A 112,785-nucleotide genomic window follows, 5' to 3' on the forward strand; every position below is an offset into this window, starting at 1 on the left:
ACCGCCGCGTCGTGCTGAGCCGCAACGCCGCCTTTGCCGAGGCACGCGGGCGCTATATCGCCGCGCTCGACCATGATGACCTGTGCCACCCCGACCGCTTCCAGCGCCAGGTCGCGTATCTCGATGCGAATCCGGGAATCGTATTGGTCGGCAGCGCCGCAAATGTCCTGGAAGACGGTGCCATTCTCCCGTCATCGCTCGCGCCACTCTCCACGCCCCCGGTCATCGCGTGGTTGCTGCAGATTGAAAACCCGCTGGTTTGGTCATCGGTAATGCTGCGCACGGACGCAGCGCGGCAGCTTGATCCGTTCATGCGACCGGAAATGGTCTATGCCGAGGACTTCGATCTCTACCACCGCATCGCGGCCTTTGGCGGCGTCGCGCGGCTGGACGACGAACTGCTGACCTATCGTCGCCACAGCGGCGGGGCGTCGCAAACGCAAGCGCAGGCCATGCGCCAGGCCGCAATCCGCGTTTTGACCGGAGTGTATGTCGAGGCGTTTGGCGACGCGGCGGCGGAGACGGCCGATTTGATCGTCACGCATGTCATGGGCCAGCAACCCGTGCCGGATCGGTCGACCTTGGAACGCGTGGGATCGGCGCTGGTCGCCTTGCAGGACCGGTTCCTAGCCCAGCATCGTCCAGATCGCGAGAGCCGCAGCCTCATCCGCTGGGAAACCGCGCGTCGCTGGGCCCGAATCGGTCGAGCGGGGCTTCGGACCGGTACGCTGCGGCTGGGCGACGCGGCGGCGGTGCGCCCGCCGCATCTAGGCTTGGGCTATGCCGGGATCGAGGAGCTCATCCTGTCGCGGATCGTCGGGTCGGTACGGGCGGCACAGCGACGGGTGCGCAAAGACGCGGCCGCCTAGGCGCATAAAACCGCCTGGGGAAATTAATTCAAACTGCGACTTTTACGCAACGCCCACCAAATGGGTCGCCTATCATGCGATTTCGCCACGCCAATCCCAATATGTGAATTTTATGTGACATTTCAGCGCCATTTCAATGACGCTGACTGTAACAATCTTGACCCAAACCCTGTGTAGCCGCCCGGAGCACCAGGACGCCTAGGTCCAAAGGTTCAGGGGATTCAAAATGACTGTTCGATCGGGCTTCCGCCTGCAACTCCTCTTGGGTGGCGCTGCTCTCGCCATCAGCGCGACGCCAGCGTTCGCGCAGACCGCGCCGACCGCCGATGCTACCGCACCAGCGGCGACCGCCGCTCCGGAAGATCAGGGCCTCGGCGACATCGTTGTCACCGCGACCAAGCGCGAAACCAACCTCCAGAAGACGCCGATCTCGATTTCGGTGCTCAACACGCAGGGTCTGACCGACCGCCACGTGCTCAGCTTGTTCAACCTCGCCGACGGCACGATCCCGTCGCTGCGCGTTGCAACCTTCGAAGCACGCCAGTCGGCGCTGACGATCGGCATTCGCGGTATCGTCCCTTACGATCAGAACCAGACCGCTCGCGATGGCGGCGTCGGCGTCTATATCGACGGTGTCGCGCTCGGTAAGACGCAGGGCCTGAACGCTGCGCTGTTCGACATTGAGCGCATCGAAGTGCTGAAAGGTCCGCAGGGCACGCTGTTCGGTCGCAACACCGAAGGCGGCGCGCTGTCGTTGGTCTCCAAGGCCCCGACCGGCGTGTTCGATGGCCGCATCACCGGCGGCGTCGGCAATTATGGCAGCCACAATGTCGACGCGCATCTCGACCTGCCGTCCTTCTACAATATCGCGCTGAAGTTCGACGGCGTGTACCAGCATCAGGATCCGACCGTGAAGGATCCGCTCACGGGTTCGACCGGCTGGAACTATTATGATCGCAAGGGCGGTCGCGCCGCTGCCCGCTGGCAGCCGGTTGACGGCTTCACTGCCGACTTCGCTTATGATTATGCGAAGGACGAAAATACGCCGCAGTACAGCCAGCTGATCAACTACAACCCGAACAACTATGCCGTCGGCACCTACAACGCGGCTGGTGCGCTGACGCTCAACGGCGTCGCGTGCGGCGGCACCATCGCAGCAGGCAGCACCAAGCCTGTCTGCGTCGCGCCCCGGGGCCCGCTGGTTGGCGTGCATCCCGGTCGCCAGACCGTAGCCGATGTTGGCGTTCCCCAGCAGCCGAGCGTCGATCTCACGCACGGTTTTTCGGCCAACCTGAAGTACAAGCTGGCCCCCTGGATCGAGCTGCGCTCGATCACCGCATGGCGCGGCGTCAGCACTGACCAGTGGGACAATTCGGGCGGCCCAGAGCGCAGCTCGTTCGCGCCGTTCGTGCCCAACACCGCCAACCCGACGGCGATCAACACGACCGGCACGTTCAGCCGTTACAGCCTTTCGTTCCTGCGCCAGCATCAGTTCAGCCAGGAATTCCAGGCTGTTGGTAGCATCCCTGAGTTCGATTACGTTGTCGGTGCCTATTACTATACCGAACACGCGACCGAATATGCGGCGACCCCGCTTTCCAACCAGTGGAATAGCGACGGCACGGCCTACACCATCCGCAGCCCGATCCCCGGCAATTCCTCGGCGATCACTGGCGCGAACTCGGGCTACCAGCAGTACGATCCGTCGTGCAACAACACGCTGGGTGCCACCGTTGCGCAGTTTGCCAACAGCTGCCAGTTCATCACGCGCGCCAGCCAGGCTGCCGACCACAACTACTCGGTGTTCGGCAACCTGACCTACACGCCCGAATTCCTGGGCAATGTCCTCCACATCACCGCCGGTGGCCGTTGGACCAAGGACGATCGCCACGGCACGCTGTACGTCGTCAACAACCGGTCCGATCTGGTGACTGCGGGTACGGTGTCGCCGTTCTCGTTCAAGAACAGCATCAGCCGCTTCGACCCGATGTTCAACATCGCCTTTGATGCCAGCCGCGACGTTCACTTCTACGCCAAATATTCGACCGGCTTCCGTGCCGGTGGCGCAAACGACCGTTCGCTCCAGTTCAACGCGTTCGGGCCTGAAGCCGTCAAGTCGTACGAAATCGGTGCAAAGATGGACTTCTGGAACCATCGTGCGCGCCTGAACATCGCCAACTACATTATGGATCGCACCAACACGCAGTTCGACTTCGATTATTTCGATACGGACGGCAAGAGCGTGACCAATGGCAGCCACATCGAGCAGACCACGAACGCTGGCAACAGCAAGATCCGTGGTGTTGAAGTTGATCTGACGGTGAAGCCGATCCCGGAACTGACGCTGACCGGTTCGTATGCCTATACCTACTGGCGTGCGCCGTCGGCGGTGAACCCGCTGGCACCGGGTGCTCCGGCGCAGCAGCTGTACATCGTCTACACGCCTAAGAATGCCGCATCGGGCGCGATCGACTATGTCGTGCCGATCAATGTTGGCGACGCGAGCGTTCGCCTGCATCTCGACGGCAACTATTCGAGCAGCCAGTACAGCTTCCAGCTCGAGCCGACCAAGACCGACGCAAGCTTCGTCATGAACGGTCGCCTCGCACTGGCCGACATTGCGGTGAACGATCATAACAAGGTCACCGTTTCGGTCTGGGCGCGCAACCTGCTCGACACGACCTACATCTACCGTCGCTCGGCTGCGAACTCGTCGCCGGTCGTCAACTACAATCCGAACGGCACGGTTGCCTCGACCAACTATGGCGGCATCCTCGGCGACTATGCCAACTTCAACGCACCCCGCACTTGGGGCCTGGAGCTTTCGGCTAAGTTCTGATCTGCTCTAACGACGGATAAAACCCGGCCCGAGCATCGCTCGGGCCGGGTTTTTCTTTGTCAAACGCCCTTGCAGCACCTCATCGCGCGCGCAGCGGAATCGGCGCGAAATCGGGTGTGTCGCCGACGTAACGCCGTCTCCCCGGTAGAATTTAGAAAAGTGCGGCGACCACCGCTGCGACCTCGGCCGCGTCGCGGCCGTCGATCGGGACCTCGCGTGCGGGATTGACGCTGTAGCCGCCGAGCACGCCATCACGATCGATCGTGACGGCGACGACTCGCCAGGCGGTCCCCTCGCGCACCGCTGCCAATCCTCCTGCGACCGGATAACGGCCGGGATCGACCACCACGACCGCATGCCCCGGCAAACCCCCGCCCAGCGTCGCGCGCCCTATCCGGAGCGCGAACGCCGCATCGCTGACGTCGCGCGGCGCGTCGATCGTGCCGCCAGTGTTGACGAAATCGATCAACCCGTCGGGCAAAGGCGCGCCATAGACGGTCAGCGCGCGCGCATGTGTCGAAGACGACGGGCGGAGCACGACAGGCTCCTCATCCGGGCTCTGCTCGACCGGAAGCGACGGTGCCGGAATTGAAGGGTGCGCCGCCGACAGCTTGCTCAACTCCTGGGCGAGGCTTGCGATCCGATTCCGGCTCCGCGACCATCGATGCTCGGGGTCGACAATGTGTTCGAGAAAGGGAGCCAAGCTGCCGTCATGATACGCCGTCAGGACAGCCTGCCGGAGCGCTGCATCGTCAGCCACGCCAAACATCCGCAAAAGCGCCGACCGTACCGCAGCGTTCCAGCGTGGCCATGGTTTTGCTGCGTTTTCGACCCGTGACAAATTCACTTGGGCCAGCCCGAAACGCTCCTCGACATCGGCGATCGTGAGATCCGCATCCAGCGCTCGTCGCGCCCGTACCGCTGCGGCCAGCAGCAAGGCGAAGCGCTCCTCGTCGCTGTCGAGCGGCTTCCCATCGGCAAAGGGTTGCGCCCATTCGGCGATATCGAAGCCGGGATCATCAATGTCCACGAGCAGGTCGATCGGGGCGATACGAAGAGCAGTGGCAATACGGACAAGTTCGTCCGTCCGCGCGACCACTTCACCGCGTTCTATCTTGGACAGTCGAATGTAGGGAATTTCGGGCAGAACCGCCGCGAAGCGCAGCAGTTTCAAAAAACCGGCCGCGCGGCGCTTCTCCCGCAGTCGGTTGGGAAACACGATATTGCGAAATGGATCGATCCGTATCTCGGCCAGATCGCGCCGACCGGCTTTTGCTTTGTTGTGGGTTGATCCGCCGATCGTCGATTCCATTGCCCGCTCCGCCGGAATCCACTGCCCTGGCTATCCCTAGGCGCGCTTGTAGGCAGGGTGGGCGGAGCGGTCAACGCGGTCGCGAAATCCGGGGCAGGTCTCAATGCAGACGGTGGTCGCCCAAAGAGGCTTGGCCGAAAAGGCTCCCGTCGGCAAAAGGCAAAATCGTGACTGCGGCGGCGCGGCCACTGCCGTGCAGTTCCAGCCAGCCCGGGGTGCACGGCGCGGGATAATTTGGCGAAAACGCCACCCCGATGCCATCCGTCACAACCCCGAGACAGGGTGGACTCGCACCATCGGGCCAACGCCCCGCGAAATAGCCTAGCAACGCCGCTCCGGCGCGCTGCAGTGCACCTTCCAATGACGACGCCGGGGCGAATGCAGGAGCACCGGCGGTCAGTTCCGCCCATACGTCCATGCGATGGTTCCAGCATGTCAGACGAAGGGTGCCCCGCTCTGCCGTCACGCCGATAAGGGCGGTCTGGTTACCGACCTGCATCAATGCGCCGGCACAGCGGGCGAGCCGCGTTGCAAGGGCAGTGAGACGGCGATTGGGCCGCGGAAGCGGACGCTGCAACCATTCAACGCGGATGTTTTGAAGGTCGATGTGCATGGTTCTGCCAATCGTTTTGGATCAAGAGACCACCCGGGCGACCGCTCTTGGAGGGTCGCCGGGCGAGATCACGGTCAGTGTGTCGTCCGCGACCCGTGCACCGGCACTTCCTCTGCCAAGAGATGAATGGAAAACGGTTCGGGCAACGATGTCCGGCCTGCTTGCGCGATCCGTCCGCTTGCCGCATCGGCCGCGTGCACCGTGTCGAACGCCGTAACCTGTACCAGGCGGTTGTGCGGTGCCGAGGGATCGGGCAGCAATGACACCGGCGCGGTGCGCAGCGGCGGCGGTGACTTTGGCTTACGCGGCGCTGGAGCGGCGTTACGCTGGCGCAGTCCCTCGGTCATCAGTGCAAAGCGCGGGTCGCGTGCGGTGAGTTCGACGATCGTGCGCGCTGCCGACTTGGTGATCTGGCGAACCCGTTCTTTGGTGACCCCGGTTTCATTCGCGAGATCGTCAAGCGTTGCGGTTTCGAAAATCCGTCGGGCGACAATTTCGCGATCGCGTGCCAGCTTCTCTTCCAGTTTGTCGAGCTGCTCGGGATCGATTCCGTGGGTGGCGGTCTTGAAACGCGGCGCGCCCTCGATGCGGACGGGTGCCGCCCGCTTGGCGCGAGGCCGCCGCCGCAACTGGTCAAGCGACACCTGCCGCAGATGGTCGACATACGCATCGATCAGCGCGTTCATCGCGGATTCGGCGAGGTAGGTCGACGCACAGGCTTCGGTCTGTTCCAGCGCCAGTTCGTCCTCGATGGTCACCTCGACCGCGCCGTCTTCGGTCTCGGAACGGGCCGTTAGCGCATCGAGCGAAACAGTCATCGCGCCAACCTTGCGCGCCGACGGACGCTGATCCGCCATCATCCGGAACCGCAGGCTCTGCAATTCGCCGCGGATCTGCCAGTTCACGAAAGTGGTGAACTGCGCCTTGGTTGGATCATAGGCTTCGATCGCGCGGTGCACAGCAATGGCGCAGCACTGCTCGGCATCATCCCAATGTGCGGCCAGGCCGTACTGGCGAATGAAATGGCGGATACGCGGCGCAATCAGTTTCAAAATATTCGCAAACGCACGATCGACGGCAACGCGCTGCCGTGCGGTCTGTTTGGTGTCGCGCGGTGTATTTTCGATGATGGTGGCGACTGCGGCTTCGAGTGCTGCTGTGGTCTTCGACATCGATCTTCCCCAATAAGTGGGCAGCCCCTACTGCCCTTCGCTCTGGAGACCGGTGTCGCGGAAAAATCCTAACAACGTGGAAACGATCCTATACGTAAAACTACAAGGACGCCGCGCCGGCGCCGTTACGTCTTCAATATCTTGTTTTATTCCAATCTATTATCCCACGTCCCGGTCGAGCTTACATATATTGGATGATATTGGATATAATAGCGCCTTCGCCCCAAAATAGCGCGATGCGAGGGCTTAAATCGCGAAGTTGGCGGGCTGAATCCGGCGATCTATGTAAGCGAGAAGCCATTGCTGGTGAGCGCGAGTTGGGTCGCCGGCCTGTGCGATACGCTTCTCCGCATCTGCCGCGCCGACTTGCGCGCGCAGCAATACATGCGCGCGCGCAGGCAAAATCCCGCCTTTGAGAAATCGCACCGCATCCCCCAGGCCGAGATGATGAGCGAGGTACGCCGCGCGGGCCGTCGTCTTCACGCTGTCGTCGGTGGTGATCCCCCGCCGTTGCAACTGGGAAAGGTTTTGCCGCGCATAATCGGCGATACCGTCGATCGCGCTCGTCGGATCATACCGCAGCGCGAGTAAGGCTCCGCGCGCGGCACCGCTGACTTTGCCATCCGGGTTAAGCCATCCTTTTGCCTGTGCCGTAGCGTTCAGCGCCGTACCGGGCGTTTCGGCAAGACCTTCCCATGTCGCGTTGAGGAACTGACCGAGCCCTGCAGCGCTTGAGCGTGGATTGCGCGAGTGGCAGTTCCAACTGCCGTCACGGCCCTTGGCCGCCTCGGCGTCGACAATGGTCGCCAGCGCGGTCGCGGGAATGCCGGTACGCTGCGCCGCTTCGCACAGCACTGTGCGGAAACGGGCATTGGGGCCAAGCCCTCCATCGCCCCCCGCCACCGCCGTGGACACGACCGCTTCCGACGGCGACGAGGGCGCAGCGGATGACGAAGACCCCGTCACCACCGCCGGATCGTCGCACGGACACGGCACGGTTCTTACAGACCCGTCGTCGGCCGCATTGCCCTGTGGGGCCAGCATTTTCAGCAGCGCGTCCATATCGCTGCGCGTTAACCCCGGATCTGCAGCGGTGCGGTCTGGCGCACCACCATCGCCGAGCGCAGCACGCCACAACGTATTGGCCAGTTCGGTTTGCGCGGTACTGTAAATTACATGGGCGCGCTGAGTGGGCGTCATCGCCGCCAGGGCGGTTCGATCGATCATCGCCCGGCCACCCTGCTGCGCGCCAGCCGAGCCGCCGCAATATCGTCCAGCCGCCCTTGCTCGCTAGCCTCTTGCGCTCGCGCCATCTCGTCGCGGTGCCGATCCACGGCCCCGTCAATGACACGCATCGAGCCATAGGCTTCGGCAGCTTGCGCCCGAAGGGTTGCAAGCCGCGTTTCGACACTGCGGGCTTCGTGCTGCAATCGCTCGCGCTCGGCGCGCATCCGGGCCAACCACGCGTCGGTCGTAAGCCAGCCGACGGCATGCCCGACCGCGCGCTCGCGCGCGACCGACTGGGTCAAGGATTCGGATTCCCGCTCGATCAGGCTGTGGCGTTCCACCTCTACACTGATCGCCACGCGTACGGTCTCGACCGCGCGTTGCTGTACGCGCTGTGCGGTATCGAACGGGGTTCTCACGCGGCTTGCTCCAGCATGGCGGCGAGCATGGCGAAGCCGGCAGCGCAATCGCCCTGGTCGTCCTTGCCCTGCCGCAACATCGTCTCGATTTGCGGCGCGATCGCCACGGCGCGATCGATCTCGGCGCTCGACCCTGCTTTATACGCCCCAAGCCGAACCAGCTCTTCCATGTCGGCATAAGTAGACAGCAAAGCGCGCGCGCCGAGGCGCGTCGCGTTTTCGGCGTCGCTCAGGCAATGCGGCAAGGTGCGCGACACCGATTTTAGGACGTCAATCGCGGGATAGCGTCCGCGTTCGGCAATCTTGCGGCTCATCACCACATGGCCGTCGAGAATACCGCGCACCGCGTCTGCGACCGGTTCATTATGATCGTCGCCATCGACCAGCACGGTGAACAGACCGGTGATCGAGCCTTGGCCGGGCAACCCCGGCCCCGCCCGCTCCAACAAACGCGGCAGTTCGGCAAAAACAGTGGGGGTATACCCCTTGGTCGCGGGGGGTTCGCCGGACGCCTGCCCGATCTCGCGCTGCGCCATCGCAAAGCGCGTGACCGAATCCATCAGGCACAGGACGTTGAGCCCCTGATCGCGAAAATGCTCGGCAATCGCGAGCGTCGTCCACGCCGCCTGCCGCCGCATCAACGCGGGGGCGTCGGAGGTCGCGACGACGACGACGCTGCGCGCCAGGCCTTCCACCCCTAGGTCGTCTTCGACAAATTCCTGTACTTCGCGGCCGCGTTCGCCAACCAGACCGATCACCGCGACATCGCACTCGGTCCAGCGCGCCAGCATCGACAGCAAAACGGATTTGCCGACGCCGGAGCCTGCGAACAAGCCAAGGCGCTGGCCCTCGCACAATGGAGCGAACAGATCGAGCACGCGCACCCCGGTCTCGACCCGCTTGCCAACCCGTGCGCGATCGGCAGCGGGCGGAGGCGTGGCCTTGATCGGGCGCGGATCGGGCCCGAGCGGAAGCGGGCCAAGCCCATCGATCGGGCGACCGAGCCCATCGACCATTCGTCCCAGCCACCCGGCACTCGGCCGGATCGACACCTCACCCGCCGTCAAGTCGGCGCGCATGCCAAGGCCGACGCCCTGCGGATCGGTAAAAGGAAGACACAGCGCAATGCCGCGGTCGAGCGCCGTTACCTCGGCCTCGATCTCGCCCCCGGCGATCCGGACACGGCTGCCGATATGAGCCGCGCCAACCAGCCCTTCGACCTCGATCAACGCACCACGTACCGCGACCACCCGCCCAAAACGGGTATCAGGCGATAGCGCGCGGATCGCGCGGGCAGCGCCAGCCAGCGTTGGCATGGCCCGCTCAGGCCTCCGCGTTTTCGAAGGATGGAACCGGCGTCTCCAGCGCGATCAAATCCCGCGCCGGGGCCAGCGCACGATAAAATTCACCGCGGGCGATGTCGTTAGCGAAGCGCACGCACGCCTCCTTGGTCGCGTCCTGAGCGCCGGGATTGAGCAGCTCGCGCAGCGCAACCAGCGTCGCTTCCTGGTGCTTTTCGCGGCCGTCCGGGTCGATATAGGCCAGCATGCAGGAAAAATAGAGCTGGCGTGCGGGGGTGGTGGCCTCCTCCGGCCGCATGACTTCGCGACCGCGCAAAATCGACACCGTGTTTTCGATGCGCAACTGCGTACGACCGACGGCGCTGATCACGGCACCGTTCAGAATGGCCTTCTCGCCATCTCGCAATGTGATCCTCAACATAATCGTTGCGTCCTCTCAATCTCCCATTGTTATAGGACCATTCCTGCCTGGTCGGCCGAACAGGGCGGCAAAAATTGCCGACCTTAGGATTTCTCTACAAATAGTTGCCTGGCATCCGAGCCTCGCGGCGATCCTATCCTATAAAATAAGCGAGCGAGCCGCGTGCTGCGCACTGCAAGGAGATCCGCATTGAGCCTCTATTCCGCCCTGTACGCCGGCGTTTCCGGCCTGAATGCGCAGTCCAGCGCCATGGCCACGGTTGCTGACAACATTACCAATATCAACACGGTCGGCTATAAGGGGACTGAAGCGCAGTTCCGCACGATGGTCACCGATGGCCGTGCCCAGGCCAACTATTCGGCAGGCGGCGTCGCCGCAGTCTCGGTCGCGCAAGTTTCAAAGCAGGGTCTGATCCAGTCCTCCAGCAGCAATACCGACCTGGCGATCGACGGCGGCGGCTTTTTCGTCACGCGCACGTCGACAGGCAGCACCGCCGACCCGGCCTTTACCCGCGCAGGATCGTTCCGCCCCGATGCCGAGGGCTTTCTGCGCAACGCGAGCGGCCTTTATTTGCAAGGCTGGCGTCTCGATGCCACGGGCAGCTATACCAATACCGGTGGCCTGAATGGGCTTGAATCCGTCCGCGTCAGCGACCTCGTAGGGACGGCTGTGCCGACCACGCGCATTCAAGTTCGCGCCAATCTACAATCCACCACGGCCGTGCATGTTGGGGCCTATACTGCGGGGAACCTCGCCAGCGGAACGGTGACCCCCGATTTCAAGCGCTCCTTCGACGTCTACGATTCGCAGGGCGGGTCGCACCGTCTGACCATGGCCTTTCTCAAGACAGGCGCGAACCAATGGGCATCGGAAACCTATGCCGAGCCGGCCAGCGACGTGACGGCGGCAGGCGGCGTGTTGTCCAGCGGCACCGTGGCGTTCAATCCCGATGGCAGCCTTAACAAGACCGGTTCGACCGCAACGCTGTTCGGTCCGCTCAGCATTTCCTGGACCAATGCGGCCGCGTCGGCCCCGGTGACGCTGGCAATCGGCAGCGATGCCGGCCTGGATGGCATCACCCAGTTTGGCAGCGAATCCGCATTGATCTCCTCGAACGTCGACGGCGGCCAGCTTGGCCAATTGTCCTCGATCGACATCACCAAGACAGGCCAGGTCAACGCCGTGTTTTCGGATGGCAAGACCCGCGCTGTATTCCAGCTCCCGATCGCCAATTTCCAAAATCCCGACGGCCTGACCCGCCTGCCCGGCAACGCGTATGCGAGCAGCAAGAATTCGGGTACTTTCACGCTGAACAAGCCCGGCTCGCTCGCAGCCGGCACGGTCGCTGCAAGCTCGCTCGAGGCGTCAACGGTCGACCTGGCCGGTGAGTTCACCAACATGATCCGCTTTCAGCGGGCGTATAGCGCAGCATCCAAGATCATCACCACCGCCGATGAAATGCTGCGTGAAGTCAGTGACCTGAAGCGCTGATCGGATGACGATGGGGGCCGGTCATGTCGCTTAGCGAAATTCTGGGGTCGGCGACGTCGGGGCTTGCGGCGGCGCAGGCCGGCCTGCGCACGGTATCCAACAACATCGCCAATGTCGGCGTGGCGGGCTATGCGCGCGAAAAGGTCTCGCTGGCGACCCGCGTCCATTCGGGCGGGGTCAGCGGCGTCGTCATCGGCGAGCCGCAACGCATCGCGGATCGCTTTCTCGAAGCCTCCGTCTATCAGCGTGGCGGAGACTTCGGTCGCGCCGATGTGACGTCGTCCTACCTCGATCGGCTCCAGTCCTTGCTGGGACAGCCAGGCGATGCGTCCAGCTTGCCCGCAAAGCTCGATTCAATTTCGGCGTCCGCCATCGCGCTCACCGGATCACCGGGATCGGCCCAGACGGTCGCGTCGTTTACCGGCAATGTGCAGGACGCGATTTCGTCGATGCAACAGCTCAATGGCGACGTCACGAACCTGCGCGGCGATGTCGAATCCGAAGTCGGCACAACGGTCGACCGGATCAACGGGCTTTTATCCCAAATCAATGATTTGAATGGAACCGTATCGCAGCAGGTCGGCCAAGGTCGCAGCACCTCGGGAGCGGCCGATCAACGTACGACGGCGCTTACCGAACTTAGCAGCTTGGTCGCGATCACGGTACGCGATCAGCCGGATGGCCGGGTTTCTATCGAAACCGCCTCGGGCGCGACACTCCTTGACCGGCGTTTGCGACAATTATCGTATGCTGGAACCGGGAGTGGCGATGGGGCACAGGCCGCGTATCCGCCGATCGACATCCGCTTTGCCGATCCTGGCGGTGCCTCCCCGGCAACGGGCGAACGAATCGAAACCGCCGCAGCTGGCGGGAAGCTTGGTGGCCTGCTGGATCTGCGAGACCGCGCGCTGCCGCACTTTCAAGAGCAACTCGGCACAGTGTTCAGCGGGATGGCGGAAGCGCTCAATTCGGTGTCGAATGCGGGAACGACGGTTCCCGCACCGACCGAACTGGACGGACGGCAGACCGGACTCGTCGGCGGCGACCGTCTGGGCTTCACTGGTTCGGCAACGTTCGCAGTGCTCGGCACAAGCGGCAAGCTGGTAGCCAGCACCACGGTCGATTTCTCAAGCCTGGGTGCGGGCGCGACCGTCAATGACGCCGTCACGGCAATCAACGCCGGCCTCGGTGGCGCAGCCACCGCGAGCTTCACCGGCGGCGTGCTGACCCTGAAGGCGGCGGGCGGCGGCAACGGCGTTGCCATCGCGCAAACGCCCGGCACTCCCAGCGATCGCGCCGGAATCGGCTTTTCGCAGTTTTTCGGCATGAACGACCTCGTCCGCAGCGACACCAGCATGCTGACGCCGACCGGCTTCACCGCGAGCGACCCGCACGGGTTTGGAGCCGGAGAAACCGCCAACATTGTGCTGCGCGACGTGTCAGGGCGTGCGCTGACCAGCTATACGCTCACGGGCTCGGTCGGCCCGACCATTGGCGATCTGGTTACCGAGTTGAACGCCTCGCCCTTGTCCAAATACGGCAGCTTCGCACTCGACCAGCGCGGCCGGGTGGAGTTTAGCCCCCTCACAGGCTTGTCCGGGGCCGTCTTGTCGGTCCCATCGGACTCGACCAACCGGTTCGGCAGCGGCGTCTCCTTCAGCTCTTTGTCCGGGCTGACGGGTGCGACAAGCGGCCTGGGACAGGCGAAGGTGCGCGGCGACATCAACGTCAACCCCAACAAATTGCCGCTCGCAATGCTTGATACAACGGCGGCAGTCGGTACCAAGGCGGTCGGCGCGGGCGATATTCGCGGCGCCACGGGATTTGTCGATCGGCTCGCCAAGACCATCGACCTGGGCAAGGACGGGGTCGTTACCCTCGATCACGTGTCGAGCGCATTGCTTGGCGGTGCCGGATTGCAGGCCAGCCAGGCCAAGACCAATCTGGACAACGCAACATCGCGCCGCGACGATGCGATCAATCGTCGAGACAGTTTTTCGGGCGTCAATATCGACGAGGAATTGTCGCAGATGGTCGTGCTGCAAAGCAGCTATTCGGCCTCGGCCCGTGTCATCAGCACCGCCAGCAGCATGTACGACACGCTGCTCGCGATGATCCGATAGGAGCCGCCTTATGACCCGCATCGCCACCGTCCCGCTCCAACAAGTCATGTCGAACGCCATTCAGCGGGCGCAGGCCAGACTCGCGACATCGCAGCAAAATCTCGCGACCACCAAGAAAGCCAATACTTTCGCTGACCTTGGCAGTGAATCGGTCCGCAACCTTTCGGCGCATAGCATGCTCGCGCGCCAGAGCGCGGAGACGACTGTGGCAAAGCGCGTGCAGACGACGCTGAGCCTTTATGATGCGCAGCTATCCAGTATCGATACGTCTACCGAGAACCTCCGCCAAAGCATCCTGACGGCGCTGGGCAACGGCCAGACGAGCGGTCTGCAATCGACGATCGACGGCGCATTCGAACAATATCGCAACGCGCTGAACAGTAGCGAGGGCGGCGTGGCCATGTTCGGTGGATCCCAAACCGACACCCCACCGTTCAAGCCCAAGGCACTTAGCGATCTCGTCGGATTGGCGCAGACCGATGCGTTCGCCAATGACAATGTCGTGGCATCGGCACGTATCGCGGACGGGGTTGATGTCCCTTATGGTGTCGGTGCAAGTGCCGCAGGCGGCGGTCTTTACACCGCATTCCAGTCTCTTGCCCTGGCAGGGCCGATCGGCGCGACGCTGACCGCAGCCCAAAAGACCGCCCTGACGTCCGTAGTCGATCAATTGCAGACCGGCCTTGGATCGCTGCGCGCGGTGAACGCTGAAAATGGCCGCCGGACCACGCAAGTTGAATCGATGATCAATAGCGGCGACCAGCGGACGACGTTGCTCACCGGGGTGATCGGCGCGAATGAGGACGCCGATCTGGGCCAAGTTGCGACCGATATCTCGCAGCAAAAGACGATCCTGGAGGCGAGCTATTCAGTGTTTTCGCAGCTCGCCGGTCTGAGCCTTGTGCAATATCTGAAATAACCGCGACAGACCCGCGGTCTTCGCCGATATATCCATCGGCGAAGGCCGCGATGCTCGCTAACCCGGGGTGGAGGCGAGCAAGTCCGCGTAGACGCCCGCCGGGCTGGCCGACGGGATCGCCGCCATTGCCGCACTGATCTGTGCAGAATCGATCTTCCCGACCGGGCTGGTCAGCACATCGAACACCCCTGCACTGGGCAATGTCGCAAAAGCCGCCTGATAGCGCGCCCGCAGCGCTTGCAGCTTGTCTTCCCGACCGATCATCGCCAGCGCGATTGCATGGCGAAGGATGGTGGCCTGCGCCACCTCGCTCAATCCCACTTTGGTCGGTAGCGACGCCCCCGTCACGGTGGCCAATGCATTCCAGTCACGCCGCCGCCACAGGATTTCCGCACGGATCGCGGCACCGTCGGGCACTTCAGCAAGCGCCGCAAAAGCCGCGTCGGTCTTGCCCAGCAATGCCAGCGCCACCGCCTCGACACGCTGGCGATCCCAAACCATCGCGGGGGAATAGGTTGGCCCGCTACTGTTCCGCAAAGCCTCGATCGCCTTGGCGGGGTCGCCCGCCAGAATGCGCAACGTGGCGACGCGCACCGACAACGGCCCTTTGGCGACATCGCTGGCCCGCGCGGTAAGTTGATATTGGAGCAGTTCGGCCGCCCGCGCATACAGGCCCGCTGCCTGAAGCCGATCGGCCAGATGCACTGCCAGCAGGTCCCCGTCAGCGCCCGCCGGAGTAAGCTCGCGATAGTCCCAGAACAGGCCCGCCACGTCGGGCAAGGCCATCTTCGAATCCGGGGCGAGCATCGCGGTGAGCGATTGTTGAAGCTGCGAGAGGATTGGTCCCGCCCCTGCGCCGAGATTGCAGTAGCGCAGCAAGGTCGATCCTGTGCGCAACATCGCAACCGGATCATGCGCTGCTTGCGCTTGGGCAAATTCGACTTTCAGAATGCGACGTTCGAGATCGTCACCGCGCCAGCCGAAACGCATCGCACTAAGCTGTCGAACGGCCGCCGCTGGCGCGATCCGACGCTGTGCGATGCCAACCGTCGCCAGGCCCAATGCTGCCTCAACGCGTTGCCCGCGATCTGCCGCGGCACCTACCCTCTCGAACTGGCGACGGGCATGGCCAAAATCGGCCTTCCCCAAATAGGCACGGCCACGCAGGATGCTGGCCTCGGCGCCCGCATCCTGTCGTTTCAGCCAGTGCAGCGCCTGCGACCAACGACCGTCGTCGAGCGCGGCCCGGATTGCTGCCAGGGCAAAGGGGCGTCGCTCAAGGGATGGGCGATGGTTGATCGTCGGCAACGCGCAATGCACCTCTGCCAAAGCGCCGCCCGGATTGCCCGCATTCTCTTGAGCCCGTAATCGCCAAGCGCAGGCTTCGGCATTGCCCAACAAGGCCGGGCCGGAAAGAGCGGACAGTGCTTCGCCAGTCCGACCGAGCCCCGCCAACGTCGCGCCGCGCGCCAGTTGGAAGGCGGGTACCAACAGCAGATCGGGATCATCGGCGGCCATCACCTGCAGTATGCCGAGCGCTTCGGGATAGCGCATTTTGCCGATCAGGCTGCGCACTTGGACCCAGCGCGCCGCTTGCCGCGTAGCCGGCGTTGCGCGCGCCAAGGACGCCCACGCGTCCGCTTCGGGCTGCACGGCCCATGCAGCGCCATCGGCGAATGCGGGCTGTGCGGCCAGGATCGGGGCAAACCCTCGAAAGCGCGGGGGGCGCGGCAACTGCGTCGTCGCATTCGCCGCAGATGCCGCTGCGGAAGGCGCGGCGGTCGCCACCGGCCCGGGCGACGCCGGTGCAGTGGCAGGCGTTGCGGCAAGGGGCGTGGCGGTCGCCGAAGCGAGCGCGAGCAGCGAGACCAGTCGCATCAACGCGCCAGCAACACGGCACCGAGGCCGGCACCGCCCAGGGCGCAGCCCATACAAAAAATCAGCGACGGTACCATCATCCCGCGCTTGACCGGCCCAGATCCGGTTTGGAGGTTCGGCGTGGCGACCACGTCGCCGGCGCGCAAGGGTGCCCCGGTCGACGCTGTGGCTGCCGCTGCCGCCGTTGCGTCGCGGCTGGCAACCACGCGGACGCGACTTGGTCGCTGATCATGACTCATGGTGATACGCCTCTTCCTTTATTGTTCTATTATAGAGGAAGCGTGTCGCCCGCAGTCGTCGCGGCGACACGCGCCGGAGACATCATGCGCCAACGTTTCGCCCGAGCCATTGCCGCACTGCCAATCGTGATCGCCAGCACCGGCGCGTCCGGCGGCGCGAGCGAGCCCGCCCACGCGGCACCGCAATATGTCGCACTCGACCCCTTCGTCGTACCGATCGTGGACTCGGATCGCTTGACCGGCAATTTGCGGCTCAAGCTCGTCCTCGACGCCGGAGATGCAGCCACTGCCGAGAAGATGAAGCTGCGCCTGCCGATATTGCGCCAGGCCGCGATGGGCGGCGCGATCGACTTTGCGCGCTTGCATGCGTCGCCTTTCTTGCCGGTCAATGCGGAACTGTTGGAAGGGAATTTGACAGCCGCCATGGCTGGCCCCGATCTCGGCCATGCGCGGGTGCTGATCACGGAGGTGTCGGCGACGACCGGCTGACCGGTTGCGCGGCGCGCACCGGCCCCTTTGTAACACCGGCACCCGGCTTCTTGCCCGCATTTGCATTGCGGCGCGCCAAGGCCATGCTCAAATTGGCGGCCCCTTGCGGCGTCATGCTCGCCAAGATCAGCGCGGTCGAACGATCCCGCATTTTTTGTGCCACCTGCATCTGCACATCCATTTCGAGTTGTTCGAAAACAACCGCGGCACGGGCAGGCTTCATCGCCTGATAGATCCGCGCCAGATTGTCATATTGCGGTGCGCTCGGCGCGGCCGCGTCAGCGACGGCGGGCTTTGCGGCGGTCGCCGCCTCCTGTCGCGCGGCCATATCAGCTTTCAACCGCGCCTCCGCCGCGCGCGCGGCCTGTTCGCGCATGTCCAGCGCGCGGTTGCGCTTCTTGGTCGCGGCGTCGCGCGCGCCAAGATCGCCCTGGATGGCGCTGCCCAAACGCGTGGGTTGCGGCTGATCCGCCAATGCTGGCAGCGCGGCGGTAACACCGTTGGCAAAGATCGACAGCCCGGCGGCCATGGCGGTCATCACGAGCAATGAGGGGCGACCCATCAGGCGTCCGCCCCAATATAGGCCGCCAGAGTACGTTCGGCATGGGCGCGCTGGTTGGCGGCAGACGTTGCCTCTACGATCCTGTCGGCGGCAGCGTCGGCGATCTCGATGATGATCCGCAATTCATCGCTCAGCTTGCGGGCATCTTCCGAGCAGCGTCCATTGGCGGCAATGCCATGCGACAGCATCGTCTTCATTTCCGACAGCACGGTCTTCGCGCGCTCGGTCGAAGCGTCCAGTGCCGCCACAACGTCGGACAGCGGCGCATTGCGCATCGCCTTCAGGCTGCGCATCATCCGGACGCTCTGGATCAGGACCGCCGCACAGAACAGCGCGGTGGCGATATTGGTACAGGCGACGAAATTCATCATGCGCACTCCTGGTACGGGCTTCGGGATATAGCGGTGATAAGGCGGACGGCCATCTTGCCGCTGCGCTGCCCGATCTGGGCGCGCCCGAGCGGAACGCCACCGCATCGCAGTTCCAGCGGCGTGTCCGGGCTCTGCGACAGATTGACGACATCCCCTACCGCAAGGCCACGCAATTTATCGAGGGACATCGCCGCTTCGCCGAGCACGACATCGAGCGAGATGTCGGTCTTGCTGATTTCGGAGACCATATGCTCTTCCCAAATATGGTCGCGCCCGCTCTTCTCGCCCATGAAGCGCTGCAACAACTTTTCGCGCACCGGCTCGAGCGTGGCATAGGGGAGCAGCATCGAGAATTTGCCGCCACGACCGTCCATGTCGACCCGGAAGGTCGCCACCGCGCAGATATTACTGTTTCCTGCGATGGCCGCGAAGCGCGGGTTGGTCTCGATCCGCTCCAAACCCATGGTGATTGGCTCGATCGGTGCGAAGGCTTCCGAAAAGTCGGCAAGCGCCAGATCCAGCATACGTGACACCAGCTTGGTCTCGATCGTGGTGAAGGCGCGGCCGTCGATCAATACCGGCGCACTGCCCCCGCGACCGCCGAGCAGGGCATCGACGACGGCGTAGATCAGGCCGGACTCGACCGTGACGAGCCCGTAATTCTCCCATTCGTGAATGTGGAAGACACCAATCATGGCAGGCAATGCAACGCGCCCTACGAACTCGCCAAAGCGCGTCGAAGTAACCTCCTCCAGACTGACCTCGATCGCGTCAGAGGTCAGATTGCGCATCGAGCTGGAAAAGGCGCGCACCACACGGTCGCACACCACCTCCAGCATCGGCAGCCGTTCATGCGCGATAACCCGCGATTCCAGTACCGCGCGCAGGCCCTTCTTGGCCTCTTGCGGGACACCGATATCGCCGAACATCGCATCGATGGCGGCTTGATCGAAAGTGCCGTCGCCCAATACCGCCCCACCCATGGGGACATCGGGAAGGTCGAATTCCTCGAAATCGTCGCTCATTGCTGCACCAGGTCTTCGATCAGCACGTCCTTGACCGATCCTTCCCCAAGCGCGCCGGTCGTGCGCACCAGCAGTTCCTCCTTCACGCGAAACACCGCTGCCGAACCGGCAAGGTCCTCCGGGCGCAATTCCCGCAGGAACGGCTGATACGCGTCGAGCACCAGCGGCAGGCCTGCCTTGATCGCGTCATCCTTCATCGTGCCGGGCACGAGCATGACGTGCACCTTCAGAAAGCGGGCCGCACCGTCCGGCGAGCGGATGTTGACGACCATTGCCGGAATATCGACAAACTTTACGCCTTCTTCTCCACCGCCGTGCTTGGCCGCCTCGGCTTTGGCCGCCTCAGCTTTGGCGGCCTCCGCTTTCGGGTCGCTCTTGCCCCCCAACAGGAAGAAGGCCGCACCACCGCCTGCCAGCAGCAGCAAGACGATTGCCGCAACGATGATCAGCAGCTTCTTCTTGCCCGCCTTGGGCGCTGCGGGGGCCGCACCCTCCTCGCCTTCTTCGCTCGTTGTGACGTTCGGTTCCGACAAGGCCCTAATCCCCATGATTGTTTCGCCGCGCGGTCAACCCGCTGGGCAATTCCATCCTATTATAGGATCAATGGGCGGCAATTTCTGCCTAGTGGTCCAGATCGACAAAGATTTTGAAAGCAACCGCTGATGGATGTCTCTTCCTATGTGCTGCTAAGCCACGAGCAGGCGTTGCGACGTCGGCTCGACGTTGCGGCGAACAACATGGCCAACATCTCGACCGTGGGCTTCAAGCGCGAACAGCCGGTATTCCACGATTATGTCGAGCATGCCGACCAGGCGGTGACCGAAGACGCGAAAACAACCGCGTTCGTGCTGGATTACGGCGCAACGCACGACACTACGGCAGGTGCGTTTCAGGCCACGGGCAATCCGCTCGACGTAATGATCGACGGCCCAGGATATCTTGCGGTCGAAGCCCCGGGTGGGGCGACCGCTTACACCCGCGCGGGGCTAATCCATGTGCTGCCGTCGGGCGATTTGGGCACGATCAGCGGGCAGCGACTGCTCGGCGAAGGCGGCAAGCCGATCAATATTCCCCTAGAAGATGCCGGCAACCTTTCGGTTGCGGCCGATGGCACCGTGTCGGGAAAGACCGGCCAGCTTGGACGCATCGCGGTTACCGTCTTCCCCAGCGAAGCCGGCGTAACCCCGCGCGGGGACGGGCTGATGACCGCGACCGGCGGGCGCGAACTTCCGGCAGCCGAAACCAAGTTGCGCAGCGGTGGCGTCGAAGGATCGAATGTCCAACCGATCAGCGAAACCGCCGACATGGTCGAGATTTTGCGCGCGTACCAATCCAGCCAGCAAATGTCCCAGAGCATGACCGACATGCGCCGCAAGGCGATCGATCAACTCGGCAAGATCGGCTGATCCCCCACCCCACTTCCTTGAGTGAAAGGCCCATATCATGCGCTCTCTTTCGATCGCCGCGACTGGCATGCTCGCGCAACAGACCAACGTCGACGTGATTTCAAACAACATCGCCAACATGAACACGGCCGCTTTCAAACGGCAGCGCGCAGAGTTTCAGGACTTGCTGTATCAGGAGGTTTCGCGTCCGGGCTCGGCCTCCGGCGGCGCAGATGCGAAGATCCCGTCAGGCATTCAGATCGGCGCGGGTGTCAAAACCGGCGGCGTCTACCGGATCCTCGAACAGGGCGCGTTGACGCAGACCAGCAATCCGCAGGACGTGGCGATCCAGGGCAAGGGCTATTTCCAGGTCACGCTTCCCTCGGGCGAAACGGGTTATACGCGCGATGGCAGCTTCCAGATTTCCGACCAGGGCGAGCTGGTGACGCAGGATGGCTATGCCGTTCAGCCTGGCATCACGCTCCCGCAGGGTGCCGTGGATTTCAATATTTCCAAGACCGGCGAGGTTCAGGTCACCCTGTCGGGCAACCCCACCCCGCAAACGATCGGCCAAATTCAGCTTGCGTCCTTCATCAACGAATCCGGACTGGAGGCGAAGGGCGGCAACCTGTTCCTGGAAACCAATGCGTCCGGCAAGCCCACCGCCGCCAACCCTGGCGAGCCGGGTTTTGGTACGCTGAGCCAGGGTTTCATCGAAGCCTCGAACGTCAATCCCGTCTCGGAAATCACCGCGCTCATCAGTGCCCAGCGTGCCTATGAGATGAACAGTCGCGTGGTGAAGACGGCTGACGAAATGCTCTCCACTACGGCGCAGATGCGATGAGCATGCCCCTCGGTCGCGCGGTACTCTTTGCGCTGCTGGCGTCTGCGCCGGCCATCGCCTGGGCGCAGCCGCCCGAGGCGGTCCGGGTCGCAGTGCTCGACCATCCGATCGCGCGCGGCGACGTGCTGGCCCTGGCCGACTTTACCGAGGATCAGCGTCCTGCGGCACAGGCACGCATGGCGCTGCCGCCGCGCGATTGTGCCGGGCTCGAAGCGCGTCGCGCGCTTCCTTCGGGATCCATCGTCATGGCGTCCGACCTGATGCCGCAGCAGCTCGTTCGTCGCGGGGAGCCCGTGATGATCCGCGTGGTCAGCGGTGGCCTGACGATTTCCGCCAGCGGGCGTGCGCTTGCCAGCGGGGCGAAGGGCGAGATGGTGCGTGTCGTCACCAACACCACCAGCCGAACCCTCGACGGCATCGTCGACGGCACCGGTTCGGTCCGCATCGTCGCACCTTGAAGAACGATCCGATCCGCCTTCCACCTTCGGCCGAACCGAAAGAACCGCTATGAAAAAGACTCTTGCGCTGCTTCTCCTCGCCAGCACCCTCGCCGGATGCGGCATACCCGGTCGCCTGGCCAGTGTTGGCAAGGCACCGAAGCTCAGCCCCGCCGGTGCCGACGATGGCCCGGCGCTGGAGCCATCGCTCTCGGCCCCGTCCGATCGGCGCGGCCAGGCCCGTTCGGCCACGACCCCGCCGCCGGCACCCAATGCGTCGCTCTTTCGCACCGGCGCGGGTGCGTTCTTCCACGACCAGCGCGCCTCGCAAAAGGGCGACATCCTGACCATCCGCATCAACATCGCGGACAAAGCGGACTTGGGCAACGCAACGACCCGCACCCGCGGCGGTACCGAAACCAGCGGCATCAGCGCCTTGTTGGGGCTACAGAACCCGCTGACCAAAATTCTGCCCGGGCAAGTCGACCCGTCGAAGCTGGTCGATACCAAATCGACCTCAGGCTATAACGGTGCCGGCACGGTTGCGCGATCCGAAACGATCAACATGACGATGGCGGCGATCGTCACCGATGTGATGCCCAACGGCAACCTGATGATCCGCGGGCGCCAGGAAGTGCGGGTCAATTTCGAAATGCGCGAGTTGATCGTAACCGGCATCGTCCGGCCGCAAGACATTGGTCGCGACAACAGCATTCCGCACACCCAGATCGCCGAAGCGCGCATCATCTATGGCGGCAAGGGTCAGTTGACCGACGCGCAACAGGCACGTTGGGGCCAGCAGATTTATGACGCGCTGTTCCCTTTCTGATATCCCTAATATTTTGTTTTATTTCTGATGCTTCCATCGCCGATTCGCTCGTTTTCCCGCACGCGGGAAGGCGGGCCAATTGCGTCGCGATGACCATGGCCGCGCCTTCATCTTTTGGTAACCTTCAATAAATTGCCATTCGATTTTGGTAATCCAATAACTTTCCCAGAATGGAGAGGTGAGCGGCATTTCTCGCCGAACATCGCCGGGGTGGCGTCTAGCCCCAGGCCGCAGAATGCGGCTCTCAATCCTAGAAGGAAATTACAATGAGCTTTTCGGTAAACACCAACGTCGGCGCAATGACGGCTCTCCAGAGCCTGAGTGCGACCGGCAAGTCCCTCGCGACGACCCAAACCCGCATCACGACCGGCCTGGCCGTTTCCTCGACCAAGGACGACTCGGCTTCGTACACGATCGCCCAAGGCCTTCGTGGTGACGTGGGCAGCCTGAAGTCCGTCAGTTCCTCGCTCAGCCGCGCCAAGAGCGTTGTTGACGTGGCGACTGCCGGTGCCGAGCAGATCTCGGATCTGGTCAACCAGATGAAGGCCAAGGCAACGACCGCCAGCGACACCGGCCTTGATGCCGCCAGCCTGTCCGCCAACGCAAAAGACTTCACTGCGTTGAAGGATCAGATCTCGACGGTCATCGCCTCCTCGTCGTTCAACGGTACGAACCTCCTGTCGAGCGTTTCGGCGGGCACCGTCAAGGCCCTGCAGTCGACCGACACGACCGCATCGACCCTCGACGTCGCCAACCAGGACTTCGAAACAGGCGTCACGACGGCGATTGGTTCCACCTTCACGACCGCTGCGGGCGCGAAGACCATGGTAACGACGCTCAACACCGTGTCCGACACGATCAACGCAAGCCTCAGCACGCTGGGTTCGGCTTCGCGCAAGATCGACAGCCAGATGACCTTCGTCAGCAAGCTGTCGGACACGATCACGACGGGCATCGGCAATCTCGTCGATGCGGATCTGGCCAAGGAGTCTGCAAATCTGCAGGCACTGCAGGTCAAGCAGCAGCTCGGTGTGCAGGCGCTTTCGATCGCCAACCAGGCACCGCAGGCGATCACGTCGCTGTTCCGTTAAGAGAGATCAGCGGCCGCGTATCTGGTCGCTGCACTGGGGCCGACGGGGGAAACCACGTCGGCCCCTTTTCTTTTTTACCCTGCGTTTCATCGGTCGCGGCGACCGAATGCGGGCGCGATCCCCGCTATAATGGAACAAGGATAACAGGAGTTTGAGCATTGTCGCTGCGCATTAGAGAGATAGCCGACGGGCTGGGCAGCAGGCTCCGTGTAACGGCCGAAGATCGCCATGCGGGCAGCCTGGTAATCCTGGAACGGGGTGACTTGAGCAACGGCACGCGAGCGCTCCTGGATCGCTATGGTGCCGAGGTCTTGCGTGCCTTTTTGATGGCCGCCCGGTTGTCCCTGTCGGGCGGACTTCCCGACGAAATCGTCGGGGGCCCCTTTGCGACCCAATTTCGGCTGGTGGTCGATCCCGTCGTCAATCTGGCGCTGACCCAGGATGGCGGCCTCGTCGCCCTGGATATTCCGGCATCGCTGTGGGACCGGCTGTATGCCGAGCTTTGCCTTATCTCGGCCCATACCAGCGAAGGGTTGCGCGCCTCTACACGCCCGACACGCTACAATTAGGCCCTGGCCGGTCGCGGTCGCGCTGTGTGGTGGTTTCGTCTTGCACGATCGCCCGCTAAGACCGCAGACATGCTCCGCGCCTTCCTCCTCGCGATTGGCCAGATTGGCGACCGCGCATTCGCTGCGGTCTTCCTCAAGTCGCTCGCGGTGACCTTGGCGCTATTGGCGGGGTTCGGCGGAGCGCTGTGGTATGGCGCAACCAGGCTGGCGACATGGCTGGGCTGGGGTGCGAACGTCGGCGGGCTGCTGGGCGCGGTCGCATTGCTGGCAGGGTTCGGGCTTGGCTGGCTGCTGTTCCGCGTGATCGCGGTCGCGGTGATGGGCGTCTTTGCCGACGAGATCGTGATCGCGGTGGAGGCCAGACACTATCCCGCCGCCCTCGCCACCGCGCGAACCGTACCGCTGGCACGCGGCATTGCGCTCGGCTGGCAATCGGCAGTGCGTGCTATCCTCGTCAATCTCGCGCTTGCACCGATCTACGTCGCATTGCTGGTCACGGGCGTGGGCACGTGGCTGCTGTTCTTCCTGGTCAATGGTTGGCTGCTGGGTCAGGATCTCGGGGCGATGGTCGCTGCGCGCCACATCCCCGATGCGATGATGCGAGACTGGCGCAAGACGGGAGCAGTCGATCGCTTCGCGCTGGGGGTTGCCGGCACCGCCCTGTTCATGGTTCCCGTGCTCAACCTGTTCGCGCCGATCCTTGGCGCGGCGATGGCGACCCATCTGTTCCATGCGGGGCGAAACACATGAAGGCTCTTGGCGCTTTGGCAGCGGCACTGCTGGTCGCGGGCTGCGCGACCACCGGGACACCGGCCCCCAGCACGGTACGCCCGCCGCTCATCCCGATCCCGACCGGAACCACCGGGCTTGACCGAGTTCTGGGAACGAATGCCGCCAATCTGACGCGGATGTTCGGGGCCCCGGTCGCCGACATCCGCGAAGGCACCGCGCGCAAGCTGCAGTTCGGCAATGCGACCTGTGTGCTCGACACCTATCTGTACCCCAAAGGCAACGCCGAGCCTGTCGTCACCTATCTGGATGCGCGCCAGACCGACGGATCGCCGATCGACCGCGCAAGCTGCGTCGGGGCGTTGCAGGCGGGACGACGGAAATAGCGCGCGCCTAAGCCAGCCGCGCCAGCGCCCATCCCGCAGCTTCCGCCACCACGGCATTGGGATCATCAAGCAGCCGCGCGACCGGCGCGCGTAGCGTAGCATCGCCGCTATTGCCCGCCGCGATCAGGCAATTGCGCATCATCCGGTCGCGGCCGATGCGCTTGATCGGCGAGCCCGAAAACACCTGGCGGAAAGCCGCGTCGTCGAGCGCAAGCAGATCCGCCAGTGCCGGTGCCGCCAGTTCGGCACGCGGCCGAAAGGCGCGGTTGGCATGCGCGGCCTCGGCAAACTTGTTCCACGGGCACACCGCCAGGCAATCATCGCAGCCATAGATGCGGTTGCCGATGCTCTCGCGAAATTCGTGCGGGATCGGCCCGGCATGTTCGATCGTGAGGTAGGAAATGCAGCGGCGCGCATCGAGCCGGTACGGTGCGGGAAAGGCGTCGGTCGGGCACGCACGCTGGCACGCGTCACACGAGCCGCAGCGGTCGCGCTCATGCGCCTCCTCTCCCCCGAATGCAGCCAGCTCCAGCGTCGTGTAAATCGCCCCCAGGAACAGCCAGCTCCCCTCGTGGCGGCTTACCAGATTGGTATGCTTACCCTGCCAGCCTAGCCCCGCCGCCGCCGCCAGCGGCTTTTCCATCACTGGCGCGGTATCGACGAACACTTTGACGTCGATGCCCGGCACCTCCCCCACCAGCCAGCGGGCAAGTGCCTTCAGCGCGCGTTTGACGACGTCGTGATAATCGCTGCCCTGCGCATAGGTCGATATCCGCCCGACGCCGCCCTCCCCGGCCAGCGCCAGCGGATCGCGCGCGGGGGCGTAGCTCATCCCCAGCGCAATGACGCTGCGCACCTCGGGCCACAGGCCAGCGGGGGATTCGCGGTGATGCGCCCGCGCCTCCATCCAGATCATTTCGCCATGCCGCCCCTCGGCCAGCCATTGACGCAGCCGCGCCGCCGTCTCGGGCGCGGCATCGGCGGAGGCGACGCCACAGGCGGCGAACCCACATTCGGACGCCTTCGCCACCAGGCGGGCATGGAGTGACTTGTCGAACTGCACCACCACCCGCTACCACGGGCATTGCCCAACAGGGAATTGGGCTGAAACAGGGAATTGGTGTTGGGGCAGGAATTCGCGGTCCGCGCATCGGGCCTGGTCAAGCGCTTCGGCGACCGGCGCGTCGTCGATGGGGTCGATATCGCGGTGCCAACGGGCACGATCTACGGCGTGCTCGGCCCCAATGGCGCAGGCAAGACCACCACGCTGCGGATGCTGCTCGGCATTATCGAGCCCGACGGCGGAACGCGCACGCTGCTCGGCCACGATCGCCCGCGCGAGGCGAGCGACCGCGTCGGCTATTTGCCCGAAGAACGCGGCCTGTATCCCGCGATGCGCGCCAAGGATGCGATCGCCTTCATGGGCGCGTTGCGCGGGCTCGATCTCAAGACCGGACGCAAGCGTGCGGTGGCGCTGCTCGAAGCCGCCGGGCTTGGCCACGCGGTCGACACCAAGATCCGCAAATTGTCGAAGGGCATGGCACAACTTGTGCAATTGCTGGGCGCTGTCGTGCATCAGCCCGATCTGCTGGTGCTCGACGAACCCTTTTCCGGGCTCGACCCGGTCAATCAGGAACGGCTGGAAGCGCTGATCCTCGCCGAGCGCGATCGCGGGGCGACGGTGCTGTTCTCCACGCATGTGATGGCCCATGCCGAGCGGTTGTGCGACCGGCTCGCGATTATCGCGGGCGGAAAGCGGCGCTTCGAGGGCACCGTGGCCGAAGCGCGCGGCCTGCTGCCGATGCGCGCGCATTATGTGCCCGAACGCGACGACGCCGCCATCGCCGCGCATCTGCCGCACGACGCCACGCATGATGCGCAAGGGTGGCATTTCGAAGTGCCCGAGGGCGGGGTCGAGCAAGCGCTCAGTCGGCTGATCGGCGCGGGCCACGGCATTGCTGGGCTCTCGATCGAACGCCCCGGCCTGCACGATGCCTTCGTCCGCATCGTCGGCAAGGCCGCTCTGGAGCAAGGCCAATGAGCAAGCTGCCGCGCATCATCCGCCAGACTCTCACCATCGCCCGGCGCGATTTCGTGGCGACGGTGTTCACCCCCACCTTCCTGCTGTTCCTGCTCTCGCCGCTGTTCACGATCGGCTTCGGTCTGGTCGGCGGGATGGGCGCGTCGAGCGTGGCCAGCGGATCGACCGACAAGACCCGAATCGTCGCGATCGTCGCACCCGCGCAGCAGGCGGCGATGCGCGCCGCCGACGCACGGCTGCGCGCGATGTTCCCGCGCGGGGATCGTCCCGCCACGCTGACGCTGGAAAATCCGACGGCCGACCCGCAGGCACAGGCGCGCGCGGCCTTCACCGTGCGCAAGGGGGCGGATGTCTCCGCCGCCTTGTTCGGCGATCTTGCCCACCCGACGATCCTCTACGATGGCCAGGGGCGCGGCGATGCCCGCTATATGGCGGCGCTGGCCGAGGCGACGCTGCGCACCAATCCTGCGCAGACCGCGCCGCTCAGCACCGCGACGCTGACCTCGATCGCGCGCATCGCGCCGACCGAGGGCGGGCACAAGCAGGCGGCGTTCATCGCCGTTATCGGCATCTTCTTCCTGACGCTGCTGCTCGCGGGCCAGGCAGTCGGCACGATGATGGAGGAACGCAGCAACAAGGTGATCGAGGTGCTCGCCGCTGCCGTGCCGCTGGAGGCGGTGTTCTTCGGCAAGCTGCTCGGCATGTTCGGGTCGGCGCTGCTGTTCGTCGCCTTCTGGGCGACTTTGGTCAGCCAGGTCGGTGGCATCCTGCCCGCGCAATATGCCGGCGCGATCGGCCAGATCGGTCCGGCAGTCGGGGTGCCGATGTTCTTCACGCTGTTCTTCGCCTATTTCGCGATGGCCTATCTGCTGCTCGGTGCGGTGTTCCTCGGCGCGGGCGCGCAAGCCTCGACCCCGCGCGAATTGCAAATGCTGTCGCTGCCGATCACCATCATCCAGGTCGCGATGTTCGGGCTCGCGCTAAAGGCAATCGGCGCACCCGAGGCTGCAACGACGCGCTTTATCGAGCTGTTTCCGCTGAGCTCGCCTTACGCAATGGCGGCGCGCGCGGCCGACAAGCCCGACCTGTGGCCACACGTAGCAGCGCTCGGCTGGCAGGCTTTGTGGGTGGCGATCGCGATCACGATCGGCGCGCGGGCATTCCGGCGCGGCGTCCTCAAATCGGGTAGCGGAGGACCGCTGTTCCGACGGCGAAACCCTGTTGACATGAGTGTCAGTTAGGGCTTTTCTCTCTCCATAAAAAGACAGGAGAGTGATGATGGCGACTCTGGCACCCGAAGCACCCGTGCGCGCGGTCGATCCGCTCGATGTCAGCCGTCCCGAACTCTATCGCGACGACGTTTGGCAAGCACCGTTCCGCGAGTTGCGCGCGACATCGCCGGTCCACCGCGTCGAGCATTCGGACTTCGGCCCCTATTGGTCGGTTTCCACCTACAAGCCGATCATCACGGTCGAATCGCTGCCCGATCTGTATTCGTCGCAGGCCGGCGGCATTACGCTCGCCGACTTCATCGAAAATAACCCGACCGACGTGCGGATGCCGATGTTCATTGCGATGGACCGTCCGAAACATACCGGGCAGCGCCGCACCGTCGCCCCTGCCTTCACGCCTTCCGAAATGGTGCGGATGAGCGACAATATCCGCACGCGCACGTCCGAAATTCTCGACTCGCTCGACTGGAATACGCCGTTCGACTGGGTCGATACCGTTTCGGTGGAGCTGACCACGCAGATGCTGGCGATCCTGTTCGATTTTCCGTGGGAGGAACGCCGCAAGCTGACCTTCTGGTCGGACTGGGCGGGCGACATCGAGCTCGCCAAGAATGACGAACTGCGCCTCGAACGGCTGAAGCACATGTATGAATGCGGTGCCTATTTTCAGAATTTGTGGAACGCCAAGGTCGGCAAGGATCCGACCCCCGATCTCATTTCGATGATGATCCATTCCGACGCGATGGCCGAGATGGATCAGATGGAGTTTCTCGGAAACCTGATCCTGCTGATCGTTGGCGGCAACGACACCACCCGCAACACCATGAGCGCGGTCGCCTACGGTCTCGACCAATTCCCCGACCAGCGCGCGAAGCTCGAGGCCGACCCATCGCTGATCCACAATGCCGTGCAGGAAGTGATCCGCTGGCAAACGCCGCTCGCGCATATGCGCCGCACCGCCACCGCCGATACCGAATTGGAGGGGCAACAGATCAAGGCCGGCGACAAATTGGCCTTGTGGTATCTGTCGGCCAATCGTGACGAGAGCGTGTTCGAGAATGCCGACCAAATCATCGTCGATCGTGCGAATGCGCGTCGGCACTTGGCGTTCGGGCACGGCATCCATCGCTGCGTTGGCGCACGCCTCGCCGAATTGCAGGTTTCGGTGTTGCTGGAAGAGATGGCCAAGCGGCGGATGCGCGTAAACGTGCTCGGCGAGCCCGAGCGCGTTGCCGCCTGTTTCGTCCATGGCTATCGCAAGTTGCCGGTCGAGATCAGCCGGTACTGACCGCGCGGACGCGCGGACGTTGCCCTGCGGCCCAGCCGAACCAGGCGACCGCAGCGCCCGCGGCCAGGCCGGTGAGCAGTAACGGTGCCACCGGCAACAGCGCGAGCGAGCGATAGGCCGCGTCCCAGCCATAAGTCGCGCCGAGCGTGTCGAACACTATCGTCTGTACCAGCAGCACCGCACCAGCGACCGCAAAGGGTTTGCCGTGGCGCGGCGCGCTGACATAGAGCCATGCGGTCAGGGCGAGCGCGACCACGCTCGACAGGCGCACCGACCAGGCGAACAGCGCGAAATCGTGCGGGCCGTGAATGACCAACCCCGGCACGAACCCAGCGAATACCCGGCCGACAATCGGCATGATCAGCGGCAGAGGCGTCGCGAGCAGATACCGCGCGTGCAACTGTACTCGGCCGCGTTCGGCCAGCGCGTGGTAATAGAGATAGCCCAGCAGCAGCGTCGAAATGAGATCCATCGTCGCGAGCCGTGCGCCATAAATCTGGTAGAAGGGGTCACCTGCGGCGGTTGCGGCGGCCATGCTCCAGATCACCCCCGCGCTGCCGGCGAAAAACACCGGAAAGAGCACGAGGCTCGCCATCCCTCCACGGCGATGCAGCGCCATCTGCCGCGCATGCGCCGACCAGCTTTGCACGCCGAGCAGGATCAGCCACAAGGTCGCGCTGATGCCGTGGAGATGAAAGCCCCAGGGTGCCTTTGCCAATATCGAAAAATAGCCCGGCCAAAAGCCGATCACGGTCAGCGCGAGTAGCGCGGCGAGCCAATACGGCGCGTAGCGGAACGGCATCGGTTTTCCCCCGCATGCCCCCGCATGCCGGTCGGAGGATGCAGATCGGCATCTGCCGAGTCAAACCATCATTGCTCAGTTCGGCTTGGCGATCGCTTCCGCTACCACCGGCTCGCCCGCGCCTGAGCAATCGCCATTTTCTCGCGCGATTGCCGCTGGCTTCTTGCGTCCCATCGTCCAGTTGGCCTGCATCCGAACGCGTGGATTGGGCGCGCACCAGATTTCACCGGTCTCGTTGATCGCGGTGACCCAGATGAGGTTATGCTCCTGGCCGTAATCGATCACGGCGAAGGCGTAGCCTGCGCCCTTGTCGAGGACATGCACCGGAAGCGGCGGATCGAGTTGCTGCATCGTCATATGCCAAAAGCGCGCGAGATTGCAGGCGGTTCCGGGCGCAGTGCATCCATCGGGGGAAAGCTGCGTAACTATTGTGTCGCCGCACACGTATAGCCACATGACGTTCGAGAGAGGACCCTATCAATGCCCGCCCTGATGCCCCATCGCCGCCAATTCCTCAGCCTCGCCGGCACCGGTGCCGCAGCGATCGCCCTATTCGGTTGCAAAGGTGCCACGGCCAGCCCGCCCGAGCATTTCGAGGTCGTGTTGAGCGACGCTGCGTGGCGGAAGAAGCTGTCGCCCGCCGCTTATGCCGTGCTGCGCCACGAAAGCACCGAAACCCCCTTCACCAGCCCGCTCAACAGCGAACATCGCGCGGGCATTTTTTCCTGCGCGGGCTGTGCGCTCCCTGCTTTCTCGTCGAAAACCAAGTTCGACAGCGGCACGGGCTGGCCAAGCTTCTGGGCCCCGTTGCCGAATGCAGTGCGCACCCGCGCGGACAGCTCGCTTGGCTTCACGCGCACCGAGGTGCATTGTCGCCGCTGCGGTGGACATCTTGGTCATGTGTTCGACGATGGCCCGCAGCCCACGGGCAAGCGCTATTGCATGAACGGCGTGGCGCTTGGCTTCACCCCCGGCAAGGCATAACGCCGGGGACGTAGCGCGGATTGGCGGCTCAGAAGCGCGCCGACCCCTGGTTGAGCGAGGCCATCACGATCGGGGCCTTGGCAGTGCGGTCGACCGCATCGTCGCCCTGGTCGTTCAGCGGTGCATGTTCGGCGTAGATGAAGCCCTTGGTCGGATAGGCAGACGTACCAAGGCCACCCTGCGGACCGTACCAGACCTTAACGCGCGTCCAGTCGCCCTTCTCGGAGATGTCGATCGCGCGGACATCGCGCTCGACGCCGCCGCGGCGCGACCAATTGGCGTGGGTGAGCAGAACTTCGCGATCGCTGATCACTTCGCTGACCATTGCGACATGACCGAGGCGCATCCGGCCGGTCGAAGCAAAGGCCAGCACCGCGCCAACCTTGGGCGCATGACCGCGCGCATAGCGACCGGCGGCCTGGCACCACCAGGTGTTGGCATTGCCGCGGATCTCGATGCCAGAAATCATCCGGGCATAAGGCGCGCACTGCCAGAACTGGGCCATCGCTGGGGTCGCCGTCATCAGGGCGCAAGATACCACCAGCGCAAAACGCGCTGTCAAAGTCCGGATTGTCATGTGACCCCCTCAGGTCGCGATGAATTCGTTGAGTGTCTCAAAGCAGTTCATAGCGGGGTTGGAAACCCCGCCACGCGGCGAACGGAACCATTTCCGACGAAGTGAGTTTGTCGCACGATGGGTGGCTTTTCGCCGCTGCCGAAACAGTGCTTTCGGATGATGCCCGCTCGCCAACGGACCAGCACTCGGCTAAGAATCGGCCATGAACCGCAGCATCCTGGTGATCGCCCTGCTCTTGACCGCTTGCTCGCGGGAAGGCGCGTTCAGCAACGATCCGTCGCTTTATCAGAGCAATACCACGACCCTCACCCCTGGCGTGCAGGCCGTGCGTGTCGGTGACGGCGGCCCGGCATATCCGGCCTGCGCCAGTTCCGGCGTGGTCGTGAACGTGTCGCCCGAAGGCGAGGCCTATCTGCCGCTCCGCGCCGCCCCCTTTGCCGAGGCGCAGGAAGTCGCCCGGCTTGGCGAGGGCGCGAAGCTGTTCCTGTGTCAGCGCTCGCTCGACCAACGCTGGCAGGGCGTGGTGGTCGCGCCGACCGATTCCCCGCAACTGGATTGCGGGGTAGCGGCCACGCTGGCCAATGCGCGCCCCTATGCGGGGCCATGCAAATCGGGCTGGGTGTTGAGCAGCTTCGTCCGACCCGTAGCGGGTTAACCCCGCGCCGCCGAAACCAGCCGCGCATCATGGTCCGCGCGCCCGAACGGAAAGCGCGCATAGCAAAGCCCCGCCATCCCGTAAAAGGCGAGCTCCAGTGCGATAAACACGATTGTCAGCCGGTCGAGCGTCTCGGTCGGCACCATTCCCGGGCGCGCGCCCTGCGGAAATTGCGCAAACGCCAGAATTGCGCTGGCCATGAAGATGCCGAGCCCGCCAACCAGCTTCTGCACGAAGAACCCGCCGGCAAAGAACACGCCTTCGGATCGTTTGCCGGTGCGCACTTCGGATTCCTCCACCACATCCGACAGCATCGCCGCACCCAGGATGAAGGCCGACACACCGCACGCCGTATTGGCCGCAAAGATCGTCAGCAACACCGGCAGCAACAGCGGCGAGCCCGGCTCCGGAAACCAGCCCGCCAGCCGCAGCACGTAAGGGGACACCAGCAAAATCGCACTGCCGAACGATGCGATCATGCCGATGCGGGGTTTGTCGCCGCCTTTGGTCAGCGCAGGGGCCAGAAAGAACGCTCCCAGCGCCCCGATCATCAGCGCCAGCGACAGCCAATTGAAATCGCCGCCCGCAAATTGCCAGACGAACTGATACATATAGGTCGAAAGCGCGAACGACACGCCTTGCGCTGTATAAGCGAACACGCCTGCCGCCATCAGGATCAAAAACCCCCGATTGCGGACGGTCCGGAGAAAGTCGGCAAAATGCTCGGCCAGCGTCTCCTGCGATTTCGGGATTTGCGGTAGCAGCGGAATTTCATGGTGTAGCCCGATCGACGACACCACGATCGATACCGCCATCACCACCGCCGCCAGCGTCGCCATGCCGGCATAGCCATTGCGGTTGAGGATCCCCACCGGATGCGTCGCATCGGGCACCAGGAACACACCATAAGCCAGCGCCAGCATCGCCAACCCGCCTCCCCAGCCGAATAGATAGCGATAGGAGAACATCCGCGTCCGCTCGTCATAGTCCGAACTGAGTTCGGGCCCGAGTGCCGAGGACGGAATCTCGAACGCCGACAAGGCGATCCGCACCAACAGCGCGCTGCCAAACACATAGAAACCGAGCGCGGTCTGCGACCAATGCGGCGGGTTCCACAATAACAGCCAGCCAATCGCCACCGGCAGTGCCGAGGCATACATCCACGGATGCCGCCGCCCCCAACGCCCTCGCGTATGATCCGACAGATAGCCGACCAGCGGATCGACAAACGCCTCGACCACTAACGCCGCCATGATCGCCACGCCCACCAGCCCGGCGGGCAAGCCGATCACCTGATTGTAGAACAGCAGCAGGAAGGTCGCGAAGCCGCTGTCCTTCACCCCATAAGCGATCGAACCGAGCCCGAACGACCAGCGGCTACGCGCGCCGAGGCGTCGCGCCGCCGGGATCGCGAGCGGCGCGGTCACGCGGTAAACGCCTCAAGGTTGGAGAAGAGCGACGGCGTCTTCGGGTCCCAGCTATGCCGCGGGCCGATCGTCATGCCGCCATCGACGACGATATGCGTGCCGGTAACGAAAGCTGCGTCCGCGCTGGCCAGATAGGCGACGGCGGCGGCGATGTCGTCGGCGGTGCCCGCGCGCTGCAAGGGCTGCGCGTGCGCTGCGACCTGTTCGATCATGCCATTGGCCATCACGCGCTTTTCGCCCGAAATGCCGAGTGCCGAGGTAAAGATGTTGGTGGTGATGAAGCCCGGGCACACCGCGTTGACGCGGATGTTATGCTGCGACAGGTCGGCGGCGGCAAGCGTCGTCAAATGCAACACGCCAGCTTTTGCGACCGAATACGCGGTCGGTGCTGCGCCGGTCTGGAGTGCAGCGATCGACGACGTGTTGACGATCGCCCCGCCCTTACCGCGCGCGATCATCAGCGGGGCGGCATAGCGGATGCCCATCGCGACCGAGCGCAGCAACAGGCTTTGCGTGCGATCCCAATCCTCGGGCGAAATCGCGTCGATCGTCTCGCGCGCGCCGCCCGCCCCGGCATTGTTGAACAGCACATCGATGCCCCCGGCATCGTCCGCCGCCTGCAGCAAGGCGGCGATATCCGCGACCTCGGTCACGTCGGTGCGGAGAAAATGGATGCGCCCGTTGGAAGTTTCGGCAAGGTCCTGCCCGCCGGCGACATCGACATCGCCGATCCACACTTCCGCCCCTTCGCGCACCAGCCGCAGCGCGGTAGCACGTCCAATTCCTGAGGCTCCGCCGGTGACGACGGCGCGCTTGCCCGCAAAACGCATCTCACTCTCCTGTGTTTTTGTCACCTTAGTACGGGTCATGGGCCGGTCAATCCGTGCTGTCGTGGTATTTTTGGAATTTCGGGTTTGGTGCGGCCTTGCGACGATCCCGGCATTTCCCTACCACTGCCGCCAAGCCCCGTTTCGCAATGATGGCGCAGAGAAGAGAGATCATGGCACTCGACCCCGAAACTTTCGACGCGCTGATCGAAACCGTGCGGCGCTTCGTCGCGGAGCGGCTCCGCCCGCTGGAGGGCGCGGTCGAGGACGCCGACGCGATCCCCGCCGACATCGTTGGCGAAATGCGCGACATGGGCCTGTTCGGGCTGTCGATCGCCGAAGACTATGGTGGCCTTGGCCTGACCATGCTGGAAGAAGCCAAGGTCGCGATCGAGCTTGGCCGCACCACCCCCGCCTTCCGCTCGACCTTCGGCACCAATGTCGGGATCGGCTCGCAAGGGTTGGTGATGGCGGGCAATGCCGCGCAAAAGGATACGTGGCTGCCGCGCATCGCAAGCGGCGAGATCATCACCAGCTTTGCGCTGACCGAACCCGATGTCGGCTCGGATTCGGGTGCGGTGAAGACGCGGGCGACCTTCGACGGCCAGTCCTATCGGCTGAGCGGCACCAAGCGCTACATCACCAATGCCGACAAGGCCGATCTGTTCACGGTGATGGCGCGGACCGGCGACGATCCCGGCGCGCGTGGCGTGTCGGCGTTTCTGGTGCCGCGCGCGCTGGCTGGCGTCAGCGTCGGCGAGGCTGAAAAGAAGATGGGGCAAAAGGGCGCGAAGGTCGCCGACGTGCATTTCGACGACGTCGTGGTGCCGGTGGAGAACCGGCTCGGGGCCGAGGGCGAAGGCTTCAAGATCGCGATGCGCGTGCTCGATCGCGGGCGGCTCCACATTTCGGCGGTGTGCGTCGGCGTCGCCGAGCGGCTGATCGCGGATTGCGTGGCCTATGCAACCGAGCGCAAGCAGTTCGGCAAGCCGATTGCCGAGCATCAACTCATCCAGGCCATGATCGCCGACAGCAAGACCGAAGCGCTCGCCGCGCGCGCGCTGGTGCTGGAGACGGCGGCGGGCAAGGATGCGGGCAAGGACGTCGTCATGGAATCGGCGGCGGCCAAATATTATGCGAGCGAGATGGTCGGGCGTGTAGCGGACCGCGCGGTGCAGATCTTTGGCGGGGCGGGCTATATCGCCGATTACGGGATCGAACGGCTGTACCGCGACGTGCGGCTGTTCCGCATTTACGAAGGCACCAGCCAGATCCAGCAACTCATCATCGCGCGCGAGACGATCAAGCGCGGGGGATAACCACTCTCCCTCTCCCCGCTGGCGGGGAGAGGGCAAGCGAGCGAAGCGACGCGCGGGAGAGGGGCAGTGCGGCGCGCTCTGATGACTGCCCCTCTCCCCGACCCTCTCCCCGCAAGCGGGGAGAGGGAGAAGAAGGAAGAAACATGGACACCACTACCCTGTTCCGCCTGGACGGCCGCATCGCCCTTGTCACCGGCGGCTCGCGCGGCATCGGCAAGATGATCGCGACCGGCTTCATCGCGCAAGGCGCGACCGTCTATATCTCGTCGCGCAAGGCCGATGCCTGTTTCGAAACTGCGGCGGAACTGGGCGAGAAGTGCATCGCGCTGCCGCAGGACGTGTCCACGGTTGCGGGATGCAAGGCGCTCGCCGCGCAACTGGCCGAGCATACCGATCGGCTCGACATTCTGGTCAACAATGCGGGCGCCGCCTGGGGCGAGCCGTTCGAGGTGTTCCCGGAAAAAGGCTGGGATAAGGTGATGGACCTCAACGTCAAATCGCCCTTCTTCCTGACCCAGGCGCTGCACGCCCCGCTAAAAGCGGCCGCCAGCGCGGGACGACCCGCCAAGGTCATCAACATCACCTCGATCGACGGACAGCGGTTGAACCCGTGGGAGACGTACAGCTATCAGGCGTCAAAAGCGGCGCTGATCTACCTCACCAAGCGGATGGCGGCGCGGCTCATCACCGATCATATCAACGTCACCTCGATCGCGCCGGGTGCCTTTGCCAGCGAGATGAACAAGGCTGCGCGCGACCACGGTTCGGCGATCGCGCAGAGCATCCCCGCCAAACGCATCGGCGTCGATGAGGATATGGCGGGTGCCGCGATCTACCTCGCCAGTCGCGCAGGCGATTATGTGGTGGGCGATACCATCACCGTCGATGGCGGACTGGTCCATGCAGCACTAGGCACAAGCATCGACGCCTAAGACCGGCTGGTGCTCGGGGTGGGGGTGACGCCAGCGTCGTCCCCTCCCTCTCCACCCGACTAAGCCGGGCGGGCCGCTTCGCTCTCGCCAGGGGACAGGGCATTGGTTGGGTGATGCGGCTGTAAAATCATGACCCCGTCCTCCACCCGCCAGGATTTGAGGCGCGACAGGAAGTTCATCCCCACCACGTTCATGTCGCCAAAGGCGGGCGACACCACCACCGTCAAATCGCGCGCAACGACATTGCCGATGCGCAGTTCCGGCACTGTCGCGGTTTGCGCCGCCACCGTGCCATTGGCGGTCTGCATCATTACCGGCATCAGCGAATCGCTCGGCTCGATCCCCGCAGCCGCGGCGGTGTCCGCCGAAATCGCGGTCACGGTCGCCCCGCTGTCGACCAGCATCCGCCGTTCGATCCCGCCCAGCTTCACCCGCACCCAGAAATGCCCGTCCGCCGCCATCGGCACACGCATCTCCTTGCCGACCACGCGCTGCCCGCCAAGCTCGAAGCGCTGCGCCACGCGGGCGAAGGTCGGGTCGAACGGCGCGCGCTCCATCAGCAGCAAAGCGACCAGCACCAGGCATCCGGCGGTCATCGCAAAAGCGAGGAACCGCCCAATCACCGGAATACGCCGCGCAAGCACCATCACCGCCACGACAGCGACGACCAGCAGATAGAGCGAGCCGTGCGGCCCAAGATCCGGAAGCGTGTTCACCAGCCAAATATAATAGCGGGCGCGGCTTTATGAAGGCTGACTAGGCCATCGCCGCGAGCAATTGGTCGACCGTGGTCGTGGCGAACGCCGTGAAATTGTCGGCCACGCCATACGGGATCAGCAGATCGCGCCCTTTCGCCAGCACGCCACAGCTATACACCACATTAGGCACATAGCCGTCGCGCTCGAGCGGGCTTGGCGTAAGGATCGGCGCGGGCGTGCGCGCCAGCAGGCGTGACGGGTCGGCCTTGTCGAGCAGGCACGCGCCGACACAGTAATTGCGCACCATCCCGACGCCGTGGGTGAACACCAGCCAGCCCTCGTCGATTTCGATCGGCGAGCCGCAATTGCCCATCTGCACAAACTCCCACGGGTAACGCGGCGAGACGATCTTGCCGCCGCCCGCCCAATGCAGAATGTCGTCGGAGGCATGCAGCCAGATGCTCTCGCTATCCTGGCGCCCCAGCATCATGAATCGCCCGCCGACGCGGCGGGGAAACAGCGCCATGCCTTTAGCCCCCGCTGCGTCCCCCGTCAGCGCCCGCATCGTGAAGCTGCGAAAGTCATCGCTCGACAGCAATTCCGGGCGCGCTGCGGCTCCGCTGAAGGCGGTATAGGTGCCGTAATAGGTCGCGCTGCCATCTTCCTCGGTGAAGTGGACGAGGCGCAAATCCTCAATCCCCTGGCGTTGGCTTGGCAGTACCGGGAACAGCACCGTCTCGGAAATATCGCGACTACCCCCGCAACGCAGCATCGTCACCGCCCCAGCATCGACATCGGTGCCATCGATGATCGGCGGCACGGCAACCAGGCTTGGCGGATCGATCTTGAGCGCGCCGCCGGGCAGCCAAGTGCCGGTGCGAAATGCGACAGAGGAAACATGCCCTTCGCCAATGCCGCGCAACGACAGGACAAAGCGCACCGCGCCCGCCTCGACGTCCGTCTGGTCGGGCGCTACGACCGCGCTCGGGTTGAACAAGGCGGCCGCCTCATACGAAAATTCTTCGCTGAAATACGCCCCGATCAAGCGGCGTTGCCCCTCCGATGCCACTGGCGGCACCGGCAAAGCGCCAGCGATCTCATCATAACGCCGCAGCAACATCGCATCGACATCGCGGTGCCGCTCATCCAGCGAGTCCACGATCAACGCCAACTCCGCCGCCAGCGCATCTCCGGTCAACGTCAGCACGCGATCGACGATCGCCTGCGCGCGGCTGTGCCCTTCCCGCTGAAATTGCGTCGGATAGTCGAGCGAAAACGGCCGCACGACCGTACGCGATGGGTCAGGCCGCAGAATAACGCTGCTATGGTCAAGTTTGAGCTGAACGTCCGCCATTGCATTCCTTTCGAATCCGCCGCCGCAATCCCGCAACGCAGCCGCCTGAACGTGCGGGGATCGGCGACGATCCAGCGCCGATCGTCGCCTTATGCCATTGGTACGGCAGTCACAAACGGCGGACGTTGCCCACGCTCGATGGCGCGCGCGGACGAATTGGTGCCGGGAATCGGCACGCCCATGGTACATACACCCACCGGCCCGCTGTGACCGCGCCCGAATAGCGTCCACACGGAACGCCCGGGACCGAAAGGGTTCCGATGCCGTCTCCCGTTTCTCCCGATGCCGAACTCGGCCTCAATCTTGCCCTCGCGGTGGTTGGCTCCTCCCACGCGCCCGTGCTGTTGCTGGACGAAAATCGCGCCGTCATCGTCGCCAGCGACGCCTTTTGCGCAGCCTTCGACATCGATCCCAAAACGATCGTCGGCAAAACCTTTGCCGATCTGGGCAACGGCGAATGGGCCATTCCGCAACTGCAATCGCTGCTCAAGGCAACGGCGTCCGGGCTCGCTGAAGTCAAGAATTACGAATTCGACTTGAAGCGCCCCGGCCTTGGCACACGGTGCCTAGTCCTGAACGCGCATAAGCTGAGTTATGGCGTGGGCACCGAACCGCGCCTGTTGCTTGCCATATCGGACGTCACCGATGCTCGCATCGCCGAAAAAATGAATGACGATCTGGTTCATGACAAGAGCGTGTTGCTGCAGGAATTGCAGCACCGCGTCGCGAACAGTTTGCAGATCATCGCCAGCGTATTGCTGCAGAGTGCCCGCAAGGTTCAGTCGGAAGAGGTGCGCGGGCATTTGCGGGACGCGCACAGCCGCGTGATGTCGGTCGCGGCGATCCAGCGGCAATTGGCGGTCGCCTCGCTCGACAAGGTCGATGTCGGTCCGTACCTTCACCAATTGTGCGAGAGCATCGGGGCATCGATGATCCACGATCACGAGCAGATTTCGATCGAAGTGACGAGTGCCCGCGAACAGGTCCAGGCCAATATTTCGGTCAGCCTTGGTCTGGTGGTGACAGAGCTGGTGATCAACGCGCTCAAGCATGCGTTTCCTGATGGACGACACGGCAAGATCGCGGTCGATTATATGCGTAGCGGCGCGGACTGGTCGCTCTCGGTAAGCGACGACGGGATCGGCATTACAAAGCAGCCAGGCCCTTCCAAGGCCGGGTTGGGCACGAATATCGTGCAGGCGCTTGCCAAACAGATGGATGCCAGCGTCACCGTGTCGGACGCCGACCCGGGCACCCGGGTAACCTTGGCGCACCATTTGTCGGCGGACACCCCGCCGAAGCGGGCACCCGCCATTTAAGGCTTGGCGTTGGCCCCTGCTGCCGACGGTAGCGGGGGCGGCAACGGTACGACGTGGTACTTGCCATGCAGAGCGTCGATCTCGGCTTGACGCCGCTGCAGATAGAAGGTCCGCGTCGCCACATACGGGTCGGTCGGTCCGTTATGAAGCTGGTGGAACAGTTCGTCATTCTCAGCGCGCCGGTCAAGCACCCCGAGGACGCTGACCGGCAGAGTAAAGGCGGCCCTGTTAAAGGGCTTTCCAATCCCCAGCGGCAGCACCAGCCGATCGACCGCATCCCCCACCAAATCGCGCAGCGTGGTGGGCCCTATCAGCGGCAAGAACAGGAAAGGCCCAGGCTTCACGCCGTAAAAACCGAGCGTGTCGGCAAAGCCATTCGGGCGCCGCGGCAAATGGATCGGGCGACGCTTGGCCATATCGAAAAGGCCGCCGACCCCGACGGTGGAATTGACGACGAACCGCCCCAGCGTCTCGGCGGCCTTGCCCGCTTTATGCTGGAGCAGAAAATTCACGAACACGATCGGCTCGCGCAGATTGTACAGGAAGTTGCGGATGCCGCTGCGGACCGGCACTGGCACGCTGTGCTTATAAGCCAGCGCCAGCGGCCCGACAAAGGCACGGTCGACCTCCTGCGTCGCCTTGAAGGATTCGGTGTTGATCGCAGCGATAGGGTCGTTTGCGGTATTTCGCGAACGGGCCGTAACGACGATGTCTTGCGGCTCTTCCATCGGCGGCGGCGCGGCCGACACCACTGCCGCTTCGTCGGTTGCGACAAGGCTTGCGGTCTGCGGATCGGCGAGCGGCACCGTCGGCGACGCCAGCATGCTGGCCGCCACAACCTGTTCGGGCTGAGTGACCTGCAGGTCGCGATCGTCCACCGGCGTGCTGGTCGCCAGCATCGCTGTGACCCAGATCGGAATGCTCACAAATCCGCTCCTGCCGGGCACGCGTAAGAGGCTTCAAGGCACGCAAAACCGGCGATCGGGTTCCCCTGCCGTACTCTTTGGGAAGACGCCAATTGTCGTTTCCTAATGTCGTGCCGACGGGTCAGTATGGAATACGCCAATCCCCCGTTATGTGTGTGACGACACCAGAAGCAAAAATCCTCAATTCTATTTTAGGGCTTTCCGAAATCTCTCGTCGAGCGCGCCCGTGGCGAGCGCGCGCAGCAGGAAGCGGCGGCCTTCCCATAAGAAAAGCCCCGCGTCCGGCATCGCTATCGCTGCATTATCGGGCGATACCGCCCGCCGCCAGCACCGCCAGAGTGACGAGTTCGCTCGCGGTCGAGGTCATCGGCGCGATCTGCACCGATTTCTCCATCCCGACGAGCATCGGCCCGATCACTGCATCGCCGCCCAATTCGCGGAGCAACTTGGCCGAAATATTGGCCGATTGCAGCCCCGGCATGATCAGCACATTGGCTGGCCCCGAGAGGCGCGCGAACGGATAATTGGCAAGCTGTTTGGGGTTGAGCGCGACATCGGGTGCCATTTCGCCTTCATATTCGAAACTGACCTGCCGCTTGTCGAGTACCTTCACCGCCGCGCGGATATCGTCGAGCCAATTGCCTTCGGGGTTGCCAAAGGTCGAATAGCTGAGGAAGGCGACGCGCGGCTCATGCCCCATGCGCTTGGCGACGAGCGCCGTCTGCTCGGCAATATCCGCCAGTTCCTCGGCATTGGGGCGCTCGTTCACGGTGGTGTCGGCCATGAAGACCGTGTGGCTTTGCCCGACCATCAAATGAATGCCGAACGGGGTGCGCCCCGCCTCGGGATCGATCACACGGCGGATTTCGCGCATTGTATGCGCATAGGTGCGCGTGATGCCGGTGATCATCGCGTCGGCTTCGCCGAGTTGCAGCATCACCGCGCCGAAGATGTTGCGATCCTGGTTGATCATCCGCTCGCAGTCGCGCCGCAGATAGCCGCGCCGCTGCAGTCGTTCGTAGAGGAAGTCGACCATGCGCGGCACCAGCGGCGAATTGCGGCTGTTGTGCAATTCATAGCTGTCGGGATCATTGACCCCGAGCGCGCGCAACCGTTCGGGCACATCATCGCGGCCGACCAGCACCGGCGTGCCATAGCCACCGTCCTTGAACGCGATTGCCGCACGCAGCACGACTTCTTCCTCGCCCTCGGCGAACAACACCCGCTTGGGATGTGCCTTGGCACCTTCATACGCGAGCGTCAGCACCGAAGTGGTCGGGTTGAGCCGTGCCTTCAGCGTCTGGCGATAGGCCTCCAGATCGAGGATCGGCTTGGTCGCAACGCCCGAATCCATCGCCGCCTTGGCCACCGCGACCGGCACGATTTCCATCAGCCGCGGGTCGAACGGTGCCGGGATGATGTAATCGGGGCCGAAGGTGTGGCGCACACCGTAAGCAACCGCCACTTCCTCGGCCACTTGTTGCCGCGCCAACGCCGCCAGCGCGCGCGCGGCCGCCAGCTTCATTTCATCGTTGATCGTCGTCGCGCGCACGTCGAGCGCGCCGCGGAAGATGAACGGGAAGCCAAGCACGTTATTGACCTGGTTCGGATAGTCCGACCGCCCCGTGGCGATGATCGCATCGGGCCGAGCCGCCTTCGCCTCGGGCGGGGTGATCTCCGGATCGGGATTGGCCATCGCGAAGATGATCGGCTTGGGGGCCATCTTGAGCAGGTCCGACGCCGGCAGCGCCCCGGCGGCTGAAAGACCGACGAACACATCCGCACCATCGAGCGCCTCGGTCAGCGTGCGCTTCTCGGTGGCCACGGCATGCGCCGACTGCCACTGATTGATATCGGCCCGCCCCTGGTAGATCACCCCACCAAGATCGACCATCGTCAACTGGTCGCTCGGCAGGCCCATCGCTTTGATCAGCTCGGCGCACGCGATCGCCGCCGCGCCCGCGCCGTTCATCACCACCTTGGTGTCCTTGATGTCACGGCCGGTCAGGAACAACGCGTTGATAAGCCCCGCCGCGCAAATGATCGCGGTGCCGTGCTGGTCGTCATGGAACACCGGGATGTTCATGCGCTGGCGCAAGGTCTGTTCGATGATGAAGCATTCCGGCGACTTGATGTCCTCCAGATTGATCCCGCCAAAGCTCGGCTCCATCAGCTCGATCGCATCGATCAGCCGGTCGGCATCCTCGGTCTTCAGCTCGATATCGATCGCGTCGACATCGGCGAAGCGCTTGAACAGCACCGCTTTGCCTTCCATCACCGGCTTGGACGCGAGCGCGCCGAGATTGCCGAGCCCGAGAATGGCGGTACCGTTCGAGATGACCGCAACGAGATTGCCCTTCGCGGTGTAATCATAAGCCAGGCTCGGATCGGCGGCGATCGCCAGCACCGGCACCGCGACGCCGGGCGAATAGGCCAACGCCAGATCACGCTGCGTCGCCATCGGCTTGGACGCGACGATCTCGATCTTGCCCGGTCGGCCTTCCGAATGAAACAGGAGCGCCTCACGCTCGGAAAATTGGACGTTCGAGTCTGCAGTCATGGGGGCGGCCTCCTGGATCGGCGTCGTCTTAGAAACAGTTTGGGAGAATGGGAACGGCTCTAGTTGCCGTTACGACTATCGAAGGACCGACGCGCCTCGGCGATGCGGTCGACATTGTCCGCCGCCCACACCCACACGCCGCAAAACGCCTCGGCCAGCGTGAAACCGAGTTCGGTCAGCCGATATTCGACTTTTGGAGGGATCACCGGATGGATCGTCCGGATCACCAGGCCGTCGCGCTCCATCTGACGCAACGTCTGTGTCAACATCTTCTGGCTGATGCCCTCGGCAAGCTGCGCCAGACGCGAGAAGCGCAGTTCGCCATGTTCGGTCAGCACCTCCAGCACGATCATCGTCCATTTGTCCGCGACGCGACCGATCACTTCCGTGACCAGAGCCTCGACGCGCGGATCGAGATTTTCGGGATATTGGTGCGAAACGGCCATTGGTTTCCTGTCGGTAAGTACCGCACTTTTGCGTGCCTACTTTCCAATCGAACGCGCAGCTTTTACGCGCCGTGTCAACAATCGAACGGGAAGAGCAACCATGAATATCAGCGGCAACACCCTCCTCATCACCGGCGGCGGCACCGGCATCGGCCGTGCGCTCGCCGAGCAATTTCACGCGCGCGGCAACCACGTCATCGTCGCCGGCCGTCGCGCCGAGCCGCTCGACGCGCTGGCGCGCGACCTGCCGGGAATCAGCACCGCCTTGCTCGACGTCGCCGACGCGGCCGACATTGCGCGCTTCGCCGACACGATCGCCAGCGAGCACCCGGCCCTCAACGTCGTGATCCACAATGCGGGGATCATGCGCGCCGAAGATATGACCGCGCAGCCCTATGACCTGAGCGACGCCGAGGCGATGATCGCGACCAACCTGCTGGGGCCGATCCGGCTGACCGCGGCCTTGCTGCCGCACCTGCGCAAGCAGCCCAACGCCGCGATCCTCACCGTATCGTCGGGTCTCGCCTTCGTACCGCTGGTGGCGACGCCGACCTATAGTGCCACCAAGGCGGCGATCCATAGCTGGTCGCAGTCCTTGCGGGCACAGCTCGCCGATACGGGAATCGACGTGATCGAAATCGCGCCCCCCGCCGTCGCGACCGATCTGATGCCGGGTCATGCCGAAAACCCCAATTCGATGCCGCTCGACGCCTATATCGCCGAGACGATGGCGCTGCTCGAAGCCAACCCGCACGGCCCCGAAAACGCCGTCGAGCGCGTCAAATTCCTGCGCGATGCCGAGCGCGAGGGGCGGTATGGCGCGGTGTTCGCCGCGCTCAACCAGCGACACTGACGCGGCGGTTTCCTTTCGGGAGGGCGGGCGGTATCAGACGGCGATGGCGCCAGCACCGACCCCCGCTCCCACCCCGATGATGGCGCAATATTTCGCGCTGAAGGCCGAGGCGGCGGATTGCCTGCTGTTCTACCGCATGGGCGATTTCTTCGAATTGTTCTTCGACGATGCGAAGGTCGCCGCCGCCTGCCTCGACATCGCGCTGACCACGCGCGGCGAGCATCACGGCGTGCCGATCCCGATGTGCGGCGTGCCAGTCCATGCCGCCGATGCCTATCTCGCACGGCTGATCAAGGCCGGGCACCGCGTCGCCATCGCCGAGCAGACCGAGAGCCCGGCAGAAGCCAAGAAGCGCGCGGGCAAGACGTTGGTCTCCCGCGCGATCGTCCGCGTGGTAACGGCGGGGACGCTGACCGAGGAGGCGCTGCTCGATGCGCGCGCCGCCAATTGGTGCGTGGCGATCGGCGAGGTTGGCGGTGCGGTCGCGATTGCCGCTGCCGACATTTCGACCGGGCGGTTCGAGCTGATCGCGTGCGATGCCGCCGGATTGGGTGCCGAACTCGCCCGGCTCGCCCCGGCGGAGACCATCGCGTCGGAAGCGAGCGGCTTTGCCGAGCTCGCGACGATGCTGCGCCCGCGCGGCGAGTTCGACAGCGCGCGCGGCGAGGCGCGGCTGAAGGACCTGTATGCCGTCGCGACGCTCGACGGCTTCGGCCAGTTCGACCGTGCCGCCTTGTCGGCGGCGGGCGGACTCGTCGCCTATCTCGATCACACCGCCAAGGGCGCGATGCCCTTCCTGCGCCCGCCGCGCCTCGGGCAAAGCGCCCAGCACATGGCGATCGACGCTGCCACGCGCGAAAGCCTGGAACTGACCCAGACGACGAGCGGCACGCGCAAGGGCAGCTTGCTCGACGCGATCGACCGCACGGTGACGGCGGCGGGCGCGCGCCTGCTCGCCGCCGATCTCGGCGCCCCGCTGATGGAACGGAGCCGGATCGAGGCGCGCTACGATCTGGTCACGCTGCTTACCGAGGATTCGGGGCTGCGCGAGTCGCTGCGGGGGACTTTGCGCAGCATGGCCGATATCGGCCGCGCACTCGGGCGGCTGGCGGCGGGGCGGGGCTCCCCACGCGATCTCGGGCAATTGCGCGACGGGCTCGATGGCGCGTGGCGGCTGGGCGAGCGGCTCGACCGGATCGACCAACCGCCTGCGCTGCTGAAGGATCTTGCCCCGCGCTTGCGCGGGCATGGCGCGCTGATCGACTTGCTGTCGCGCGCGCTCGTGCCGTCACCCCCGATCGATGCCTCGGACGGCGGCTATATCGCGGCGGGCTATGACGCCGCGCTCGATGATCTGCGCGATGCGGGCGCGGGCGGCCGGCGCGCGATCGCCGCGCTCGAGGCCGACTATCGCACGCGGACCGGCGTCGCCCAGCTCAAGATCCGTCACAATGGCGTGCTCGGCTATCATATCGAAGTCCCCGCGCGCGCAGCCGATGGTCTGATGAAGCCCGATAGCGGCTTCATCCACCGCCAGACGATGGCGGGCGCGGTGCGCTTCAACGCGCCCGAACTGCACGAAGTCGCGGCCAAGGTAACGCAAGCCGGTGCCCATGCATTGGCGGCCGAGGCAGCGCATCTCGAGGATCTGATCGCCGCCGCGCTCGACCGGCGCGAGGCGGTGGCGGCGACCGCGGATGCGCTCGCCCGGCTCGATGTAGCCGCCAGCCATGCCGAGCGCGCGGCGGAAGGCGGCTGGGCCCGCCCCGATCTGGTCGATCACGCCTGTTTCGACATTGTCGGCGGGCGGCACCCGGTGGTCGAGGATGCGCTGGCCAAGCGCGGCGAACGCTTCGTCGCCAATGACTGCCGCCTGTCGGAAGACTCGCGGCTGTGGCTCGTCACCGGCCCCAATATGGGCGGAAAATCGACCTTCCTGCGCCAGAACGCGGCCATTGCCGTGCTGGCGCAAGCGGGCAGCTATGTCCCCGCGACCAGCGCGACGCTAGGGCTGGTCGACCGGCTGTTCAGCCGCGTCGGCGCGTCGGACAATCTCGCGCGCGGACGCTCCACCTTCATGGTCGAAATGGTCGAGACCGCCGCGATTCTGGCGCAGGCGACGCCACGTAGCTTCGTCATCCTCGACGAAGTCGGGCGCGGCACTTCGACCTATGACGGGCTCGCCATTGCCTGGTCGGTGGTCGAGGCGATCCATGACGACAATCGCTGCCGCTGCCTGTTCGCCACCCATTATCACGAGCTGACACGCCTTGCCGAACGCTGCGACGCGCTCACCCTCCACCACGTCCGCGCCCGCGAGTGGAAAGGCGAGCTGGTGCTGCTGCACGAAGTGTCCGAAGGCCCGGCCGATCGCAGCTACGGCCTGGCGGTCGCGCGGCTGGCGGGTCTGCCGCCCGCCACCATCGCGCGCGCCAAGGCGGTGTTGGCAAAGCTGGAAGCAGGCCGCGCCAAGACCGGTGGGCTGGCAGCGGGGTTGGACGATCTGCCGCTCTTTGCCGCCGCGATGGAGGTGGAGGAAGAGCAAGCCGACGCGATTCGGGCGGAGGTAGAGGCGCTCGACATCGACGCGCTCACCCCGCGCGAGGCGCTGGAAACGCTCTACCGGCTAAAGGCGCTCGCGCGTCAGGGTTAAAGCAGCGCCACCACCGCGCCCCCCGGCACGGTCGGAATCAGGATCATCAGCACCGCCAGCATCGCGACGGGGCGCGAACGCCGCGCCAGCACACGGAGACCGCTCGCTGCGGCCAGCGCAATGCCCGGCCACAGCACCGCATAATAACGCGACTGCGCGATCGTCTGGTCGCCGATCCGCTCGAACGCGCTCCATCCGAACCAGAAATGGATCACCAGCGTCACCCCGAGCGCAGCCAGGAAGGGCCAACCAATTGCGCCGACACGCTGGTCGGCCCGGCTCCCCACCATGGCCAACGCGATCGGTGTCAGCGCCAACAGCGCGGAAACGGCGACGGGCACCTGATATTCCGCCGCCGGCCATTTATTGGCCAGCGTGCCAAGAAAGAACGCGGCATAGCCCCAAATGTCGATCTGCGGCCGGTCGGCCAGCGCTGCGCCATACACCGCCTCATTGACGTAAAGCAGATGGCCGGTGCGCGCATAAGTGACGAGATAGGGCAGCGCCCCGATGGCGGCCCCAAGCGCAATCAGCCAGAGATCGGCACAGCGCCACGGGCTGCGCCCCCGCACCAGTGACCAGCCGCGCGCAACGATCACCGCCGCGCCGAGCGAGACGAGCGCGGTCAGCTTGGTCCACCCCGCCAACGCGAGCCCCAGGCCAAGCAGCCACGCGCCGCCCCCTGCGCTGGTCAGCCCGGCAAAGACGATCGCCGCGGCGACATTCGCCAGATTGTCGTTGTTGACGATCCCGCCGATCAGCGGCGCCTTGGGAAAGCAGGCGATCAGCAGCGCGAACACCGCCCGGTCGCCGTTGCCCGCCAGATAGCGCGCGCCCGCCCAAAGCCCGATCGCCAACGCCGCAAGCGCCAGCGCGACATTGGCAAGCCGCAGCACAAGGACGTCGGACGTGACCCGCAGAATCTGCCCGATCGCCATGTAATACAGCGGCGGATGGTTGATGTAATTGCCCGCCGCCGTCCACCGCGTCGGATCGTCCCGGCTGAGCATGCGATAGCGGGCAGCATCGGCAAACGGTGCGGGATGTTCATATTGCGCCCGCGCGACTGACACATGCGCCAGCTCGTCAAAGGTCGAGGGATAGGGCATCTGCAGCGCGATAGCGGTCGTCAGCACGGCGAACGCCGCCAGAACGACCATCGCGCAGGTCCGCCAGCCGGGATTCCAGCTTTTCGTCAGGATCGGCGGAATCTGCATCGCCGCCTCTCTGGCACGACAGGGTTTACCGGCGCGTTACCATGGCGGCAGTCCTGGCGGCGATGTTCGATATTCTACCCCCGCGCGATCACCGTATAGATCAGCTCCCGCCGCGTCTCGAAGCCGAGCGCGCGGTACAGCGCCACCGCCGGATTGTCGGGATAGCTGTGGAGAAACACCCCCTCTCCCCCCGCGATCAGCGGCGCGATTACCGCTTCCATCAACGCGCGCGCAAAGCCTTGACCGCGAAAATCGGGGTGCGTGCAGACCGCGCTGACTTCGCTGAACCCCGGCACCTTCATCCGCTCGCCCGCCATCGCGACCAACCGCCCAGCGCGTCGCACGCCGATATAGCCGCCTTGCAGATGCGTCGCCGCGAAGAACGGGCCCGGCGCGGTCAGCGTTGCCAGCGCCAGCATCTCGGGCGCATCCTCGTCGCCCAGACGCACGATTTCCACGTCGCGCGCCGCGCGGTGCAGCCGCGTCGCGACCATCTGGTTGAGCCGCCGCTCCGATACAATCGCCGTCCCCGGCGGCGGCACGGCTGGCCCCACCCCGATCAGGCCGAGCGTGCCGCCGTCCGGGACGAGCGCAGCTAACGCCGCCAGTGCCTCAGCGGAATCGTCGGCGGCCTCGCCAAACAGGTTGACGTCAGGCCGGAAGCGCAGCGCGCGACCGTCGCCGATCGCCAGCGCGTTCTGGCGGCCGGTAAGACTGTGCCAGATCGGTCGATCGAGCGGCGAGAATGGCAGATTGGTCATTGGCCCCTTACACCCGAGAAGCGCGGCGCGGCGCATCCCGGCCCTTGCCATCAAACCACGCCACCCTCCGACACTGTGCATCATGAAACCCCGGCACGACAAGGTTGGGCTGCGGCCCCATGCGCATCGCGCGTGGACGCGGATCGCCCGACCCCCTATCTGGAGCGCATGCCGCCACGCTTTGAAACCCTCCCGCAACGCCGTTCGATCATCGATCGGCGTACCGTCGCCGATGCGCTTGCCGCGCTCGAGGGGGATCGCAACACTTTGCGGAACGCGGCAACCGCCTTGCTCAAGCAAGCGCTCGACGCAGGGCGTGCCGAGATCGGGCGGCGGTTGATCGAACATCCTTCGCGCGGGTTGGAGGCAGCGGCGGGCCAGGCCTTCCTGATCGACCAATTGCTCCGCTTGCTCTACGATTTCACCGTCCAGCGCCTGTATCCGATGAGCAATCCGACCGCGGCCGAGCGTATCACGATCATCGCGGTCGGCGGCTATGGGCGCGGTGAAATGGCCCCCTATTCCGATGTTGATGTCGGCTTCCTGACCCCCGGCAAACAACCGCCCTGGGCCGAGCAAGTAATCGAGACGATGCTCTATGCGCTGTGGGATCTCGGCCTGAAAGTCGGCCATAGCAGCCGCTCGCTCGACGAGATGGTGCGCCAGGCCAAAAGCGACGTGACGATCCGCACCGCCTTGCTCGAAGCACGCTATGTGTGGGGCGATCAGGCGCTGTATGACGAGGCCGCGCGCCGCTTCAAGGTCGAGGTGCAGGCCGACACCGCACGCCAGTTCATCGCCGACAAGCTCGCCGAGCGCGACGTGCGGCACCACAAGATGGGCGACACGCGCTATGTCGTCGAACCCAACGTCAAAGAAGCGAAGGGGGGCCTGCGCGATCTGCACACGCTCTTCTGGATCGGCAAATATGCCTATAACGTCACCGAACCCGCCGAGCTGGTCGAGGCCGGGCTGCTCAGCCGCGATGAATATCGCCAGTTCTACCGCGCCGAGAATTTCCTGTGGGCGGTGCGCTGCCACCTCCACGCCATTTCCGGCCGCGCGGAAGACCGGCTGACCTTCGATTTGCAGCGCGAAATTGCCGAGCGGATGCGCTTTGCCGATCGCCCCGGCAAATCCAAGGTCGAGCGCTTCATGCATTATTACTTCCTGCAGGCGCGCACTGCAGGCGACCTCACCGGTGTGTTCCTGGCACATCTCGATGAGAAGTTCGCGGCGCGTGGGCGGCGCTTTGGCTTTCCGACGCTGCGGCGTTCCCCACGCAAGCTGAACGGCTTCACCCTCACGCGCGGTCGGCTGGCCATCCCCAATGACGGCTTTCTCGCTGAGAAGCCCGTGCGGCTGATCGAGCTGTTCGCGCTCGCCGACAAACACGGGCTGGAAATCCACCCGCTGGCGATGCGCGCCGCCGCGCGCGACGCGAAGCTGGCCGACGACATCCGCCAAGATCCGACCGCCAACGCGCTGTTTCTTGAGGTGCTCACCTCGCCGCGCGACCCCGAAACCGTGCTGCGCTGGATGAACGAGGCGGGTGTGTTCGGCCGTTTCGTGCCCGATTTCGGCCGCGTCGTCGCGCAGATGCAGTTCGACATGTACCATCACTACACCGTCGACGAACACACCATCCGCGCGATCGGGCTGCTCAGCCGGATCGAGCATGGCGAGCTGGAGGCCGACCATCCGCTGTGCACGGTGCTGCTGAAACAGATCGTGTCGCGCCGCGCGCTGTTTGTCGCGGTGCTGCTGCACGACATCGCCAAGGGGCGCGGTGGCGATCATTCGGTGCTGGGGGCGGAGGTCGCGCACCGGCTGTGCCCGCGCCTGGGGCTGAGCCCGGCCGAGACCGAAACCGTCGCCTGGCTGGTGCGCTATCACCTGCTGATGTCGGCGACCGCGTTCAAACGCGACCTGTCCGACTTCAAGACCATCCTCGATTTCGCAGAAGCCGTGCAAAGCCCCGAGCGGCTGCGGTTGTTGCTGCTGCTGACGGTCGTCGACATTCGCGCGGTCGGCCCCGGCGTGTGGAACGGGTGGAAACGGCAATTGCTGTCGGACCTCTACGAATCCGCCGAGGAAGTGCTGCGGCTCGGGCACAAGCAAAAGGGGCGCGGCGAGCGGATCGCCGCCAAGCAGGAGGCGTTACAGGCGCTGCTGGGCTGGGATGCGGCGCAGTTCGACCATCTCGTGCGCCGCTTGCCCGAACCTTATTGGGTGGCCGAACCCGAGGACGTGATCGCCCGCAACGCCCGGCTGATTGCCGAGGCGGGCGACGCGCAATTGTCGATCACCGCGCAAGTCTATCCCGAACGCGGGGCGACGCTGGTCACCGTTTATGCCGCCGACCATCCAGGGCTGTTCTACCGCATCGCCGGGGCGATCAGCGTCGGCGGAGGGAACATTATCGACGCGCGCATCCACACCACCCGCGACGGCATGGCGCTCGACAATTTCCTGGTACAGGATCCCTTTGGTCGCCCGTTCGACGAGAGCGCGCAGCTCTCACGGCTGAAACAGGCGATCGCGGACGCGCTTGCCAAATCGCGGCAAGATGATCGACCGACTGATGGCCAAGCCGCTGACCCGCCCGCGCGCGGAAGCGTTTGCGATCGCGCCCAACGTGCTGATCGACAATAAGGCGTCGAACCGCTTCACTGTCATAGAAATCAACGCGCGTGACCGGCCAGCCTTGTTGCACCAACTGGCGCACGCGCTGTTCCAGTCCAAGGTGACGATCCATTCGGCACATGTCGCCACCTATGGCGAGCGCGCCGTCGACACCTTCTACCTGACTGATTTGACGGGCGACAAGATTGCAGCGCCGAGTCGGCTGAAGACGATCGAGCGCCGCTTGCTCGGCGCGGCGGCGGGGGAGCGTATGGCGGACGCGGCGTAAAGTCTGCCGGGGCGGGATCGCTGCGAGGGCCTGTCCCGCAGGCGATCCACGTCGCTCCGGTCAATGCACCTGAAATCCGCCCGATGCGATCGCCTTTGGCCGCCGTGCGGAACTGCCGCCGGCATCGCCGCGATGGTCGCGGACCTTGGCCCCCACCCGCGCGCCGTCGGTATCGCGGGTCTTGAACCGGCTGGCATTGCGATCGAGGCCATCGACTTCGGTCGCCAGGTTGCGTGCGGCGGCGGAGGTCTGCTCCACCATCGCGGCATTTTGCTGTGTCGCCCGGTCGATATCGTTCACTGCCCCTGCGATCTCCTTGATGGTGGTGGCTTGTGTGCGGTTCTCGGCGGCCATGCGTGACACCAGCGACAACACTTGCTCCACGCTGCCGGAAATATTGGAAAGCGCCCCATCGACATCCTGCACCGCACCAACGGCGGTGCCGATATCCTCCTGGGTCGCGGTCAATTGCCCGCGCGCGCGCTTCGCCTCCTCTTCGGACCGCATTGCCAGCGCCGAGACCAGGTCGGCGACCACGGCGAAGCCGCGTCCGGCGTCCCCTGCGCGCCCCGCTTCGACCGCGGCATTCATCGCCAGAACACGCGTCTGGAAAGCGATCTTGTCCAGCCCTTCGATGACGCTGTCGATTCCCATCGCGCCGTCCAGCACACGGCTCATTGCCGACACGGCATGCTCGGCGGTGTTGCGACCGGCGACCACGTTCGACACCGCTTGCTCGGTCTGATCGACGGTCTGGCCCGCCGATCGCGCCGTCTGCACCAGCACGCCCTCCATCTGTGTCAGCGACGCAGACGCCTTTTCGAGACTGGCGGCATTGCCCTCGGAACGCCGGGCGAGGTCATCCGCCGCCAGCGCGATCTCGTTGGAGCCGGTGCGGATGCCGTGACACGCATCGGTGACCGAGGCCATCAGCTCGCGCAGATCACCGACCGCGCCGTTATAATTCTGCTTAAGCTCCTGATAGTTATCCGGAAACACTTCGCGGATCTGCGCGGTCAGATCTCCGTCCGACATCGCCTTCAAGTGGCGTGAAAGCGTATCGACCACCGCATGCTGCGCGATATCTTCCGCCGCCTTGGCGCGATCGGCGGCTGCCTTGGCCACCGCCACGTCGCGGAAGGTGCCGAGGGCGCGCGCCATGTCACCCAATTCGTCAGACCTGGCGAGACCGGGAATGTCCGTCGCGGTATCGCCCGCCTGAAGCGCCCCCATGCGCGCGGTCAGCGCGTTGAGCGGTCGGGCGATCGAGCGAGCGAGCAACCAACCCAGCGCCGCCATCGCCAGAATCCCGAGCAGCGCAAGGCCAACCAGCAAGGACGCTTCGCCCCAAATCGCCGCCCAGGCGTCGGTCTGATAGGCACCGGTGCCGATCACCCAGCCCCACGGCGCGAACTTCTTCACGAACGAAATTTTGGGTTGCGGTGCCTCGGAGCCTGGCTTGGGCCAGCGATAGGCGACAAAGTCCCCGTCCGGATTGCGCTCGGCCGCCTTGACGAACTCCACGAACGGAAAACGCCCATCCGGGTCGGTGGTCTGGCGAAGGTCCTTGCCCTCCAGTTCCGGCTTGACCGGATGCATGATCATCCGGGGCAACAGATCGTTGACCCAGAAATACTCTTTGCCGCTGTAGCGCATCCTGCGAAGGGTGGAGAGCGCACCGGCCTGCGCCTGTTCACGGGTTAGGCGACCATCGGCCTCCTGCGCCTGATACTGCTCGACCACGCCATATGCGGTTTCCAGGGTTGCGCGGGTTTGCATCGCCTCGTCGTGCAGCATGACACCGCCCAACCGCAGCAATGCAACGCCAAGACCAAGCGTCATCGCACAGAGCGCCGCCAATGTAAGAAGGTGAAGTCGACGGCCGATATTCAAACGCATCTCATAATCCTCGGTACCCTGAGTGCATTATAGACGGGAGCCGAAGAGGGCGCGGAAGCGCGACAACATTGATTTCGAAAGTCGATTTGCCGAATGCAGCGGCGTTCCGGGTGAGCGGATATGCTGCGCGAAACATGCCTTTTATAGGGGATCGGCTGGCTGCGTTCCTGCTTTCGCGAGGCGTATTCCGTGATATCGTGCCCGTCGCCCCGCTGCCGTCGGCGAAGCTCGGGGCAAAGGACATCACAAGGAGGATTGCATGCCCGTACTCGGCATTGGCGGCCTGTTCTTGCGCAGTAAGGATCCCGATGCGCTGTCCGCCTGGTATCGCGATCATCTCGGAGTCGGTGCGGGTTGCGTTTCGGTCGAGGGAGCGACGGCGGACCCGTGGTCCTGGCTGGCACAGGGCGGGCCCGTTATATTCGCGCCATTCGCCGCCGATTCCGATTATTTTCCGGCAGACCGACAGTTCATGCTCAACCTGCGTGTGGCGGATCTGGACGGCTTGATCGCCAATCTGACCAGCGCGGGAATCGACGTTCTGACCAAGCCCGAATGGGACGACCCGGCGACCGGACGCTTTGCCCGAGTCCACGATCCGGAGGGACGCCCAATCGAGCTGTGGGAAGCACCCGCAGACTGACGCGGGGCGGGCAGGGTGCCCGCCCGACCTATTATTTCGGGGCGAGCACCATCAGCATCTGGCGGCCTTCCATGCGCGGATAGGCTTCGACCTTGGCGGTTTCCGCCACGTCGGCCTGCACACGCTGGAGCAAGATCATGCCAAGCTGGCCGTGGCTCAATTCACGGCCGCGGAAGCGCAAAGTGATCTTGACCTTGTCGCCTTCGTCGATGAACTCGAGCACCTTCTTCATCTTGGTGTCGTAATCGTGGTCATCGATGTTGGGACGCATCTTGATCTCTTTGATCTCCTGCGTCTTTTGCGACTTGCGTGCGAGGTTCGCTTTCTTCTGCGCCTCGTACTTGAACTTGCCGACATCGAGGAACTTGGCGACGGGCGGATCAGCGTTGGGCGACACCTCGACCAGGTCCAAACCGACCTCGCGCGCCTGCTCCATCGCCTCGCGCGTGTACATCACGCCAAGATTTTCACCGTCCTGATCGATCACGCGGACCTTGGACGACACAATGAATTCGTTGAAGCGAGGGCCGTTCATTGGCGGCGCCTGCCGGGTCATGGGAGGACGGATAGGTGTAGCTCCTGTCGTTGTTGATGGACTGATATAGGGGATTTTCGGGCAAAACGAAAGGTCGGCTAGCGCTTCTCCGTCACCCCGGCCTTGTGCCGGGGTCTACCGCGCAAAACATCCCGGAGGATTTGCGGAGAAGTGGGCCCCGGCACAAGGCCGGGGTGACGGGTATCCCTTTGACCAACTTGCCGTAAAAGCGTCACAGGTCCGGGGCCTTGGCCGCCTCGGTCAGCATCGCGATCGCCTCGTCCAGCGTCAGGAATTGCTGCCGGTCGCTGCCCAATTGCCGCAAGGCGACCTTGCCCTCTTCGGCCTCGCGCTTGCCGACGACGAGCAGGTTCGGGACCTTCGCCAGCGAGTGCTCGCGCACCTTATAGTTGATCTTCTCGTTGCGCAGATCGGTCTCGACCCGGATCCCCGCCGCCGCCAGTTTCGCGGCCACTTCGGTGGCATAGCCATCCGCATCGGACACGATCGTCGCGACCACCGCCTGCACCGGTGCCAGCCACAGCGGGAAGCGCCCGGCATGGTGCTCGATCAGGATGCCGATGAAGCGCTCGAACGTGCCCAGAATCGCGCGGTGCAGCATCACCGGGCGGTGGCGCTCGCCATCCGCGCCGACATAGCTGGCGTCGAGTCGCTCAGGCAGCACGCGGTCCGACTGGATCGTACCGACTTGCCACGTCCGCCCGATCGCATCGGTCAGGTGGAATTCGAGCTTGGGCGCATAGAACGCCCCCTCGCCCGGCAGTTCTTCGAAATTGGCCTTGATCGTCTCGCTGAGCTTGGAGCCGAGCACCGCCTGGCGCAATTCGTCCTCGGCCTTGTCCCACATCTCGTCGCTGCCGAAGCGCTTGTCGGGGCGCAGCGCCAGTTTCACCGCGTAGTCGGAAAAGCCGAGATGCTGGTACACGCTGTCGAGCAATTCGCAAAATTGCTGCACTTCCTCGACCAATTGGTCCTCGCGCACGAAGATATGCGCGTCGTCCTGCGTGAACTGGCGCACGCGCATGATGCCGTGCAGCGCGCCATGCGGCTCGTTGCGGTGGCAGCAGCCGAATTCGGCCATGCGCATCGGCAGGTCGCGATAGCTCTTAATGCCCTGGCGGAAGATCAGCACATGCGCCGGGCAGTTCATCGGCTTCAGCGCCATCAGATCGGCGGTGCCGCTGAAGATCGCCGCGTCATCCTCGGTACCCGGAATTTCGTCGGGCACGACGAACATGTTCTCGCGATATTTGCCCCAATGGCCGGACTGCTCCCACTGGCGCGCGTCCATCAATTGCGGGGTCTTCACCTCGACATAGCCCGCTACGTCGAGCCGGCGGCGCATATAGGCCTCCAACTGACGCCACAGCATATAGCCCTTGGGGTGCCAGAACACGCTGCCTTGCGCTTCGGACTGGAGATGGAACAGGTCCATTTCCTGGCCGATCTTGCGATGGTCGCGCTTGGCCGCTTCCTCGAGCATCGTCAGATGCGCGTCGAGCTGCTTCTTGTTCAGCCAGCCAGTGCCGTAAATACGGCTGAGCATCGCATTCTTCTGGTCGCCGCGCCAATAAGCGCCGCTAACGCGCGTCAGCTTGAACGCCTGCGGATCAAGCTTGCCGGTCGATGCCAGATGCGGCCCGCGGCACATGTCGAGCCACGCGTCGTCACCCTTGCCGGCCTTGTAGACCGTCAGTTCCTCGCCCTCAGGCAGTTCGGCGGCCCATTCGGCCTTGAAGCTTTCGCCCTGCGCGGTCCAGCGCGCGATCAGGTCGGCGCGGCTCCACACTTCGCGGATCAGCGGCTCGTCCTTGCCGATGATGCGGCGCATCTCAGCCTCGATCGCGGGCAGATCCTCGTCGGTGAACGGGCGATCCTTCGGCGCGAAATCGTAATAAAAGCCGTCGTCGGTCGAGGGACCGAAGGTGATCTGCGTCCCCGGAAACAGGTTCTGCACCGCCTCCGCCAGCACATGCGCATAATCATGCCGCGCCAGTTCCAGCGCGTCGGCCTCGTCCTTCGCCGTCACCAGCGCGAGCGCGCTGTCGCCTTCGAACGGGCGCATGATGTCGCGCAATTCGCCATCGACGCGCGCGGCGATCGCCGCTTTCGCCAGCCCCGGCCCGATCGCTGCGGCCACATCTGCGGGGGTAGTCCCCGGGGCTACCTCACGGACGGAACCGTCGGGCAGCGAGATGCGGAACAGGGCGGACATCGGGATGGGATCTTTCTTTGGCTTATAGGAGCCCCGGCGCTTAAGCCGGGGCTGCCGATATAAGCAAGCGCGGGCGATCCGTCACCCTCCGCCAATTACCGCCACCTGCAGGCCGGAGGGTCGCACCGCCCGGCCCGCGTGGGTACATGCATGCGTGCGCTCAGCAATGACCGCCGACCCTCGTTTCCAACAGCGCCGTCGGCGGGGGCATCCGTCGGCCCTGCTCGACCTGGAAACGATCGGCCTGGGCGGACAACTGCCCCACTTCGCCGGTCAGATTGCGGGCGGCAGCCGAGGTTTCCTCGACCATCGCGGCATTTTCCTGCGTCGACCGGTCGATCGCGTGGACGGCCAGGCTTACTTCGGTGATCGCGCCGGCCTGTGCTTCATTATCCTTGGCGATCTGCTTGGCCAGAACGGTGACACGGTCCCCCGAGGTGAGGATGACGCCGAATGCCTCGTCCACCTGCTGTACCGCATCGACCGCTGCGCCGATATCGACCCGCGTGACGCCCAGCTGGTCGCGCGCGCGCTTGGCCTCTTCCTCGGCGCGCATCGCCAGCGCAGAGACCAGATCGGCCACCACCGCAAAGCCGCGACCGGCATCGCCCGCGCGCCCGGCCTCGACCGCCGCGTTCATGGCGAGAACGCGTGTCTGGAACGCGATCTTGTCGAGCCCGCCAATCACGTCGTCAATGCCCTTGGCGCTGTCGAGCACGCGCGTCATCGCCTGCACAGCGGCATCGGTGCGCCCGCGTCCTTCGAGCACCGCCGCATTGGCTTGCTCCGAGGTTTCGACCGATTGCGACGCGGCAAGGGCCGTCGCCTTGAGCCGCGTATCGACCTGCTGGATCGCGGCGGTGGTCTGCTCCAGGCTTGCCGCCGTGCTTTCGGTGCGGCGCGCGATGTCATTTGCTGCCTGGGCGATTTCGTTCGAGCCGCCCTGAATGTTGCTGGCGCTGGATTTGACCGAAGCAAGCAAGGTCCGCAAATTTCCAAGCGCCTCGTTGTAGCTATTCTTCATCGGCCCATAAGCCGCCGGGAAATTTTCCGTAATATCTGCGGTGAGGTCGCCATTAGAAAGCCGCCCCAGCTTGTCGACCATCGTCCTGGTGACCGTCGCATTGAGTTCCGAATTCTGCTCCAGTTCTTCGTTCATGACGACCTGCTTCTGGGCGTTATCGCGAAACGCGAACATCGCCTTGGTCATGCGTCCGACGCAATCGGTGAATTCGGTGAATTCGATCGGCGACTGGAGATCGCCGGAGGCGAGCCCCTCCATCCGCACGACCGTCGCGACATAGGGGCCGGCGATCGCCTCGCGGAAAAAGTGCGCCATCCCGAGGCCGACCGTGGTGGCAATCACGCCGACCAGTAACGCGCCCTTGGGATTCACCCACATTGCGCAGGTGGTCACGGCCAATAAAGCAACGAAAAACCCGAAGGCTACAAGGAGTTTCAACCGGACGGGCGCTGACGCTTTAAACCAATACACGTAGGATCTCCTGAAATCATGCTTTAGAACTAGAGAGATCGTCTGCGCACAAGTTGCGAAGACGCCGACCCGGTTATTGTAGGGGAATTATCGGGAAGCGTTGCGCGCAAACGAAAATCTTGCCTCCCTCCGCCATTGCCGATTGTCGACGCGACCCATTATGGTGCGCGCCGAAACCCGCGGAGATTGCTCGCCTGTCGGCCAAGGAACGGGATGATGCTAACCGGATTGCTGGTGTACACGATCATCGTGATGCAGTTTTTCCCCGAAACGGCGGTCGCACGGTGGTTGGATCGCACGGTGGCGATCACACGCGATGTGTTTGGCAGGATCGAGCGTCGACACCTCATCTTTCTGATGCTGACGGCCGTCATCCTCATCGCCGGTGCGGAGTTGCTGGCGATCGCCGGGCCGTTCGACATGGCGCTGGTCGTGCTGTGGGACGTGTCGACCTATATCGACATTGTTCTGACGACCGCGGTGATCGCGACCGCCACGCGCGGCAGCGCGGGTTGGCGCGCGATTATCGCCCGTCTCCTGCCCCGCCGTGCGCCGCGCGCGCGGCGTCGGCGCGGCGTCCGGGCCACCCCGCCCTCCGCCAATGACGACGACCGACCGGCCTTTGCCCGCGCGGCTTAGGCCACCCCGAACGGTACCACGCGATTGCTGCGAACATGGCCGATCTCGGCGCGGCCGAGATAAGGCACGCGCATCTCGCCGCACCAGCGCGCGATCATCGTTTCAAGGCTTTCGCCCCAGGGCGGATCATTGTCCGGCACTTCGCTGATCTGGCCCAGCCGGACGCCCGCAAGTCCCTTCAACTGCGTCGCATGGGCCATGGTGAACAACATGCGGTCAACGCGGTAGAGCGGCTCGGACACTTCCTCGACGATCAGCACATGATCGGTGAGGTCGGGCAGCCACGGCGTGCCGATCAGCGCGGTCAGGATCGCGAGATTGAACGCCGCCGCCGGTCGCCCGTCCAGGCCGGGTTCGAGCACGCTGCGATCCTTCTTCGTCAGCCACAGCAAGGACCGCGCAAACGCCGCACCGCCGTCTCCACTGCCCGCAACCGACGCCATCGGCCCATGCACCGGATGTCCGACCTTGGCGGCATACAGCGCGCCGAGCAGGAAGCCCATGTCGGAAAACCCCAAATAGGTCTTGCGCCGCGCCGCCGCGCCCAGTTGCGGCATCACGCTGTGCAGGATGCGGTTGGAGCCATAGCCGCCGCGCGCGAACCAGATCGCATCGAACGCGGGGTCATTAGCGACCTCCAGGAACGCCGCCGCGCGCACCGCGTCGGACCCGGCGAAATGCCCTTCGCTGAGGAAGCATTGCGGGTGAAACACCAGATCGACCTCGGGCATCGCCACCGCCGCCAGCCCGAGCGCACGCGCCGCCAGCGCTTCATCGATCCCGCGTGCGGGTGCCACCACCCCAATCTTCATGCCATCACCGTTCGTTTCGAGCCCATCTCTGTCGAGCACAATCGAGAAACCTGCCCCCCCGCCCCGTCGCCCGGTTTCTCGACTGCGCTCGAAACGAACGGGAGGGGTGGTGCTTTCCGACGACCCGCGATAGCCCGCTGTTATGAGCAACGGCAAATCATACTTCTTCGTCGGCATTGGCGGCAGCGGCATGATGCCGCTCGCGATGATCCTCGCCGGGCGCGGGGCCACCGTCGCCGGATCGGACCGCACGCTCGATGCCGGGCGCTTGCCCGCCAAATTCGCCGATCTCGCCGCCAAGGGCGTGGCGCTGTTTCCGCAGGACGGCTCTGGCGTCACCTCGACCGAACAGATCGTCGTCGCCTCGGCCGCGGTCGAAGCGAGCGTCGCCGATATCGTCGCCGCCGATCGCGTCGGCGCGCAGCGGCTGAGCCGCCCGCAATTGCTCGCCTCGCTGTTCAACGCGAGCGACCTGCCGATCGGCGTGGCCGGCACCAGCGGCAAATCGACCGTGACGGGGATGATCGGCTGGATCCTCCACGCCTGCGGGCGCGATCCGACGGTGATGAACGGCGCGGTGATGAAGAATTTCGCCTCGCCCGACGCGCCCTTTGCCAGCGCGCTCGTCGGCGATGGGCCCGCCTTCGTCAGCGAAGTCGACGAAAGCGACGGCTCGATCGCGCTCTACACGCCCAAGATCGCGGTGCTCAACAATGTCAGCCTCGACCATAAGTCGCTCGAGGAATTGCGCGCGCTGTTCGCCGATTTCGCTGGGAAAGCCGGGACGACCATCCTCAATGTCGGCGATGCCGAGACGGCAGAGCTGGCGGCGGCGCTGGACCCGGCGCGGCTGGTGACCTTCGCGGTCGAGGCCGATGCCGATCTCAGCGCGCGCAACCTCCAGCCCGAACCCTTCGCGATTACGTTCGATCTGCTGGTCGATGGCGCGACGCATCCGGTGCGGCTGTCGGTGCCGGGGCGGCACAATGTCGCCAATGCGCTGGCGGCGCTGGGTGCAGCGCGCGCGGCAGGGGTGCCGCTGACCGAGGCGATTCGCGCGCTTGCGGGCTTTACCGGGCTCAAGCGCCGCTTCGAACTGGTCGGGACCAGCGCCGACGTCACCGTGATCGACGATTTCGGGCATAATCCCGACAAGATCGCGGCGACGCTGGCGACGCTGCACGCCTTTCCGGGGCGCTTGCTCGTGCTGTTCCAGCCGCATGGCTATGGCCCGCTGAAAGTGATGCGCGCCGAACTGGTCGCGATGTTCCAGCGGATGCTCGGGGACGATGACCTGCTGGTATTGCCCGATCCGGTCTATCAGGGCGGGACGGTGGCGCGGGAGGTGACCAGCGCCGACATCGCCCGCGACATCGGCGTGCAGGCCCACCACATCGCCGATCGCGCACAGGCCGCTGTCTGGCTCGTCGAGCAAGCGCGACCCGGCGACCGAATTGTGGTAATGGGGGCACGAGACGATACGCTGAGCCAACTGGCCGCCGACATGTTGCCGCAGATTGCGCCCAGATTCGCCTGAGTTACCAAGGAGCCGCCTTATGTTTCGCCGTCTGTTCCTCGATCACCCCGCCTCGGTCGGCGAAAGCTATGCCGAGCATTTCGGTGTTGCTTCCCGCTTCGGCGTGACTTTGATCGGCGGCGGCCTCGCTTGCCTCGTCCATGCCGTCGTCCCCGCCGCATTCAAGACCACCGGCAGCCAGACCGTGCTGCGCCTGAACAAGCGCATCGTCGAAAAGCGCGCAGCGGTGATGGCGGACGAACTGCAGCGCCGCACGGTCGAATATGTGATCTGACGGTATCCTCCCCGGAAAGGGGAGGATACAGAGGCCCAGTTCCCGAAACCGCGCTTCCCGGCTATGGCGGCGCGATGCTGCGCATCACCGATCTCAAGCTCCCGCTCCACCATGCCGAGGAAGAACTCGCCGCAGCGATCCGCCAGCGGCTGCGCATCACCCCGCGCGATCTGGTGCGCTACACCATCGCCCGCCGCGCGCATGACGCGCGCGACAAGACCGACATCCAATTGGTCTATTCGGTCGATGTGAACGTCCGCGACGAAGCGCCGGTGCTGGCGCGCTTCAAGAAGGACAAACATGTCCAGCCGACCCCCAACACCGCCTACAAATTCGTCGCCAAGGCGCCCGAGGGCTGGAGCGGCCCGCGCCCGGTGATCGTGGGCGCCGGCCCGTGCGGGCTGTTCGCCGGGCTGATCCTCGCGCAAATGGGCTTCCGTCCGATCATCCTCGATCGCGGCAAGGTGGTGCGCGAACGCACCAAGGACACCTGGGGCCTGTGGCGGCGCAGCGTGCTCAACCCCGAAAGCAACGTGCAGTTCGGCGAAGGCGGCGCCGGCACCTTTTCCGACGGCAAGCTCTACAGCCGGATCAAGGACCCGCGCCACCTCGACCGCAAGGTGCTGACCGAATTCGTCAAGGCCGGTGCCCCGCCCGAGATCCTGACCGAGGCGCACCCGCATATCGGCACCTTCCGCCTGGTCACCATGGTCGAGAGCATGCGCGCGACGATCGAGGCGTTGGGCGGCGAATATCGCTTTCAGACCCGCGTCGACGGCATCGATGTCGCCACCGACGAGCACGGCACACGGCGCGTGCGCGGGCTGCATTTGCACACCGGCGACTATCTCGCCGCCGAACAGGTGGTGCTCGCGGTCGGCCATAGCGCGCGCGATACCTTCCACATGCTCCATGCAGGCGGTGTGCATGTCGAGGCCAAGCCCTTCTCGATCGGCGTGCGCATCGAGCATCCGCAATCGTGGATCGACCAGGCGCGTTTCGGCCCCAATGCCGGGCACCCGATTTTGGGGGCAGCTGAATATCACATCTCGCACCATGCCAAGAACGGGCGCACCGCCTACAGCTTCTGCATGTGCCCCGGCGGCACGGTGGTGGCGGCCACCTCCGAGGAAGGCCGCGTCGCCACCAACGGCATGAGCCAATATTCGCGCAACGAACGCAACGCCAATTCCGGCATGGTGGTCGGCATCGACCCCGAGCGTGACTATCCCGAGCATCCGCTGGCGGGAATCGCGCTGCAACGCGAGATCGAGGAACGCGCCTTCGTCGCGGGCGGCTCCAACTATAACGCGCCCGCGCAATTGCTCGGCGACTTCCTCGCCGGGCGGCCCTCGACCAAGCTCGGCAGCGTCACCCCCTCTTATCGCCCCGGCGTGACGATGACCGATCTGGCGCTGTGCCTGCCCGAATTCGTGATCACCGCCATGCGCGAGGCGCTGGTCCAGTTCGGCCGCGAAATTCCGGGCTATGACCATCCTGACGCCGTGCTGACCGGCGTGGAGACGCGCACCTCGGCCCCGGTGCGCATCACGCGCGGCGACGATTTCCAGAGCCTCAACACGGCTGGGCTGTTCCCGGCGGGCGAAGGCGCTGGCTATGCCGGGGGGATTCTGTCGGCGGCGGTGGACGGGATCAAGGTGGCGGAAGCGGTGGCGCAGGCGTTGAGTGTCTAAACCTACGTAAGTTGAAATCATCCTGATTCGTCACCCCGGCCCTGTGCCGGGGTGACGGGTGTGTCCCGGCGACCGTCCGAATCGGAAAGCTCGCTTGACAGACAAGGAAACTTTACTGTAAAGCTCCCTTCACAAGAGTGAAAGGATGCTTTCCATGTCACGCACCCCTGCCATGCGCCATTATCGAACCCGCACGATCTGGTTGGCGCTGCTCTACGCACTCACGCTGTGCAGCGCGGTGTATTGCTTCAAGCATCAGCTGGTTTCCGGCCCCGCCGCATGGATCTTGGGCACGCTACCCGCTTTGGCGATCATCGGCGTGTTTGTCGCGATCGGCCGGTATCTGGTCGAGGAACAGGACGAATATCTGCGGATGCTGATGGTCCGCCAGACATTGTGGGCGAGTGGTTTCGCGCTGAGCGCGGCGACGCTGTGGGGGTTTCTGGAGGCGTTCGATCTGGTTGGCCATATCGAGCCGTTTTACGTAGCAGTCCTGTGGTTTGGCGGGCTTGGGCTTGGCCGCTGCGCCAACCGGCTGTTCGGCGCGGACGCTGCGCTGTGACCCGCGATCGCGATCCCGCCGAATTGGCCTATGTCCGCCGAGTCATTCCCACGATGATCGTCTATCTGGCGCTGATCGTCGCCCTGCCGTTCCTGATCGCATGGTTGCGGCCGACCGGGCCTGCGCTCTGGCTGATCGCGTTATTGCCAGCGTTTCCCTTGTCGGCGGTCTTCTGGTTTTACGGGCAGTTCTTCGTCGAACTGCGCGACGAATATATCCGCCTGCTCGAAATTCGGAAGGCGCTGATCGCGACCGGGATCGTGATGATGGCCGCCACGGCGTGGGGCTTTCTGGAAACCTATGCGGCCGCGCCGCACCTGCCGCTGTTTGCCGTGCCGTTGGCGTGGTTCCCGTGCCAGGGAATCGGCGCGCTGATCGTCACGGCGAGCGAGCGGAGGGCGATGCGGTGATCAACCGCCTCAAGGTGCTGCGCGCGGAGCGAGGCTGGAGCCAGGGCGACCTGGCCGAGCGGCTCGAGGTGTCGCGCCAGAGCGTAAACGCGATCGAGACCGGGCGCTACGATCCCTCGCTCCCGCTCGCCTTCCGCATCGCTGAATTGTTCGCGCTTCCGATCGAAGCCATTTTCGTAAGCCCCTCCAAAGGAGACGCCGCATGATGTCTGCCCGCAAAACCGCTATGATCGCCGCGCTGGCGCTGCTGCTGCCCGCCACGCCGACGCAGGCCGCCCCGACGGGGGCGCAGGCGGCGACGACGGCCGAACTGCGCCTGCCGCACCTTTCGATCGTCACGATGGGCAAGGGCAGTCCGGTGATCCTGATCCCCGGCCTCGCCTCCCCGCGCGCGGTGTGGGAAGATGTTGCGCCCGAGCTGGCCAAGACGCACCGCGTGATCCTGGTGCAGGTCAACGGCTTTGGCGGCGACGATCCCGGGGCCAATCTGCAGCCCGGCGTGCTCGACGGTATCGTCGCCGATCTCGACGGCTATATCGCGCGCGAGAAACTGCACGGCGCGCTGGTGATCGGCCATTCGATGGGCGGGCTGGTCGGCCTGATGCTGGCCAAGGCGCATCCGGGCGACCTTGCGCGGTTGATGATCGTCGACTCGCTCCCCTATTTCGCGGTGCTGATGGCCCCGCCGGGGATCGACCCCACCCCCGATATGGTCGCGCCGCAAGCCGCCAAAATGCGCGACGCCATCGCCGCCAGTTATGGCACGGTGCCGAGTGATGCAGCGGTGGCGGCACAAACGCGGGGCCTTGCGATCAAGCCCGGCAGCATCGCCCGCATGACCGCCTGGACCAAGGCCGCTGACCCGCGCGTGACCGCGCAAGCTATGTATGAGGACCTGACCACCGATCTGCGCCCGGTCCTGGGGTCGATCACCACGCCGATGACGCTGCTCTACCCGTGGAATGCGGCTCGCCCAACCAAGGCGATGGCCGATCCGTTCTACCGCAAGCAATATGCCGCAGCACCGCACATCAGCTATGTCGATATCGGCGACAGCGGTCATATGGTGATGCTCGATCAACCAGAGGCATTCAAGGCGGCAGTGATCGCGTTTGTGGCGGGGAAGTAAGCGCGGCGACGCAAACCCCCGATTTCCCCTCCCCCGATCTTCGGCTAAGGCCGCCGCCATGACCGACACGTCGCCCCCCGCCCGCCCCGCCCTCGCATATCATCTGACCGAGGGCACCGGCCCCACCGTCGTGTTCCTGCCCGGTTATGGTTCGGACATGGAAGGCACCAAGGCGCTCGCGCTGGAAGCCTGGGCCAAGCGCACCGGCCACGCCTATCTGCGGTTCGATTATGGCGGGTGCGGGCAAAGCGCGGGGGCGTTCGAGGAACAGACGCTCGCCGGCTGGCGCGACGATGTGCTGGCGATGCTCGATCAATTGGTCGAAGGCCCCGCCGTGCTGGTCGGATCGTCGATGGGCGGGTGGCTGATGCTGCTGGTCGCGCGCGATCATCCCGAAAAGGTCGCCGCCTTGGTCGGCATCGCGCCTGCGCCCGATTTCACCGACTGGGGCTTCACCGTCGACGAGAAACTGCAGATCCTGTCCGAAGGGCGGCTGGAGAAGGTCGGGCGCTATGCCGATCTGCCGATGGTCTATACCCGTGCCTTCTGGCAATCGGGCGAGGCCAATCGCGTGCTGTTCTCCGGGCTCCCGATCGACGTGCCGGTGCGGCTGCTGCACGGCATGGCCGATGCCGAGGTGCCCGCCAACCGAACGATCCGCCTGGCCGAGGTGATCCGTTCAGCCAAGGTGCAGGTGACGCTGATCAAGGACGGCGATCACCGGTTGTCGCGCGAGGCCGATCTCGCCTTGCTGATCGCCGCGGTCGAGGATGTGACGCGCGCCTTATGATCCTGCTGCCTTTGCTTGCCGCCGCTGCGCTTGCGCAAAGCACCGCTACCGGACCAACCGGCCCTGCCGCCCCCAGTGGCGACCGCTATGACCGCTGCCTGGCGCTGTCGAGCACCAACCCCGCCGCTGCCGAGGCCGAGGCCGGGCAATGGGAATTGGCGGGCGGCGACTTCCTCGCCAGCCAGTGCCTGGGCATGGCCTATAGCCGCGAACACCGTTGGTCCGCCGCCGCTGCCGCCTTCGAGAAAGCCGCAACCGGCGCGGAACGGGCCAAGGACACGCAAGCCGCCAATTACTGGGCGCAGGCGGGCAATGCCTGGCTGGCGGCCGGCGATGCCTCCAAGGCGCGCAGCGCGCTCGATGCCGCGCTCGCCACCGGCACACTGACCGGCCTGTCGCTGGGCGAGGCGCATCTCGACCGCGCACGCGCGATGGTGGCGGGCGACGACATGGAGAATGCGCGCGACGACATCGACCATGCGTTGACCGAAGTGCCCACCGATCCGCTGGCATGGCTGCTGTCGGCAACGCTGGCGCGGCGGATGCAGGAAGTGCCGCGCGCGAAAAAGGATATTGCCGAGGCTCTGCACCTGGGCGGCGACGATCCCGCGGTGCAACTGGAGGCCGGCAACATCGCCGCTCTTTCGGGGGACGAAGCCGGAGCCAAGGCCGCCTGGCACCAGGCGGTGACGCTTCGGCCAGACAGCCCACCGGGAAAGGCAGCAGCGGCGGCGCTAACGCAATTCGACGCCAAACCGTAGCTGGCGCTTGCCGCCGTGCATGCCTATTTGGGCGGCAAAGCCTGTAGGAGTGCGCCGATGAAATATCTCCACACGATGATTCGCGTGACCGACCCGGTCGCGACGATCGACTTTTTCAAACTTCTCGGGCTGGAGGAAGTGCGCCGCTTCGACAATGAGAAGGGCCGCTTCACGCTGATCTTTCTGGCCGCGCCCGGCGACCATGACGCGCAAGTCGAGCTGACGCACAATTGGGACCCGGAGCCCTATACGGGCGGGCGCAATTTCGGCCACCTCGCCTACCAGGTCGAGAATATCTATGAGACGTGCCAGCGCCTGATGGATGGCGGCGTGACGATCAACCGCCCACCGCGCGACGGCCACATGGCGTTCGTGCGCACGCCCGACAATATCTCGATCGAATTGCTGCAGAACGGCGTGCTGCCCCCCGCCGAACCCTGGGCGTCGATGCCCAACACCGGAGAATGGTAATGGCGACCACGCTCGACATCGTCCGCGTGCCCGCGCTCGACGACAATTATGTGTGGCTGCTGCACGACGCCGTTGCCAATGAAACCGTCGTGGTGGATCCGAGCGAGGCCGCCCCGGTGCTGGCGGCGGCGAATGCGCGCGGCTGGACCATCTCGCAGATCTGGAACACCCACTGGCACCCCGATCACACCAATGGCAATGCAGAGATCAAGGCGCTTGGCGCGACGGTCAGTGGCCCCGCTGCCGAAGCCGACAAGATCCCCACACTCGATTACGGCCTGCGTGAGGGCGACAGCGTCAAGATCGGCAACCATGTCGCGCGCGTGATCGAAACGCCGGGGCATACCGCGGGGCATATCGTGTTCCACATGGCCGACGATGCGTTGCTGTTCAGCGGCGACACGCTGTTCGCAATGGGGTGCGGACGCCTGTTCGAAGGGGGCCCGGCGCAAATGTACGCCAATATGCAGCGCCTCGCCGTTTTGCCGCCCGAGACGATCGTGTTCTGCGCGCACGAATATACCCAGTCGAACGGCCGCTATGCCGCCGCTGCCGAGCCCGACAATGCGGCGGTCACCGAACGCATGAAGGACGTCGACGCCAAGCGTGCTGCGGGCGAGCCAACCGTGCCGACGACGATCGCCCTGGAACTGGCCACCAACCCGTTCCTGCGCGTTTCCTCCGCCGAGCAATTGGCCGAGCGTCGCGCGGCAAAGGATGTTTTTTGACCGCGAAATGGCGTAAACAAACGGCGGGGGCAGATGCTGTGAAAAGGACCGTTGCCATGTACCGATTCCTCCTGCCCGCCGCGCTGCTGATCGGCGGGACCGCCGCACTTTCCGCCGATACCAAGGGCTATGAGGCGCGCCAGGCCGCGCAGGACAAAGCCGAACTCGACAAGCAGCTCGCCGGGCTGGTGCCGGGCAAGCCGCAGACCTGCATCGACCCGATCCGCTACCGCGACACTACCCGCGTCGGCGACACGATCCTGTACAAGAACGGCCGTAACGACATCATGCGCACCGATACCGGCGGCGGCTGCTTCGGGCTGCGGCGGGGCGACGCGATCGTGACCAAAACCTTCGGCAGCCAGCTCTGTCGCGGCGATATCGTCCGCACGGTCGATCTGACCAGCCATATCCCGAGCGGCAGCTGCAGCTTTGGCGATTTCATCCCTTACCGCAAACCATGATCCGCAGCGCGCTGCTCGTGTCCGCGCTGGCCACGATGGTGGCGTCGGACAGCAAGGATCTCGATAAGGCCCTGGCCGGGCGCGTCGCGGGAAAGCCCGAGACGTGCCTGTCGACCAGCCGGATCGGCAGCCCGCAGGTGATCGACGATCACACGCTGCTATACCGCGACGGCGGACGCATCTGGCGCAACGACCTGCCCGATGCGTGCCCGGGGCTCGACGACGACGTGATCGTAGTGACCGAGGTGTTTGGCGGACAATTGTGTCGCGGCGACCTGTTCTACACGCTCGAGCGCTCCGGCCTCGGCATCCCCGGCCCGCGCTGCCGCCTCGGCGCGTTCGTGCCGTGGGACAAGGGGAAGAGCGGGGTTAAGAGCGAGTAAAGCGGGGAGGGTCGGGACACCCTCCCCTCTCTTACAGCACGAACCGACTTAGATCGGTGTTGCGCGCGATGCTCGCCAGATGCGTTTCGACATAAGCCGCATCGACCACCACCGTCTCGCCACCGCGATCCTCGGCGTTGAAGCTGACGTCTTCCAGCAGCTTTTCCATCACCGTCTGCAAGCGGCGCGCACCGATATTCTCGATCTCGCCATTCACTTCCGCCGCAATGCGCGCGACTGCGCGAATGCCGTCTTCGGTGAATTTCACGCCGACATTTTCGGTCGCTATCAGCGCGACATATTGCTGCGTCAGCGATGCCTTGGTGTCGCTGAGGATCGCGACGAAATCGTCCTCGGTCAGCGCCTTCAACTCGACGCGGATCGGCAAGCGGCCCTGTAGCTCGGGCAGCAAGTCGCTCGGCTTGGCGACGTGGAACGCGCCGCTGGCGATGAACAGGATATGGTCGGTCTTCATCGGCCCATATTTGGTCGCGACCGTGGTGCCCTCGATCAGCGGCAGCAAATCGCGCTGCACGCCCTCGCGCGAGACGGAACCGCCGCGCACGTCGGACACCGCGATCTTGTCGATTTCATCGAGGAACACGATCCCGTTCGCCTCGGCATCGGCCAAGGCGGCGCGGCTGACCTCATCCTGGTCGACGCGCTTGTCGGCCTCTTCCTCGACGAGCTTGTCCCAGGCGGCGGGCACGGTCAGCTTGCGGCGCTTCAACTGGCCGCCGCCGAACGCCTTGCCCATCATTTCGGACAGGTTGATCATCTGCGCGCCGCCGCCGGGCAGTTCGAACGGCATGTTGGGCTGCGCTTCCAGCTCGATCTCGATCTCGGTGTCGCGCAAATGGCCGTCGTGCAACCGCTGGCGGAACGCCTCGCGCGTCGCCTCGCTGGCGCCCTTGCCGGTCAGCGCATCGAGTAGACGGCCCATCGCGGCTTCCTCGGCCTTGTCCTTGACGGCGGCGCGGCGACGTTCCTTTTCGAGCCTTATCGCTTCCTCGACCAGATCGCGCGCAATCTGCTCGACGTCGCGACCGACATAGCCCACCTCGGTGAATTTGGTCGCCTCGACCTTGATGAACGGCGCATCCGCCAGCTTAGCGAGACGGCGGCTAATCTCGGTCTTGCCGCAGCCGGTCGGCCCGATCATCAGGATGTTCTTCGGAGAGACCTCGTCGCGCAATTCGGGCGCGAGCTGCTGGCGGCGCCAGCGGTTGCGCATCGCGACCGCAACCGCACGCTTGGCGTCGGCCTGGCCGATGATGTGCGCATCGAGGGCTGCGACAATGGCTTTGGGAGTCAGGGCTTCGTTCATTGGAAAGGTTCCGTCGCCCCGGCGGAGGCCGGGGCCGCTATGATATTAGGGCGCGTGCTATTTGCTAGCGGCCCCGGCCTCCGCCGGGGCGACGCGCATCAGGCAGATGCCGCGAGGCTCTCCACGGTCAGCCGGTCGTTGGTGTAGACGCACACCTCCGCCGCGATCGCCATCGCCTTGCGGCAGATCGTCTCGGCATCGGCTTCGTAATCGACCAGCGCGCGTGCGGCGGACAGCGCGTAATTGCCGCCCGATCCGATCGCCGCGACGGTGCCATTGGGGCTCGCCTCGGGCTCCAGCACGTCGCCATTGCCGGTCAGGATCAGCGTGACGTCATTGTCGGCGACGATCATCATCGCTTCCAGATTGCGGAGGTATTTGTCGGTGCGCCAGTCCTTGGCCAGTTCGACCGCGCTGCGCAGCAATTGTCCGTGATGCTGCTCGAGCTTGCGCTCAAGCCGCTCGAACAGCGTGAAGGCATCGGCGGTCGCGCCGGCAAAGCCGCCGATCACCGATCCGTCACCGAGGCGGCGGACCTTCTTCGCATTGGGTTTCATGACGGTCTGGCCCTGCGTCACCTGGCCGTCTCCGGCGACGACCACGCGGCCATTCTTGCGCACGGACAGGATCGTGGTGCCGTGCCACACCATTGGGTTCTCGCTCATGCGCAGCGATATGGGATGCGGATTACGGCTGCGCAATCCAGCCGCACAAGTTTGCTCGAGCCGGACGAGGGGCCCCACTCGCCCGGCCCAATCGCGTCAGCGGCAGCGCACGTCGCGATTGTCGCTCTTGTCGATCGCCTGCCCCGCCAGCGCCCCGCCAATGCCGCCGAGCAGCGCACCGAGCACGCCCGAGCCGCCCGGCGCGATCGCCGCGCCCAAAGCGCCACCGGCGACGCCACCGACGATCAGACCGGTCGTGCCGTCATTGCGGCGGCAATAATAGCGCCCGTCGCTGCCGCGATAGACGCGGTCGTTCGAGCTGAGGCGGCGCTCCTGATAGCGGCGCGGATCGTCGCGGTAATAACGCGACGCGTCATACCCGTTATACGCGGGATCGGGCCGATCGTAATCGTAGCGCGAATAGCCGCCATCCCCATAACCGCGACGCGGCCCGTCGCCATATTCGGTGCAGCCGGCCACCAACGTCGAGGCGGCGATCAAACCCAGAGTGAATGCGCGCATGTCGAGATCCTCCTGTATCGTAGAACGGGTAATGCGCCGCGCACGAAAAGGTTGCGATCCGGCCCTTTCACAGGGCTTACCTGCGTAGTTTCCGAGGCTGATCGTGCGCGCGGGACCGCTGGTAAACGGCGGCCCGGCAGCACAAAGGATCGCATCCCATGAGCACATATACCTTCGTCGGCAGCGGCATCGCCTCCCTCGCCGGTGCGGTTTTCCTGATCCGCGACGGCGGCGTGGCGGGCGAGGACATCGTCATCCTCGAGGAAAGCCACAAATTCGGCGGCGCGTTCGATGCGCATGGCGATGCCGAAAACGGCTATTTCATGAGCGGCAGCCGCATGTTCGAGGCGATGTATCAATGCACCTTCGACTTGCTCGATTCGATCCCCTCGGCCAGCGACCCGAGCATCTCGGTGCGCGAGGAGACCGACCGCGCCAATGCGCAGTGGCCGTGGCACAACAAGGTGCGGCTGGTGAACCGCGACGGCAGCATCCCCGATTTCCACACCATGGGCTTTACCGAGCGCGACCGCATCGACCTGGTCAAGATCATGGCCGAGCCCGAGCAACTGCTCGACGGCAAGCGCATCACCGATTGTTTCCAGCCGCACTTCTTCCAGAGCAATTTCTGGTTCGAATGGTGCACGCTATTCGCCTTCGAACCGTGGCACAGCGCGATCGAGTTCAAGCGCTACCTCCAGCGCTTCGTCCACCATTTCTCGACGATCGACACGCAGGAGGGCATCTATCGCAGCCTGCTCAACCAATATGACAGCTTCGCCGTGCCGATCGTGAACTGGCTGAAGGAACACGGCGTGCAGTTCCGCTTCGGCGTGCGGGTCGAGGATGTGGGCTTTGCGAGCGGCGAGGCGATCACCGTCACCAGCATCGCCACGCTTACCGACCACGGCCCCGAAGCGATCCCGGTCGCGCCCGGCGACTGCGTGTTCGTCACCAACGGATCGATGACCGCCGACAAGGCGTTCGGATCGATGACCAAGGCCCCCGGCCTCGACGCCAGCAACCATTCAGGCGCATGGAAATTGTGGGAGAAGCTCGCGCAGGGCCGCCCCGCCTTCGGCAACCCCGCCGCGTTCAACGGCAACATCGCCGAAAGCTCGTGGATTTCCTACACCGTCACGGTCAAGGACCCGCTGTTCCTGCAACTGATGGAACGCTTCAGCGGCAGCGCCCCCGGCACGGGCGGGCTGATCACCTTCAAGGATTCGAGCTGGCTGATCACGCTGTCCATATATCACCAGCCGTTCTTTGCCGATCAGCCCGAGGGTGTGTCGGTATGGTGGGGGTACGGCCTGTTCCACGATCGCGTCGGCGATTACGTCAAGAAGCGGATGGTCGATTGCACGGGCGCGGAGATCCTGGAGGAAGTGCTCGGCCATCTGCACTTCAGCGCGGCCGACCAGGCGGCGGTGATGGCGGCATCGACCTGCATCCCCTGCGCCATGCCCTATATCACCAGCCAGTTCATGGTGCGCACGGGCAAGGACCGGCCCAAGGTGGTGCCTGCGCGATCGACCAACCTCGCCTTTCTCGGCCAATATGCCGAGCAGCCCGACGACGTGGTGTTCACCGTGGAATATTCGGTGCGCTGCGCGATGACGGCGGTGTACACGCTGCTCAAGCTCGATCGCACCCCGCCGCCGGTCTATAAGGGGCTACACAGCCCGCAAGTGATCGTGGACGCGATCAGGACGCTCCACCGGTAGCGGCGCGGACGGCCCCTCCCTTGCGCCCGGCGCTGGGTTGGGGTGGGGCCGTGGTGCGGTGCTGTCAAAGACCGTGGGCGGGTCGCGGGGCGCTGCGGCATGGGTTCATGGATAGTTCTGGCGGGCGTGGAGGACGGTGATCACCTCGACGGTGTCCGCCAGAACCCGATAGATCAGAATGTAATTGGGGTGGACCACCGCCTCGCGCGTGCCCGGCACCCGGCCAGGACGGTGGACGTAGGGATGTTCCGGCAGGCGTTCGGCCGCGTCGCGGATCAGGGCGGACAGGCGCTGCGCAGCCAGCGGATTGCGCTGGCGGATGAAGGCGGCGATGTCGAGCAGGTCACGGCGCGCCTTCGGACGCCAGACCAGCCGCAGCATCAGCCGGGCGCGTGTCCGTCGAGAACGGCTTGGAGGTCGGCCATCACCTGATCGTGCGGGATACTGGGTGCTGGGTCGGCAAGCGCCTGCGCCACCTTCTCGCGCACCCAGCGATCATGCGCTTCGGCCGCTTCGGTCGATTCGAACTCGGACTCGATGGGCGAGAGCTTGGGCATGTGGGGAATATAGCGCAGAAGCGGAGGGGGAAGAAGGGGATTGCGGGGAGGTAGGCTTGCAGCGCCGACGCTGCGGCTCACCTCGACGTGATCGAGCGCTTTCGCCCCGATGGGCCGGGCTGGCAGGGGCGGATGAACGCTGCGCTGCGCAAGACGGGGGGTTGTGGCGTGCGACCAAGTTCGCGGCGCGTCTGAAAGTAAATGCGACCGCATTGCATCGGCACCTTCGGGAAAAGAGCGGATCGCCCAAAGACTGCGGACTTGACCACCTTAACGCAATGATCAACAATCACGAAAACGGAGGGTAGGTTGGCATTTATACTAAAGCGGGGCACAACGTTAGGCGCGATGTCTGCTGAAGATGATCAAGCTTTTCTCGCAGATTGTTTGGTTAGAACGTCCGATCTCGAGAGGATCACGGATAGCGCAAATCCAAAGTGCATTGCACTGGGGCGGACGGGTGCCGGAAAAAGCGCAATTCTACAACAAATCGAAAACACGAGCGTTCGATCGGCTCGAATCGACCCTGAAGCCCTATCGCTTAACTATATAAGTAATTCTAATGTAATTTCTTTTTTCGAGTCGCTCAACATAAATCTCGATATATTCTATCAACTTCTTTGGCGGCATATATTTGCGGTCGAGCTGCTCAAATTGAAGCGCCAAATGCAAAATGAAGCGGCCGCTCGTAGCTGGATAGAAAATTTACGTCAAAGTTTCGAGAATAACGACCGAAAAAAGCGAGCACTGAATTATCTCACCGAATTTGGCGACAAATTTTGGCTTGATACCGAAGAACGAGTTAGGGAAGTAGTAAGAAATATCGAGAATCATTTCGAGAGAGAAGTAGGCATTTCAGTCGATGCGTTTAAAGCTAAAATTCATGCTGACGCAAAAGATGGGAACTCCCAATCGATCAAAGAAACCTCCGATATAGTAAATAGAGCCACGCGCGTCGTAAATGACGTTCAGGTTCAAGAGTTAAACGGTATAATTGAGTTGCTTTCCGAAGATGTATTTCACGACCGCCAGCAGAAATATATAATAATAATAGACGACCTCGATACAGGATGGGTTCATGAATCAATTCGGTTTAAACTGGTCAGGTCTCTAATTGAAACCCTTAAGAAATTTAAGCGCATTTCAAACGTTAAAATTGTCATTGGACTTAGAGTTGATTTACTGGAAACTGTACTTCAAAATACTGCATCCGCTGGGTTTCAGACCGAAAAATTTGAAGATATGATGCTTCGCCTGAGTTGGGCCAGGGAAGAATTGATGGAACTAGCTAATAAACGCATAGCTCATTCTTTCAAAGATCAATACACAAGCACAATTCCCCAATTCTACGATATCTTTGCATCAAAAGTAGGAACACAAGATTCCTTTGATTATATTCTAGACAGAAGCCTGCATAGACCACGAGACATTATTTCTTTTATGAACGAGTGCTTAGATCAAGCGGTAGGCCAGAGTAAAATCAACCAGAACAATATTAGAAACGGGGAAAAAGAGTATTCTAGAAAGCGACTCAGATCTTTAGCAGACGAATGGAGAGAAACTTTTGGCGACTTAGAATCAGTTATTGGGTGTCTCCGCCATGTTCCTGTGAGATTTGAATTATCGGACTTGACGGACGGAGCAATCGAGACGTTATGCTTAGAGCTTTTGGCAGGTGACGGCGTTTCAAATTCAGGAACCTTTGTGAAAGCCTGTAGTTTGGTAGCTGACACGAATCAGTCATACGCCAGCATAAGGAGAGCTCTTATAGAAACACTCTATCTAATAGGGGCGATCGGCGTCAAACTTTCCCGAGGAACTCCATACAACTGGAGCTACAAAAACTCTCCTATACTTAGATATGACAGCTTAACCGAGGAAAGCAGCTTTGCAATTCACCCGATGCTTTTTAGAGAGTTAAATAAAAGAGCCGATCCCACTACTTTAGTTTAATATATTAAACCTGCTAGAACGCTTCGCTCGCGTTAACACATATCAGCGCTTACGCTCCGGCTTCGCTCAGGACAGGCTTGTCCCGGGTCTTCTTTCCCAACAACGGCTTCAGATAGCGGCCAGTGAAGCTCCCTTCCGTCTCGGCGACCTTTTCCGGCGTCCCCTGCGCCACAATCTCCCCGCCCTTCACGCCGCCTTCCGGCCCAAGGTCGAGCACCCAGTCGGCGGTCTTGATCACGTCGAGATTGTGCTCGATTACCACCACCGTATTCCCCTGCTCGACCAGTTGGTGCAGCACCTCCAGCAGCTTGCGCACATCCTCGAAATGCAGGCCGGTGGTCGGCTCGTCCAATATGTACAGCGTCTGCCCCGTCGCGCGGCGCGACAGTTCCTTGGCGAGTTTGACGCGCTGCGCCTCGCCGCCCGACAGCGTGGTCGCTTGCTGGCCGACCTTGACGTAACCCAAGCCCACTTCGGCGAGCATCGCCATCTTGTCGCGGATCGGTGGCACGGCCTTGAAGAATTCGACCGCATCCTCGACCGTCATGTCGAGCACGTCAGCGATCGACTTACCCTTGAACTTCACCTCCAGCGTCTCGCGATTGTAGCGCGCGCCGTGGCACACGTCGCATGTCACATAGACATCGGGCAGGAAGTGCATTTCGATCTTGAGCAGCCCGTCGCCCTGGCACGCCTCGCAGCGGCCGCCCTTGACGTTGAAGCTGAAGCGGCCGGGCTTGTAGCCGCGCGCCTGCGCCTCGGGCAGGCCTGCGAACCAGTCGCGGATCTGCGTGAAGGCGCCGGTATAGGTGGCGGGGTTGCTGCGCGGGGTGCGGCCGATCGGCGACTGGTCGATATCGATGACCTTGTCGAGATATTGCAGGCCGGTGATCTTGTCATGCTTGCCCGCCAGCACCCGCGCGCCGTTGAGCGCGCGCGCGGCGGAGGCATAGAGCGTGTCGATCGTGAAGCTCGATTTGCCGCTGCCGCTGACCCCGGTGATGCAGGTGAAGGTGCCGAGCGGCAGGCTGGCCGTCACGCCCTTCAGATTGTTGGCGGTGGCGTTGTGGACGGTCAGTTTCTTGCCATTGCCCTTGCGCCGGGTGGTGGGCACCGCGACCTCGCGCCGGCCCGACAGATAATCGGCGGTGATGCTGTCGGGGTTGGCGAGCACCTCCTCGAAGGTCCCTTGCGCGACGATCGCGCCGCCATGCACGCCAGCACCCGGCCCCATGTCGATGACATAATCGGCGGTGCGGATCGCATCCTCGTCATGCTCGACCACCAGCACGGTGTTGCCGAGATCGCGGAGACGACGCAGCGTCTTCAGCAGCATGTCATTGTCGCGCTGGTGCAGGCCGATGCTGGGCTCGTCGAGCACATAGAGCACGCCCGACAGCCCGCTGCCGATCTGGCTGGCGAGCCGGATACGCTGCGATTCCCCGCCCGACAGCGTGCCGCTGGTGCGATCGAGGTTGAGATAATCGAGCCCGACATTGTTGAGGAAGCCGAGCCGTTCGAGGATTTCCTTGAGGATGCGTTCGGCGATGGCGCGTTGCTGGTCGGTGAGGTCGGCGGGGACGGATTCGAACCAGGCGAGCGCATCGACCACCGACAGGCGGGTGACGCTGGAAATGTCGCGCATGCCGATCTTGACCGCGAGCGCCTCGGGCTTGAGGCGCGCGCCGCCGCACACTTCGCACGCGGCGCTGCTTTGATATTTGGCGAGTTCCTCGCGCATCCACGCGCTTTCGGTCGAGAGCATGCGGCGGTTGAGGTTGCCGATCACGCCCTCGAACGGCTTCTTCACGTCATACGACTTCTTGCCGTCGATGAAGGTGAGCGTGACGGGCTTGCCGCCAGTGCCGTGCAGGATGATGAGCTTCACCTCGCCCGGCAGATCCTCCCACGGCGTATCCAGGCTGAAGCCGAATTCGCGCGCCAGGCTGCCCAGCACTTGCATGTAATAGGGGCTTGGGGGGTTGGACTTCGCCCAGGGCACGACCGCGCCCTTCTTGATGCTGAGCGCATGGTTGGGAACGACGAGGTCCTCGTCGAACAGCAGTTTCTCGCCCAGGCCATCGCACGCCGGGCATGCGCCTTGCGGGGCGTTGAAGGAGAAGAGGCGCGGTTCGATCTCGGCAATGGTGAAGCCCGACACGGGGCAGGCGAATTTCTCGCTGAACACGATGCGGTTGGCGGGGATGCCGGCGCCGACCATACCCCCCTCCCGCTTGCGGGAGGGGATGGGGGAGGGAAGATCAACCTGTGCTTCGCCTGCGGACAAGCCCTCCCCTAACCCCTCCCGCAAGCGGGAGGGGGACGCCAGCGCGGCAACCGTTGTGTCCACCAAATCGACATAAGCCAGCCCCTCGGCCAGCTTCAGCGCCGCCTCGAAGCTCTCGGCCAGGCGCGTTGCCATGTCGGGGCCGACGACCAAGCGGTCGACCACCACTTCGATGTCGTGCTTCAGCTTCTTGTCGAGCGCGGGCGCTTCGTCGATCTCATGGATCTCGCCGTCGATGCGCACGCGGGTGAAGCCCGCTTTCTGCCATTCGGGCAGTTCCTTGCGATACTCGCCCTTGCGCCCGCGCACGACCGGCGCGAGCAGATACAGCCGCGTGCCCTCGGGCAGCGCCATCACGCGGTCGACCATCTGGCTGACGGTCTGCGCCGCAATCGGCAGGCCGGTGGCGGGGCTGTACGGGATGCCGACGCGCGCCCATAGCAGGCGCATGTAATCGTAAATCTCGGTGACGGTGGCCACGGTCGAGCGCGGGTTGCGGCTGGTGGTCTTCTGCTCGATGCTGATCGCAGGGCTGAGGCCCTCGATATGGTCGACATCGGGCTTTTGCATCAGCTCGAGGAACTGGCGCGCATAGGCGCTCAAGCTCTCGACATAGCGCCGTTGGCCCTCGGCATAGATGGTGTCGAAGGCGAGGCTCGATTTGCCCGATCCCGACAGGCCGGTGATGACCGTCAGCGTATCGCGCGGAATATCGACCGACACGTCCTTGAGGTTGTGCTCGCGCGCGCCGCGCACCGAAATATGAGTCAGCATGAAGGACGTGTTCCAGATTTGTTCTTGAAAGGCAAATGGCAATCGGGCAAAAACCAACATGGCGTCGCCAGTCGGCATCGACAAGCAGGGGGCTTGCACCGGGCAAGCGATCGGGCATGGTGAATCGATGAACGAACGGCCCGGCTTTTACGAATTTTTCGCAGGCGGCGGAATGGCCCGCGCGGGGCTGGGCGGGGCGTGGCAATGCCTGTTCGCCAACGATTTCGACCCCAAAAAGGCCAAGGCCTATGCCGACAATTGGGGCACGGACGAGCTGTTGCTTGGCGATGTCGGCGAGGTAACACCCCGCCAACTGCCCGGCCAAGCGGATTTGGTGTGGGCGTCCTTCCCCTGCCAGGACCTCTCGCTCGCCGGGGCCGGTGCCGGGCTTACGGGCACGCGATCGGGCGCATTCTGGCCGTTTTGGAACCTGATTCAGGATGTGAGCACGCAAGGCCGAAAGCCACGCGCGATCGTGCTGGAAAACGTCTGCGGGTTGCTGACATCGCGGAATGGGGCGGACTTTGCCGCGCTGTGCCAGACGGTTGGGGATGCCGGCTATTGGCTCGGCGCGATGGTGATCGACGCGCAGCATTTCGTGCCGCAGTCGCGCCCACGTCTGTTTGTCATCGCGCTTGATCGCGCGACAGAGGTGCCCGCCCGCGTCTTCAGCCCCTGGGCGGTCGATCGCTGGCACCCCGAGCGGTTGCGGCAGGCACAAGCCGCGCTACCGGAAAAGCTGCGCGCGCAATGGCTGTGGTTCACCGCCCCAGCCCCGGCAACGCGCCAAGCCCGGCTTATCGATATCATCGAGGATCATCCCCGGGACGTCGCGTGGCATAGCGCCGCCGAGACGCGGAAGCTGCTGACGATGATGAGCAACGGCAACCGCGCGAAGGTCGATCTGGTCGCTGGCAATGCGCGCAGGGCGGTCGGCGCGGTGTACAAGCGCACCCGGATCGAGAACGGCAAGAAGGTGCAGCGCGCCGAAGTGCGGTTCGATCTGGCGGGCTGCCTGCGCACGCCAGGGGGCGGGTCCAGCCGGCAGACGATCCTGGCAGTTGAGAAGGGCAAGGTGCGCACGCGGCTCATCTCCGCTCGCGAAACCGCGCGGCTGATGGGGCTGCCCGAAGCCTATCGCCTGCCCGAGCGCTATAACGACGCCTATCATTTGACGGGCGATGGCGTGGTCGTTCCGGTCGTCCGCCACATTGCGGAATGGGTGCTGGAACCCGCGCTGACGCAATCGGGGATCGCCCTTGCCTCTGCTTAAGGACCCGCGAATGCCGACACGGCATCGGGTTGCGGACATCGACACCAAAAGCGCCCCCGATGAGACGATCGAGCTGCGCCGCGCACTCGAGCAGTTCAAGCGCCAGAAACTCTCCGATTTCTTCGACCAGGCCCCGGTAACCAAAGCCGGTGTCTCGATTTCGGTCGGCGCGGTGAAATGGGGCGTCTACGCCTTTTTCGATTATGACGGCGAGCCGATCTATGTCGGCCAGACGCGCGAAACCGTGGGCGGGCGGATCGGGCGGCATTTGACCAACCAGCGCACCGACGCGGTGGCGATGTCGGTGCTCGATCCATTTGAAGTGCGCACGATCAAGGTCTGGCTTTTGCCTGAATATCAGGACGTAAAGGGCGATCCGAAACGCGTGCCCGCTGCGCGCGCCGCCGCCGATCACCTCAACGCGCTGGAACGCAGCGTGTTTATGAAGCTTGTCAGCGAAAGCGATTTCGGGCGCATCCTCAACGAAAAGGATCCGCCCGACGTCCCGTTATGCGCGCTGCCACCGGCGATCGAAGGCGAGATCGTCAGCCCCGACGTGCTCAAACTCCGCCAACACCCCGATGTGCGGATCGCCCGGCGGGCGCTAACCATCGCCCGACTGGCACAGATTATCGCCGGACGCGACGTGCAGGCCGGGCTGCGTCGGGCGCTGGCAACGCAGGCGGATCGGTTGGCATGGCTGGCGAACGAACGCTTCGCGGCGCTCGGCGGCGAAGCCGCGGTCGAGGAACGCGATGCGGACGAGCCGACGGACCACGACATGGATGGCGGGGAGGCGATTTAAGCCGCGCGATCGAGATGCCTACGCGGCAAGCCTTTTCGCTAACGCTTCAACCTCGCGCGCCATAAGCCGGCAGCCCAAGCTTCCACCGGATCGCCGCCGCACGCAGCGCGAAGCCGCAGCTTGCCGCTACGCCCGCCGCAATCGTCGGCGATACGCCCAGTTCGACCAGCACGACGTGCAGCCCCGCCGCGAGCGCGGCTGCCGTTACATACAATTCAGGCCGCATCAGGATCGAGGGTTCGCCCGCCAGCACGTCGCGGATGATGCCGCCGACGCACGCCGTCACCACGCCCATCAAAGCGGCGGGCACCGGCGGGATGCCGAACGCGAGCGCCTTGGCGGCACCGAATACGGCATAAGCGGCCAGCCCGACCGCATCGAGCCAGTCGAGCGCCGAGGTCGGCGCGTGCGCCCCCTGCCACCAGCCTCGCGGCGTCGTCCACACCAAGACCGCGACCGCCAGGCAGATGGCGGCGACCAGCGGATCATGCACCCAGAACACTGGCGCACCGATCAACAAATCGCGCACCGATCCGCCGCCAACCCCGGTGATCAACGCGAAAAAGGCGGCGGTGACGAAGGTCTGCCCGCGTCCCGCCGCCGCCAGCGCCCCGGTAATGGCGAACACCGCGATCCCGAACAGATCGAGCCACGGCAGAATCGAGCCGAATTGCCAGGGTGCGAGGGGGAGCATCCGCACTCCTGTAGCGGGGTTGCGCGAGGAAATGAATGCTGGGGCGGGCTTATCACGGACGCGGCCCAAACTGGCATGGGCAAAGCCCATGCCGTCGGTCGGCGCCGTAGCGCCGCCGGCCGGTCTGATCGCGGCAAGCCTCGGCCGTAGCTTTCGCTACGGCCTCGGGCGATCAAACGTGGATCGCTTTCCCGCGTACCGCCATCGCCGCTTCCTTGATCGCTTCGCTATGCGTCGGGTGGGCGTGGCAGGTGTAGGCGATGTCCTCGCTGGTCGCGCCCATTTCCATGCCCAAAGCGGCCTCGGCGATCATGGTGCCCGCTGGGACGGCAATCGCCCACACACCGAGCACGCGGTCCGACTTGGCGTCGGCGATGATCTTCACGAAACCGTCGGGCTCGTGATTGGTCTTGGCGCGGCTGTTGCCCGCCATCGGGAACTTGCCGACCTTGATCTCGCCCTTGGCCTTGGCCGCTTCCTCGGTCAGGCCGACACCCGCGATTTCGGGCCAGGTGTAGACCACGCTCGGGATGACATCGTGGTTCACGATGCCGGTCAGCCCGGCGATATTCTCGGCAACGGCAATGCCTTCGTCCTCTGCCTTGTGCGCGAGCATCGGGCCGGGGATGACGTCGCCAATCGCCCAGATGCCGGGGACATTGGTCTGGAAGCGGTGGTCGGTGTCGATCTGGCCGCGCGCATTGGTGGCAAGGCCTGCCTTTTCGAGCGCCAGACCATCGGTGTTGGGACGACGACCGATCGCGACCAGTACGCAATCCGCCGTGATCGTCTCGGCGGCACCACCTGCCGCGGGTTCGACCGTGATGCTGGCGGTGTCGCCGCTCACCGAAACGCCGGTGACCTTGGTCGAGAGCTTGAATTCGATACCTTGCTTGCGGAAAATCTTGTTGGCTTCCTTGCGGATGTCGCCATCGAAGCCCGGCAGGATCTGGTCGAGATATTCGATGCAGGTGACCTTGGCCCCCAGCCGACGCCACACGCTGCCCAGCTCAAGCCCGATCACGCCGCCGCCGATGACCACCAGATGCTCGGGCACCTTGGCCAGTTCAAGCGCGCCGGTGGAATCGACCACGACCTTCTGGTCGACGGTCACGCCCGGCAGCGGGGTGACCGAGGAGCCGGTCGCGATCACAATATCCTTGGCGGTGACGGTCTGCTCACCGACCTGCACGGTGTGCGCATCGACGAAGGCGCCGCGGCCCTTCAGCCAGGTCACCTTGTTCTTCTTGAACAGAAAGGCGATGCCGCCGGTCAGCTGCGTGACGGCGTCGATCCGCTGTGCGTGCATCGCGGGGAGATCGAGCTCGGGCGTGACCTTGATGCCCATCTTGGCCATCGTGCCATTGGCGGCGGCATCGAAATATTCCGAAGCATGCAGCATCGCCTTGGACGGGATACAGCCGACGTTGAGGCAGGTGCCGCCTAGCGTCTCGCGGCTTTCGACGCATGCGGTGCGGAGACCCAGCTGCGCGGCGCGGATCGCGGCGACATAGCCGCCGGGGCCCGAACCGATGATGAGGACGTCGTAATCATAGTCAGCCATGTGTCACTCCGTTCGCCCTGAGCTTGTCGAAGGGCTGCGTTCTCTTCCGTCCGATGAAAAAGGACAGTGCTTCGACAAGCTCAGCACGAACGGAATATGGGTAATCTCAGTTCGCGATTACAGGTCGATCAAAATCCGGGTCGGGTCTTCGATCGCGTTCTTCAGCGCGACGAGGAACGTCACCGCTTCGCGCCCGTCGATCAGGCGGTGATCGTAGCTGAGCGCCAGATACATCATCGGGCGGATCACGATCTCGCCGTTCACCACCACCGGGCGGTCCTCGATGCGGTGCAGGCCGAGCACAGCCGCCTGGGGCGGGTTGATGATCGGGGTCGACATCAGCGAACCGAACACGCCGCCGTTCGAGATGGTGAAGGTGCCGCCCTTCATCTCTTCCATCTTCAGCGTGCCGTCCTTGGCGCGCTTGCCGAAATCGCCGATCGTCTTTTCGACTTCGGCGACCGACATCTGATCGGCATCGCGCACCACCGGCACGACGAGCCCACCCGGCGACGACACCGCGACCGAGATATCGGCATAATCGTGATAGACGATCTCGTCGCCCTCGATCGAGGCGTTGACGCTGGGGATGTCCTTCAGCGCAAGGCATGCCGCCTTCACGAAGAAGCCCATGAAGCCCAGGCGAACGCCATGCTTCTTCTCGAAGAGATCTTTGTACTTGGCGCGCGCCGCAATCACCGCGCTCATGTCGACATCGTTAAACGTCGTCAGCAGGGCGGCGGTGTTCTGCGCTTCCTTCAGGCGCTTGGCGATGGTCTGGCGCAGGCGCGTCATGCGCACGCGCTCTTCCTTGCGGCCGGTGGCGGCGGCGACCGAGGGGGCTACCGGGAGCGGTTCGCTCGGCGCGGGGGCTGCGGCCGGGGTCGCGGCGGCGGCGAGGACATCGTCCTTGGTCAGGCGACCGTCCTTGCCGGTGCCCTTGACCGTCGCCGGATCGACGCCGTGTTCGAGCACGGCGCGGCGCACCGACGGGCTGAGCGCGGCGGGTATGTCCGCCGCCGGGGCCACGGGCGATTCGAGCACGGCCGGCTGCGGTGCAGCGGCGACCGCAGGCGCGCCGTCACCCGCCTCGATCGTCGCGATCATCGCGCCGACGAGGACGGTGTCACCAACCTGCACTGCATGCTGGCCCATCACACCCGCCACTGGCGAAGGTACTTCGACCGAGACCTTGTCGGTTTCGAGGCTCGCGATCGGCTCGTCGACCGCGACCTTGTCGCCCGGCTGCTTGAGCCATTCGCCGAGCGTCGCTTCGGTGATCGATTCGCCGAGTACCGGTACTGTGACTTCGGTTGCCATATCCGCCTCTTTTTCCACCCCGGCGGAGGCCGGGGCCCAGTTGCGCAACGCTCGATCATCAAGCGCCGCGCGAAATTACCTACGTCCCGCTACTGGGCCCCGGCTTTCGCCGGGGCGGTAGCGAGACACTCCATCAAACCTTACGCGTCCGCCGAATTTCCTCGCGAACGCTGTGCCCCAGCGCATCGGCGACCAGCGCCGCCTGCTCGGTCTGGTGGCGCTTCATCAGCCCGGTGGCGGGCGAAGCCGAAGCGGCTCGCCCGGCATAGCGCGCGCGCGTCGAGCGCACGCCCGCTTCGACCAGACACTCCTCGATGAACGGATCGACGAAGCTCCACGCACCGTTATTCTTTGGCTCTTCCTGCGCCCAGACGACCGTCTCGAGATTGGGCATCTTCTTCAGACGCTCGACCAGCGGCTCGCCCGGGAAGGGATAAAGCTGTTCGACCCGGACGATCGCGGTGTTGGTATCGCCAGCCGCATCACGCGCCTCCATCAGATCATAAGCGACCTTGCCGGTGCACAGGACGAGGCGCTTCACATTGACATCCGCCGGGGCGGAAGGATCGCTGAGGATCCGCATGAAGTGACTGTCGCCGAGGAAGTCCTCGGTTTGCGAAACCGCCAGCTTGTGCCGCAGCAGCGACTTGGGCGTGAAGATCACCAGCGGTTTGCGGAACGAGCGGTGCATCTGCCGCCGCAGCAAGTGGAAATAGTTGGCCGGCGTGGTGCAATTGGCGACCTGCATATTGTCCTGTGCGCACAATTGCAGGAAGCGCTCGACGCGTGCTGAGCTATGCTCAGGCCCCTGCCCTTCATAGCCGTGCGGCAGCAGCATCACCAGGCCGTTGGCGCGCAGCCACTTGGCCTCGCCGCTGGCGATGAACTGGTCGATCATGATCTGCGCGCCGTTCATGAAGTCGCCGAACTGCGCCTCCCACATCACCAGCGTCTTGGGGTCGGCCAGCGCATAGCCATATTCGAAGCCGAGCACGCCATATTCGCTAAGCGGTGAGTCGAGCACTTCGAAGCGCCCGTGCGGGATCGTCTCGAGCGGGCGGTATTTATGCTCGTCGGTCTGGTCGACCCACACCGCATGGCGCTGCGAGAAGGTGCCACGGCCCGAATCCTGGCCCGACAGACGCACGCCATAGCCTTCCGACAGCAGCGAGCCGAAGGCCAGTGCCTCGCCGGTCGCCCAGTCGAAATTGCGGCCCGACTTGAACATCTCGCGCTTGGCGTCGAGCACGCGGTTGAGCGTCTTGTGGACGGTCAGCCCCTCGGGGATCGTGGTCAGCGTGCGGCCGAGCGAATCGAACAGTTTCTGCTCGATGCCGGTGTTGACGTTGCGGCGCGCAGTCTCGGCATCAGCGGGCGCATGCAGCCCCGACCAGCGCCCGGCGAACCAGTCGGCCTTGTTGGGCTTGTAGCTCGCGCCCGCCTCGAACTCGCCCTCGAGCAGCGTGGTGAACTGTTGGATATTGTCGTCGATCCAGGCGCGGTCGATCACCTTCTGCGCGATCAGCTTCTGGCCGTAGATTTCGCTGACCGGCGGATGATCCTTGATCGCCTTGTACATCAGCGGCTGGGTAAAGCCGGGCTCATCGCCTTCGTTATGCCCGAACCGGCGATAGCACCACATGTCGATCACGATGTCGCGATGGAAGCGCTGACGGAACTCGATCGCCATCTTGGTGGCGAAGGTCACCGCCTCGGGATCATCACCATTGACGTGGAAGATCGGGGCCTGCACGCCCTTGGCGACATCGCTCGGATAGGGAGAGCTGCGCGCATATTGCGGGCTGGTCGTGAAGCCGATCTGGTTGTTGATGACGAAGTGGATGCAACCGCCGGTATTGTACCCGCGGATCCCGGAGAAGCCGAGGCACTCCCACACGATACCCTGCCCCGCAAAGGCCGCGTCGCCGTGGATCAGCACGGGGAGCGACGCCTTGTGTTCGGTCAGGTCGTTGGCGATCGTCTGAATCGCGCGGGTCTTGCCCAGGACGACCGGATCTTCAGCCTCGAGATGCGACGGGTTGGCGACCAGCGACATGTGGACGCTGATCCCGTCAAACTCGCGGTCGGTCGAGGTGCCGAGGTGATATTTCACGTCGCCAGACCCCGCCACGTCATCGGGATTGTCCGACCCGCCGCCAAATTCGTGGAAGATGATGCGGAACGGCTTGGCCATCACGTTGGTCAGCACGTTCAGGCGGCCGCGATGCGCCATGCCGAACACGATTTCGCGCACGCCGAACTGGCCACCATATTTGATGACCGATTCGAGTGCCGGGATCATGCTCTCGCCGCCGTCGAGGCCGAAGCGCTTGGTGCCGACGTACTTCTTGCCGCAGAAGCGTTCCCACTGCTCGGCCTCGATCACCTTGTTGAGGATCGCCTTCTTGCCGAGGTCGGAAAACTCGATCGCCTTGTCCTTGCCCTCCATGCGCTCCTGCAGGAAGCGGCGCTCCTCGACATCGGCGATGTGCATATATTCGAGGCCGACATTGCCGCAGTAATTGGCACGCAGGATATCGACGAGCTCGCGCACCGTTGCCCATTGCAGGCCCATGGTGCCGCCGAGATAGACTGGGCGATCGATGTCGGCATCGGAAAAGCCGTGATATTCGGTCTTCAGATCATCGGGCATCTCGCGCTTGGACAGGCCAAGCGGATCGAGATTGGCGGCCAGGTGTCCGCGCACGCGATAGGTGCGGATCAGCAGCATCGCGCGGATCGAGTCGCTCGCGGCGCGCAGGATCGCGTCCTGTGACGGCACCGCAGGTGCTGCGGCAGCGGCAGGCTTGCCCTTGGACGGCTTGGGCGCGGGCTCCATCTGGGTCGGATCGAGCGCGGAGGTGAGGTCATCGGTGGACGAGAGCGGCCAATTCGCCTGCTGCCACGACGCGCTGCCCGAAGCGCCTTCCAGCCCTTCGAACCACGACCGCCAGGAGGGTTCGACACTGTCGGGCGACGTCTTGAAACGTGCATACAGCGATTCGATAAAAGCGGGGCTTACGCTGCCCGCCACATCCGCGAAATCCTGGCCTTCGAAGCCCATAATCTTCACCTCTGCTTTCCCTCTCCCACCGGGAGAGGGAGGGGCCCGCCCGCGAAAGCGGGTGGGAGGGTGAGGGCGACATCGGGCACCGGGCCCGTCACCCTCATCCGGCCCTGACGGGCCACCTTCTCCCACCGGGAGAAGGCTTTTGCTTAACCGTTCAACACCGCCAACAAGGTGGTGCCGAGCTCGCTGGGCGAATCCGCGACACGGATCCCGGCAGCTTCCATCGCCGCGATCTTGTCTTCGGCACCGCCCTGCCCGCCACTTACTATAGCACCGGCATGGCCCATGCGGCGGCCCGGAGGCGCCGTACGGCCTGCAATAAAGCCAGCCATCGGCTTTTTGCGGCCGCGCTTGGCCTCGTCGATCAGGAACTGCGCCGCTTCTTCTTCAGCCGAGCCGCCGATTTCGCCGATCATGATGATCGACTTGGTCGCCTCATCGGCGAGGAACAGCTCGAGCACGTCGATGAAGTTGGTGCCGTTGACCGGATCGCCGCCGATGCCGACCGCGGTCGTCTGACCAAGGCCTGCATTCGACGTCTGGAACACCGCCTCATAGGTGAGCGTGCCTGAACGGCTGACAACGCCGACCGAACCCTGGCGGAAAATGCTGCCCGGCATGATGCCGATCTTGCACTCGCCGGGCGTCAGCACGCCCGGGCAGTTCGGGCCGATCAGGCGCGACTTGGAGCCCGACAGTGCGCGCTTGACCTTGACCATGTCGAGCACCGGAATGCCCTCGGTGATCGTCACGATCAGCGGAACCTGCGCGTCGATCGCCTCGAGGATCGAGTCGGCCGCGAAGGGAGGCGGAACGTAGATCACCGATGCATTCGCACCGGTCATGGCCACCGCTTCGGCAACCGTGTCGTACACCGGCAAATCAAGGTGCGTCGTGCCGCCCTTGCCGGGGGTAACGCCGCCAACCATCTGCGTGCCATATTCCAGCGCCGCCTTGGTGTGGAAGCTGCCGGTCTCCCCGGTCATGCCCTGGGTGATGACCTTGGTATTCTTGTCGACGAGGATGCTCATAAGGGTCCTGCTCTTCGTTCAATTCCACCCCGGCGAACGCCGGGGCCCAGTTGCGATTCGGCTCATGGCTGCGCGATCCGGTCGTAGAGATCTTCCCAATCCGGGTTGAGCCCTTCGATCTCATCGACTTTCCAGCGCCGCCTCCATTCCTTCATCTGCAGCTCGCGCTGCCTTGCATCTTCCCAATCGGCTCGGGCTTCGTACCAAACCAGCAGCTTGCACCCGTATCGCTTCGTGAACCCTTCAACGAGTCCGTTGCGATGCTCCCAGGCGCGCTTGGCGAGATTTACCGTCGAACCCAGATAAATCGTGCCGTTGCGCTGACTGGCCATGATGTAGACATAAGCGTGTCCGTTCATCGCCAGCGTTCCACAACTGGGCCCCGGCGTTCGCCGGGGTGGTACTTACTCCCTTAGTTCAAGCTCGAATCGATCGCCTTGCACGCGACCAGCAGTTCCTTGACCGCGTCGACCGACACGGCAAGGTTGCCCTTGGCTTCATCATCCAGCGCGATCTCAACGACCTGCTCGACGCCGCCCGTACCGATCACCACCGGCACGCCGACATATAGATTGTCGATGCCATATTGGCCGGTGAGGTGCGCCGCTGCCGGCAGCACGCGCTTCTGGTCGTACAGATAGGCTTCGGCCATCGCGATGCCGCTGGTGGCGGGCGCGTAATAAGCCGAGCCGGTCTTGAGCAAAGCAACGATCTCGCCGCCGCCGCCGCGCGTGCGCTTGACGATCGCGTCGATCTTTTCCTGGGTCGAACGGCCCATCGCGATCAGATCCGGCACCGGGATGCCCGAAACGGTCGAATAGGAAATGACCGGGACCATCGTATCGCCATGGCCGCCAAGCACGAAGCTCGTCACGTCCTTGACCGACACCTGGAATTCCTCGGCGAGGAAGTGGCTGAAGCGCGCCGAATCGAGCACGCCGGCCATGCCGACAACCTTATTGTGCGGCAGACCCGAAAATTCGCGCAGCGCCCACACCATCGCATCGAGCGGGTTGGTGATGCAGATGACGAACGCGTCGGGCGCGTTGGCAGCGATACCCTCGCCGACAGCCTTCATCACCTTGAGGTTGATGCCAAGCAGATCGTCGCGGCTCATGCCGGGCTTGCGTGCGACACCGGCGGTGACGATGATCACGTCCGCGCCTGCGATGTCCTTGTAATCATTGGTGCCGGTGATCTTGGCATCGAAGCCCTCGACCGGCGAGCACTGGCTGAGATCGAGCGCCTTGCCCTGCGGCACGCCTTCGACCACGTCGAACAGGACGACATCGCCAAGGCCCTTCAGTGCTGCGAGATGGGCGAGCGTGCCGCCGATGTTGCCGGCGCCGATCAGCGCGATCTTCTTGCGAGCCATCGAATGTCCTTCTTCGCTGTGGCCGCGTGCGGCCGACCTGTCTCGGCCGCGTTCGGCCTGAACGCGCGCGGCTTAGGCCGGTTTTCCCTGCGGGGCAACCCGAAACACAACGCCTTTGTCAAGCCCTATTGCACATGGTTCGCAAGTGCAATTATTCCGCATCCGGGTGCTCCATTGCCACATAGCGCCGCTCGCCGGTCTTCGCATCGAACCATACCGACACCGGCTTGCCCGACGCATCGTCGATGAAACGCTCCGACGTCTCGCGCCAGTCAGGCCCTTCGGGCGCGCGCTGCACCGTGCCGTAGCGCACGCGCTCAAACGCGATTCCGCCTACCAGTAGCCCAGCCGCGATAGCTGTCGGCCATGTCCCCGGATCGAGCGCCACACCGACCAGCGCCGCCGTCAGAAACAGCGCGGCGGCGACCAGCACGAAGGTACGCAGCATCATCGCCCGCTTACTCGGGCGCGGGATCGAGCAGCACGGCGGTACCGTAGGCGACGACCTCGTTCATCGCCTGCGCGATCTCGCCCGAATCGAAGCGCATCATCACCACCGCGTTCGCCCCCATCAGCGTGGCGTTGGCCACCATCCGGTCGATCGCGTGCCGCCGCGTCTCCTCGACCAGCCTGGTATATTCGGGAATCTCGCCGCCGACGATCGAGCGCAGGCTGGCGGTGATATTGCCGCCAATCCCGCGACTGCGCACGACAACGCCGAACACCTGACCAAGCGTCGCGCGCACGGTGTGGCCGGGGACAGTCTCGGTAGTGGTCACGAGCATGGCATGGCTCCCAAGGGCAGCAACTCCCTTAACGCGCCAACACGCCGCTGTTAAGCGGGTTCAGTCCGCGCCATGCCCCTGCGCCAGATAGGTTTCCGAACGCATCTCTTCCAGGCGGCTGATCGTACGGTCGAACTCGAAGCGGCCATCGCCCTTTTCGTAGAGCTGCGCCGGTTCGGCATCTGCGGCCGCCAGCAATTTGACCTTATGCTCATACAAAGCGTCGATCAGCGCCACGAACCGCGCCGCTTCATTGCGGTTTTCCGGCCCTAATTTGGGAATGCCGACCAGAATCACCGTATGAAAGCGCCGGGCGATCGCAATGTAATCGGCCGGCCCCCGCGCTTCCGCGCACAACCGCTTGAAGCTGAACACCGCAACGCCTTTCAGCGCCTTGGGCACGTGCAGCGTGCGACCCTGTACGGTCAAATCCTCGGACGGCACATGCGCACGATCCTCGACCGGGAAATCGGTGAGGCGGAAAAAATCGCCCGACAAAATCCGCGTCGCTTCGGGGCCGTTGGGCACCAGCCAGGTATCGACCTGCCCCAACCGATCACGCCGATAATCGGTCGGGCCGTTGAGCGCGATCACGTCCAGCCGCGATTCGATTAAGGCGATGAAGGGCAGGAAATGCTCGCGGTTGAGGCCGTTCTTGTAGAGATCGATCGGCGGGCGGTTGGAAGTGGTCACCACCGTCACGCCCTCCTCGAGCAAGTGGGTAAACAGCCGCGACAGGATCATGGCGTCGGGGCTGTTGGTCACCATCATCTCGTCAAAGGCGAGCAGCCGCGCTTCCTCGGCCAGAGCATGGGCGAGGCCGGGGATCGGATCGCCCTGCTCCTTGGCGCGTTCGATGGCGAGGCGCTGGTGCACCTCCAGCATGAATTCGGCAAAATGCACGCGCCGTTTCCGGCGGATATCGAGGCTGGTGTAGAACAAGTCCATCAGCATCGATTTGCCGCGCCCGACCCCGCCCCACAGATAAAGGCCACGGGGTGGCGCGGGCTTGCGGCCCAGCGCTCGCCACAAGGTGGAACCACGCTTGGGTGTTGCCTGCAGCGCCGTGGCGAGATCCGCCAGCCGCCGCGCCGCCGCCGCCTGTTCCGGATCGGGCTTGAGCTCGCCCGACGCGAGCAGCGCATCATAGCGCTTGAGGATGTCGGTCATCTGTCGCCGCTCGGCGCTTGAACGAAGCGGACGGACGCTCTGCGGCTCACTGATTGGCCCCCGGCGGCGTCGATTTGCGGAGCGTGCCCGTGAAACTGGCGATCGTCGGCGTGGCGTCCTGGACAATCAGCCCGCGCAGAAACAGCATGTTGCGCGTTTCCCGCAGCAATTCGACATGCGCCTCCAGCGGAACGCCGATCGCGCCGCCCCCGATGAACTGCGCCGACAGATCGAGCGTCACCGCCCCGCCCGCCTGCAAGACACCGAAGCCGCGCGCCGCCGCGAACAGCGCGACATCCATGAAACCGAGCAAGGCCCCGCCATGCACATCGCCGCGCATATTGGAATGTTCGTGCCGCGGCAGCATCCGCACCCGCGCGATCGGGCCTTCGACCTTGACCAGCAACGGCTCGATAAAGCTGTTGAAGCGCGTCGGATCGCGAAACTGCCAGCGCTTCCATCCCGGCAGATCGGGATCGTCGTCATACGAAAAAGGAGCTTCAGTCAAAACGCGACGATCCCCGATAGCCTGCTCCCCGCGGGAGACGGTAACCCCCGCATCGCGGATTAGGGTGACGCACGCGACCGTCGGCCTCACCCCAACCCTTCCCTCCAGGAGAGGGCGTTATACGATCCGTTCGACTTCCAGCTTCTTGATCTCGGCAATCGCCTTGGCCGGATTCAGACCTTTGGGACAGACGTTCGCGCAATTCATGATCGTGTGGCAGCGATACAGGCGGAACGGATCTTCCAGATCATCAAGCCGCTCGCCGGTCATCTCGTCGCGGCTGTCGGCGAGCCAGCGATAGGCCTGCAACAGGATCGCCGGGCCGAGGAACTTGTCCGAATTCCACCAATAGCTCGGGCATGAAGTCGAGCAGCACGCGCACAGGATGCATTCGTACAGGCCATCGAGCTTCTCGCGGTCTTCCGGCGACTGCAACCGCTCCTTGCCCGAGGGCGGCGGGGTGACGGTCTGCAGCCACGGCTTGATCGAGCTGTACTGCGCGTAGAAATGCGTGAAGTCCGGGACCAGGTCCTTGATCACTTCCATATGCGGCAGCGGCGTGATGCGGACTTCGCCCTTCACGTCCTCAATCGCCTTGGTGCAGGCGAGCGTGTTGGTGCCATCGATGTTCATCGCGCACGACCCGCAAATGCCTTCGCGGCACGAGCGGCGGAAGGTCAGCGACGAATCCTGCTCGGACTTCATCTTGATCAGCGCATCGAGCACCATCGGACCGCACGAATCGAGATCGACCTCGAACGTGTCGTAATGCGGGTTCGCGCCGGCATCGGGATCGTAGCGGTAGATTTTGAAATTCTTGGTCCGCGACGCCTCGGCAGCGGCTTTATGCACCTTGCCGGTCTTCTTGATCTTAGAATTGGCGGGAAGAGAGAATTCGGCCATCGCTTGCTCGCGCTTTCCATCCGTGGGGAGCGGTACACCGCCCTAGAGTCTTATAGGCCGTACACAAGCAGGGGCCCGCTCGCAAACCCCTATGGCGACGAATTGCTGCAACTGCGATTGTCCATGCCGGTGCCCCGACGCATCAATCTTTGACGATGCAAAGAATAAGTAGCGGCACGGCGCGTTGAACGCGCAGGGCGCAACGCCATTTGCGAGGCAGCGCCGAAGACCCTCCAGCGGGCGGGCCGCGCCAGGGAATTCGCATCATGACCAGCAGACTCGAGGGCAAGAAAGCAATCGTGACCGGCGGATCGCGCGGGATTGGCGCGGCGATCGCCCGTCGGCTCGCCGCCGATGGCGCCGACGTCGTCATCACCTTTGCCGGCAATCAGGACGCCGCCAACCAGACCGTCGGTGCGATCACCGCCGCCGGCCGGAAGGGCTATGCAATCCAGGCCGACAGTGCCGATCCCGTCGCCCAGCGCGCCGCCATCAAGGAGGCGATCGAAAAGCTCGGCGGGCTCGACATCCTTGTCCACAATGCCGGAATCGCCGACTTCGCCTCGATCGAAACCGATCCGGCCGACTCGTTCCGGCGCCAGTTCGGTGTCAATGTCGACGGCGTGTTCGCCGGCACCGCAGCGGCAGTGCCGATGATCGCCGATGGTGGACGGATCATCGTGATCGGCAGCATCAACGCGCACACCATGCCGATCGCAGGCGGCGCCATTTACGGCGCGACCAAGGCGGCGGTGGCCGGGCTGGTGCGCGGCTGGGCGCGTGACCTGGGATCACGCGGCATTCTGGTCAACGTCATCCAGCCGGGCCCGATCGACACCGACCTCAATCCCGCCGATGGCGAAATCGCCAAGCTGCTCACCCCCGGCATCGCGCTCGGCCGCTATGGCAAAGCGGACGAGGTGGCAGCGCTTGCCGCTTTCCTCGCCAGCGACGAAGCGTCGTACATCACCGGCGCGGCGATCGACATCGACGGGGGCTTCTCGCTGTAAGCGAAGGGCGGTGCCGGAAATTCCGGCACCGCCCGCCAGCGCCGCCGCGATACGCGGTTAAATCACGTCGAGCACCAGCCCCAGCGCGCGGGCTTCCTCGGCCTCAATGTACCAGTTGGACGGAGCCTTTTCGCGCAGTTCCTCGAAATCGACTCGGCTGCCCATCACGATGTCGCGAAAGCCTTCCTCCTCGATCAGGATCGAATGCTCGACTTCGTGCAAAGCCGCCTTGATTGAGGCGACGACCATGCGCAGCGGGCCGTTGAGGTTGAGCGTCTTGGTGATCGTGCGCTCATGGATCATCAGCCGCGTGTGCCGCGTAAGGAAGCGGCGATCGACCGGGAAGGCCGCCATGAACGTGGCACCTGCCGAATAGACCGCGACCTTGCCCAGGAACAAAATCTCGCGCCCGTCATGATCCTCGAGCAAACGGATATCGTCGGCCATCGTCCGCGCGACCTCGGGGTCGCCACCAAGCGTCGTTAGGGCGATGACGAGCGTGCCCTCGCCCGGGCATTGCTCGAGCTGCTGGCGGAAGCTTGAATACATCATCTGGTCGACCGGCCCAGACAAGCGAATGTGCGGGTTGGCGAGCAGGGGATAGCGGGGCTGGGACATGAGCGCGCAAACCTCCGACGCGCGCGAGAGTTCCGGCGCGATTGGCAAGATCCCGGCCCTCCCTTGCAGGGGGAGGGCCGGGACGCGCGATCAGTATACGCGCTTCTTAGGCTTGATGTATTCGACGTCGTCGGTCAGCGTATAATCATGCACCGGGCGGAAGCCGAGATCGACCGTGCCGTCCTTGCCGCCCCAGCCAGTGAAGGTCGCGGTGGTGTGCTTCATCCAATTGACGTCGTCGCGATCGGGATGATCCTCGTTGACGTGCGCGCCGCGGCTTTCCTTGCGGTTGGCCGCCGAGTTCATCGTCACCACCGCCTGCGCCAGCAGATTGTCGAGTTCGAGCGTCTCGACCAGATCGGTGTTCCAGATCAGCGAGCGATCCTGCACATCGACATCGGCCAGGCGGCTATAGGTCGCACCGATCTTCTCGACGCCTTCGCTGAGCAGCGCATTGTCGCGGAACACCGCGCAATTCTTCTGCATCGTGCGCTGCATCTCCAGCCGGATCGCCGCGGTCGGCGAGCCCCCCTTAGCATTGCGGAAATGGTCGAGACGGCCGAGCGCCAGCTCTTCCGACCCCTTGGGCAGCGGCCCGTGCGGCGTGTTGGGCTTGAGCGTCTCCTTCAGGCGCAGCCCGGTCGCGCGGCCGAACACCACGAGATCGATCAGGCTGTTCGAGCCGAGACGGTTCGCGCCATGCACCGAGACGCACGCCGCCTCGCCCACGGCGAACAGGCCCGGCACGACGCTGTCGGGGTTGCCGTCCTTCAACTGCACGACTTCGCCGTGGAAGTTACAGGGGATGCCGCCCATATTGTAATGCACCGTCGGCGTGACCGGCAGCGGCTGGCGCGTCAGGTCGACACCGGCGAAGATCTTGCCGGTTTCGGTGATGCCGGGCAGCCGCTCGTGCAGCACCTTCGGGTCGATATGGTCGAGGTGAAGGAAGATATGGTCCTTCTCCTTGCCGACGCCGCGCCCCTCGCGCATTTCCATCGCCATCGAGCGCGACACGACGTCGCGGCTGGCGAGATCCTTGGCGCTCGGCGCGTAGCGCTCCATGAAGCGCTCGCCCTCGGAGTTGGTCAGGTAACCACCCTCGCCGCGCGCGCCCTCGGTGATGAGCACACCCGCACCGTAAATGCCGGTCGGGTGGAACTGGACGAATTCCATGTCCTGCAGCGGCAGCCCGGCGCGCAGCACCATCCCGCCGCCGTCGCCGGTGCAGGTGTGCGCCGAGGTCGCCGAGAAATAGGTCCGCCCATAGCCGCCGGTTGCCAGCACGACGGCATGGCTGCGGAAGCGGTGGATCGACCCGTCATCCATGCACAGAGCGATCACGCCACGGCACACGCCGTTTTCCATGATCAGGTCGAGCGCGAAATATTCGATGTAGAAGTCCGCGTCATACTTCAGGCTCTGCTGGTACAGCGCGTGCAGCATGGCGTGGCCGGTACGGTCGGCCGCGGCGCAGGTGCGCTGCGCGGGCGGGCCTTCGCCCATATTCTGCATCATGCCGCCGAACGGGCGCTGATAGATTTTGCCTTCATTGGTGCGGCTGAACGGCACACCGGCATGTTCCAGCTCATACACCGCCTGCGGCGCCTCGCGGACCATATATTCGATCGCGTCCTGGTCGCCGAGCCAGTCGGAGCCCTTGACGGTGTCGTACATATGCCAGGTCCAGTGGTCCGGCCCCATATTGCCTAGGCTGGCGGCAATGCCGCCCTGCGCCGCCACGGTGTGGCTGCGCGTCGGGAACACCTTGGTGATGCACGCGGTCTTCAGCCCGGCTTCGGCGCTGCCCATCGTCGCGCGCAGGCCCGAGCCCCCGGCACCCACGACAACCGTGTCATAGGTATGGTCGATGATCTTATATGCCTCAGGCATGCGGCGCTCCGGTGGTGGCGGTGAAGGCGACCTTGAGGATCGCGAAAAGGGCGATGGCGGCGGTGCCGAAAGTGAAGAAATTGAGGATCAGCAGCCACGCGACGCGTGCTGCGCCGTGGACATAATCCTCGATCAGCACCTGCAGGCCGAGTCGGAAATGGTAGAAGACCGACACGATCAGCAAGCCCATCGGGATCGCCGCCCAGGGCGATTGCAGCCAGCCGCGCGCGGTGTCGTAATCATAAGCAGGCATCCGCGCGATGGCGACGAAGAACCAGACCATCAGGAACAGGTTTGCCGCTGCGGTGACACGCTGCGCCCACCAGTGATGCGCGCCTTCCTTGGCGCTGCCGAGGCCGCGCACGCGGCCGAGTTCGGTTCCATTGCCCATCTTATTTCACCATCAGCAAATAGGCCCAGAAGGCCACGGTCGCGAGGACCGAAAATACCATCGTCGCGATCGACCCGACGCGATTGCGCTTCAGTTCATAACCGGCCCCGGTATCCAGCACGAAATGGCGGATGCCGGTGGCGAGATGCTGAAAGAAGCACAGCGTCAAGCCGATGCCGAACAGATAGCCGAGCGCCCCGCCCAGCCATTCGCCAAACACGAAGGTGAAGGTCGCATAGCTCTTGGCACCACCGGCCAGCGCCGCGAGCCACCACACCAGCACCACGGTGCCGACCGTCGCCATGCCATCGCCAGTGATGCGGTGAACGATCGAAACGATCATGTGCGGACCCGGTTTCCAGATCGACAGATGCGGGCTGAGCGGGCGGGCGCGGGGAGCAGAGCTGGCCAAGGCGGAACGTCCTCGTCGATTGATGGGTCGAAATGTGCGGTCTGATACAGGTGTGCTCTCTTAGACACCGAAGCGCGCGATGCAAGGTTTGTAGGCTGCTTGTGCGCATGCAATCGCTACATGCGCCCCCGGGCCCTGGTGGCGAACATGCCGACATCGCCCGCAGCGCGGTTGGCCAGAGCGAATCGAAGGGGCGATCGTCGCAGGGCGGCAACCGCGCTTACCGCGCATTAACCAAATCGCGCTACGCCATGTGTCGGACCGTCCGCTTCATCGGTCATGCCAGACACGGAGTTTTCGCCTTGACCGTCAATGAATTGCCCAATCCCGGCACGGTTGCTGCGACGATCGACATCCGGGCGCGGCTGCGCGCGTTCGATTCCGACAATTCGCTGGAGAGTGCGGCACGCGACGTGTGGACGATCCTGGAGCCCGATGCCGCAGACATCGCGCTGGCGTTCTGGGCCCAGTGGCGGCGCGCGAGTCCCGGCGCGCAAAGCTGGCAACCGCATGAAGAAACCAAGATGGTCGAACTTGGCGTCACCTATCTGCGCCACCGTTTCTGCGACGTGTCCGGGCGCCTTTGGGTCGAGTCGATGGAGCGCTCGGTCGCCTCGGGCTACAAGGCGGGGGTCTCGACCATGGCTTTGCTGTCGATGACCTGCGCCAGCGATCGAGCCGCTCTGGAAATTCTGTTCAAGCGCGTGAAATCGGACGACCCGCGCTTGCCGACGTTCATCGATACGGTGATGCGCCTGACCGGCCTCGAAGCCGAGATCACCGTCGAAATCTACAACGCATTCCGTGCCCACACCGCGCGCGGCGAACGCGACCGGCTGGCGATCGATTTCCGCGAGGGGATCGCGGCCACAGTCGAACAGGCGACCCAGGAATCGGAAGTGCTGCGCGGCCAATCGGTCAAAACCTCCACCTCGGCGCGCGGAATGCTGGGCAAGACCAGCGAAGTCGCCGCAGCAGCCGAGCAATCGGCGATGGCGATGCGCGAAGCCGCACAGACCGCCGCCGGGCTTATCCGCGCGATCGAGGACGCGCGCACCGAAGTCGAAGCCGCCGCCGAAATCGCGACGCGCGCCTCGTCCCAGGCTGGTGCTGCGGTCGGCATGTCGGAAACGCTCAGCGACCATGCCAAATCGATCGAATCGATCCTCGGTCTCATCCGCGACATTGCCGGGCAAACCAATCTGCTCGCGCTCAACGCCACGATCGAGGCAGCCCGCGCGGGCGATGCCGGGCGCGGCTTTGCCGTGGTTGCGCAGGAAGTGAAGAGCCTTGCCAACCAGACCGCACGCGCGACCGACGACATCGCCGCCAAGATCGCCGCGATCCAGTCCGCCACGCGCTCGACGGTCGAGACCAACGCCTCGATCAAGGCGACCGTTTCGGAAGTGCAGGAAAGCGCCAACCGCATCCGCTATGCGATGGAAGCGCAGGCGCAAACCGTCACCGCGATCACCGCCGCCGTCGATGAAACCGCGCTGGCCGCGGATTCGATGTCCAACACCATCACCGCGATCCGCGAGGACACCGAAAGCGTTGCCTCCGAGATCGACCGCGTCGGGCGCGGTTTCGACTCGCTCGATACGAAACTTGGCATGCTCAAGAACAGCGCGAGCGAATTCGTCGCGAAAGTCGCTGCATGAGCCCTGGAGAGGATCTGACATGGCTGGAAGCGGGACGCCCGAGGGCGCGACCGCCGGCGGGTGGAGTGGCGTAAGCCGCACTGCCGCCGCGCGCGTCGCGGACTATGATTGGGATGGCAGTGTCGCCGCCGCCTCCGCCGAAATTGCGGACGCCATCGTCGGCCATGAAGGCGAAATCGCGCGCGCTTTCTGGGAGTATTATCTCTCGCTGCCGCAAACGGCGCATATCCGGGGGTTCTTCACCCCCGACTATCTGTCCGCGCGCGTGGCGCACAGCGCAAAATATACCCGCGCCAAATATGCCGCGCCGCAGGACGACGATTGGATGCGCATGGCAATTCGCCACGCCACCGATTCGCAAAAGGCGAACATTCCGCTGCCCGCCCTGCTGACCTCGTTGAGCTTCGCGCACAGCCGCACGCTCGAATGGATCGAAGCCAGGCTTGGTGCGGGGTCGCCCCGGCTGCGGGTGCTGGCGGATTGTGTACAGCGACTCGGGCTGGTCGAGGCCGATGTCATGGCATCGCATCTCGGCGCGCGCGATGCCGAGCGGGCCCGCGACGAGCGCCGCACGCGCTCGAGCGCGTTCAGCGCGACGATCGCCGGGTCGATCGAGGGCACCGCCGCGCTCGGCAATCGCATCCGCGTCCAGGCGCAGGGTGCTGCGCGATCGGCGCGCGGCATGCTGGGCAAGACCAGCGAAGTCGCCGCCGCAGCCGAGCAATCGGCGATGGCGATGCGCGAAGCGGCACAAACCGCCGCCGGGCTGATCCGCGCGATCGAAGATGCGCGCACCGAAGTCGAAGCGGCTGCCGAAATCGCCACCCGTGCCTCGACTCAGGCGGGGGCTGCGGTCGGCATGTCCGAAACGCTCAGCGACCATGCAAAGTCGATCGAGTCGATTCTCGGTCTCATCCGCGACATTGCCGGGCAGACCAATTTGCTCGCGCTCAACGCCACGATCGAGGCCGCGCGCGCGGGCGATGCCGGGCGCGGTTTTGCCGTGGTTGCGCAGGAAGTGAAGAGCCTCGCCAGCCAGACCGCCCGCGCCACCGACGACATCGCCGCCAAGATCGCCGCGATCCAGTCGGCCACGCGCTCGACCGTCGCGACCAACGCCTCGATCAAATCGACCGTGGCCGAGGTGCAGGAAAGCGCCAACCGCATCCGCTACGCGATGGAGGCACAGGCGCAGACCGTCACCGCGATCACCGCCGCCGTCGACGAAACCGCGCTCGCCGCCGATTCGATGTCTAACACGATCACCGCGATCCGCGAGGACACCGAAAGCGTTGCGGGGGAAATCGAAACGCTCGAACACGATTTCGGCGAGGTCGACGACCGGCTCGGCGGCTTGAAGCGCGCCGCCGACGCCTTCTCGGCCAGCGTCGCGGCCTGAGCGCTCGCCATCACCGTCGAGCGATATGGCGGCGATCGTGATCGCCCGCTACACCGCGCGCATGACCCACATTCTCCTCACCGGCTCCTCGCGCGGCATCGGTGCCGCGACCCTGACCGCGCTCCAGACCGCCGGCGCGGCCGTGATCGGGCAAGGGACCGCAAGCGGCATCCCTGCCGACTTTGCCGACCCGGCGGCTCCGCGCGCGTTGTGGGATGCCGCGCTCGCGGCGCAGAGCGGGCGAATCGACGTGCTGATCAACAATGCCGGGGTGTTCGAGGCCAATCCGATCGCGCGCGACGACGCGGCCTGGGTTGCGGAATGGGAGCGCACGATGCGCATCAACCTGACCGCCGCCGCCGAACTGTGCCGCTTCGCGGTGCTGCATTGGCAGGACCGTGGGACCAGTGGACGGATCGTCAACATCGCCAGCCGCGCCGCCTATCGCGGCGATTCGCCGCAGCATTGGCATTATGCCGCGTCCAAAGCGGGCATGGTCGCGATGACCAAGAGCATCGCGCGCGGCTATGCCAAGGACGGCATTCTCGCTTTTGCGGTGTGCCCCGGCTTCACCATGACCGGCATGGCCGAAGAGTATCTGGAGAGTCGCGGCGGGGACAAATTGCTCGCCGACATTCCGCTCGGTCGCGTGGCTAGCCCCGAGGAAGTCGCCGAGGTCGCCCGCTTCCTCGCACTCGATGCGCCGCCATCGATGACCGGCGCGGTGCTCGACGTGAACGGCGCGAGCTACGTGCGCTAGCGCAGCGCGCGCAAGCGTTCGAGATCCTCGGGCCGGTCAATATCGAGCAATTCGGCCTCGGGCGCGATCACATGCCGCCCGGCGCGCACCATCGCGCGACCGCCTTCATCGCCGCTCAGCGTCATCAGCGCATCGAACTGGTCGACCCCGAACAAAGCGGGCGGGCTGCTGTGAACGCCGTTGCTCGACGCGACCACCGCATCCGGGCCGCTCGCCGCCTCGAGCAAGCGGTGGATGTGCGTCGCGGTCACGCGCGGCATATCGGCCAGAGCGATCACCACCGCTGCGCAGCCAATCTCGCGCGCCGCCGCGACGCCGAGCTTGACCGATCCCGACATGCCGTCATCGGGGTTGTGATTGTGGAGCACGGCATAGCCCCGGCTGGCGAAATCGAGCTCGGTGCCCGAACATACCACGAAGCGCGCCTTGAACGGCACGTCCTCCAGCGCGGTGACGACATGATAGGCCAGCGGCTTGCCGAAAAAGGGCTCCTGCAACTTATCCGCGTCGCCGAACCGGCGCGATCGCCCGGCCGCGAGCAGGATCAGCACGCACTCTTCGACCGCGATCATCGCTTCAGTCCTTCCGGTTGAACGCTCCTACCATGGCCGCCGCGATCGACAGCGCGATTTCGGCGGGGCCGATCGCGCCGATATCGAGCCCGACCGGCGCATCGATGCGATCGATGTCCGTGTCTGCAACGCCCGCCGCCGCCAAACGCTCCCGCCGTGCGGCATGGCTGCGGCGTGAGCCGAGCGCGCCGACATAAGCGGTCGGCCGAGCGAGTGCCGCGATGAGCGCGGGATCGTCGATCTTGGTGTCGTGGCTGAGCGTGACCACCGCGCTTGCCGGACCCGGGTCGAGCGCTTCGATCGCCTCGTCGGGCCAGCGATCGTCGAGCGTGACGCCGGGGAAACGCTCCTCGGTCAGGAAGCGCGCACGCGGATCGATGATCGTCACCTGGATGCCCAATTGCCGCGCGAGACCAGCCAGCGCCTGCGCGATCTGCACCGCACCGACGATGAACAGCCGCCGCGGCGGATCGTAGCGATTGACAAACGCCGCGCCCTCCAGCGGGCGCAGCGAACTTTGCCCGCTGGCAAGATCGGTCGACACCGCCAACGCCTTGCCCGCCGCCTGCGCCTCGGCAATGCGGTCGAACAGTTCGGGATCGAAGCCTTCGGCCGATACCGGCTGCACCAGCACGGAAATCTCGCCGCCGCACGGCAGGCCGACTTCCCAGGCGGCGGCATCGGCTACGCCATAATTTTTGAGCTGGAACGGCGCACCCGCAATCACCTCGGCGGCGGTCGCCAAGATGTCGCTCTCGACGCAGCCGCCCGACACCGAGCCTTCAAACCGCCCGTCGGCATGGACGATCATATGGCTGCCACGCGGGCGCGGGGCCGATCCCCAGGTCGATACCACCGTGGCGAGCGCGAGCGGCGCGCCCTTCCACTGCGCGGCGGCGTTCAGCACGGAATCGTTATCGGCCATCATCCTCTCCTAATCCTCCCCGTTCCGGGGAGGAGTCACATTTCCGGCAAACCGAACACTATCTTGTCGAGCGTCAGCGGAAAGTCGCGTACGCGCACACCGCAGGCATTGTAGATCGCGTTGGTCACCGCCGCGCCCGCGCCGGAAATCGACAATTCGCCCAGTCCCTTCACCCCGATCGGATTGGCATGGGTGTCGATCTCTTCGAGGAACAGCACGTCGAGCGGCGGCACGTCGGCATGGCTCGGCACATGATATTCGCCCAGGTCATGGTTGACGAACTGGCCGTGGCGCTGGTCGAGCACTGCTTCCTCCATCAGCGCGTAACCGATGCCCCAGATCATCCCGCCAATCGCCTGGCTACGCGCGAGCTTGGCGTTGAGGATGCGTCCGGCCTCGAACACGCCGAGCATCCGCCGCACCCGCACTTCACCAGTGACGGCATTCACCGCAACTTCGGCGAATTGCGCACCATGCGCCGCCTGGCTGAAGGTGCGGGCATTGGAGCCTTGCGAAATCTTGCCCATCGCCACCAGCGGCGCGTCACCAACCAGTTCGGCGAGCGGCACGCGCCGGTTGCCGGCGACCGCATGACCGTCCTTCAACGTCATGTCCTGCGCCTTGGCCCCCATCCGCTCGGCCAGCGTCGCGACGATGTCCTCGCACGCCAGCGCGACCGAGGACCCCGCGCTCGCCGCACCGAACGACCCGCCCGAGCCCGCGCCCGGCGGCAAATCGGTATCGCCCAGGATCACGTCGATCCGCTCCATCGGCAGCCCCAGCGCCTCGCCCGCAATCTGCGCGAGGATCGTGTAGCTGCCAGTGCCGATATCGGTCATGTCGGTCTCGATCCGCGCGCGGCCATCGGGCGACAGCGTCACGCGCGCCTCCGAATCGACCAGCAGATTGATCCGCACTGCCGCCGACACGCCCATGCCGATCAGCCATTCACCTTCGCGCACTTGCCCCGGCTGGGCCGACCGCTTGGCCCAGCCAAAGGCCTCCGCCCCCCGATCGAGACAAGCGACGAGGCCGCGCGTCGAAAAGGGCGCGCCGGTCATCGGATCGACCTTCGGCTCGTTCAGCTTGCGAAAGTCGATCGGATCGCGGCCCAGCGCCTCGGCCATCTCGTCCATCGCGGTTTCGAGCGCGAGCGTACCGACCGCCTCGCCTGGCGCGCGCACCGCGCCCGCCATCACCATATCGAGCGTAACCACCTTGTGGCTGAAATGCCGGACCGGTGCCTCGTAAAGCGAGATCGACCCCAGCGCGACCGGCTCCATGAAGCCGCCATCGGGACCCTGGCTGATGACGCTGTCATGCCCGACCGCCAGCAGCTTGCCCTCTTCGGTCGCGGCAAGGCGAATGCGCTGATGGGTATCGGTGCGGCGATACACGTTGTGGAACAATTGGCGGCGCGCCATCGCGATCTTGACCGGACGCCCGAGCTTCTGCGCGGCGATTGCCGCCAGCACCGCATCCGGCCCCAGCATCTTTCCGCCGAAGCCACCGCCAATATAGGGTGACAGGATTCGCACCTTGTCGTCGGCAACGCCCAGCGACTTGGCCAGCACTTGCCGCGCGACCTTGAGGATCTGCAGACTGGAATGCAGCGTCAGCGAGTCGCCATTCCAGATCGCAACCGAAGCGTGCGGCTCCATCGCGGCATGGACGTGGTTGGGCGTGGTATAGATCTGGTCGATCGTCACCGCCGCCTGCGCCATGGCGGCTTCGATATCGCCCTTGGCAATGTCCTGCAGCCGCGAATCCTTGGGCGGGCCGCTCGCTTTGTCGATATCGGCCATCGTGTCGAAATGGCCGGGTTCGATGGCGACATGCACGCGCACCGCCTTCGCCGCCGCGCGCGCCGCCTCGAAACTGGTCGCCACCGCAACGCCGACGACCTGATCCCAATGGTCGATCTCGTCGTTCCCTGTATGAGCCGGGCCGAACGCCGCCGCCTGGCGTGGGATGCGCGGATCATCGACGATGATGTCGAGCACATCGGGTAGCGCGCGCGCGGCATCGGTATCGATGCCCGTCACCTTGCCCTTGGCGGCGGGCGCTGTGATCAGATAGCCGTAAGCCACCTCGCCTTCGACCAGATGCTCATAACCATAATGTGCCGCGCCGCTGACCTTGAGCGCGCCTTCGCTGCGGTCAAGCGCGGCACCGAGCACGCCTTGCACGCCGCGATCCATTGCGAGGCCGGGATGATCGGCATCCATCGTAAAGTCGCTCATGCACCTGCTCCTGTCAGCGTGCGCAGCGTCGCGATCAGCGTCCGGTGCGCGAGCGGTATCTTGAAATCGTTCGCGCCGTGGCCCCTGGCGTCGGCCAGCAGCGCGTCCGCCGCAGCCGCAAACACGGCGTCACTCGGCGCTTGCCCGACCAGCGCGACCTCGACCGCCGAGTCGCGCCACGGCATCGGCGCAAGCCCGCCAAACGCCAGCGCGGCGGAGGCGATCTTCCCGTCCACAACCGCAACCACCCCTGCCACCGACACCAAGGCAAAGGCATAAGACGCGCGGTCGCGCACCTTGCGATAGGCCTGCGCACCGGCAGGCGGCACGGGCAGTTCGACATGGGTGATGAGTTCGCCCGGCCGCAGCACCGTCTCGATTTCGGGCGTATCCCCCGGCAAGCGATAGAAATCGCCGATCGCGATCCGGCGCTTGTCGCCGTCAGAGGTGAGCGTGACGATCGTCGCATCCAGCGCGCGCAGCGCCACCGCCATGTCGCTGGGGTTGGTGGCGATGCACTGCTCGCTGGTCCCGAGAATCGCGAGATTGCGGTTGAACCCGTCGATCGCCGAACACCCCGCACCGGGATCGCGCTTGTTGCACGCCATCGCGGTGTCGTAAAAATACGGGCAACGCGTGCGCTGGAGCAGATTGCCCCCGGTGGTCGCCTTGTTGCGCAATTGCCCGGATGCCCCGGCGAGCAAGGCGCGGCTCAGCACGGGATAATCGGCGATCACCTGGGGATCGGCGGCGAGGTCGCTATTGGGCACCAATGCCCCGATGGTCAGCCCGCCATCGCCGCGCCGCTCGATCCGCGCGAGATCGAGCCGGCTGATGTCGACCAGTTTCTCCGGCGTCTCGATCTGCAGCTTCATCAGGTCGAGCAAATTGGTGCCGCCCGCGATGAAGCGACCGCCGGCTGCAACGGCCGCCTCCGGGCTTTCGGCACGGCTATAGGTGAAGGTCTTCATGCGCGCTCCGCCCCGGCAACTTCAGCAATGGCATCGACGATGTTGGGGTAAGCCGAACAGCGGCACAGATTGCCGCTCATCCGCTCCGAAATCTCGTGCCCGTCGAGCGTGATCGTTTCCAGGTCGGCGCTGACATGGCTCGGCCAGCCCTTAGCCACCTCGTCGAGCATCCCGACCGCCGAACAGATCTGCCCAGGCGTGCAATATCCGCACTGATATCCGTCATGCTTGATGAAGGCGGCCTGCAATGGATGGAGCTGATCTGCGCTGCCAAGTCCTTCTATCGTCAGAATGTCATCATCCTGATGCATCACCGCCAATGTGAGGCATGCATTGATCCGTCGGCCGTTGACCAGCACCGTGCACGCACCGCACTGGCCATGGTCGCAGCCCTTCTTCGTTCCCGTCAGCCCGAGATGTTCGCGTAGCACATCGAGCAGTGAGGCACGGATATCGGGCTCGACCGAATGGGTCGCGCCATTGATGGTGAAATGCATTGAGGCTCGCCTCCCGTTGAGCTTGGGGTAACGATTATGAACGCTTTGGTTTCCGTATATCGGCGCGCACCTGTCCTTCTTAAAGGGATCGCGCGCGCTCGAACAGCCGGTATGGCGGCACTATTGCTGGTATCGCCCGGCGCGATGGCGCAGACTGTGCCGGTGAAGCCGCTTTCCTCCCCCATCGTCATCGCGCATCGCGGCGCGAGCGGGCTGCGGCCCGAACACACCATCGCCTCTTATACGCTGGCGATCGAACAGGGGGCCGATTTCATCGAGCCCGATCTGGTGCTGACCAAGGACGACGTGTTCGTCGCGCGCCATGAGAATGATATTACCGGCACCACCGATGTGGCCAAGCACCCAGAATTCGCCGCGCGCCGCACCACCAAGGTGATCGACGGCGAAACCCACACCGGCTGGTTTACCGAGGATTTCACGCTCGCCGAGTTGAAGACGCTGCGCGCGATCGAGCGGCTGCCCAAGGTCCGGCCCGACAACGCCAAATATGACGGCCAGTTCGAAGTGCCGACGCTGGCCGAGGTGATCGCGCTGGCCAAGAAGCACTCGGTCGGTGGCCGCATCGTCGGCATCTATCCCGAGACCAAGCATCCGACCTATTTCGCCAGCATCGGCCATCCGATGGAGGCGCGCCTCGTCGCGCAGTTGCAGGCGGCGGGCTGGTCCAAGCCGAGCGACCCGGTGTTCATCCAGTCGTTCGAGGTCAACAACCTCAAGCAACTCCACACCATGACCGGCCTGCGCCTGATCCAGTTGATGGATGCCGCCGGTGCCCCCGCCGACAAGGCCGCGCCGAGCTACGCCGCGATGATCACGCCAGAAGGGCTCAAGGCCGTCGCCGCTTATGCGTACGGGATCGGCCCCAATAAAGACATGATCCAGCGCGGCGATGCTGCACCCTCCACGCTCGTCGCCGACGCGCATGCGGCAGGGCTGCGGCTCCATCCCTGGACCTTCCGCGCGGAAAACATGTTCCTGCCGCCATCGCTGCGTATCGGCACCGACCCCGCCGTGCACGGCAAGCTGGCCGAGGAAATCACGCGCTTCCTCAATCTCGGCATCGATGGCTTCTTTACCGATTTCGCCTATATTGGCGTCGACGCGCGCAACGCCCAGCGTGCCAAGGCGAAAGGCCAATAATGCGCAAATCCGTGATCGCCGTCGTCGCCTTGCTTCCGCTGCTTGTCGGCGGTTGCCTTGCCAAGACGGTGGTCAACGTCGCCACCCTGCCCGTGCGCGCGACCAGCAAGGCGGTCGACTGGACCACGACGAGTCAGTCCGAGGCCGACCGCAATTACGGCCGCAAGATGCGCAAGCAGGAAGCCCGCGAGGGGCGGGAGTTGAAACGGCAATATAAGGATTGTCGCGCGCAAAATCGCGACGATTGCGATCAATACCGGCCCCACGCCCAACGCTAAACCCGCGAAGGGCGGCGGTGCGTCAGGCCGCGTCGCCGCCCAGCACGCGTGCCACCGCCAGCAGCACCGCCGGGCGCACCTGCACCCCGACATGGCTGCTGCGCACCTCGATCGCGCGGCTGGCAGCGTCATGACAAATCATGCCGTTGACCAGCCCGTCGCTGCGGCTCCAGATCGCGGTGCTCGGCACGGGCAGCGGCTCCGCCACCAGTGCGCTTTGCGCGCGGACATGCGGGGCATCGACGCGCTCCCCGGTCAACAGCTCGAACGCGCGCCACACATTGGTCGCGCGCGGGTCCCCGGCGAAAGGCGAACTTATCGTCACCACCTCGCGCACCATGCCGGGCAGACGGTGTGTCGCGAAGCGCGCCATGATCCCGCCCAGGCTGACCCCGATCAGCGTCACCGGTGCGCCCGTTTCGTCATACAGCGCACGGATCCGTGCCAGCAGCCGCTCGCCCTCCGGCCCGATCGTGCGCGCGCCGAGATTGCGCCCGAGCCCCCAGCCTTCGGCCCGATAGCCAAGCCTATGCAGATAGCGTCGCAGGAACACCCCCGAAGCATCGCTGTTGAACAGCCCCGGCAGCAACATCACCGCTCGCCCGTCACCACGCGGAGCCTGCGCCAGCATCGTGCGCGCGCCCGCAAGCGAGGCAAGGCCCCAGGCACCCCGCGGCACCTCCAGCGCCCATAACAGCTTCGATGGTGGCTTCATCGCCGATTCCGGTCGCACAGCGCGCTGAAAAGTCGTTTCATCTGCAACCCGTTTCCTGCCCTGCTATGGCTGTGCTACCCTGAAGTCATGACCGAAGAAACGCATGTTCTCGACCGCCCGCCCGCCAATGCGGCGGACGATTGGACGATTCCGCAGGACTGGGCACACTTCACCCAGGAAGAGCACCGTGTGTGGGACACGCTGTTCGCCCGCCAGGCGAAGCTGCTGCCCGGCCGTGCCTCCGACGCTTATTTACGCGGGCTGGATGTACTGAAGCTGTCCAAGCCCGGCATCCCGGATTTCGAGGAACTGTCGGAACGGCTGATGAAGCTCACCGGCTGGCAAGTCGTGGCGGTGCCGGGGCTGGTGCCCGACGACGTGTTCTTCGACCATATGGCCAATCGCCGCTTCGTCGCGGGCAATTTCATCCGCCGTCCCGACCAGCTCGATTATCTGCAGGAACCCGACGTGTTCCACGACGTGTTCGGCCATGTGCCGATGCTCGCCGACCCGGTCTTCGCCGATTATCTCGCAGCTTATGGTCGCGGCGGGCAGCGTGCGCAGGGGCTGGATGCGCTCAAATATCTCGGGCGGCTCTATTGGTACACGGTCGAATTCGGGTTGATCGCCGAGCCCGAGGGCTTGCGCATCTATGGTGCCGGGATCGTCTCCAGCTTCGCCGAAAGCCGCTTCGCGCTCGACGATGCCAGCCCCAACCGCATCGCCTTCGATTTGAAGCGCGTGATGCGCACCGACTACCGGATTGACGATTTCCAGCAGAATTATTTTGTGATCCCGAGCTTCGACGAACTGCTGCGCGTGACGGTCGAGACCGATTTCGCGCCGCTCTACGAGGAACTGGTCGGCATGTCCGATATACCGGTCGCGACGCTGCTGCCCGAGGACCGCGTCCTTACACACGGGACGCAAGCCTATGCGCTCGGCAAAGGCTAATCGCGCGTACGCACCTCGACCAGCACGCGGATCGCGTCGTGGCGCCAATATTCATGGTCATATTCGACGATGCGATCGTCCGCATCGTAGCTACAGCGTACCACCAACAACCCCGGCGTGCCTGACGCGACCCCCAGCGCCCGCGCCACATCCTTGATCAGCGCGCACGGCCGCATCTCGACATGGTTGCGCACCACCCGAACACCATAACGCCCGGTCAGCACCGCCGTCAGCGAGCCATCCAGAACTTCGTCGAGCAAGCCGGGTGCGATGGCGGGATCGACCAGGATCCGCTCGACCAGAACCGGTCGCCCGTCGATCGCGCGACGGCGGTCGAGCGCGAACACGGGCGTGCCAATTGCGCAACCGAACACCGCCGCATCCGCCGCCGACGCCGCCACCGACTGCTTGCCCAGCGTTTCGGTCGTCGGCACACGGCCCTGCTCGGCGACATAGGCCATGAAGCCCGCCCACCGCGTCGGATCGTAGACCACTGGCGGTGGCGAGACGTACCAGCCGCTGCGGTCACGCCGATAGATCAGCCCTTCGGCTTCCAATTGGAACAACGCCTCGCGCACCGTGCCGCGCGCCGCGCCCGACCCAAGCTGAAGCTGTCGCTCGGACGGTAGCCGCGCGCCCACGGCCAGTGCCCCCTGCGCGATCTCCCCGGCCAGATGATCGCGTAGCGCGAGATAATGCGGACCTGACCCCGCTTCTGCTGCCTTCTGCATAGGCCCGATCATGGCCGAAGCCGCAGGATCACGCCAGCGGACGCACCACAAGCCGCTCGAGCAGCGGCCGATAGCTGGCGAGATCGGGCACCTGCCAATCGGGCTGCTTGCCGATATCGTCATAGCGGCGCAGCGCCACCGCATCGGCGAAATACGGTTCCTGTTCAAACGCCGCGATGCCCGCCGCATCGAACGCCCCGCCCTGCAAGCGCAGACTGAGTGCGGAGGCGGCACTCAAGCCCGCCTCATAGCTGGGCTCGACCGCGCAGAGATAGCGCTTGGCGGCGACGTGCAGGCGCACCGGCTCATACACTGCGGGCGGAAAGGCCGTGGCGAGCAGCGCCGCACCCAACTCCTCGTGCCGCGCGTCCGCGCCGTGCAGATCGGCAGCGAGCCCGGCCCCGTCAACGAACTGACCAATGTCATGGAGCAGCGCCGCCGCGATCAGCGTGTCCGACGCGCCATCCTCGCGCGCGGCCTGCGCCGCTTGCAGCACG

General features: G+C 64.4%; 113 protein-coding genes and 1 pseudogene (1 of these 114 only partly in view). 53 read left to right on the forward strand and 61 right to left on the reverse strand.

What is annotated here, in order from left to right:
* Nucleotides 1-869, forward strand: an 869-nt coding sequence (locus EJC47_RS12100) for a glycosyltransferase (protein WP_126847982.1), incomplete at its 5' end; no start/stop codon positions are given.
* Nucleotides 870-1,095: 226 nt separating this feature from the next.
* Nucleotides 1,096-3,708, forward strand: coding sequence for a TonB-dependent receptor (locus EJC47_RS12105; RefSeq protein ID WP_126847984.1), 2,613 nt, complete (start codon nt 1,096-1,098; stop codon nt 3,706-3,708).
* A gap of 151 nt (nt 3,709-3,859) precedes the next feature.
* Here the strand turns inward: EJC47_RS12105 and EJC47_RS12110 are convergent, their stop codons facing one another.
* Nucleotides 3,860-4,468, reverse strand: a complete 609-nt coding sequence (locus EJC47_RS12110) for a hypothetical protein (RefSeq protein WP_126847986.1) — start codon at nt 4,466-4,468, stop codon at nt 3,860-3,862.
* A gap of 87 nt (nt 4,469-4,555) precedes the next feature.
* Here EJC47_RS12110 and EJC47_RS12115 point away from each other — a divergent pair, with 87 nt between their 5' ends.
* On the forward strand, nt 4,556-4,999 hold the full coding sequence (locus EJC47_RS12115; RefSeq protein WP_126847988.1) for a hypothetical protein: 444 nt from the start codon (nt 4,556-4,558) through the stop codon (nt 4,997-4,999).
* Between the two features lie 121 nt (nt 5,000-5,120).
* Here the strand turns inward: EJC47_RS12115 and EJC47_RS12120 are convergent, their stop codons facing one another.
* From EJC47_RS12120 to EJC47_RS12145, 6 genes are all read right to left on the reverse strand, one after another.
* Entirely contained in the window at nt 5,121-5,633 is a 513-nt protein-coding gene (locus tag EJC47_RS12120) for a hypothetical protein (RefSeq protein WP_126847990.1), read from the reverse strand.
* A gap of 74 nt (nt 5,634-5,707) precedes the next feature.
* On the reverse strand, nt 5,708-6,805 hold the full coding sequence (locus EJC47_RS12125) for a sigma factor-like helix-turn-helix DNA-binding protein (protein WP_033966260.1): 1,098 nt from the start codon (nt 6,803-6,805) through the stop codon (nt 5,708-5,710).
* 246 nt (nt 6,806-7,051) lie between these two features.
* Nucleotides 7,052-8,032, reverse strand: a complete 981-nt coding sequence (locus tag EJC47_RS12130; protein ID WP_126847993.1) for a peptidoglycan-binding protein — start codon at nt 8,030-8,032, stop codon at nt 7,052-7,054.
* The gene (locus tag EJC47_RS12135) at nt 8,029-8,451 is read right to left on the reverse strand and encodes a hypothetical protein (RefSeq protein ID WP_126847995.1); all 423 of its coding nucleotides are present in this window, start codon (nt 8,449-8,451) and stop codon (nt 8,029-8,031) included. The genes EJC47_RS12130 and EJC47_RS12135 overlap by 4 nt, the downstream gene beginning before the upstream one ends.
* On the reverse strand, nt 8,448-9,767 hold the full coding sequence (gene fliI / locus EJC47_RS12140; RefSeq protein WP_126847997.1) for a flagellar protein export ATPase FliI: 1,320 nt from the start codon (nt 9,765-9,767) through the stop codon (nt 8,448-8,450). Before fliI ends, EJC47_RS12135 begins: the two co-directional genes overlap by 4 nt.
* Before the next feature lie 7 nt (nt 9,768-9,774).
* Entirely contained in the window at nt 9,775-10,173 is a 399-nt protein-coding gene (locus tag EJC47_RS12145) for a flagellar biosynthesis repressor FlbT (RefSeq protein ID WP_033966267.1), read from the reverse strand.
* Between the two features lie 189 nt (nt 10,174-10,362).
* Between EJC47_RS12145 and EJC47_RS12150 the strand changes: the two genes are divergently transcribed.
* From EJC47_RS12150 to EJC47_RS12160, 3 genes are read left to right on the forward strand one after another with little or no spacing between them, the layout of a single operon-like run.
* On the forward strand, nt 10,363-11,664 hold the full coding sequence (locus EJC47_RS12150) for a flagellar hook protein FlgE (RefSeq protein WP_126847999.1): 1,302 nt from the start codon (nt 10,363-10,365) through the stop codon (nt 11,662-11,664).
* 23 nt (nt 11,665-11,687) lie between these two features.
* Nucleotides 11,688-13,787 (forward strand): flagellar hook-associated protein FlgK, encoded by a 2,100-nt coding sequence (locus EJC47_RS12155; RefSeq protein ID WP_126848001.1) that lies wholly within the window; start codon nt 11,688-11,690, stop codon nt 13,785-13,787.
* A 10-nt stretch (nt 13,788-13,797) separates the two neighbouring features.
* Complete coding sequence (locus tag EJC47_RS12160; RefSeq protein WP_033966269.1) at nt 13,798-14,706, forward strand: flagellin; 909 nt, start codon at nt 13,798-13,800, stop codon at nt 14,704-14,706.
* A 57-nt stretch (nt 14,707-14,763) separates the two neighbouring features.
* On the opposite strand, the gene EJC47_RS12165 is transcribed toward EJC47_RS12160, so the two are convergent.
* Both EJC47_RS12165 and EJC47_RS12170 read right to left on the reverse strand, forming a co-directional pair.
* Nucleotides 14,764-16,584 carry a hypothetical protein gene (locus EJC47_RS12165; protein WP_126848003.1) on the reverse strand — a complete coding sequence of 607 codons (1,821 nt, stop codon included), beginning with the start codon at nt 16,582-16,584 and terminating at the stop codon, nt 14,764-14,766.
* Nucleotides 16,584-16,823 carry a hypothetical protein gene (locus EJC47_RS12170; RefSeq protein WP_126848005.1) on the reverse strand — a complete coding sequence of 80 codons (240 nt, stop codon included), beginning with the start codon at nt 16,821-16,823 and terminating at the stop codon, nt 16,584-16,586. The genes EJC47_RS12165 and EJC47_RS12170 overlap by 1 nt, the downstream gene beginning before the upstream one ends.
* An 84-nt stretch (nt 16,824-16,907) precedes the next feature.
* On the opposite strand from EJC47_RS12170, the gene EJC47_RS12175 reads away from it, so the two are divergent.
* The gene (locus EJC47_RS12175) at nt 16,908-17,312 is read left to right on the forward strand and encodes a flagellar basal body-associated FliL family protein (protein ID WP_126848007.1); all 405 of its coding nucleotides are present in this window, start codon (nt 16,908-16,910) and stop codon (nt 17,310-17,312) included.
* Here the strand turns inward: EJC47_RS12175 and EJC47_RS12180 are convergent.
* Genes EJC47_RS12180 through EJC47_RS12195 form a run of 4 tightly spaced genes read right to left on the reverse strand, consistent with a single transcriptional unit; the run spans nt 17,284 to nt 19,818 of the window.
* Nucleotides 17,284-17,874 (reverse strand): MotE family protein, encoded by a 591-nt coding sequence (locus EJC47_RS12180; RefSeq protein ID WP_126848009.1) that lies wholly within the window; start codon nt 17,872-17,874, stop codon nt 17,284-17,286. The genes EJC47_RS12175 and EJC47_RS12180 overlap by 29 nt on opposite strands.
* Nucleotides 17,874-18,245, reverse strand: coding sequence for a DUF6468 domain-containing protein (locus EJC47_RS12185; protein ID WP_126848011.1), 372 nt, complete (start codon nt 18,243-18,245; stop codon nt 17,874-17,876). The genes EJC47_RS12180 and EJC47_RS12185 overlap by 1 nt, the downstream gene beginning before the upstream one ends.
* The gene (gene fliM, locus EJC47_RS12190) at nt 18,242-19,270 is read right to left on the reverse strand and encodes a flagellar motor switch protein FliM (RefSeq protein ID WP_033964161.1); all 1,029 of its coding nucleotides are present in this window, start codon (nt 19,268-19,270) and stop codon (nt 18,242-18,244) included. The genes EJC47_RS12185 and fliM overlap by 4 nt, the downstream gene beginning before the upstream one ends.
* Nucleotides 19,267-19,818 carry a flagellar basal body-associated FliL family protein gene (locus EJC47_RS12195; RefSeq protein WP_052192238.1) on the reverse strand — a complete coding sequence of 184 codons (552 nt, stop codon included), beginning with the start codon at nt 19,816-19,818 and terminating at the stop codon, nt 19,267-19,269. Before EJC47_RS12195 ends, fliM begins: the two co-directional genes overlap by 4 nt.
* Before the next feature lie 114 nt (nt 19,819-19,932).
* Here EJC47_RS12195 and EJC47_RS12200 point away from each other — a divergent pair, with 114 nt between their 5' ends.
* From EJC47_RS12200 to EJC47_RS12235, 8 genes are all read left to right on the forward strand, one after another.
* Nucleotides 19,933-20,676: a flagellar hook basal-body protein gene (locus EJC47_RS12200; RefSeq protein WP_033964162.1), complete on the forward strand. Its 744-nt coding sequence runs from the start codon at nt 19,933-19,935 to the stop codon at nt 20,674-20,676.
* A 37-nt stretch (nt 20,677-20,713) separates the two neighbouring features.
* Nucleotides 20,714-21,499 carry a flagellar basal-body rod protein FlgG gene (gene flgG / locus EJC47_RS12205; RefSeq protein ID WP_033964163.1) on the forward strand — a complete coding sequence of 262 codons (786 nt, stop codon included), beginning with the start codon at nt 20,714-20,716 and terminating at the stop codon, nt 21,497-21,499.
* Complete coding sequence (gene flgA, locus EJC47_RS12210) at nt 21,496-21,957, forward strand: flagellar basal body P-ring formation chaperone FlgA (RefSeq protein WP_126848013.1); 462 nt, start codon at nt 21,496-21,498, stop codon at nt 21,955-21,957. Before flgG ends, flgA begins: the two co-directional genes overlap by 4 nt.
* Before the next feature lie 49 nt (nt 21,958-22,006).
* Nucleotides 22,007-22,765 (forward strand): flagellar basal body L-ring protein FlgH, encoded by a 759-nt coding sequence (gene flgH, locus EJC47_RS12215; protein WP_126848015.1) that lies wholly within the window; start codon nt 22,007-22,009, stop codon nt 22,763-22,765.
* Between the two features lie 266 nt (nt 22,766-23,031).
* On the forward strand, nt 23,032-23,856 hold the full coding sequence (locus tag EJC47_RS12220) for a flagellin (RefSeq protein ID WP_126848017.1): 825 nt from the start codon (nt 23,032-23,034) through the stop codon (nt 23,854-23,856).
* 158 nt (nt 23,857-24,014) lie between these two features.
* Complete coding sequence (locus EJC47_RS12225) at nt 24,015-24,425, forward strand: hypothetical protein (protein ID WP_126848019.1); 411 nt, start codon at nt 24,015-24,017, stop codon at nt 24,423-24,425.
* Between the two features lie 69 nt (nt 24,426-24,494).
* Entirely contained in the window at nt 24,495-25,175 is a 681-nt protein-coding gene (locus EJC47_RS12230; RefSeq protein ID WP_126848021.1) for an EI24 domain-containing protein, read from the forward strand.
* Nucleotides 25,172-25,540, forward strand: a complete 369-nt coding sequence (locus EJC47_RS12235) for a hypothetical protein (RefSeq protein WP_126848023.1) — start codon at nt 25,172-25,174, stop codon at nt 25,538-25,540. The genes EJC47_RS12230 and EJC47_RS12235 overlap by 4 nt, the downstream gene beginning before the upstream one ends.
* Before the next feature lie 7 nt (nt 25,541-25,547).
* Here EJC47_RS12235 and queG read toward each other — a convergent pair whose 3' ends face one another.
* Complete coding sequence (gene queG / locus EJC47_RS12240; RefSeq protein WP_126848025.1) at nt 25,548-26,609, reverse strand: tRNA epoxyqueuosine(34) reductase QueG; 1,062 nt, start codon at nt 26,607-26,609, stop codon at nt 25,548-25,550.
* A 48-nt stretch (nt 26,610-26,657) separates the two neighbouring features.
* Between queG and EJC47_RS12245 the strand changes: the two genes are divergently transcribed.
* Genes EJC47_RS12245 through EJC47_RS12255 form a run of 3 tightly spaced genes read left to right on the forward strand, consistent with a single transcriptional unit; the run spans nt 26,658 to nt 30,101 of the window.
* Entirely contained in the window at nt 26,658-27,581 is a 924-nt protein-coding gene (locus EJC47_RS12245; protein WP_126848027.1) for an ABC transporter ATP-binding protein, read from the forward strand.
* The gene (locus tag EJC47_RS12250) at nt 27,578-28,822 is read left to right on the forward strand and encodes an ABC transporter permease (protein ID WP_126848029.1); all 1,245 of its coding nucleotides are present in this window, start codon (nt 27,578-27,580) and stop codon (nt 28,820-28,822) included. The genes EJC47_RS12245 and EJC47_RS12250 overlap by 4 nt, the downstream gene beginning before the upstream one ends.
* A gap of 37 nt (nt 28,823-28,859) precedes the next feature.
* Nucleotides 28,860-30,101, forward strand: coding sequence for a cytochrome P450 (locus EJC47_RS12255; RefSeq protein WP_033964182.1), 1,242 nt, complete (start codon nt 28,860-28,862; stop codon nt 30,099-30,101).
* Here EJC47_RS12255 and EJC47_RS12260 read toward each other — a convergent pair.
* Both EJC47_RS12260 and EJC47_RS12265 read right to left on the reverse strand, forming a co-directional pair.
* Nucleotides 30,088-30,903 (reverse strand): hypothetical protein, encoded by an 816-nt coding sequence (locus EJC47_RS12260; protein WP_126848031.1) that lies wholly within the window; start codon nt 30,901-30,903, stop codon nt 30,088-30,090. The two genes, EJC47_RS12255 and EJC47_RS12260, sit on opposite strands and share 14 nt — an antisense overlap.
* A 75-nt stretch (nt 30,904-30,978) precedes the next feature.
* Nucleotides 30,979-31,260, reverse strand: coding sequence for a hypothetical protein (locus EJC47_RS12265; protein WP_033964174.1), 282 nt, complete (start codon nt 31,258-31,260; stop codon nt 30,979-30,981).
* Between the two features lie 135 nt (nt 31,261-31,395).
* Between EJC47_RS12265 and msrB the strand changes: the two genes are divergently transcribed.
* Nucleotides 31,396-31,887 carry a peptide-methionine (R)-S-oxide reductase MsrB gene (msrB, locus tag EJC47_RS12270; protein WP_126848202.1) on the forward strand — a complete coding sequence of 164 codons (492 nt, stop codon included), beginning with the start codon at nt 31,396-31,398 and terminating at the stop codon, nt 31,885-31,887.
* A gap of 28 nt (nt 31,888-31,915) precedes the next feature.
* Here msrB and EJC47_RS12275 read toward each other — a convergent pair whose 3' ends face one another.
* Nucleotides 31,916-32,464: a CHAP domain-containing protein gene (locus tag EJC47_RS12275; protein ID WP_126848033.1), complete on the reverse strand. Its 549-nt coding sequence runs from the start codon at nt 32,462-32,464 to the stop codon at nt 31,916-31,918.
* Nucleotides 32,465-32,666: 202 nt separating this feature from the next.
* On the opposite strand from EJC47_RS12275, the gene EJC47_RS12280 reads away from it, so the two are divergent.
* The gene (locus EJC47_RS12280) at nt 32,667-33,119 is read left to right on the forward strand and encodes a hypothetical protein (protein WP_033964176.1); all 453 of its coding nucleotides are present in this window, start codon (nt 32,667-32,669) and stop codon (nt 33,117-33,119) included.
* Here the strand turns inward: EJC47_RS12280 and EJC47_RS12285 are convergent.
* Both EJC47_RS12285 and EJC47_RS12290 read right to left on the reverse strand, forming a co-directional pair.
* Entirely contained in the window at nt 33,116-34,546 is a 1,431-nt protein-coding gene (locus EJC47_RS12285; protein ID WP_126848035.1) for an MFS transporter, read from the reverse strand. The genes EJC47_RS12280 and EJC47_RS12285 overlap by 4 nt on opposite strands.
* Complete coding sequence (locus EJC47_RS12290) at nt 34,543-35,376, reverse strand: SDR family NAD(P)-dependent oxidoreductase (protein ID WP_126848037.1); 834 nt, start codon at nt 35,374-35,376, stop codon at nt 34,543-34,545. Before EJC47_RS12290 ends, EJC47_RS12285 begins: the two co-directional genes overlap by 4 nt.
* Nucleotides 35,377-35,546: 170 nt before the next feature.
* On the opposite strand from EJC47_RS12290, the gene EJC47_RS12295 reads away from it, so the two are divergent.
* Together EJC47_RS12295 and EJC47_RS12300 are read left to right on the forward strand one after the other, a co-directional pair.
* Nucleotides 35,547-36,692, forward strand: coding sequence for an acyl-CoA dehydrogenase family protein (locus EJC47_RS12295; protein ID WP_126848039.1), 1,146 nt, complete (start codon nt 35,547-35,549; stop codon nt 36,690-36,692).
* Nucleotides 36,693-36,835: 143 nt separating this feature from the next.
* The gene (locus EJC47_RS12300; RefSeq protein ID WP_126848041.1) at nt 36,836-37,624 is read left to right on the forward strand and encodes an SDR family oxidoreductase; all 789 of its coding nucleotides are present in this window, start codon (nt 36,836-36,838) and stop codon (nt 37,622-37,624) included.
* A gap of 59 nt (nt 37,625-37,683) precedes the next feature.
* Here EJC47_RS12300 and EJC47_RS12305 read toward each other — a convergent pair whose 3' ends face one another.
* Both EJC47_RS12305 and EJC47_RS12310 read right to left on the reverse strand, forming a co-directional pair.
* Nucleotides 37,684-38,340, reverse strand: a complete 657-nt coding sequence (locus EJC47_RS12305) for a retropepsin-like aspartic protease family protein (RefSeq protein WP_126848043.1) — start codon at nt 38,338-38,340, stop codon at nt 37,684-37,686.
* Between the two features lie 40 nt (nt 38,341-38,380).
* On the reverse strand, nt 38,381-39,676 hold the full coding sequence (locus tag EJC47_RS12310; RefSeq protein ID WP_126848044.1) for a glycoside hydrolase family 130 protein: 1,296 nt from the start codon (nt 39,674-39,676) through the stop codon (nt 38,381-38,383).
* A 260-nt stretch (nt 39,677-39,936) separates the two neighbouring features.
* Between EJC47_RS12310 and EJC47_RS12315 the strand changes: the two genes are divergently transcribed.
* On the forward strand, nt 39,937-40,995 hold the full coding sequence (locus EJC47_RS12315) for a sensor histidine kinase (RefSeq protein ID WP_126848046.1): 1,059 nt from the start codon (nt 39,937-39,939) through the stop codon (nt 40,993-40,995).
* Here the strand turns inward: EJC47_RS12315 and EJC47_RS12320 are convergent.
* The 3 genes from EJC47_RS12320 to EJC47_RS12330 form a co-directional block, all read right to left on the reverse strand.
* Nucleotides 40,992-41,921, reverse strand: coding sequence for an MlaA family lipoprotein (locus EJC47_RS12320; protein ID WP_126848048.1), 930 nt, complete (start codon nt 41,919-41,921; stop codon nt 40,992-40,994). The genes EJC47_RS12315 and EJC47_RS12320 overlap by 4 nt on opposite strands.
* Before the next feature lie 301 nt (nt 41,922-42,222).
* A complete protein-coding gene (locus EJC47_RS12325) occupies nt 42,223-44,481 on the reverse strand; it encodes an NADP-dependent malic enzyme (RefSeq protein ID WP_033966292.1) in 2,259 nt (752 codons plus the stop codon).
* Between the two features lie 59 nt (nt 44,482-44,540).
* Nucleotides 44,541-44,927, reverse strand: coding sequence for a winged helix-turn-helix transcriptional regulator (locus EJC47_RS12330; protein ID WP_033966291.1), 387 nt, complete (start codon nt 44,925-44,927; stop codon nt 44,541-44,543).
* Nucleotides 44,928-45,027: 100 nt separating this feature from the next.
* Between EJC47_RS12330 and EJC47_RS12335 the strand changes: the two genes are divergently transcribed.
* Together EJC47_RS12335 and mutS are read left to right on the forward strand one after the other, a co-directional pair.
* Nucleotides 45,028-45,780 carry an SDR family oxidoreductase gene (locus EJC47_RS12335; RefSeq protein ID WP_126848051.1) on the forward strand — a complete coding sequence of 251 codons (753 nt, stop codon included), beginning with the start codon at nt 45,028-45,030 and terminating at the stop codon, nt 45,778-45,780.
* Nucleotides 45,781-45,856: 76 nt separating this feature from the next.
* Nucleotides 45,857-48,433, forward strand: a complete 2,577-nt coding sequence (gene mutS / locus EJC47_RS12340; RefSeq protein WP_126848204.1) for a DNA mismatch repair protein MutS — start codon at nt 45,857-45,859, stop codon at nt 48,431-48,433.
* On the opposite strand, the gene EJC47_RS12345 is transcribed toward mutS, so the two are convergent.
* Entirely contained in the window at nt 48,430-49,650 is a 1,221-nt protein-coding gene (locus tag EJC47_RS12345; protein ID WP_126848053.1) for a hypothetical protein, read from the reverse strand. The genes mutS and EJC47_RS12345 overlap by 4 nt on opposite strands.
* A gap of 74 nt (nt 49,651-49,724) precedes the next feature.
* Nucleotides 49,725-50,411, reverse strand: a complete 687-nt coding sequence (locus EJC47_RS12350; protein WP_126848055.1) for a GNAT family N-acetyltransferase — start codon at nt 50,409-50,411, stop codon at nt 49,725-49,727.
* Nucleotides 50,412-50,579: 168 nt separating this feature from the next.
* On the opposite strand from EJC47_RS12350, the pseudogene EJC47_RS12355 reads away from it, so the two are divergent.
* A pseudogene (locus EJC47_RS12355) lies at nt 50,580-53,325 on the forward strand ([protein-PII] uridylyltransferase).
* A gap of 60 nt (nt 53,326-53,385) precedes the next feature.
* Here the strand turns inward: EJC47_RS12355 and EJC47_RS12360 are convergent.
* Nucleotides 53,386-55,224 (reverse strand): methyl-accepting chemotaxis protein, encoded by a 1,839-nt coding sequence (locus EJC47_RS12360; protein ID WP_126848058.1) that lies wholly within the window; start codon nt 55,222-55,224, stop codon nt 53,386-53,388.
* Between the two features lie 259 nt (nt 55,225-55,483).
* Between EJC47_RS12360 and EJC47_RS12365 the strand changes: the two genes are divergently transcribed.
* Nucleotides 55,484-55,867 carry a VOC family protein gene (locus tag EJC47_RS12365; RefSeq protein WP_126848060.1) on the forward strand — a complete coding sequence of 128 codons (384 nt, stop codon included), beginning with the start codon at nt 55,484-55,486 and terminating at the stop codon, nt 55,865-55,867.
* A gap of 31 nt (nt 55,868-55,898) precedes the next feature.
* Here EJC47_RS12365 and infC read toward each other — a convergent pair whose 3' ends face one another.
* The 3 genes from infC to EJC47_RS12380 form a co-directional block, all read right to left on the reverse strand.
* Nucleotides 55,899-56,402, reverse strand: coding sequence for a translation initiation factor IF-3 (gene infC / locus EJC47_RS12370; protein WP_231565245.1), 504 nt, complete (start codon nt 56,400-56,402; stop codon nt 55,899-55,901).
* A 232-nt stretch (nt 56,403-56,634) separates the two neighbouring features.
* The gene (gene thrS, locus EJC47_RS12375; protein ID WP_126848072.1) at nt 56,635-58,638 is read right to left on the reverse strand and encodes a threonine--tRNA ligase; all 2,004 of its coding nucleotides are present in this window, start codon (nt 58,636-58,638) and stop codon (nt 56,635-56,637) included.
* A 160-nt stretch (nt 58,639-58,798) separates the two neighbouring features.
* A complete protein-coding gene (locus EJC47_RS12380) occupies nt 58,799-60,055 on the reverse strand; it encodes a methyl-accepting chemotaxis protein (protein WP_312845343.1) in 1,257 nt (418 codons plus the stop codon).
* Nucleotides 60,056-60,349: 294 nt separating this feature from the next.
* Here EJC47_RS12380 and EJC47_RS12385 point away from each other — a divergent pair, with 294 nt between their 5' ends.
* Nucleotides 60,350-60,772, forward strand: a complete 423-nt coding sequence (locus tag EJC47_RS12385) for a hypothetical protein (RefSeq protein WP_260591561.1) — start codon at nt 60,350-60,352, stop codon at nt 60,770-60,772.
* On the opposite strand, the gene EJC47_RS12390 is transcribed toward EJC47_RS12385, so the two are convergent.
* Nucleotides 60,769-61,584 (reverse strand): LD-carboxypeptidase, encoded by an 816-nt coding sequence (locus EJC47_RS12390; protein WP_126848076.1) that lies wholly within the window; start codon nt 61,582-61,584, stop codon nt 60,769-60,771. The genes EJC47_RS12385 and EJC47_RS12390 overlap by 4 nt on opposite strands.
* A 142-nt stretch (nt 61,585-61,726) precedes the next feature.
* Here EJC47_RS12390 and EJC47_RS12395 point away from each other — a divergent pair, with 142 nt between their 5' ends.
* The 13 genes from EJC47_RS12395 (at nt 61,727) to EJC47_RS12455 (ending at nt 70,787) form a co-directional block, all read left to right on the forward strand.
* A complete protein-coding gene (locus EJC47_RS12395; protein WP_126848078.1) occupies nt 61,727-63,121 on the forward strand; it encodes a glutamate ligase domain-containing protein in 1,395 nt (464 codons plus the stop codon).
* A 19-nt stretch (nt 63,122-63,140) separates the two neighbouring features.
* Nucleotides 63,141-63,395: a DUF6356 family protein gene (locus tag EJC47_RS12400; RefSeq protein ID WP_033964245.1), complete on the forward strand. Its 255-nt coding sequence runs from the start codon at nt 63,141-63,143 to the stop codon at nt 63,393-63,395.
* A gap of 74 nt (nt 63,396-63,469) precedes the next feature.
* Entirely contained in the window at nt 63,470-65,089 is a 1,620-nt protein-coding gene (locus tag EJC47_RS12405; RefSeq protein WP_126848080.1) for an NAD(P)/FAD-dependent oxidoreductase, read from the forward strand.
* Between the two features lie 154 nt (nt 65,090-65,243).
* On the forward strand, nt 65,244-65,651 hold the full coding sequence (locus EJC47_RS12410) for a hypothetical protein (RefSeq protein ID WP_126848083.1): 408 nt from the start codon (nt 65,244-65,246) through the stop codon (nt 65,649-65,651).
* Nucleotides 65,648-66,061 (forward strand): hypothetical protein, encoded by a 414-nt coding sequence (locus tag EJC47_RS12415; RefSeq protein ID WP_126848085.1) that lies wholly within the window; start codon nt 65,648-65,650, stop codon nt 66,059-66,061. The genes EJC47_RS12410 and EJC47_RS12415 overlap by 4 nt, the downstream gene beginning before the upstream one ends.
* Nucleotides 66,058-66,267 (forward strand): helix-turn-helix transcriptional regulator, encoded by a 210-nt coding sequence (locus EJC47_RS12420; RefSeq protein ID WP_010407093.1) that lies wholly within the window; start codon nt 66,058-66,060, stop codon nt 66,265-66,267. Before EJC47_RS12415 ends, EJC47_RS12420 begins: the two co-directional genes overlap by 4 nt.
* Nucleotides 66,264-67,190, forward strand: a complete 927-nt coding sequence (locus tag EJC47_RS12425; RefSeq protein ID WP_126848087.1) for an alpha/beta fold hydrolase — start codon at nt 66,264-66,266, stop codon at nt 67,188-67,190. Before EJC47_RS12420 ends, EJC47_RS12425 begins: the two co-directional genes overlap by 4 nt.
* 58 nt (nt 67,191-67,248) lie before the next feature.
* On the forward strand, nt 67,249-67,980 hold the full coding sequence (locus EJC47_RS12430; protein ID WP_126848089.1) for an alpha/beta fold hydrolase: 732 nt from the start codon (nt 67,249-67,251) through the stop codon (nt 67,978-67,980).
* Nucleotides 67,977-68,741, forward strand: coding sequence for a hypothetical protein (locus tag EJC47_RS12435; protein ID WP_185867659.1), 765 nt, complete (start codon nt 67,977-67,979; stop codon nt 68,739-68,741). The genes EJC47_RS12430 and EJC47_RS12435 overlap by 4 nt, the downstream gene beginning before the upstream one ends.
* 57 nt (nt 68,742-68,798) lie before the next feature.
* Nucleotides 68,799-69,212: a VOC family protein gene (locus tag EJC47_RS12440; RefSeq protein ID WP_126848091.1), complete on the forward strand. Its 414-nt coding sequence runs from the start codon at nt 68,799-68,801 to the stop codon at nt 69,210-69,212.
* Nucleotides 69,212-69,940 (forward strand): hydroxyacylglutathione hydrolase, encoded by a 729-nt coding sequence (gloB, locus tag EJC47_RS12445; protein WP_126848093.1) that lies wholly within the window; start codon nt 69,212-69,214, stop codon nt 69,938-69,940. Before EJC47_RS12440 ends, gloB begins: the two co-directional genes overlap by 1 nt.
* A gap of 56 nt (nt 69,941-69,996) precedes the next feature.
* Nucleotides 69,997-70,404: a hypothetical protein gene (locus EJC47_RS12450; RefSeq protein ID WP_126848095.1), complete on the forward strand. Its 408-nt coding sequence runs from the start codon at nt 69,997-69,999 to the stop codon at nt 70,402-70,404.
* Nucleotides 70,401-70,787 carry a hypothetical protein gene (locus EJC47_RS12455; RefSeq protein WP_052192245.1) on the forward strand — a complete coding sequence of 129 codons (387 nt, stop codon included), beginning with the start codon at nt 70,401-70,403 and terminating at the stop codon, nt 70,785-70,787. Before EJC47_RS12450 ends, EJC47_RS12455 begins: the two co-directional genes overlap by 4 nt.
* A gap of 31 nt (nt 70,788-70,818) precedes the next feature.
* Here EJC47_RS12455 and hslU read toward each other — a convergent pair whose 3' ends face one another.
* From hslU to EJC47_RS12470, 3 genes are all read right to left on the reverse strand, one after another.
* On the reverse strand, nt 70,819-72,114 hold the full coding sequence (gene hslU, locus EJC47_RS12460; protein ID WP_126848097.1) for an ATP-dependent protease ATPase subunit HslU: 1,296 nt from the start codon (nt 72,112-72,114) through the stop codon (nt 70,819-70,821).
* A 98-nt stretch (nt 72,115-72,212) separates the two neighbouring features.
* Nucleotides 72,213-72,779, reverse strand: coding sequence for an ATP-dependent protease subunit HslV (hslV, locus tag EJC47_RS12465; protein ID WP_126848099.1), 567 nt, complete (start codon nt 72,777-72,779; stop codon nt 72,213-72,215).
* 96 nt (nt 72,780-72,875) lie between these two features.
* The gene (locus tag EJC47_RS12470) at nt 72,876-73,301 is read right to left on the reverse strand and encodes a hypothetical protein (RefSeq protein ID WP_171010532.1); all 426 of its coding nucleotides are present in this window, start codon (nt 73,299-73,301) and stop codon (nt 72,876-72,878) included.
* A 158-nt stretch (nt 73,302-73,459) separates the two neighbouring features.
* Here EJC47_RS12470 and EJC47_RS12475 point away from each other — a divergent pair, with 158 nt between their 5' ends.
* Nucleotides 73,460-75,028 (forward strand): oleate hydratase, encoded by a 1,569-nt coding sequence (locus EJC47_RS12475; RefSeq protein ID WP_126848101.1) that lies wholly within the window; start codon nt 73,460-73,462, stop codon nt 75,026-75,028.
* A 105-nt stretch (nt 75,029-75,133) separates the two neighbouring features.
* Here EJC47_RS12475 and EJC47_RS12480 read toward each other — a convergent pair whose 3' ends face one another.
* Both EJC47_RS12480 and relB read right to left on the reverse strand, forming a co-directional pair.
* Nucleotides 75,134-75,409, reverse strand: a complete 276-nt coding sequence (locus tag EJC47_RS12480) for a type II toxin-antitoxin system RelE/ParE family toxin (RefSeq protein WP_185867660.1) — start codon at nt 75,407-75,409, stop codon at nt 75,134-75,136.
* Nucleotides 75,409-75,585, reverse strand: coding sequence for a type II toxin-antitoxin system RelB family antitoxin (gene relB, locus EJC47_RS12485; RefSeq protein WP_126848105.1), 177 nt, complete (start codon nt 75,583-75,585; stop codon nt 75,409-75,411). Before relB ends, EJC47_RS12480 begins: the two co-directional genes overlap by 1 nt.
* A gap of 87 nt (nt 75,586-75,672) precedes the next feature.
* Here relB and EJC47_RS12490 point away from each other — a divergent pair, with 87 nt between their 5' ends.
* Nucleotides 75,673-75,780, forward strand: coding sequence for a BrnA antitoxin family protein (locus EJC47_RS12490; RefSeq protein ID WP_260591562.1), 108 nt, complete (start codon nt 75,673-75,675; stop codon nt 75,778-75,780).
* A gap of 114 nt (nt 75,781-75,894) precedes the next feature.
* Nucleotides 75,895-77,538, forward strand: coding sequence for a P-loop ATPase, Sll1717 family (locus EJC47_RS12495; RefSeq protein WP_185867661.1), 1,644 nt, complete (start codon nt 75,895-75,897; stop codon nt 77,536-77,538).
* Between the two features lie 49 nt (nt 77,539-77,587).
* Here EJC47_RS12495 and uvrA read toward each other — a convergent pair whose 3' ends face one another.
* Complete coding sequence (gene uvrA, locus EJC47_RS12500; protein WP_126848109.1) at nt 77,588-80,599, reverse strand: excinuclease ABC subunit UvrA; 3,012 nt, start codon at nt 80,597-80,599, stop codon at nt 77,588-77,590.
* A 58-nt stretch (nt 80,600-80,657) separates the two neighbouring features.
* On the opposite strand from uvrA, the gene EJC47_RS12505 reads away from it, so the two are divergent.
* Nucleotides 80,658-81,872, forward strand: a complete 1,215-nt coding sequence (locus EJC47_RS12505; protein ID WP_126848111.1) for a DNA cytosine methyltransferase — start codon at nt 80,658-80,660, stop codon at nt 81,870-81,872.
* Nucleotides 81,873-81,882: 10 nt separating this feature from the next.
* Entirely contained in the window at nt 81,883-82,677 is a 795-nt protein-coding gene (locus tag EJC47_RS12510) for a GIY-YIG nuclease family protein (protein WP_260591563.1), read from the forward strand.
* Nucleotides 82,678-82,723: 46 nt separating this feature from the next.
* On the opposite strand, the gene EJC47_RS12515 is transcribed toward EJC47_RS12510, so the two are convergent.
* From EJC47_RS12515 to EJC47_RS12570, 12 genes are all read right to left on the reverse strand, one after another.
* The gene (locus tag EJC47_RS12515) at nt 82,724-83,371 is read right to left on the reverse strand and encodes a trimeric intracellular cation channel family protein (RefSeq protein WP_126848115.1); all 648 of its coding nucleotides are present in this window, start codon (nt 83,369-83,371) and stop codon (nt 82,724-82,726) included.
* 172 nt (nt 83,372-83,543) lie between these two features.
* Nucleotides 83,544-84,935 carry a dihydrolipoyl dehydrogenase gene (gene lpdA / locus EJC47_RS12520; protein ID WP_126848117.1) on the reverse strand — a complete coding sequence of 464 codons (1,392 nt, stop codon included), beginning with the start codon at nt 84,933-84,935 and terminating at the stop codon, nt 83,544-83,546.
* Between the two features lie 117 nt (nt 84,936-85,052).
* Nucleotides 85,053-86,255 (reverse strand): 2-oxoglutarate dehydrogenase complex dihydrolipoyllysine-residue succinyltransferase, encoded by a 1,203-nt coding sequence (gene odhB / locus EJC47_RS12525; protein WP_126848119.1) that lies wholly within the window; start codon nt 86,253-86,255, stop codon nt 85,053-85,055.
* A gap of 133 nt (nt 86,256-86,388) precedes the next feature.
* Nucleotides 86,389-89,319, reverse strand: a complete 2,931-nt coding sequence (locus tag EJC47_RS12530; protein ID WP_126848210.1) for a 2-oxoglutarate dehydrogenase E1 component — start codon at nt 89,317-89,319, stop codon at nt 86,389-86,391.
* 152 nt (nt 89,320-89,471) lie between these two features.
* Nucleotides 89,472-90,356 (reverse strand): succinate--CoA ligase subunit alpha, encoded by an 885-nt coding sequence (gene sucD / locus EJC47_RS12535; protein ID WP_126848121.1) that lies wholly within the window; start codon nt 90,354-90,356, stop codon nt 89,472-89,474.
* Between the two features lie 62 nt (nt 90,357-90,418).
* Nucleotides 90,419-90,715, reverse strand: a complete 297-nt coding sequence (locus tag EJC47_RS12540; RefSeq protein ID WP_033966214.1) for a GIY-YIG nuclease family protein — start codon at nt 90,713-90,715, stop codon at nt 90,419-90,421.
* Nucleotides 90,716-90,768: 53 nt separating this feature from the next.
* Nucleotides 90,769-91,731: a malate dehydrogenase gene (gene mdh / locus EJC47_RS12545; RefSeq protein ID WP_126848123.1), complete on the reverse strand. Its 963-nt coding sequence runs from the start codon at nt 91,729-91,731 to the stop codon at nt 90,769-90,771.
* Between the two features lie 151 nt (nt 91,732-91,882).
* The gene (locus EJC47_RS12550) at nt 91,883-92,182 is read right to left on the reverse strand and encodes a hypothetical protein (protein WP_126848125.1); all 300 of its coding nucleotides are present in this window, start codon (nt 92,180-92,182) and stop codon (nt 91,883-91,885) included.
* 7 nt (nt 92,183-92,189) lie between these two features.
* Complete coding sequence (locus EJC47_RS12555) at nt 92,190-92,516, reverse strand: YbjQ family protein (RefSeq protein WP_126848126.1); 327 nt, start codon at nt 92,514-92,516, stop codon at nt 92,190-92,192.
* Between the two features lie 60 nt (nt 92,517-92,576).
* On the reverse strand, nt 92,577-93,686 hold the full coding sequence (gene zapE / locus EJC47_RS12560; RefSeq protein ID WP_126848127.1) for a cell division protein ZapE: 1,110 nt from the start codon (nt 93,684-93,686) through the stop codon (nt 92,577-92,579).
* Between the two features lie 46 nt (nt 93,687-93,732).
* Complete coding sequence (locus EJC47_RS12565; protein WP_126848128.1) at nt 93,733-94,194, reverse strand: PaaI family thioesterase; 462 nt, start codon at nt 94,192-94,194, stop codon at nt 93,733-93,735.
* 117 nt (nt 94,195-94,311) lie between these two features.
* Nucleotides 94,312-95,097 (reverse strand): succinate dehydrogenase iron-sulfur subunit, encoded by a 786-nt coding sequence (locus EJC47_RS12570; RefSeq protein WP_126848129.1) that lies wholly within the window; start codon nt 95,095-95,097, stop codon nt 94,312-94,314.
* 266 nt (nt 95,098-95,363) lie between these two features.
* Here EJC47_RS12570 and EJC47_RS12575 point away from each other — a divergent pair, with 266 nt between their 5' ends.
* Nucleotides 95,364-96,107, forward strand: coding sequence for an SDR family NAD(P)-dependent oxidoreductase (locus tag EJC47_RS12575; protein WP_126848131.1), 744 nt, complete (start codon nt 95,364-95,366; stop codon nt 96,105-96,107).
* 57 nt (nt 96,108-96,164) lie between these two features.
* Here EJC47_RS12575 and EJC47_RS12580 read toward each other — a convergent pair whose 3' ends face one another.
* The 4 genes from EJC47_RS12580 to sdhC all read right to left on the reverse strand — a co-directional run bounded on the left by EJC47_RS12580 (nt 96,165) and on the right by sdhC (nt 99,421).
* Nucleotides 96,165-96,725, reverse strand: coding sequence for an ATP-dependent Clp protease proteolytic subunit (locus EJC47_RS12580; protein ID WP_033966220.1), 561 nt, complete (start codon nt 96,723-96,725; stop codon nt 96,165-96,167).
* 90 nt (nt 96,726-96,815) lie between these two features.
* Nucleotides 96,816-98,618 (reverse strand): succinate dehydrogenase flavoprotein subunit, encoded by a 1,803-nt coding sequence (gene sdhA, locus EJC47_RS12585; protein WP_033966221.1) that lies wholly within the window; start codon nt 98,616-98,618, stop codon nt 96,816-96,818.
* Complete coding sequence (gene sdhD / locus EJC47_RS12590; RefSeq protein WP_033966222.1) at nt 98,611-99,009, reverse strand: succinate dehydrogenase, hydrophobic membrane anchor protein; 399 nt, start codon at nt 99,007-99,009, stop codon at nt 98,611-98,613. The genes sdhA and sdhD overlap by 8 nt, the downstream gene beginning before the upstream one ends.
* Nucleotide 99,010: 1 nt before the next feature.
* Entirely contained in the window at nt 99,011-99,421 is a 411-nt protein-coding gene (gene sdhC / locus EJC47_RS12595; RefSeq protein ID WP_126848133.1) for a succinate dehydrogenase, cytochrome b556 subunit, read from the reverse strand.
* A gap of 317 nt (nt 99,422-99,738) precedes the next feature.
* Between sdhC and EJC47_RS12600 the strand changes: the two genes are divergently transcribed.
* The 3 genes from EJC47_RS12600 to EJC47_RS12610 all read left to right on the forward strand — a co-directional run bounded on the left by EJC47_RS12600 (nt 99,739) and on the right by EJC47_RS12610 (nt 103,241).
* Nucleotides 99,739-101,082, forward strand: coding sequence for a methyl-accepting chemotaxis protein (locus EJC47_RS12600; RefSeq protein ID WP_126848212.1), 1,344 nt, complete (start codon nt 99,739-99,741; stop codon nt 101,080-101,082).
* 19 nt (nt 101,083-101,101) lie between these two features.
* Nucleotides 101,102-102,481, forward strand: a complete 1,380-nt coding sequence (locus EJC47_RS12605; protein WP_126848135.1) for a methyl-accepting chemotaxis protein — start codon at nt 101,102-101,104, stop codon at nt 102,479-102,481.
* A gap of 61 nt (nt 102,482-102,542) precedes the next feature.
* Nucleotides 102,543-103,241, forward strand: coding sequence for an SDR family NAD(P)-dependent oxidoreductase (locus EJC47_RS12610; RefSeq protein ID WP_126848214.1), 699 nt, complete (start codon nt 102,543-102,545; stop codon nt 103,239-103,241).
* On the opposite strand, the gene EJC47_RS12615 is transcribed toward EJC47_RS12610, so the two are convergent.
* Genes EJC47_RS12615 through EJC47_RS12635 form a run of 5 tightly spaced genes read right to left on the reverse strand, consistent with a single transcriptional unit; the run spans nt 103,238 to nt 108,449 of the window.
* Complete coding sequence (locus EJC47_RS12615) at nt 103,238-103,813, reverse strand: nucleotidyltransferase family protein (protein ID WP_126848137.1); 576 nt, start codon at nt 103,811-103,813, stop codon at nt 103,238-103,240. The two genes, EJC47_RS12610 and EJC47_RS12615, sit on opposite strands and share 4 nt — an antisense overlap.
* Nucleotides 103,814-103,817: 4 nt before the next feature.
* Entirely contained in the window at nt 103,818-104,738 is a 921-nt protein-coding gene (locus tag EJC47_RS12620; protein ID WP_126848139.1) for an XdhC family protein, read from the reverse strand.
* Between the two features lie 35 nt (nt 104,739-104,773).
* Complete coding sequence (locus EJC47_RS12625; protein WP_126848140.1) at nt 104,774-106,981, reverse strand: xanthine dehydrogenase family protein molybdopterin-binding subunit; 2,208 nt, start codon at nt 106,979-106,981, stop codon at nt 104,774-104,776.
* A complete protein-coding gene (locus EJC47_RS12630) occupies nt 106,978-107,952 on the reverse strand; it encodes an FAD binding domain-containing protein (protein WP_126848141.1) in 975 nt (324 codons plus the stop codon). Before EJC47_RS12630 ends, EJC47_RS12625 begins: the two co-directional genes overlap by 4 nt.
* Nucleotides 107,949-108,449 (reverse strand): 2Fe-2S iron-sulfur cluster-binding protein, encoded by a 501-nt coding sequence (locus tag EJC47_RS12635; RefSeq protein ID WP_126848142.1) that lies wholly within the window; start codon nt 108,447-108,449, stop codon nt 107,949-107,951. Before EJC47_RS12635 ends, EJC47_RS12630 begins: the two co-directional genes overlap by 4 nt.
* Before the next feature lie 111 nt (nt 108,450-108,560).
* Between EJC47_RS12635 and EJC47_RS12640 the strand changes: the two genes are divergently transcribed.
* Nucleotides 108,561-109,610, forward strand: coding sequence for a glycerophosphodiester phosphodiesterase (locus EJC47_RS12640; protein WP_126848143.1), 1,050 nt, complete (start codon nt 108,561-108,563; stop codon nt 109,608-109,610).
* The gene (locus EJC47_RS12645; protein WP_126848144.1) at nt 109,610-109,888 is read left to right on the forward strand and encodes a hypothetical protein; all 279 of its coding nucleotides are present in this window, start codon (nt 109,610-109,612) and stop codon (nt 109,886-109,888) included. Before EJC47_RS12640 ends, EJC47_RS12645 begins: the two co-directional genes overlap by 1 nt.
* A 22-nt stretch (nt 109,889-109,910) precedes the next feature.
* Here EJC47_RS12645 and EJC47_RS12650 read toward each other — a convergent pair whose 3' ends face one another.
* Nucleotides 109,911-110,603, reverse strand: coding sequence for an esterase/lipase family protein (locus tag EJC47_RS12650; protein WP_126848145.1), 693 nt, complete (start codon nt 110,601-110,603; stop codon nt 109,911-109,913).
* 87 nt (nt 110,604-110,690) lie between these two features.
* On the opposite strand from EJC47_RS12650, the gene phhA reads away from it, so the two are divergent.
* Entirely contained in the window at nt 110,691-111,557 is an 867-nt protein-coding gene (phhA, locus tag EJC47_RS12655; protein ID WP_126848147.1) for a phenylalanine 4-monooxygenase, read from the forward strand.
* Here phhA and EJC47_RS12660 read toward each other — a convergent pair.
* Nucleotides 111,554-112,300 (reverse strand): UTRA domain-containing protein, encoded by a 747-nt coding sequence (locus tag EJC47_RS12660; RefSeq protein ID WP_260591564.1) that lies wholly within the window; start codon nt 112,298-112,300, stop codon nt 111,554-111,556. The two genes, phhA and EJC47_RS12660, sit on opposite strands and share 4 nt — an antisense overlap.
* Nucleotides 112,301-112,316: 16 nt before the next feature.
* Nucleotides 112,317-112,785: the 3' portion of an HD domain-containing protein gene (locus EJC47_RS12665; RefSeq protein WP_126848151.1), read on the reverse strand. 89 nt of this gene lie beyond the right edge of the window; the window shows 469 of its 558 coding nt (coding positions 90-558); its start codon lies off the right edge, out of view; its stop codon occupies nt 112,317-112,319.

It is taken from the genome of Sphingomonas sp. TF3 (assembly GCF_003985085.1).
In the GTDB taxonomy this organism is placed as follows: Bacteria; Pseudomonadota; Alphaproteobacteria; order Sphingomonadales; family Sphingomonadaceae; genus Sphingomonas.

Coding starts and splice junctions, on each gene's coding strand:
- flgG (WP_033964163.1), top strand. CDS start 20,714: ATGCGCTCTCTTTCGATCGCCGCGACTGGCATGCTCGCGCAACAGACC.
- EJC47_RS12510 (WP_260591563.1), top strand. CDS start 81,883: ATGCCGACACGGCATCGGGTTGCGGACATCGACACCAAAAGCGCCCCC.
- EJC47_RS12345 (WP_126848053.1), bottom strand. CDS start 49,650: ATGCAGATTCCGCCGATCCTGACGAAAAGCTGGAATCCCGGCTGGCGG.
- EJC47_RS12435 (WP_185867659.1), top strand. CDS start 67,977: ATGATCCTGCTGCCTTTGCTTGCCGCCGCTGCGCTTGCGCAAAGCACC.
- lpdA (WP_126848117.1), bottom strand. CDS start 84,935: ATGGCTGACTATGATTACGACGTCCTCATCATCGGTTCGGGCCCCGGC.
- msrB (WP_126848202.1), top strand. CDS start 31,396: ATGCCCCATCGCCGCCAATTCCTCAGCCTCGCCGGCACCGGTGCCGCA.
- EJC47_RS12540 (WP_033966214.1), bottom strand. CDS start 90,715: ATGAACGGACACGCTTATGTCTACATCATGGCCAGTCAGCGCAACGGC.
- fliI (WP_126847997.1), bottom strand. CDS start 9,767: ATGCCAACGCTGGCTGGCGCTGCCCGCGCGATCCGCGCGCTATCGCCT.
- EJC47_RS12365 (WP_126848060.1), top strand. CDS start 55,484: ATGCCCGTACTCGGCATTGGCGGCCTGTTCTTGCGCAGTAAGGATCCC.
- EJC47_RS12630 (WP_126848141.1), bottom strand. CDS start 107,952: ATGAAGACCTTCACCTATAGCCGTGCCGAAAGCCCGGAGGCGGCCGTT.
- EJC47_RS12145 (WP_033966267.1), bottom strand. CDS start 10,173: ATGTTGAGGATCACATTGCGAGATGGCGAGAAGGCCATTCTGAACGGT.
- EJC47_RS12325 (WP_033966292.1), bottom strand. CDS start 44,481: ATGACTGCAGACTCGAACGTCCAATTTTCCGAGCGTGAGGCGCTCCTG.
- mdh (WP_126848123.1), bottom strand. CDS start 91,731: ATGGCTCGCAAGAAGATCGCGCTGATCGGCGCCGGCAACATCGGCGGC.
- gloB (WP_126848093.1), top strand. CDS start 69,212: ATGGCGACCACGCTCGACATCGTCCGCGTGCCCGCGCTCGACGACAAT.
- EJC47_RS12290 (WP_126848037.1), bottom strand. CDS start 35,376: ATGCGTTTTGCGGGCAAGCGCGCCGTCGTCACCGGCGGAGCCTCAGGA.
- EJC47_RS12400 (WP_033964245.1), top strand. CDS start 63,141: ATGTTTCGCCGTCTGTTCCTCGATCACCCCGCCTCGGTCGGCGAAAGC.
- EJC47_RS12165 (WP_126848003.1), bottom strand. CDS start 16,584: ATGCGACTGGTCTCGCTGCTCGCGCTCGCTTCGGCGACCGCCACGCCC.
- mutS (WP_126848204.1), top strand. CDS start 45,857: ATGATGGCGCAATATTTCGCGCTGAAGGCCGAGGCGGCGGATTGCCTG.
- EJC47_RS12160 (WP_033966269.1), top strand. CDS start 13,798: ATGACCCGCATCGCCACCGTCCCGCTCCAACAAGTCATGTCGAACGCC.
- EJC47_RS12470 (WP_171010532.1), bottom strand. CDS start 73,301: ATGCGCGCATTCACTCTGGGTTTGATCGCCGCCTCGACGTTGGTGGCC.
- EJC47_RS12335 (WP_126848051.1), top strand. CDS start 45,028: ATGAATATCAGCGGCAACACCCTCCTCATCACCGGCGGCGGCACCGGC.
- EJC47_RS12450 (WP_126848095.1), top strand. CDS start 69,997: ATGTACCGATTCCTCCTGCCCGCCGCGCTGCTGATCGGCGGGACCGCC.
- hslV (WP_126848099.1), bottom strand. CDS start 72,779: ATGAGCGAGAACCCAATGGTGTGGCACGGCACCACGATCCTGTCCGTG.
- EJC47_RS12155 (WP_126848001.1), top strand. CDS start 11,688: ATGTCGCTTAGCGAAATTCTGGGGTCGGCGACGTCGGGGCTTGCGGCG.
- EJC47_RS12625 (WP_126848140.1), bottom strand. CDS start 106,981: ATGAGCGACTTTACGATGGATGCCGATCATCCCGGCCTCGCAATGGAT.
- EJC47_RS12125 (WP_033966260.1), bottom strand. CDS start 6,805: ATGTCGAAGACCACAGCAGCACTCGAAGCCGCAGTCGCCACCATCATC.
- EJC47_RS12575 (WP_126848131.1), top strand. CDS start 95,364: ATGACCAGCAGACTCGAGGGCAAGAAAGCAATCGTGACCGGCGGATCG.
- sdhA (WP_033966221.1), bottom strand. CDS start 98,618: ATGCCTGAGGCATATAAGATCATCGACCATACCTATGACACGGTTGTC.
- EJC47_RS12180 (WP_126848009.1), bottom strand. CDS start 17,874: ATGGGTCGCCCCTCATTGCTCGTGATGACCGCCATGGCCGCCGGGCTG.
- EJC47_RS12300 (WP_126848041.1), top strand. CDS start 36,836: ATGGACACCACTACCCTGTTCCGCCTGGACGGCCGCATCGCCCTTGTC.
- EJC47_RS12660 (WP_260591564.1), bottom strand. CDS start 112,300: ATGATCGGGCCTATGCAGAAGGCAGCAGAAGCGGGGTCAGGTCCGCAT.
- EJC47_RS12185 (WP_126848011.1), bottom strand. CDS start 18,245: ATGATGAATTTCGTCGCCTGTACCAATATCGCCACCGCGCTGTTCTGT.
- EJC47_RS12475 (WP_126848101.1), top strand. CDS start 73,460: ATGAGCACATATACCTTCGTCGGCAGCGGCATCGCCTCCCTCGCCGGT.
- EJC47_RS12230 (WP_126848021.1), top strand. CDS start 24,495: ATGCTCCGCGCCTTCCTCCTCGCGATTGGCCAGATTGGCGACCGCGCA.
- EJC47_RS12515 (WP_126848115.1), bottom strand. CDS start 83,371: ATGCTCCCCCTCGCACCCTGGCAATTCGGCTCGATTCTGCCGTGGCTC.
- EJC47_RS12265 (WP_033964174.1), bottom strand. CDS start 31,260: ATGACGATGCAGCAACTCGATCCGCCGCTTCCGGTGCATGTCCTCGAC.
- zapE (WP_126848127.1), bottom strand. CDS start 93,686: ATGACCGACATCCTCAAGCGCTATGATGCGCTGCTCGCGTCGGGCGAG.
- EJC47_RS12130 (WP_126847993.1), bottom strand. CDS start 8,032: ATGATCGATCGAACCGCCCTGGCGGCGATGACGCCCACTCAGCGCGCC.
- EJC47_RS12580 (WP_033966220.1), bottom strand. CDS start 96,725: ATGTCCCAGCCCCGCTATCCCCTGCTCGCCAACCCGCACATTCGCTTG.
- EJC47_RS12555 (WP_126848126.1), bottom strand. CDS start 92,516: ATGCTCGTGACCACTACCGAGACTGTCCCCGGCCACACCGTGCGCGCG.
- EJC47_RS12200 (WP_033964162.1), top strand. CDS start 19,933: ATGGATGTCTCTTCCTATGTGCTGCTAAGCCACGAGCAGGCGTTGCGA.
- sucD (WP_126848121.1), bottom strand. CDS start 90,356: ATGAGCATCCTCGTCGACAAGAATACCAAGGTCATCACCCAGGGCATG.
- EJC47_RS12360 (WP_126848058.1), bottom strand. CDS start 55,224: ATGCGTTTGAATATCGGCCGTCGACTTCACCTTCTTACATTGGCGGCG.
- flgH (WP_126848015.1), top strand. CDS start 22,007: ATGAAAAAGACTCTTGCGCTGCTTCTCCTCGCCAGCACCCTCGCCGGA.
- EJC47_RS12275 (WP_126848033.1), bottom strand. CDS start 32,464: ATGACAATCCGGACTTTGACAGCGCGTTTTGCGCTGGTGGTATCTTGC.
- EJC47_RS12105 (WP_126847984.1), top strand. CDS start 1,096: ATGACTGTTCGATCGGGCTTCCGCCTGCAACTCCTCTTGGGTGGCGCT.
- flgA (WP_126848013.1), top strand. CDS start 21,496: ATGAGCATGCCCCTCGGTCGCGCGGTACTCTTTGCGCTGCTGGCGTCT.
- EJC47_RS12635 (WP_126848142.1), bottom strand. CDS start 108,449: ATGCATTTCACCATCAATGGCGCGACCCATTCGGTCGAGCCCGATATC.
- EJC47_RS12615 (WP_126848137.1), bottom strand. CDS start 103,813: ATGATCGCGGTCGAAGAGTGCGTGCTGATCCTGCTCGCGGCCGGGCGA.
- EJC47_RS12605 (WP_126848135.1), top strand. CDS start 101,102: ATGGCTGGAAGCGGGACGCCCGAGGGCGCGACCGCCGGCGGGTGGAGT.
- EJC47_RS12455 (WP_052192245.1), top strand. CDS start 70,401: ATGATCCGCAGCGCGCTGCTCGTGTCCGCGCTGGCCACGATGGTGGCG.
- EJC47_RS12410 (WP_126848083.1), top strand. CDS start 65,244: ATGTCACGCACCCCTGCCATGCGCCATTATCGAACCCGCACGATCTGG.
- EJC47_RS12330 (WP_033966291.1), bottom strand. CDS start 44,927: ATGGCCGTTTCGCACCAATATCCCGAAAATCTCGATCCGCGCGTCGAG.
- EJC47_RS12425 (WP_126848087.1), top strand. CDS start 66,264: ATGATGTCTGCCCGCAAAACCGCTATGATCGCCGCGCTGGCGCTGCTG.
- EJC47_RS12170 (WP_126848005.1), bottom strand. CDS start 16,823: ATGAGTCATGATCAGCGACCAAGTCGCGTCCGCGTGGTTGCCAGCCGC.
- sdhD (WP_033966222.1), bottom strand. CDS start 99,009: ATGGGCAATGGAACCGAACTCGGCCGCGTGCGCGGCCTCGGCAGCGCC.
- EJC47_RS12220 (WP_126848017.1), top strand. CDS start 23,032: ATGAGCTTTTCGGTAAACACCAACGTCGGCGCAATGACGGCTCTCCAG.
- EJC47_RS12640 (WP_126848143.1), top strand. CDS start 108,561: ATGGCGGCACTATTGCTGGTATCGCCCGGCGCGATGGCGCAGACTGTG.
- EJC47_RS12175 (WP_126848007.1), top strand. CDS start 16,908: ATGCGCCAACGTTTCGCCCGAGCCATTGCCGCACTGCCAATCGTGATC.
- EJC47_RS12350 (WP_126848055.1), bottom strand. CDS start 50,411: ATGACCAATCTGCCATTCTCGCCGCTCGATCGACCGATCTGGCACAGT.
- odhB (WP_126848119.1), bottom strand. CDS start 86,255: ATGGCAACCGAAGTCACAGTACCGGTACTCGGCGAATCGATCACCGAA.
- EJC47_RS12295 (WP_126848039.1), top strand. CDS start 35,547: ATGGCACTCGACCCCGAAACTTTCGACGCGCTGATCGAAACCGTGCGG.
- EJC47_RS12620 (WP_126848139.1), bottom strand. CDS start 104,738: ATGGCCGATAACGATTCCGTGCTGAACGCCGCCGCGCAGTGGAAGGGC.
- relB (WP_126848105.1), bottom strand. CDS start 75,585: ATGCCCAAGCTCTCGCCCATCGAGTCCGAGTTCGAATCGACCGAAGCG.
- EJC47_RS12610 (WP_126848214.1), top strand. CDS start 102,543: ATGACCCACATTCTCCTCACCGGCTCCTCGCGCGGCATCGGTGCCGCG.
- EJC47_RS12195 (WP_052192238.1), bottom strand. CDS start 19,818: ATGGGGATTAGGGCCTTGTCGGAACCGAACGTCACAACGAGCGAAGAA.
- EJC47_RS12430 (WP_126848089.1), top strand. CDS start 67,249: ATGACCGACACGTCGCCCCCCGCCCGCCCCGCCCTCGCATATCATCTG.
- EJC47_RS12250 (WP_126848029.1), top strand. CDS start 27,578: ATGAGCAAGCTGCCGCGCATCATCCGCCAGACTCTCACCATCGCCCGG.
- EJC47_RS12385 (WP_260591561.1), top strand. CDS start 60,350: ATGCTAACCGGATTGCTGGTGTACACGATCATCGTGATGCAGTTTTTC.
- EJC47_RS12570 (WP_126848129.1), bottom strand. CDS start 95,097: ATGGCCGAATTCTCTCTTCCCGCCAATTCTAAGATCAAGAAGACCGGC.
- EJC47_RS12440 (WP_126848091.1), top strand. CDS start 68,799: ATGAAATATCTCCACACGATGATTCGCGTGACCGACCCGGTCGCGACG.
- EJC47_RS12505 (WP_126848111.1), top strand. CDS start 80,658: ATGGCGTCGCCAGTCGGCATCGACAAGCAGGGGGCTTGCACCGGGCAA.
- EJC47_RS12645 (WP_126848144.1), top strand. CDS start 109,610: ATGCGCAAATCCGTGATCGCCGTCGTCGCCTTGCTTCCGCTGCTTGTC.
- EJC47_RS12650 (WP_126848145.1), bottom strand. CDS start 110,603: ATGAAGCCACCATCGAAGCTGTTATGGGCGCTGGAGGTGCCGCGGGGT.
- fliM (WP_033964161.1), bottom strand. CDS start 19,270: ATGAGCGACGATTTCGAGGAATTCGACCTTCCCGATGTCCCCATGGGT.
- EJC47_RS12550 (WP_126848125.1), bottom strand. CDS start 92,182: ATGATGCTGCGTACCTTCGTGCTGGTCGCCGCCGCGCTGTTTCTGACG.
- uvrA (WP_126848109.1), bottom strand. CDS start 80,599: ATGCTGACTCATATTTCGGTGCGCGGCGCGCGCGAGCACAACCTCAAG.
- EJC47_RS12390 (WP_126848076.1), bottom strand. CDS start 61,584: ATGAAGATTGGGGTGGTGGCACCCGCACGCGGGATCGATGAAGCGCTG.
- EJC47_RS12480 (WP_185867660.1), bottom strand. CDS start 75,409: ATGCTGCGGCTGGTCTGGCGTCCGAAGGCGCGCCGTGACCTGCTCGAC.
- hslU (WP_126848097.1), bottom strand. CDS start 72,114: ATGAACGAAGCCCTGACTCCCAAAGCCATTGTCGCAGCCCTCGATGCG.
- EJC47_RS12395 (WP_126848078.1), top strand. CDS start 61,727: ATGAGCAACGGCAAATCATACTTCTTCGTCGGCATTGGCGGCAGCGGC.
- EJC47_RS12120 (WP_126847990.1), bottom strand. CDS start 5,633: ATGCACATCGACCTTCAAAACATCCGCGTTGAATGGTTGCAGCGTCCG.
- EJC47_RS12405 (WP_126848080.1), top strand. CDS start 63,470: ATGCTGCGCATCACCGATCTCAAGCTCCCGCTCCACCATGCCGAGGAA.
- infC (WP_231565245.1), bottom strand. CDS start 56,402: ATGAACGGCCCTCGCTTCAACGAATTCATTGTGTCGTCCAAGGTCCGC.
- EJC47_RS12260 (WP_126848031.1), bottom strand. CDS start 30,903: ATGCCGTTCCGCTACGCGCCGTATTGGCTCGCCGCGCTACTCGCGCTG.
- EJC47_RS12315 (WP_126848046.1), top strand. CDS start 39,937: ATGCCGTCTCCCGTTTCTCCCGATGCCGAACTCGGCCTCAATCTTGCC.
- EJC47_RS12280 (WP_033964176.1), top strand. CDS start 32,667: ATGAACCGCAGCATCCTGGTGATCGCCCTGCTCTTGACCGCTTGCTCG.
- phhA (WP_126848147.1), top strand. CDS start 110,691: ATGACCGAAGAAACGCATGTTCTCGACCGCCCGCCCGCCAATGCGGCG.
- EJC47_RS12235 (WP_126848023.1), top strand. CDS start 25,172: ATGAAGGCTCTTGGCGCTTTGGCAGCGGCACTGCTGGTCGCGGGCTGC.
- thrS (WP_126848072.1), bottom strand. CDS start 58,638: ATGTCCGCCCTGTTCCGCATCTCGCTGCCCGACGGTTCCGTCCGTGAG.
- EJC47_RS12530 (WP_126848210.1), bottom strand. CDS start 89,319: ATGGGCTTCGAAGGCCAGGATTTCGCGGATGTGGCGGGCAGCGTAAGC.
- EJC47_RS12255 (WP_033964182.1), top strand. CDS start 28,860: ATGGCGACTCTGGCACCCGAAGCACCCGTGCGCGCGGTCGATCCGCTC.
- EJC47_RS12310 (WP_126848044.1), bottom strand. CDS start 39,676: ATGGCGGACGTTCAGCTCAAACTTGACCATAGCAGCGTTATTCTGCGG.